At 62.6% G+C, this 115343-nt stretch carries 104 protein-coding genes, 1 other RNA gene and 2 pseudogenes (1 of these 107 running past the window's edge); 69 read left to right on the plus strand and 38 right to left on the minus strand.

What is annotated here, in order from left to right; genetic code table 11:
- Positions 1-9 precede the first annotated feature (9 nt).
- Positions 10-177, plus strand: a complete 168-nt coding sequence (locus NKH36_RS34875; RefSeq protein WP_502912088.1) for a hypothetical protein — start codon at positions 10-12, stop codon at positions 175-177.
- A gap of 131 nt (positions 178-308) precedes the next feature.
- Here NKH36_RS34875 and NKH36_RS21535 read toward each other — a convergent pair whose 3' ends face one another.
- Positions 309-1319, minus strand: a complete 1011-nt coding sequence (locus NKH36_RS21535) for a ligase-associated DNA damage response exonuclease (RefSeq protein ID WP_352962479.1) — start codon at positions 1317-1319, stop codon at positions 309-311.
- Positions 1320-1533: 214 nt separating this feature from the next.
- Between NKH36_RS21535 and NKH36_RS21540 the strand changes: the two genes are divergently transcribed.
- Positions 1534-1893 (plus strand): hypothetical protein, encoded by a 360-nt coding sequence (locus NKH36_RS21540; RefSeq protein ID WP_352962476.1) that lies wholly within the window; start codon positions 1534-1536, stop codon positions 1891-1893.
- Positions 1894-1994: 101 nt separating this feature from the next.
- Here NKH36_RS21540 and NKH36_RS21545 read toward each other — a convergent pair whose 3' ends face one another.
- From NKH36_RS21545 to NKH36_RS21575, 7 genes are all read right to left on the minus strand, one after another.
- Positions 1995-2936, minus strand: coding sequence for a 2-hydroxyacid dehydrogenase (locus tag NKH36_RS21545; RefSeq protein ID WP_352962473.1), 942 nt, complete (start codon positions 2934-2936; stop codon positions 1995-1997).
- Positions 2937-2967: 31 nt separating this feature from the next.
- Positions 2968-4599, minus strand: coding sequence for an ABC transporter ATP-binding protein (locus NKH36_RS21550; protein ID WP_352962470.1), 1632 nt, complete (start codon positions 4597-4599; stop codon positions 2968-2970).
- On the minus strand, positions 4596-5735 hold the full coding sequence (locus NKH36_RS21555) for an ABC transporter permease (RefSeq protein ID WP_352962467.1): 1140 nt from the start codon (positions 5733-5735) through the stop codon (positions 4596-4598). The genes NKH36_RS21550 and NKH36_RS21555 overlap by 4 nt, the downstream gene beginning before the upstream one ends.
- Positions 5735-6829 carry a microcin C ABC transporter permease YejB gene (locus tag NKH36_RS21560; protein ID WP_352962464.1) on the minus strand — a complete coding sequence of 365 codons (1095 nt, stop codon included), beginning with the start codon at positions 6827-6829 and terminating at the stop codon, positions 5735-5737. Before NKH36_RS21560 ends, NKH36_RS21555 begins: the two co-directional genes overlap by 1 nt.
- A 30-nt stretch (positions 6830-6859) precedes the next feature.
- Positions 6860-8746, minus strand: a complete 1887-nt coding sequence (locus NKH36_RS21565; RefSeq protein WP_352962461.1) for an extracellular solute-binding protein — start codon at positions 8744-8746, stop codon at positions 6860-6862.
- On the minus strand, positions 8746-10623 hold the full coding sequence (locus NKH36_RS21570) for an extracellular solute-binding protein (protein ID WP_352962458.1): 1878 nt from the start codon (positions 10621-10623) through the stop codon (positions 8746-8748). The genes NKH36_RS21565 and NKH36_RS21570 overlap by 1 nt, the downstream gene beginning before the upstream one ends.
- 157 nt (positions 10624-10780) lie before the next feature.
- Positions 10781-11467: a c-type cytochrome gene (locus tag NKH36_RS21575; RefSeq protein WP_352962455.1), complete on the minus strand. Its 687-nt coding sequence runs from the start codon at positions 11465-11467 to the stop codon at positions 10781-10783.
- 193 nt (positions 11468-11660) lie between these two features.
- Here NKH36_RS21575 and NKH36_RS21580 point away from each other — a divergent pair, with 193 nt between their 5' ends.
- The 4 genes from NKH36_RS21580 to NKH36_RS21595 all read left to right on the plus strand — a co-directional run bounded on the left by NKH36_RS21580 (position 11661) and on the right by NKH36_RS21595 (position 14887).
- On the plus strand, positions 11661-12389 hold the full coding sequence (locus NKH36_RS21580; protein WP_352964384.1) for a 3-deoxy-manno-octulosonate cytidylyltransferase: 729 nt from the start codon (positions 11661-11663) through the stop codon (positions 12387-12389).
- Between the two features lie 28 nt (positions 12390-12417).
- Positions 12418-13281 (plus strand): prephenate dehydratase, encoded by an 864-nt coding sequence (locus NKH36_RS21585; protein ID WP_352962450.1) that lies wholly within the window; start codon positions 12418-12420, stop codon positions 13279-13281.
- Between the two features lie 62 nt (positions 13282-13343).
- A complete protein-coding gene (locus NKH36_RS21590; RefSeq protein ID WP_352962447.1) occupies positions 13344-14147 on the plus strand; it encodes an alpha/beta hydrolase in 804 nt (267 codons plus the stop codon).
- A 77-nt stretch (positions 14148-14224) separates the two neighbouring features.
- Positions 14225-14887 (plus strand): glutathione S-transferase family protein, encoded by a 663-nt coding sequence (locus NKH36_RS21595; RefSeq protein ID WP_502912084.1) that lies wholly within the window; start codon positions 14225-14227, stop codon positions 14885-14887.
- Between the two features lie 33 nt (positions 14888-14920).
- Here the strand turns inward: NKH36_RS21595 and NKH36_RS21600 are convergent, their stop codons facing one another.
- Genes NKH36_RS21600 through NKH36_RS21610 form a run of 3 tightly spaced genes read right to left on the minus strand, consistent with a single transcriptional unit; the run spans position 14921 to position 16629 of the window.
- Positions 14921-15214 carry a Dabb family protein gene (locus tag NKH36_RS21600; protein WP_352962444.1) on the minus strand — a complete coding sequence of 98 codons (294 nt, stop codon included), beginning with the start codon at positions 15212-15214 and terminating at the stop codon, positions 14921-14923.
- Between the two features lie 19 nt (positions 15215-15233).
- Entirely contained in the window at positions 15234-16175 is a 942-nt protein-coding gene (nudC, locus tag NKH36_RS21605; protein ID WP_352962441.1) for an NAD(+) diphosphatase, read from the minus strand.
- A 34-nt stretch (positions 16176-16209) separates the two neighbouring features.
- Positions 16210-16629, minus strand: a complete 420-nt coding sequence (locus tag NKH36_RS21610) for an HIT domain-containing protein (protein ID WP_023802081.1) — start codon at positions 16627-16629, stop codon at positions 16210-16212.
- Positions 16630-16879: 250 nt separating this feature from the next.
- Between NKH36_RS21610 and ffs the strand changes: the two genes are divergently transcribed.
- The 12 genes from ffs (at position 16880) to NKH36_RS21670 (ending at position 29659) form a co-directional block, all read left to right on the plus strand.
- Positions 16880-16976: signal recognition particle sRNA small type (ffs, locus tag NKH36_RS21615), an RNA gene on the plus strand.
- Between the two features lie 105 nt (positions 16977-17081).
- Positions 17082-18926 (plus strand): DNA polymerase III subunit gamma/tau, encoded by a 1845-nt coding sequence (locus NKH36_RS21620; protein ID WP_352962438.1) that lies wholly within the window; start codon positions 17082-17084, stop codon positions 18924-18926.
- Positions 18927-19029: 103 nt separating this feature from the next.
- Complete coding sequence (locus tag NKH36_RS21625; protein ID WP_352962435.1) at positions 19030-19353, plus strand: YbaB/EbfC family nucleoid-associated protein; 324 nt, start codon at positions 19030-19032, stop codon at positions 19351-19353.
- A 246-nt stretch (positions 19354-19599) separates the two neighbouring features.
- Positions 19600-20502 (plus strand): cell wall hydrolase, encoded by a 903-nt coding sequence (locus tag NKH36_RS21630; RefSeq protein ID WP_352964389.1) that lies wholly within the window; start codon positions 19600-19602, stop codon positions 20500-20502.
- Between the two features lie 83 nt (positions 20503-20585).
- Positions 20586-21191 carry a recombination mediator RecR gene (recR, locus tag NKH36_RS21635; protein ID WP_023802085.1) on the plus strand — a complete coding sequence of 202 codons (606 nt, stop codon included), beginning with the start codon at positions 20586-20588 and terminating at the stop codon, positions 21189-21191.
- Between the two features lie 27 nt (positions 21192-21218).
- The gene (locus tag NKH36_RS21640; protein WP_352962429.1) at positions 21219-22472 is read left to right on the plus strand and encodes a lytic murein transglycosylase; all 1254 of its coding nucleotides are present in this window, start codon (positions 21219-21221) and stop codon (positions 22470-22472) included.
- A gap of 321 nt (positions 22473-22793) precedes the next feature.
- Positions 22794-24437 carry an ABC transporter substrate-binding protein gene (locus NKH36_RS21645; RefSeq protein ID WP_352962427.1) on the plus strand — a complete coding sequence of 548 codons (1644 nt, stop codon included), beginning with the start codon at positions 22794-22796 and terminating at the stop codon, positions 24435-24437.
- An 18-nt stretch (positions 24438-24455) separates the two neighbouring features.
- Complete coding sequence (locus NKH36_RS21650; protein ID WP_352962425.1) at positions 24456-25523, plus strand: ABC transporter permease; 1068 nt, start codon at positions 24456-24458, stop codon at positions 25521-25523.
- A complete protein-coding gene (nikC, locus tag NKH36_RS21655) occupies positions 25520-26440 on the plus strand; it encodes a nickel transporter permease (RefSeq protein WP_352962422.1) in 921 nt (306 codons plus the stop codon). Before NKH36_RS21650 ends, nikC begins: the two co-directional genes overlap by 4 nt.
- Positions 26441-26464: 24 nt before the next feature.
- Positions 26465-27298 carry an ABC transporter ATP-binding protein gene (locus tag NKH36_RS21660; protein WP_352962419.1) on the plus strand — a complete coding sequence of 278 codons (834 nt, stop codon included), beginning with the start codon at positions 26465-26467 and terminating at the stop codon, positions 27296-27298.
- Positions 27295-28041, plus strand: coding sequence for an ABC transporter ATP-binding protein (locus NKH36_RS21665; protein ID WP_352964395.1), 747 nt, complete (start codon positions 27295-27297; stop codon positions 28039-28041). The genes NKH36_RS21660 and NKH36_RS21665 overlap by 4 nt, the downstream gene beginning before the upstream one ends.
- 340 nt (positions 28042-28381) lie before the next feature.
- Positions 28382-29659 (plus strand): 4-aminobutyrate--2-oxoglutarate transaminase, encoded by a 1278-nt coding sequence (locus NKH36_RS21670; RefSeq protein WP_352962413.1) that lies wholly within the window; start codon positions 28382-28384, stop codon positions 29657-29659.
- Between the two features lie 158 nt (positions 29660-29817).
- Here the strand turns inward: NKH36_RS21670 and NKH36_RS21675 are convergent, their stop codons facing one another.
- Entirely contained in the window at positions 29818-31071 is a 1254-nt protein-coding gene (locus tag NKH36_RS21675) for an NAD(P)/FAD-dependent oxidoreductase (protein WP_352962410.1), read from the minus strand.
- A gap of 453 nt (positions 31072-31524) precedes the next feature.
- On the opposite strand from NKH36_RS21675, the gene NKH36_RS21680 reads away from it, so the two are divergent.
- The 19 genes and pseudogenes from NKH36_RS21680 (at position 31525) to trmB (ending at position 50363) form a co-directional block, all read left to right on the plus strand.
- Positions 31525-32814, plus strand: a complete 1290-nt coding sequence (locus NKH36_RS21680; protein ID WP_352962485.1) for an imelysin family protein — start codon at positions 31525-31527, stop codon at positions 32812-32814.
- Between the two features lie 149 nt (positions 32815-32963).
- Positions 32964-33275: a (2Fe-2S)-binding protein gene (locus NKH36_RS21685; protein ID WP_065005901.1), complete on the plus strand. Its 312-nt coding sequence runs from the start codon at positions 32964-32966 to the stop codon at positions 33273-33275.
- Positions 33241-33726 (plus strand): bacterioferritin, encoded by a 486-nt coding sequence (gene bfr / locus NKH36_RS21690; RefSeq protein WP_023802097.1) that lies wholly within the window; start codon positions 33241-33243, stop codon positions 33724-33726. The genes NKH36_RS21685 and bfr overlap by 35 nt, the downstream gene beginning before the upstream one ends.
- Before the next feature lie 11 nt (positions 33727-33737).
- Positions 33738-35345 carry a di-heme oxidoreductase family protein gene (locus tag NKH36_RS21695; RefSeq protein ID WP_352962407.1) on the plus strand — a complete coding sequence of 536 codons (1608 nt, stop codon included), beginning with the start codon at positions 33738-33740 and terminating at the stop codon, positions 35343-35345.
- Positions 35345-36424, plus strand: a complete 1080-nt coding sequence (locus NKH36_RS21700) for an imelysin family protein (protein ID WP_352962404.1) — start codon at positions 35345-35347, stop codon at positions 36422-36424. The genes NKH36_RS21695 and NKH36_RS21700 overlap by 1 nt, the downstream gene beginning before the upstream one ends.
- A 433-nt stretch (positions 36425-36857) precedes the next feature.
- Complete coding sequence (locus NKH36_RS21705; protein ID WP_352962401.1) at positions 36858-37961, plus strand: DUF1513 domain-containing protein; 1104 nt, start codon at positions 36858-36860, stop codon at positions 37959-37961.
- 183 nt (positions 37962-38144) lie between these two features.
- Complete coding sequence (gene tsaB, locus NKH36_RS21710; protein WP_352962398.1) at positions 38145-38849, plus strand: tRNA (adenosine(37)-N6)-threonylcarbamoyltransferase complex dimerization subunit type 1 TsaB; 705 nt, start codon at positions 38145-38147, stop codon at positions 38847-38849.
- Positions 38849-39343, plus strand: coding sequence for a ribosomal protein S18-alanine N-acetyltransferase (gene rimI / locus NKH36_RS21715; RefSeq protein ID WP_352962396.1), 495 nt, complete (start codon positions 38849-38851; stop codon positions 39341-39343). The genes tsaB and rimI overlap by 1 nt, the downstream gene beginning before the upstream one ends.
- A gap of 130 nt (positions 39344-39473) precedes the next feature.
- The gene (olsA, locus tag NKH36_RS21720) at positions 39474-40274 is read left to right on the plus strand and encodes a lyso-ornithine lipid O-acyltransferase (protein ID WP_352962393.1); all 801 of its coding nucleotides are present in this window, start codon (positions 39474-39476) and stop codon (positions 40272-40274) included.
- Between the two features lie 63 nt (positions 40275-40337).
- On the plus strand, positions 40338-41747 hold the full coding sequence (gene miaB / locus NKH36_RS21725) for a tRNA (N6-isopentenyl adenosine(37)-C2)-methylthiotransferase MiaB (protein WP_352962390.1): 1410 nt from the start codon (positions 40338-40340) through the stop codon (positions 41745-41747).
- An 83-nt stretch (positions 41748-41830) separates the two neighbouring features.
- Positions 41831-42823 (plus strand): PhoH family protein, encoded by a 993-nt coding sequence (locus tag NKH36_RS21730; protein ID WP_029356966.1) that lies wholly within the window; start codon positions 41831-41833, stop codon positions 42821-42823.
- Between the two features lie 12 nt (positions 42824-42835).
- Positions 42836-43342: an rRNA maturation RNase YbeY gene (gene ybeY, locus NKH36_RS21735; protein WP_352962387.1), complete on the plus strand. Its 507-nt coding sequence runs from the start codon at positions 42836-42838 to the stop codon at positions 43340-43342.
- A 27-nt stretch (positions 43343-43369) separates the two neighbouring features.
- On the plus strand, positions 43370-44443 hold the full coding sequence (locus NKH36_RS21740) for a hemolysin family protein (protein WP_352962384.1): 1074 nt from the start codon (positions 43370-43372) through the stop codon (positions 44441-44443).
- Positions 44444-44746: 303 nt separating this feature from the next.
- A pseudogene (locus tag NKH36_RS21745) lies at positions 44747-45570 on the plus strand (alpha/beta fold hydrolase).
- Between the two features lie 269 nt (positions 45571-45839).
- Positions 45840-47432, plus strand: coding sequence for an apolipoprotein N-acyltransferase (gene lnt, locus NKH36_RS21750; RefSeq protein WP_352962382.1), 1593 nt, complete (start codon positions 45840-45842; stop codon positions 47430-47432).
- Between the two features lie 138 nt (positions 47433-47570).
- A complete protein-coding gene (locus tag NKH36_RS21755; protein ID WP_352962482.1) occupies positions 47571-47990 on the plus strand; it encodes a helix-turn-helix domain-containing protein in 420 nt (139 codons plus the stop codon).
- Between the two features lie 101 nt (positions 47991-48091).
- Positions 48092-48292 (plus strand): hypothetical protein, encoded by a 201-nt coding sequence (locus NKH36_RS21760; protein ID WP_352962379.1) that lies wholly within the window; start codon positions 48092-48094, stop codon positions 48290-48292.
- Between the two features lie 53 nt (positions 48293-48345).
- Positions 48346-49635, plus strand: a complete 1290-nt coding sequence (gene metK / locus NKH36_RS21765) for a methionine adenosyltransferase (protein ID WP_352962377.1) — start codon at positions 48346-48348, stop codon at positions 49633-49635.
- Positions 49636-49661: 26 nt separating this feature from the next.
- The gene (gene trmB, locus NKH36_RS21770; RefSeq protein WP_352962375.1) at positions 49662-50363 is read left to right on the plus strand and encodes a tRNA (guanine(46)-N(7))-methyltransferase TrmB; all 702 of its coding nucleotides are present in this window, start codon (positions 49662-49664) and stop codon (positions 50361-50363) included.
- An 85-nt stretch (positions 50364-50448) separates the two neighbouring features.
- Here trmB and NKH36_RS21775 read toward each other — a convergent pair whose 3' ends face one another.
- The gene (locus NKH36_RS21775; RefSeq protein ID WP_352962373.1) at positions 50449-50613 is read right to left on the minus strand and encodes a hypothetical protein; all 165 of its coding nucleotides are present in this window, start codon (positions 50611-50613) and stop codon (positions 50449-50451) included.
- 286 nt (positions 50614-50899) lie between these two features.
- On the opposite strand from NKH36_RS21775, the gene rimP reads away from it, so the two are divergent.
- The 10 genes from rimP to NKH36_RS21825 all read left to right on the plus strand — a co-directional run bounded on the left by rimP (position 50900) and on the right by NKH36_RS21825 (position 63223).
- Positions 50900-51544: a ribosome maturation factor RimP gene (gene rimP, locus NKH36_RS21780; RefSeq protein ID WP_352962371.1), complete on the plus strand. Its 645-nt coding sequence runs from the start codon at positions 50900-50902 to the stop codon at positions 51542-51544.
- A gap of 48 nt (positions 51545-51592) precedes the next feature.
- Complete coding sequence (gene nusA, locus NKH36_RS21785; protein WP_123147393.1) at positions 51593-53188, plus strand: transcription termination factor NusA; 1596 nt, start codon at positions 51593-51595, stop codon at positions 53186-53188.
- Positions 53189-53226: 38 nt separating this feature from the next.
- On the plus strand, positions 53227-53877 hold the full coding sequence (locus NKH36_RS21790) for an RNA-binding protein (RefSeq protein WP_352962368.1): 651 nt from the start codon (positions 53227-53229) through the stop codon (positions 53875-53877).
- Complete coding sequence (infB, locus tag NKH36_RS21795) at positions 53874-56441, plus strand: translation initiation factor IF-2 (protein WP_352964406.1); 2568 nt, start codon at positions 53874-53876, stop codon at positions 56439-56441. Before NKH36_RS21790 ends, infB begins: the two co-directional genes overlap by 4 nt.
- A 123-nt stretch (positions 56442-56564) precedes the next feature.
- Positions 56565-57002: a 30S ribosome-binding factor RbfA gene (gene rbfA / locus NKH36_RS21800; protein ID WP_352962362.1), complete on the plus strand. Its 438-nt coding sequence runs from the start codon at positions 56565-56567 to the stop codon at positions 57000-57002.
- The gene (truB, locus tag NKH36_RS21805; RefSeq protein WP_352962359.1) at positions 57002-57964 is read left to right on the plus strand and encodes a tRNA pseudouridine(55) synthase TruB; all 963 of its coding nucleotides are present in this window, start codon (positions 57002-57004) and stop codon (positions 57962-57964) included. The genes rbfA and truB overlap by 1 nt, the downstream gene beginning before the upstream one ends.
- Before the next feature lie 44 nt (positions 57965-58008).
- Positions 58009-59103, plus strand: coding sequence for a magnesium/cobalt transporter CorA (gene corA, locus NKH36_RS21810; RefSeq protein WP_352964409.1), 1095 nt, complete (start codon positions 58009-58011; stop codon positions 59101-59103).
- A 168-nt stretch (positions 59104-59271) separates the two neighbouring features.
- Positions 59272-59556 (plus strand): 30S ribosomal protein S15, encoded by a 285-nt coding sequence (gene rpsO, locus NKH36_RS21815; protein WP_407660271.1) that lies wholly within the window; start codon positions 59272-59274, stop codon positions 59554-59556.
- A gap of 414 nt (positions 59557-59970) precedes the next feature.
- Complete coding sequence (gene pnp, locus NKH36_RS21820; protein ID WP_352964412.1) at positions 59971-62118, plus strand: polyribonucleotide nucleotidyltransferase; 2148 nt, start codon at positions 59971-59973, stop codon at positions 62116-62118.
- Between the two features lie 91 nt (positions 62119-62209).
- Complete coding sequence (locus tag NKH36_RS21825) at positions 62210-63223, plus strand: class I SAM-dependent methyltransferase (RefSeq protein ID WP_352964415.1); 1014 nt, start codon at positions 62210-62212, stop codon at positions 63221-63223.
- Positions 63224-63263: 40 nt separating this feature from the next.
- Here the strand turns inward: NKH36_RS21825 and fabI are convergent, their stop codons facing one another.
- The 3 genes from fabI to fabA form a co-directional block, all read right to left on the minus strand.
- Entirely contained in the window at positions 63264-64076 is an 813-nt protein-coding gene (fabI, locus tag NKH36_RS21830; RefSeq protein ID WP_352964418.1) for an enoyl-ACP reductase FabI, read from the minus strand.
- A 12-nt stretch (positions 64077-64088) separates the two neighbouring features.
- Positions 64089-65309, minus strand: coding sequence for a beta-ketoacyl-ACP synthase I (gene fabB / locus NKH36_RS21835; RefSeq protein WP_352964421.1), 1221 nt, complete (start codon positions 65307-65309; stop codon positions 64089-64091).
- A gap of 116 nt (positions 65310-65425) precedes the next feature.
- Complete coding sequence (gene fabA / locus NKH36_RS21840) at positions 65426-65944, minus strand: 3-hydroxyacyl-[acyl-carrier-protein] dehydratase FabA (protein WP_292189593.1); 519 nt, start codon at positions 65942-65944, stop codon at positions 65426-65428.
- A 242-nt stretch (positions 65945-66186) separates the two neighbouring features.
- On the opposite strand from fabA, the gene irrA reads away from it, so the two are divergent.
- On the plus strand, positions 66187-66618 hold the full coding sequence (gene irrA, locus NKH36_RS21845; RefSeq protein ID WP_006337949.1) for an iron response transcriptional regulator IrrA: 432 nt from the start codon (positions 66187-66189) through the stop codon (positions 66616-66618).
- Between the two features lie 61 nt (positions 66619-66679).
- On the opposite strand, the gene NKH36_RS21850 is transcribed toward irrA, so the two are convergent.
- The gene (locus NKH36_RS21850; protein WP_352964426.1) at positions 66680-67237 is read right to left on the minus strand and encodes an SH3 domain-containing protein; all 558 of its coding nucleotides are present in this window, start codon (positions 67235-67237) and stop codon (positions 66680-66682) included.
- A 157-nt stretch (positions 67238-67394) separates the two neighbouring features.
- Between NKH36_RS21850 and NKH36_RS21855 the strand changes: the two genes are divergently transcribed.
- Positions 67395-68396 carry a 2-hydroxyacid dehydrogenase gene (locus NKH36_RS21855; protein ID WP_352964429.1) on the plus strand — a complete coding sequence of 334 codons (1002 nt, stop codon included), beginning with the start codon at positions 67395-67397 and terminating at the stop codon, positions 68394-68396.
- Between the two features lie 23 nt (positions 68397-68419).
- On the opposite strand, the gene NKH36_RS21860 is transcribed toward NKH36_RS21855, so the two are convergent.
- The 10 genes from NKH36_RS21860 to NKH36_RS21905 all read right to left on the minus strand — a co-directional run bounded on the left by NKH36_RS21860 (position 68420) and on the right by NKH36_RS21905 (position 78400).
- Complete coding sequence (locus NKH36_RS21860; protein WP_352964432.1) at positions 68420-68902, minus strand: GNAT family N-acetyltransferase; 483 nt, start codon at positions 68900-68902, stop codon at positions 68420-68422.
- A gap of 3 nt (positions 68903-68905) precedes the next feature.
- Complete coding sequence (locus tag NKH36_RS21865) at positions 68906-69661, minus strand: molybdopterin-synthase adenylyltransferase MoeB (RefSeq protein ID WP_352964537.1); 756 nt, start codon at positions 69659-69661, stop codon at positions 68906-68908.
- A 177-nt stretch (positions 69662-69838) separates the two neighbouring features.
- A complete protein-coding gene (recF, locus tag NKH36_RS21870) occupies positions 69839-71005 on the minus strand; it encodes a DNA replication/repair protein RecF (RefSeq protein ID WP_352964435.1) in 1167 nt (388 codons plus the stop codon).
- A 122-nt stretch (positions 71006-71127) separates the two neighbouring features.
- Positions 71128-72246, minus strand: a complete 1119-nt coding sequence (gene dnaN, locus NKH36_RS21875) for a DNA polymerase III subunit beta (RefSeq protein WP_352964438.1) — start codon at positions 72244-72246, stop codon at positions 71128-71130.
- 297 nt (positions 72247-72543) lie between these two features.
- Positions 72544-74088, minus strand: coding sequence for a chromosomal replication initiator protein DnaA (dnaA, locus tag NKH36_RS21880; protein ID WP_502912087.1), 1545 nt, complete (start codon positions 74086-74088; stop codon positions 72544-72546).
- Between the two features lie 485 nt (positions 74089-74573).
- The gene (locus NKH36_RS21885; RefSeq protein WP_352964443.1) at positions 74574-74798 is read right to left on the minus strand and encodes a hypothetical protein; all 225 of its coding nucleotides are present in this window, start codon (positions 74796-74798) and stop codon (positions 74574-74576) included.
- 127 nt (positions 74799-74925) lie between these two features.
- Positions 74926-75192, minus strand: a complete 267-nt coding sequence (gene rpsT / locus NKH36_RS21890) for a 30S ribosomal protein S20 (RefSeq protein ID WP_352964446.1) — start codon at positions 75190-75192, stop codon at positions 74926-74928.
- A 177-nt stretch (positions 75193-75369) separates the two neighbouring features.
- A complete protein-coding gene (locus tag NKH36_RS21895; RefSeq protein WP_352964449.1) occupies positions 75370-76143 on the minus strand; it encodes an enoyl-CoA hydratase in 774 nt (257 codons plus the stop codon).
- Positions 76144-76260: 117 nt separating this feature from the next.
- Positions 76261-77169, minus strand: coding sequence for a bifunctional DNA-formamidopyrimidine glycosylase/DNA-(apurinic or apyrimidinic site) lyase (gene mutM / locus NKH36_RS21900; protein WP_352964452.1), 909 nt, complete (start codon positions 77167-77169; stop codon positions 76261-76263).
- Positions 77162-78400 carry a phosphopentomutase gene (locus NKH36_RS21905; protein ID WP_352964455.1) on the minus strand — a complete coding sequence of 413 codons (1239 nt, stop codon included), beginning with the start codon at positions 78398-78400 and terminating at the stop codon, positions 77162-77164. The genes mutM and NKH36_RS21905 overlap by 8 nt, the downstream gene beginning before the upstream one ends.
- A gap of 211 nt (positions 78401-78611) precedes the next feature.
- On the opposite strand from NKH36_RS21905, the pseudogene NKH36_RS34880 reads away from it, so the two are divergent.
- Positions 78612-78753: pseudogene (locus tag NKH36_RS34880) on the plus strand (phosphate/phosphite/phosphonate ABC transporter substrate-binding protein); the annotation flags it as partial.
- 30 nt (positions 78754-78783) lie between these two features.
- On the opposite strand, the gene NKH36_RS21910 reads toward NKH36_RS34880, so the two are convergent.
- The 3 genes from NKH36_RS21910 to NKH36_RS21920 all read right to left on the minus strand — a co-directional run bounded on the left by NKH36_RS21910 (position 78784) and on the right by NKH36_RS21920 (position 80574).
- The gene (locus NKH36_RS21910; protein WP_352964458.1) at positions 78784-79404 is read right to left on the minus strand and encodes a TadE/TadG family type IV pilus assembly protein; all 621 of its coding nucleotides are present in this window, start codon (positions 79402-79404) and stop codon (positions 78784-78786) included.
- A 37-nt stretch (positions 79405-79441) separates the two neighbouring features.
- Complete coding sequence (locus tag NKH36_RS21915; protein WP_352964459.1) at positions 79442-79999, minus strand: TadE/TadG family type IV pilus assembly protein; 558 nt, start codon at positions 79997-79999, stop codon at positions 79442-79444.
- A 152-nt stretch (positions 80000-80151) separates the two neighbouring features.
- Positions 80152-80574 carry a pilus assembly protein N-terminal domain-containing protein gene (locus NKH36_RS21920; RefSeq protein WP_352964462.1) on the minus strand — a complete coding sequence of 141 codons (423 nt, stop codon included), beginning with the start codon at positions 80572-80574 and terminating at the stop codon, positions 80152-80154.
- Between the two features lie 354 nt (positions 80575-80928).
- On the opposite strand from NKH36_RS21920, the gene NKH36_RS21925 reads away from it, so the two are divergent.
- From NKH36_RS21925 to NKH36_RS21965, 9 genes are all read left to right on the plus strand, one after another.
- The gene (locus NKH36_RS21925; protein WP_292189552.1) at positions 80929-81102 is read left to right on the plus strand and encodes a Flp family type IVb pilin; all 174 of its coding nucleotides are present in this window, start codon (positions 80929-80931) and stop codon (positions 81100-81102) included.
- A 157-nt stretch (positions 81103-81259) separates the two neighbouring features.
- Positions 81260-81778, plus strand: a complete 519-nt coding sequence (locus NKH36_RS21930; protein ID WP_352964464.1) for an A24 family peptidase — start codon at positions 81260-81262, stop codon at positions 81776-81778.
- Positions 81779-82003: 225 nt separating this feature from the next.
- Positions 82004-82816 (plus strand): Flp pilus assembly protein CpaB, encoded by an 813-nt coding sequence (gene cpaB / locus NKH36_RS21935; RefSeq protein ID WP_352964466.1) that lies wholly within the window; start codon positions 82004-82006, stop codon positions 82814-82816.
- Positions 82813-84342 carry a type II and III secretion system protein family protein gene (locus NKH36_RS21940; protein ID WP_352964469.1) on the plus strand — a complete coding sequence of 510 codons (1530 nt, stop codon included), beginning with the start codon at positions 82813-82815 and terminating at the stop codon, positions 84340-84342. Before cpaB ends, NKH36_RS21940 begins: the two co-directional genes overlap by 4 nt.
- A gap of 14 nt (positions 84343-84356) precedes the next feature.
- Positions 84357-85100, plus strand: a complete 744-nt coding sequence (locus NKH36_RS21945; protein ID WP_352964472.1) for a CpaD family pilus assembly protein — start codon at positions 84357-84359, stop codon at positions 85098-85100.
- A 34-nt stretch (positions 85101-85134) separates the two neighbouring features.
- Positions 85135-86418, plus strand: coding sequence for a CpaE/TadZ family protein (locus NKH36_RS21950; protein WP_352964474.1), 1284 nt, complete (start codon positions 85135-85137; stop codon positions 86416-86418).
- Between the two features lie 29 nt (positions 86419-86447).
- Entirely contained in the window at positions 86448-87950 is a 1503-nt protein-coding gene (locus tag NKH36_RS21955; protein WP_352964476.1) for a TadA family conjugal transfer-associated ATPase, read from the plus strand.
- Positions 87951-87979: 29 nt separating this feature from the next.
- Positions 87980-88993 (plus strand): type II secretion system F family protein, encoded by a 1014-nt coding sequence (locus NKH36_RS21960; protein WP_352964479.1) that lies wholly within the window; start codon positions 87980-87982, stop codon positions 88991-88993.
- Positions 88994-89005: 12 nt separating this feature from the next.
- Positions 89006-90022 (plus strand): type II secretion system F family protein, encoded by a 1017-nt coding sequence (locus NKH36_RS21965; protein ID WP_352964482.1) that lies wholly within the window; start codon positions 89006-89008, stop codon positions 90020-90022.
- A gap of 112 nt (positions 90023-90134) precedes the next feature.
- On the opposite strand, the gene NKH36_RS21970 is transcribed toward NKH36_RS21965, so the two are convergent.
- Positions 90135-90956 carry a tetratricopeptide repeat protein gene (locus tag NKH36_RS21970; protein ID WP_352964540.1) on the minus strand — a complete coding sequence of 274 codons (822 nt, stop codon included), beginning with the start codon at positions 90954-90956 and terminating at the stop codon, positions 90135-90137.
- A gap of 122 nt (positions 90957-91078) precedes the next feature.
- On the opposite strand from NKH36_RS21970, the gene NKH36_RS21975 reads away from it, so the two are divergent.
- The 5 genes from NKH36_RS21975 to pdeM all read left to right on the plus strand — a co-directional run bounded on the left by NKH36_RS21975 (position 91079) and on the right by pdeM (position 97154).
- Positions 91079-92443: a leucyl aminopeptidase family protein gene (locus NKH36_RS21975; RefSeq protein WP_352964484.1), complete on the plus strand. Its 1365-nt coding sequence runs from the start codon at positions 91079-91081 to the stop codon at positions 92441-92443.
- A 70-nt stretch (positions 92444-92513) separates the two neighbouring features.
- Positions 92514-92864: a MarR family transcriptional regulator gene (locus tag NKH36_RS21980; RefSeq protein WP_352964487.1), complete on the plus strand. Its 351-nt coding sequence runs from the start codon at positions 92514-92516 to the stop codon at positions 92862-92864.
- Positions 92865-92962: 98 nt separating this feature from the next.
- Positions 92963-93823 carry a C40 family peptidase gene (locus NKH36_RS21985; protein WP_352964490.1) on the plus strand — a complete coding sequence of 287 codons (861 nt, stop codon included), beginning with the start codon at positions 92963-92965 and terminating at the stop codon, positions 93821-93823.
- A 98-nt stretch (positions 93824-93921) separates the two neighbouring features.
- On the plus strand, positions 93922-96441 hold the full coding sequence (locus NKH36_RS21990; RefSeq protein WP_352964493.1) for a ligase-associated DNA damage response DEXH box helicase: 2520 nt from the start codon (positions 93922-93924) through the stop codon (positions 96439-96441).
- Positions 96438-97154, plus strand: a complete 717-nt coding sequence (gene pdeM, locus NKH36_RS21995) for a ligase-associated DNA damage response endonuclease PdeM (protein ID WP_352951365.1) — start codon at positions 96438-96440, stop codon at positions 97152-97154. The genes NKH36_RS21990 and pdeM overlap by 4 nt, the downstream gene beginning before the upstream one ends.
- Before the next feature lie 6 nt (positions 97155-97160).
- Here the strand turns inward: pdeM and NKH36_RS22000 are convergent, their stop codons facing one another.
- The 3 genes from NKH36_RS22000 to NKH36_RS22010 are packed head-to-tail and all read right to left on the minus strand — an operon-like array spanning position 97161 to position 101776.
- Positions 97161-98096: a dimethyl sulfoxide reductase anchor subunit family protein gene (locus tag NKH36_RS22000; protein WP_352964496.1), complete on the minus strand. Its 936-nt coding sequence runs from the start codon at positions 98094-98096 to the stop codon at positions 97161-97163.
- Between the two features lie 15 nt (positions 98097-98111).
- The gene (locus NKH36_RS22005) at positions 98112-98846 is read right to left on the minus strand and encodes a 4Fe-4S dicluster domain-containing protein (RefSeq protein ID WP_352964499.1); all 735 of its coding nucleotides are present in this window, start codon (positions 98844-98846) and stop codon (positions 98112-98114) included.
- A complete protein-coding gene (locus NKH36_RS22010; protein ID WP_352964502.1) occupies positions 98843-101776 on the minus strand; it encodes a molybdopterin oxidoreductase family protein in 2934 nt (977 codons plus the stop codon). The genes NKH36_RS22005 and NKH36_RS22010 overlap by 4 nt, the downstream gene beginning before the upstream one ends.
- Positions 101777-102053: 277 nt before the next feature.
- Here NKH36_RS22010 and NKH36_RS22015 point away from each other — a divergent pair, with 277 nt between their 5' ends.
- A complete protein-coding gene (locus tag NKH36_RS22015; RefSeq protein ID WP_352964505.1) occupies positions 102054-102956 on the plus strand; it encodes a LysR substrate-binding domain-containing protein in 903 nt (300 codons plus the stop codon).
- A 6-nt stretch (positions 102957-102962) separates the two neighbouring features.
- On the opposite strand, the gene NKH36_RS22020 is transcribed toward NKH36_RS22015, so the two are convergent.
- From NKH36_RS22020 to NKH36_RS22035, 4 genes are all read right to left on the minus strand, one after another.
- Positions 102963-104219 carry an Hsp70 family protein gene (locus NKH36_RS22020; RefSeq protein ID WP_352964508.1) on the minus strand — a complete coding sequence of 419 codons (1257 nt, stop codon included), beginning with the start codon at positions 104217-104219 and terminating at the stop codon, positions 102963-102965.
- 212 nt (positions 104220-104431) lie between these two features.
- On the minus strand, positions 104432-105223 hold the full coding sequence (locus tag NKH36_RS22025) for a TIGR02186 family protein (protein ID WP_352964509.1): 792 nt from the start codon (positions 105221-105223) through the stop codon (positions 104432-104434).
- Complete coding sequence (locus NKH36_RS22030) at positions 105223-106146, minus strand: sulfite exporter TauE/SafE family protein (protein WP_352964512.1); 924 nt, start codon at positions 106144-106146, stop codon at positions 105223-105225. The genes NKH36_RS22025 and NKH36_RS22030 overlap by 1 nt, the downstream gene beginning before the upstream one ends.
- A gap of 192 nt (positions 106147-106338) precedes the next feature.
- Positions 106339-110268 (minus strand): peptidoglycan-binding protein, encoded by a 3930-nt coding sequence (locus NKH36_RS22035; protein WP_352964513.1) that lies wholly within the window; start codon positions 110266-110268, stop codon positions 106339-106341.
- A gap of 479 nt (positions 110269-110747) precedes the next feature.
- Here NKH36_RS22035 and NKH36_RS22040 point away from each other — a divergent pair, with 479 nt between their 5' ends.
- From NKH36_RS22040 to NKH36_RS22055, 4 genes are all read left to right on the plus strand, one after another.
- The gene (locus NKH36_RS22040) at positions 110748-111209 is read left to right on the plus strand and encodes a MerR family transcriptional regulator (RefSeq protein ID WP_352964542.1); all 462 of its coding nucleotides are present in this window, start codon (positions 110748-110750) and stop codon (positions 111207-111209) included.
- Between the two features lie 299 nt (positions 111210-111508).
- Positions 111509-113305 (plus strand): acyl-CoA dehydrogenase, encoded by a 1797-nt coding sequence (locus NKH36_RS22045; RefSeq protein WP_352964514.1) that lies wholly within the window; start codon positions 111509-111511, stop codon positions 113303-113305.
- Between the two features lie 109 nt (positions 113306-113414).
- Entirely contained in the window at positions 113415-114584 is a 1170-nt protein-coding gene (locus NKH36_RS22050) for an acyl-CoA dehydrogenase family protein (RefSeq protein ID WP_352964516.1), read from the plus strand.
- A gap of 30 nt (positions 114585-114614) precedes the next feature.
- Positions 114615-115343, plus strand: the 5' portion of a protein-coding gene (locus tag NKH36_RS22055) for an acetyl-CoA C-acetyltransferase (protein ID WP_352964517.1). 480 nt of this gene lie beyond the right edge of the window; 729 of the gene's 1209 nt are visible here — the first part of the coding sequence; the start codon lies at positions 114615-114617; the stop codon falls past the right edge of the window.

Below are 115343 nucleotides of genomic sequence, written 5' to 3' on the forward strand. Positions count from 1 at the left end.
GTTCGAAAAATCCAGCAGAAAGGCACGACCTCGCTGTTCGGGCATGCCGTCAAGATCTGCAGGGCTTTTGCCGGCAAGGCGGTCGTCTTCCGCCCTACCGAAACCGACGGCGTCTTCGATGCCTACTTCCGTCATCAGAAAATCCAAACCATCGACCTCAACGTAAGCCAACGATAAGATGGGAAACTGTTCGCGATGTCCTCGCACACCTGTTCGCGATGTCCCCGGTCCAAACACCCCCAAGTGGGGGAGATGGCCGGCAGGCCAGAGAGGGGCGCCGTAGAGCGCTACATCGGCAGTGAGCACCATCAATCGCCCTCGTCCTCGTAGCCGACGAGATGCAGCGGCCTGGCGGCGATGCCTTCAAGTTCGCACCAGCGCACCAGAGCCTCCTCGCGGCCATGCGTCACCCAGATTTCCTCGGCGCCCGTCTCCCTGATCGTGGCGGTCAGTTCGTCCCAGTCGGCATGGTCGGATATGATCAGCGGCAGCTCGACGCCGCCCTGCTTGGCGCGCTGGCGGATGCGCATCCACCCGGACGCAAAGCACGAGATCGGATCGGGAAAGCGCCGCGCCCAGCGGTCGGCGAAGGCCGAAGGTGGGCCGACGACGATGGCGCCGGCGAAGTCGTCCTTGCCACCGCTTTCGACGGTCGCCGGCTCTAGCGTGCCGAGGTCGATGCCCTGGCTCCGATAGTAATCGCTGAGCTTGGCCAGCGCGCCGTGGATGTAGATCGGCTTGTCGTAGCCGGCGTCGCGCAGCAAACGCATGACGCGCTGCGCCTTGCCAAGCGCATAGGCGCCGACCAGATGCGCGCGTTCGGGAAACTGCGCCGTCGATTTCAGCAGTCGGGCGATCTCTTCGGTATCGGGCGGATGACGGAACACCGGCAGGCCGAAGGTCGCCTCGGTGATGAACACGTCGCATTTGACGGGTTCGAACGGCTCGCAAGTCGCGTCCCGCTGGCGCTTGTAGTCGCCCGAAGCGACGATGCATGAGCCCTGATGCACGACCTCGATCTGCGCCGAGCCCAGCACATGGCCGGCCGGATGGAAGGTTACGGTGACGCCGTTCAGCGCAATCGCCTCGCCAAGTGCTGCCGCTTGCGTCGTCCCGGCAAAGCCCTCGCCGTAGCGCAGCCCCATGATGTCAAGCGTCTGTTGTGTGGCCAGCACCGAGCGGTGGCCGGAACGGGCATGGTCGGAATGGCCGTGCGTGATCAGCGCCCGGTCGACCGGGCGCACCGGGTCGATGAAGAAATCGCCGGGTGGGCAATAGAGGCCCTCGGGCCGGGGATGAAACAGGTCGCTGGCGCGCATGGCTCCAAGATAGTTGCTAATTCCGGCGCGGGAAGCCTGTTGCAACTGACTGCTGACTCGGCATACAGGCAACTGCCGGCGGGACCTCCATCATGAAACCGCATCAGGCCTCGTCCGGCGACCCTTTTCGTTCACTGCGCCACACGTGGCGGCGGCTGCGAAAAAAGTCCGATTCGCATGCCCGAAGGGCAGGACACCGACACGGAGACGTTACATGCGCTGGAACTTGGTGGTCTTGGCATCTTGCCTGGCAATGGCCGGTTGCGCCGGCACCTCGATTGCCGAGCGACAGGACGCGAATGTCCAGTCCTCGCTGCAATATGATAGCGTGCCTTGCAATCAATTGCTGGCGCAACGAAACCGGCTGGCGCAGCAATACCGCCTTCCGCAGGATGCCAAGCCGTCCTTCTCCGATCCCGGGGTGGGCCTTGGCCCGTTCACGCCGGACGTCCGTCCCAAGGCCCAGCGCGATCTCGAACAGGCAAGCGGCCGGATCGACGCCATGAACCGGTCGATCGCCCGCCGCGAATGTGGCAAGCCGGCCAAGCAGACCAAGCTTGGCCTGCCAGGTTAGCGGATGACCCTGGAAATCGGAATCGATTTCCGGAAAGGATCATGCGCCGATTCAAAAAGTGTTAGAGCGTCCTTTGCGCGTCCAATTGGACGCGCGGCGCTCTAATACCCCGCGTCGCGATCCACGACGTTCTCGAGCTTCTCGCCGCGCTCGAAGGCGGCCATCTGGCGCAGCATGATCGGCACCAGATGCACTGGGTCGGAGGTCGCCGCCGCGTGCGGCGTGACGAACACTTTCGGGTGGTTCCATAGCCGGCTGGTCTTCGGCAGCGGCTCGACCTCGAACACGTCGAGGCTCGCTTCCTTGAGTGTGCCGTCCTCCAGCGCACGCAGAATGTCGGCGTCCTTCTGCAACTTGCCGCGCCCGGCATTGATCAGCACCGAGCCGCCGAGGCCGTTGCGTTTCCTCAATTCCTTCAGCACGCCGTAATTGATCACGCCTTGCGTCTGCGGCGTAAGCGGCAAAAGCACCACCAGAATGTCGGTGGCGTTGAGGAACGGGATCAGTCCGGCCTCGCCCGCATAGGTCGAAACACCGTTCATCGGCCGCTCGCTGCGCGACCAGCCATTGACGGCAAAGCCGAGCGACAAAAGCACCGACGCCGCCGCGCGGCCAAGCGTGCCGAGCCCCATGATGCCGACGGAGATGTCGCCGGCCGGCCGCTGCGGCGGCTCGTGCCAGATCTTCTTTTGCTGCTGCGACCGGTAGAGCATGCCCTGGCGATGGTGATCGAGCACCCGCCAGACGACATATTCGGTCATGTATTGGGTCAGGTTGTCGGCCACGACCTTGACGATCGGCACGTCGGGCAAAGTGGGATCGGCGAAGATGTGGTCGACGCCGGCGCCGATCGAAAAGACAGCGCGCAGATTGGGCAGCGACGACAGAAGGTTCGGCCGCTGCTTCCACACCACAGCATAGGCGATCGAAGGATCGTTGGCACCGTCCGGCTCGAGCACCACTTCGCGTTCGGCCGACAAGAGTTCGCGCCAACGGCCTGGATGGATACCGGTGAGGGCAAGCAGGATACGGCCTTTTTCCATTGCGGATTCTATTTCCTTTATGCGGTACAGCCTACTCGCTGACGATGCCGACCGGCGCCGTTTCGATCCTGAATGCGGCCGAGATCAGCGCCTTGGTATAGTCGGTCTGCGGCCGTTCGAAAATCTGTTCGGATGGGCCGGCCTCGACGATCCTGCCGTTGCGCATGACGATGACGTCGTTGGCAAGCGCGCGGATGACCTTCAGATCGTGGCTGATGAACAGGTAGGCGAGGTCGTGCTTCGCCTGCAGGCTGCGCAGAAGATCAACCACCTGGGCCTGCACGCTCATGTCGAGCGCCGAGGTCGGCTCGTCCAGCATGACGAAGCGCGGGTTGAGCACCATGGCGCGGGCGATGGCGATACGCTGGCGCTGGCCGCCGGAAAATTCGTGCGGATAACGGTTGCGCGTGGCGGGATCGAGCCCGACTTCCCCGAGCACATCGACGATGCGCTTGTCGCGCTCATCGGGCGACAGCTTCGGCTCGTGGATCTTCAGCCCTTCCTCGATGATCTCGGAGACCGACATGCGCGGGCTCAATGACCCGAACGGATCCTGGAAGACGATCTGCAGCTCGCGCCGCAGCGGCCGCATGGCGTTGAATGACAGCTCGTTGATGTCACGCCCGTTGAACTGAATGGTCCCGGTCGACGAGATCATCCTGGCCAGCGCCAGGCCAAGCGTCGTCTTGCCCGAGCCGGATTCGCCGACGACGCCGAGCGTCTGGCCGGCGCGCACGGTGACGTTGATGCCGTCGACCGCCTTCACATTGTCGACGGTGCGCCGGAAAAAGCCTTTCTTGATCGGAAACCAGACCTTGATGTCCCGGCCCGTCATCACAGGTTTGGCGGCAGCGTTGGCGGCGGGCGGCTTGCCCTTCGGCTCGGCGGCCAAAAGATGCCGCGTGTAGGTGTGCTGCGGCTTGGCGAAGATTTCTTTCGTCGGCCCGGTCTCGACGATCTTGCCCTTGGTCATCACGCAGACCCGGTCTGCGATCTTTCTGACGATGCCGAGATCGTGGGTGATGAACAGCATCGACATGCCCTTGCGGCTCTTCAGCTCCGCAAGCAGTTCCAGGATCTGCGCCTGCACGGTGACGTCGAGCGCGGTCGTCGGCTCGTCGGCGATCAGCAGTTCCGGTTCGTTGGCCAGTGCCATGGCGATCATGACGCGCTGGCGCTGGCCGCCGGAAAGCTGGTGCGGATAGGCGTCGAGCCGCTTCTCCGGCTCGCGGATGCCGACCTCGTTGAGCAGCTCCAGGGTGCGCACCTTGGCTTGGCGTTCGCCCAGCCCCTGGTGCAGCGTCAGCACCTCGACGATCTGCTGCTCGATCGTGTGCAGCGGGTTGAGCGAGGTCATCGGCTCCTGGAAGATCATGGTGATCTTGTTGCCGCGCACGCGGCGCAAGGCCTTCTCGTCGGTGGCGAGCAGGTCGGCGCCCTGGAACAGGATCTTTCCCGACGGATGGCTGGCGGCCGGATAGGGCAGCAGCTTCAGCACCGACAGCGCCGTGACCGACTTGCCGGAACCGGATTCGCCGACCAGCGCCACCGTTTCGCCCTTGGCGATGTCGAAGGAGATGTGGTCGACCGCCATCGACTGGCGGCCTTCCTGCGCGAAGGCGACGCTGAGATCGCGCACGGAGAGGAGTGGGGCTTCGCTCATCTGAACGTCTTGCGCGGATCGAAGGCGTCGCGGGTCGCCTCCCCGACGAAGACCAGCAGCGACAGCATCAGCGAGATGACGACGAAGCCGGAAATGCCCAGCCATGGCGCGTTGAGGTTGCGCTGCGCCTGCTTCAGGAGCTCGCCCAGCGACGCCGAGCCGGGCGGCAGGCCGAAGCCAAGGTAGTCGAGCGAGGTCAGCGTCGAGATCGAGCCGCTGAGCAGGAAGGGCAGGAAGGTCAGCGTCGCCACCATGGCGTTGGGCAACAGATGCCGGAACATGATGGTGCCGTTGGGCACGCCGAGCGCGCGGGCGGCGTTGACATATTCGAAGTTGCGGGCGCGCAGGAACTCGGCCCGCACCACACCGACCAGCGCCACCCAGGAGAACAGCAGCATCAGCCCAAGCAGGATGAAGAAGCCGGGCGGCAGAATGGCGGCGACGATCAGCAAGAGATAGAGCACCGGGATCGCCGACCAGATTTCTATGAAGCGCTGGAACAGAAGGTCGGTCCAGCCGCCGAAATAGCCCTGCAATGCGCCGGCCGTCACGCCGATCAGCGCCGAACCGGCGGTGAGGATCAGGCCGAACAGCACCGAGACCCTGAAACCGTAGATGACGCGGGCCAGCACGTCGCGTGCCTGGTCGTCGGTGCCCAGCCAGTTCCAGTTGCCGACGACGCAATTGGGGTCGGCGGCGCCTTGCGGATACTGGTTGCAACGTGTCTTGGCATCATAGAGCCAGGACGGCTTGGTGGGCGCCGCCTCGGGGATGGCGTTGTTGACGGTCCGGTAGGAGTAGCGGACCGGCGGCCAGATCATCCAGCCATGGGCATTGATCTCGTCCTGGATGACCGGGTCGCGATAGTCGGTGACCGCATAAAAGCCGCCGAACTTCTCCTCGGGATAAGCGACCAGGACCGGAAACAGGATCTCGCCCTTGTAGGAAACGAGGACCGGTTTGTCGTTGGCGATCCATTCGGAAAACAGCGACAGCACGAAAAGCACGAGGAAGATCCACAACGACCAGTAGCCGCGCCGGTTGGCCCTGAAATTCTGCAGGCGCCGCTGGTTGAGCGGCGACAGCCAGGGACGGGCAACCCGGTCCGGCGCCGTTTCGGCTGCGGCCCCGGCCATCAGACGTCTCTCCGCTCGAAGTCGATGCGCGGGTCGACCCAGGTATAGATCAGGTCGGACAGGAGCCCGACAATCAGGCCAAGCAGCGAGAAGATGTAGAGGTTGGCGAACACCACCGGGTAGTCGCGCTCGACCACCGACCTGAAACCGAGCAGGCCGAGGCCGTCGAGTGAAAAGATGTTCTCGATCAGCAGCGAGCCGGTAAAGAAGGCCGAGATGAAGGCGCCCGGAAAGCCTGCGACGACGATCAGCATGGCGTTGCGGAAGACGTGCCCGTAGAGAACCTGCCGTTCCGACAGGCCCTTGGCGCGCGCGGTCACCACATATTGTTTGCGGATTTCCTCGAGGAACGAATTCTTGGTCAGCAGCGTCGTGGTGGCGAAGGCCGACAGCACCAGCGCCGTCAGCGGCAAGGTCATGTGCCAGAGATAGTCGACGATCCGCGCCGGCCAGGACAGCTGGTCCCAATTGTCGGAGGTGATGCCGCGCAGCGGGAACCAGTCGTAGAACGATCCGCCGGCAAACAGCACCATCAGCAGGATGCCGAACAGGAAGCCCGGAATGGCGTAGCCGACAATGACGACGCCGCTGGTCCATACGTCGAACGCCGAGCCGTCCTTGACCGCCTTGCGGATGCCGAGCGGGATCGAGATCAGGTAGGACAGCAGCGTGATCCACAGCCCGATCGAGATCGATACCGGCATCTTCTCCAGGATCAGATCGATCACCGAAATGTCACGGAAATAGCTGTCGCCGAAATCGAACCGGATATAATTCCACAGCATCATGCCGAAGCGCTCGAGCGGTGGCTTGTCGAAGCCGAACTGCTTTTCCAGCTTGGCGATGAATTCGGGGTCGAGGCCTTGCGCACCGCGATATTTCGAACCGACGTCGCCGGCCACGTCGACATTGCTGCCGCCGGCGTCACCACCGCCGCCGCCAAGGCGATCGCTGCCGCCCTGGTTGGTCAGCCTGGCGATAACCTGCTCGACCGGCCCGCCCGGCGCGAACTGGATGACGGCGAAGGACACCGCCATAATGCCGAACAGGGTCGGGATCATCAGCAGGATGCGGCGCAGGATATAAGCGCCCATCAGGCTCTCTGCCTTGCCTGCGCGAAAATTTCAGGCTTTGCCAATTTTTGCCGCCTTGTCCTTGTCGAACCACCACAGCGCCTCGACCGGAAAGCCGAAATCGGGCTTCTGCTCGGGAAAGCCGAACATATCCCAATACGCGACTCGGTGATTCGCGAGATAATATGTTGGAATCCAGTCTAGCCGCGCGCGCAAGACCCGATCGAGTGCTTTGAGCGCCGTCACCAGTTCGATCCGGCTCTGCGCTTTGCCGGCTGCCTCGATCAGCGCGTCGATGGCTTTGCTTTCCGTACCGGGATAATTGCGCATTCCCGGCGTTTTCGCCATCCGCGAGTCATAGAGGATTTCCAGGCCGTCGGCAGTCGGCGTCGCCCCGATCGACCATGCGAGCAGGTTGAAATCGAAGTCGAAATTGCTCTGCCGCTGTTCATATTGCGTCGAGTCGACCTGCCGGATCGAAGCGTCGATGCCGATCGTTTTCATGTTCTCGGCCCACGGGGAGAAAAGGCGAACGATGCCATCGTCCTCGGCCAGCATTTCCACCCGCAGTCGCTCGCCCTTTTCATTGACGACGAAATTGCCCGCCCGTTTCCAGCCGGCTTCGGCAAGCAGTCTCGAAGCCGCGCGCAGCAGCTTACGGTCGTGGCCCGAACCGTCGGAGACAGGCTGCATCACCGCTTCGCCGAAAGTTTCCAGCGGCAACTCGGCTCGGAACGGCTCCAGCAGGGCCAATTCCTCGGGCGAGGGCAGGCCTTCGGCCTTGTAATCCGACCGCTCGAAGTTAGATTGCGAGCGCTCGTAGGCGCCGTAAAACAGAACCCGCTTGGTCCATTCGAAATCGAAGCAATTGGCGATCGCGCGTCTGACGCGCACATCGCGGAATTGCGCACGACGCTGGTTAAGCGCGACAGCCTGCATCGATGGCGTTTTCTCGCCGGGAAATTCGCGGTTGACGACCCTGCCGTCCTTCAGTGCGGGAAAGTCGTAGCCGGTCGCCCATACCCGCGAGGTAAATTCCTCGCGAAAATGCGTGTCCCCCTTCTTCAGGGCTTCAAACGCTGCCTGGCGATTGATGTAAAAGTCGATGCGGATACGGTCGAAATTGTAGAGGCCGCGGTTCACCGCCAGATCGCGGCCCCAATAGTCGGCGACGCGCTCATATTCGACGGTCTGTCCCGCGGCCACGCGCCCTATTTTGTAAGGTCCGGAGCCGAGCGGCGGTGTCATTGTCGAGGCATCGAATTCGTTGACCGTATAGAAGGCCTTGGACACGATCGGCATGGCGACGATCGCGAGGATATTCTGCGCAGACTGTTTGCCGTTGAAGGTGAGGTTGACGGTTGCCGGATCGACCGCGACCGCTTCCGTCATGTGCCGCAACACCTGGGAAAGGTTCGGATGGCCCTTGTCCTTGTAAAGCTTCAATGCGAAGGCGACGTCCTCAGCAGTCAGTGGCGAGCCGTCATGGAAGCGCGCTTGCGGCCGCAGGCTGAAGCGGAAGCCATTGCGGTCCGGCGACAAGGTAACGGACTCGGCAAGCCGGCCATAGACCGCATCCGGCTCATCGAGAGCGCTTGCCATCAGCGAATCGAAACAGAGTTCGGTGCGCGGCGGCGACTCCCCCCTCAACACCAGCGAATTCAGCGTGTTGAACGTCAGGAAGCTCTGATTGAAGGTGGAGTTCGGCGGTGCGAAATTCATCTGGCCGCCCTTGGGAGCGTCCGGATTGACATAGTCGAAATGCGTGAAACCTGGGGAATATTTGAGGTCGCCGAAGGCCGACAGGCCGTGCAGCTTGACGCCGGTCGGGATGGCGGCGAAGGCCCGGCCGGGCAGCAAAGCTGCCGCCGTGGCCGCGGCGCCCAGGGCCAGAAAGTCGCGGCGGGCCAGAGGGAAGCGGCGGGGCAGCGCCGCCATCAATTGCCACTCTTGTATTTTGCCGCCAGCGCCTTTTCCTTGTCCGGATCGATCCACCAGGAATTCTGGTCGACGCCGGAATAGGTCGGTTGCTTTTCCGGGATGCCGAACTTGTTCCAGTAGGCCATCCAGACCACCGACCGATGGTGTTGCGGCACGACATAGTAATTCCACAGCAGCACACGGTCGAGCGCATGGGTGGCAGCAACCAGGTCGTCGCGATCGGTGGCGAAGATGACGCGGTCGACCAGCGCATCGACGACCGGGTTCTTGATGCCGGCATAGTTGCGCGATCCAGGCGTGTCGGCGGCCTTCGAGCTCCAGAAGTCACGCTGCTCGTTGCCCGGCGAATCCGACTGTCCCAGCTGGGATATGGTGACATCGAAATCGAAGTTGTTGACGCGGTTGATGTACTGGGTCTGGTCGATCAGCCGCAGCGTGGCGTCGACACCGATCTTGCGCAGATTGGCGATGTAGGGACTGGAAAGGACCTGGTCGGTGTCGTTCCAGCCGAGGATTTCGAATTTGAACGGCTCGCCTGTCTTGGCATTGACCATCTTGCCGCCCTTGATCACCCAGCCCGCCTTGGCGAAGAGATCGACCGCAGTCTTGAGATACTTACGCTCCGCCTGTGGCGAATCGTAGACCGGCAGCTTGAATTCCTGGGTAAAGACTTCGGGCGGCAGCTTGTCGCGATACTGCTCAAGGATTTCCAGTTCCTTGCCCTGCGGCAGCCCGCTCGATGCCAGTTCCGTGCCTTGGAAATAGCTGCTGGTACGGGTATTGGAACCGAAGAACAAGGTACGATTCATGGTCTCGAAGTCGAGCGGGTAAGTCAGCGCGGCGCGCGCCAGACGATCCCCAAACAGCGGACGCCTCGTGTTGAGCATGAAGGCCTGCATCGGTTCGGGCGACGCGGTCTTGAATTCCTGCTTGATGACGTCGCCGGCCTGGACCGCCGGGAAATTATAGGCGGTGTTCCAGCGCCTCGAACTGTTTTCTGGTCTAATGTCATGCAGTCCGCCTTTGGTGAAGGCTTGCCAGGCGGCATTATCGTCGAGAAAGTAGCTGAAACGCTGGGTATCGAAATTCTCGCGGCCGATCTTCACCGGCAGCTTTGCCGCCCAGTAATCGGGCACGCGTTGCCAGATGATTTCCGAACCCGGCTTGAAGCTGGCGATCTTGTAGGCGGCGGAGCCGAGCGGCGGCTCCAACGTCGGCCTGGTGATGTCGCGCTTCTTGCCATTGGCATCGTTGCCTTCCCACCAATGCTTCGGCAGCACGACGAGATCGCCGAGAATCTTGGGCAGTTCGCGGTTGCCTTTCTGGTCGAAATGGAACTCGACCTCGCGATCGGAGATCGCAACCGCATCGGTGACGTTCTCGAAATAGCGGCTGTACATCGGGCTGTTGTCTTTCAGCACCTTAAACGACCAGATCACGTCGTCCGTGGTGATCGGCTGGCCGTCGTGCCACTTGGCCCGCGGGTCGAGACGGTAAGTCGCCGACGAATAGTCGTCCGGATGTTTGTAGGCGTCGGCGACCAGCGGGTGGCTGACGCTGCCTTCGTCGGTCGCCTGCTCCATCAGCGTGTCATAGAGCAGCCCACCGCCGAATTGTGTGAGGCCGGCGGCGGCGGAACCCTGCACGATATAAGGGTTGAAGCTGTCGAACGTGCCGAGCACCACCGAATTCAGCGTGCCGCCCTTCGGCGCGTTCGGATTGACGTAGTCGTAGTGCTGGAAGTTGTCGCCATATTTGGATTCGCCGATCAGCGACGAGGTGGTGCGCCATTCGTCCGCGAAGGCTGCCTGCAAGCCGCCGGCGAAAGCCGCCACAACCAGCATCGATCTGAGAAACGTTCGGCCAACCGTCATGCCTTCTCCTCTTTGCGATAGCTGTTGGCGGACAATCTAGATCATTTGACGCTCATGAAAACCGCGACAGCCCGGCTTTGTCGCCGCACATGCTCTTTTCCCATTAAAAAAGCCGGCTGAACCCGGCTTTTCTAAGAATTTGTCCATGACAATTGCGTTATTGCGCCGGAGCTGGTGGGGGAGCAGCAGGGGCCGGAGCAGCAGGGGCTGGAGCAGCAGGGGCGGCCGGTGCTTCACCCTCTGCCGGCTTGGCTGGCGCCGCGCCTTCGGCGGGTGCGGCTGCTGAAGCGCCAGCCGTCGGCAGCGGCTTCGGACTGTCCGACAGCGTGCGCAGATAGGCGATGACATTGGCGCGGTCCTCGTCCTTGGGCAGGCCGGCGAAGCCCATCGCCGTGCCCTTCACGAGCTTCTTCGGCGAGAGGAGAAAGTGATTGAGGTTGTCGTAGGTCCACTTTTCGGCGCCGCCCTTGGAAAACTCCTTCATCCCGGCCGAATAGGCGAAGCCCGCATGCTCGGCGATGGGACGGTCGACGATATCCCAGAGATCAGGGCCGACCTTGTTCGGTCCGCCTTTTTCGCCGGTGTGGCAGGCCTGGCACTTCTTGAACACGGCGGCACCTGCCTCGACATTGGCGTTGGCCAGGAGGTCGGCGATCGGCTTGGCTTCTGCGGCGGGGGCTTCCGGGCCGCCCTCGGCAGGCTCCTCGGTCGCCTCGATGGCGTAGCCGGGTTTTTCCGGTGCGGGGGAGGCGAACAGCGCGTCGGATATGATGCCGACCGAGAAGACGACGAACACGGTTCCGAGCAGGCCGCCGATCAGCTTGTTGATTTCGAAAGAGTCCATACGCCCCAGGCTCCCTTTTCCGGCGGACCGATCCGTCCACTCCGTCCGTCGGTAATCGTGAACCACCCCACGAGGCGGTCAAATCGGGCGGAAACTAGGTCTTTTGCTCTGGCGTTGCAACACCTATAAGGGCGCTGCCAGTGAGACCTTTTGCCACTTTTCCCTTCCTCTTTTTCGGACGCTTCATCACCCGATGTCCACGCTCATTCTCATCCCGGCCCGCATGGCCTCGACCCGCCTGCCGGGCAAGCCGCTGGCCGATATCGCCGGCGTCCCGATGATCGTCCATGTCGCCCGCCGCGCCGCCGAGGCGGGGCTCGGCCGGGTGGTGGTCGCCACCGATACCCAGAGCGTGGCCGAGGCGGTGCGCACGCACGGTTTCGAGGCGGTGATGACGCGCGTTGGCCACGAATCGGGTTCCGACCGCATCTTCGAGGCGCTGGCCACGCTGGATCCCGGGCGCAAGGTCGAAACGATCGTCAATGTGCAAGGCGACCTGCCGACCATTGACCCCGGCATAATCAATGCCGCGCTGAAGCCTTTCGAAGATGCGACGGTCGACATCGCCACGCTCGGCATCGAGATCGTCCGCGACGAGGAAAAGACCAATCCGAATGTCGTCAAGATCGTCGGCTCGCCGCTGGCGGAGACACGGCTGCGGGCGCTCTACTTCACCCGCGCCACGGCACCCTGGGGCGAGGGGCCGCTCTATCATCACATCGGGCTCTATGCCTATCGTCGCTCAGCGCTTGAACGCTTCGTCGCGCTGAAGCCGTCGCCGCTGGAACGGCGCGAGAAGCTCGAGCAGTTACGGGCGCTGGAGGCCGGCATGCGCATCGACGCCGAGATCGTGCAGTCGGCGCCGTTCGGCGTCGACACGCCGGACGATCTCGAACGCGCCAGAACCCTCCTTTCAACCTGAAACATCTGGTCAACCCGAGACATTTGGCATGCCTGAAAAAACCAACAGAATAGCCTTCCAGGGCGAGCCGGGCGCCAATTCCGACACCGCCTGCCGCAACATGTTCCCTGATATGGAGCCGTTGCCGTGCCCGACTTTCGAGGATGCTTTCAATGCGGTCGAGACCGGCAAGGCCGACCTCGCCATGATCCCGATCGAGAACACGATTGCCGGGCGCGTCGCCGACATCCATCACCTCCTGCCGGAATCGAAGCTGCACATCGTCGGCGAATATTTCCTGCCGATCCATTTCCAGCTGATGGTCTTGCCGGGCGTCAGGCGCGACGAGATCAGGACCGTGCACAGCCATATCCATGCGCTCGGCCAATGCCGCAAATACATCCGCAAGAACGGCTGGAAGCCGGTGGTCGCCGGCGACACGGCGGGCGCCGCCAAGCTCGTCGCCGCGCTGAAGGACCGCACCATGGCGGCGTTGGCGCCGGCGCTGGCCTCGACGCTCTACGGGCTCGACATCATCGAGGAGAATGTCGAGGACACCGACAGCAACGTCACCCGCTTCGTCGTGCTGACCAAGACCAAGCAGTGGGCAGAGCGTCCCTCGGCCGAAGCCAGGATGATGACGACGTTCATCTTCCGCGTCCGCAACGTGCCGGCCGCGCTCTACAAGGCGATGGGCGGTTTTGCCACCAACGGCATCAACATGACCAAGCTGGAGAGCTACCAGCTCGGCGCGTTCACCGCGACCCTGTTCTACGCCGACATCGAGGGCCATCCCGACGATCCGCTGGTAAAACTGGCACTTGACGAGCTTGCCTTCTTCTCGCGCGAAATGCGGATTCTGGGCGTCTATCCGGCCAGCCAGTCGCGCGAGCAATGGAAGGTGGCGGACTAAGTCCCCTATGGCGTGCTGACCTAGCGCTTGCCAGGTGACGGGCGCCGGGCGACATTCCTGCGATGTGGCTCCTGAAACTGACGCTCGCAGTCGCTGGATTGTATGCGGTCGTTGTCGCCGTCGTGTACGCGCTTCAGTCCTGGCTGATCTTTCCGGCCGGCCTTGCGGCGTTCGGACCCGATCTGCCGGCCGGGGCCCGCCATGTCGAACTGGCGACGGAGGATGGCGAGCGCATCGTTCTGGTGCGCCTGCCGGCAGGGCAGGCGGTGGCCGAGCCACGCCCGCTGCTGCTGGGATTCGCCGGCAATGCCTGGAATGCCGATGCACTTGCCCTCATGCTGCACCAGCTATTTCCCGAACATGAGGTCGCTGCGCTGCACTACCGCGGATACGCGCCGAGCAGCGGAAGCCCGTCGGCCGCCGCCCTGTTCGAAGACGCCGGACGCGCCTATGACCACCTAGCCAGCGATGCCAAAGCCGGCATCGTCGCCATCGGCCTTAGCGTCGGCGCTGCGGTTGCGGTCGATCTGGCGACGGCCCGGCCCTTGCGTGGCATCGTCATGGTGACCCCGTTCGACTCGCTGAGAGAACTCGCCGCTCACCACTATGCCTGGTTGCCGGTGCGCCTCTTGCTGCGGCACCGCATGGAGACGGCAGAATCGCTGCGCGACCTCGATCTGCCCACGGCCGTCATCGTCGCCGAAAACGACACCATCGTTCCTGCGGCACGTTCGGCACCTCTGCGCGAGGCTGCCCGTGATCTGCGCAGCCACATCGCCATAGCGGCTGGCCACAACGACCTCTATGGCCATCCCGACTTCGCCGGAGCGCTACGCGCCTCCGTTGCGGCGGTCACGCGCGATTAACGAGCGGTTCCCAGATGTCGGAATTCCGGATCGACCTTCGTCCTTTGCTTGCCACAATCGAAGAAGGAGACGACGAGATGAGGCCTGCCGATGACCCCCACCATCACCGCCTACGGTCACCCGATCGCGGCAGGGGACTGGCGCGTGACATGCGCGTTCGCTGGGCCCTTGAAGAAGTGGGGCAGCCTTATGAGGTTCGTCTTGTTTCGTTCAGGGAGATGAAGGAACCTGCGCATCGAGCACTTCATCCTTTCGGGCAGATTCCGACCTATGAAGAAGGCGGTCTGGCCCTGTTCGAGTCGGGAGCGATCATGTTCCATATCGCGGAGCGCCATGGTGGCCTGCTGCCGGATGATGGGAATGCGCGGGCGCGCGCGATCTCATGGATGTTTGCCGCGCTCAACACGGTGGAGCCGCCGATCCTTGAGCGCCAAACCGCCGTGCTCCTGGAGCGCGACGAGACCTGGCACGAACAGCGCCTGCCTATTGTAGAGGATCGCGTCCGTGACCGGCTGGGCGAACTTTCCGGTCGTCTCGGCGATGCCGACTGGCTCGATGGTGCGTTCAGCGCGGGCGACCTGATGATGGTGGCGGTGCTGCTCAGGTTGAAAACATCGGGTATGCTGGACGAATATCCGAACGTCTCCGCCTATGTCACCCGCGGCGAAGCCCGGCCAGCCTACAAGCGTGCTTTCGCCGCTCAACTGGCGGTTTTCACGGGCAAGTCACCGACCGGCTGATAAAGGTCAGCAATGGGGACTTGAACTCTGATCTTAGGCCAGCGGCGCGTAGTCGATCTCGAGAAACGCCTCGACCTCCGGGATCCAGCGGTCGCGGACGAAGGCGACGTGGTCGGGATGGTCGTTGTAACCTGCATAGGCGGCCTGGTCGGCGAACTCCATCGAGAAGCCGAAACGATAATCGTTCTTCGGGCTGACCTGCCGCAACTGCTCGAACTTTTCCACGCCCGGTATCGCCGCCAGCATTTTGGCGTCGGCGAGGAATTTTGCCTCCTCGGCCGAGCTCTCCTCGTGCTTCAGTCTGAACACCACTGTGTGACGGATCATTTTGCTCCCCCTATAAGTTTTACGCGCTGTCTGCCCAGTCGCGGATGAGGTTGTAGGCGATCGCTCCCATCGGCGGCGTGACCAGGCCGCCTGGATGCTCGCGGGCCAGCATCAAGAGCACTTCGTCGCGAAAGAACCAGCGGCAGTCTTCCAACTCATTGAGGTCGGCCTGGATGTCGTCGTTGAGCGGTTCGCCGAAGCAGCCGATCATCAGCGAATAGGGAAACGGCCAGGGCTGGCTGGCATGGTAGACAACGCGGCCAAGCCGGATGCCGGCTTCCTCCAGCGTTTCGCGGCGCACCGCCGCCTCGATCGTCTCGCCCGGTTCGATGAAGCCGGCAAGTGCCGAATACATGCCCGGCGCGAAATGCCGGCCGCGGCCAAGCAGGCATTTTTCGCGCGTCGCGGTTAACATGATCGCCACCGGGTCGGTGCGCGGAAAATGCTCGGCGGCGCAGGCCGGACAAAGCCGCTTGTAGCCGCCGGCCCGCATTTCGGCTTCAGCACCGCATCTGCTGCAGAAGCGGTGGCTGGCATGCCAGGCGAGCAGCGCTGCTCCTTGCGCTATCGCGCCGGCCGCCGCCTCGTCGATCAGCCCCTGCATATAGACCGAGCGATAGTCGATAGCCTTGATCGTCTCCGGCAGTTGTTCGGGATCGAGCCCGGCCGGCACGGCGAGCACCGGGCCGCTGTCGGAAAAACCGAGCAGGACGCCATTGTCGAGCGACACCCGGAGCGGCCGGCTTTCTTCGGCGCCGAACCAAGGGTCGAAGCCACCATCCCTGAGCTTCAGGTAGAGCCGCCCGCCATGCATCAGCAAAAGCCTGACCGACGGATCGGCGAGCGCCTTTTCGACGGAATCGTCGGCGCGGTTTTCCGATTGCCGGTCGATCATGTTGCCGGCGAAGCCGACGAACTGGCTCGGCTCGCGCAAGGGCGCGTCAAACAGGCGGAAGCTCATCGAGACTCAACTTCAGGATGGACACGGGACAGGCTTATAGCGCCGCCTTTATCTTCTGCGCAAACCGGCGGAGGTCCGAGCGCTCGTAGGGCTCGCGCATACCGTGCCCCCACACCGGGCCTGGCCAGCCGGGATCCCCCTCCGAGCGAGCGATGACATGGACATGCAACTGGCGGACGATGTTGCCAAGTGCGCCGCTGTTGATCTTGGTGCAGCCGGTCACGCTTTTCAGCGCCTGCGCCACCATGTTGGTCTCGAAGGTCAGCATCGCCTGGTCGAGCGGCGTCAAATCATGGATTTCCTCCGCGCCCGGCCGCTGCGGCACCAGGAGCAGCCACGGCCAGCGGCGGTCGTTCATCACCCGCAACTCGCACAAGCCGAGCCACATCAACTGCTCGCTGTCCGCCTCCAGACGAGCATCCAGCGTGAATCCGGCCTCGAGGCCCGGCGACATCGGCGTTTCCTTCACTTTTGTCGTGTTTTTTAGACTTTTGAACGCTAGTGCGGCTGCCGGTGGCCCGCAAGAGGCGGCAAGCGAATCGTTGCTTTGTGACGGCAGTTATGCTAATGGTTTGGGCATGGTGCTGATTTGCGCCAATGACCCGCCCCGAGGCGGGTTATTTTGTTTCAGCTTTCGACGCCACTCCCGGCTGATTGATCCTACGCCCTTGCATTTCATCGCCGAATTGCCGATATGGAAAGCGGGAGGTTGGTGGTGGACGGTCCACTCGCCAACCGGGTCAGGTCCGGAAGGAAGCAGCCCTAACGAGCCCGGAACGGGTCATTGTTCCAGCCTCCCACCTCTTCGCCTTTCTCCCGCGACATTGACGGCGACAAGCCCTGCGGGCGAAACTATGCGCAGGAATCGGCCGCCTGCAGGCGCGGCCCTTGGAGCTTTACGGGCGAATGAGCGAAGCCGGAAATTCGGGAACGGAAAAGGCCGCCGCCTATCGCGTTCTGGCGCGCAAATACCGTCCTGCGAATTTCTCCGAACTGATCGGCCAGGAGCCGATGGTGCGCACCCTCACCAATGCCTTCGCCACCGGTCGGATAGCCCAGGCCTGGATGCTGACCGGCGTGCGCGGTGTCGGCAAGACGACGACCGCGCGCATTCTGGCGCGGGCGCTCAACTACAAGACCGCCACCGTCGACCAGCCTTCGGTCGATCTTGCCGTGCTGGGCGAGCACTGCCAGGCGATCATGGAAGGCCGCCATGTCGACGTCATCGAGATGGACGCCGCCTCGCATACCGGCATCGACGACATCAGAGACATCATCGAGCGCGTGCGCTACGCGCCGGTCTCGGCGCGCTATAAAGTCTACATCATCGACGAAGTGCACATGCTTTCGACCCAGGCCTTCAACGGCCTGCTGAAGACGCTGGAAGAGCCGCCGCCGCACGTCAAATTCATCTTCGCCACCACCGAAATCAGAAAAGTTCCGATCACCGTTTTGTCGCGCTGCCAGCGCTTCGACCTCAGGCGTATCGATGCCGGCACGCTGGTCGCGCATCTCTCCTCGATCGCCGGCAAGGAAGGCATTGCGGTCGATGACGACGCGCTGGCGATGATCGCCCGCGCGGCCGAAGGCTCGGCGCGCGATTCGCTGTCCATTCTCGACCAGGCGATCGCCCATGGCAGCGGCGCGGTCAGCGCCGAAGCGGTGCGCACCATGCTCGGGCTGGCCGACCGCGCCCGCATCGTCGACCTGTTCGAACATGTGATGAAGGGTGACGTGGCGGCGGCCTTGGCCGAATTCCGCAACCAGTATGACACCGGCGCTGATCCGGCCGCGGTGCTGACCGACCTTGCCGAGTTCAACCATCTCGTCACCCGGCTGCGCTTCGTGCCGACGGCCCTCGATGACGCGTCGCTGTCGGAGGACGAGCGCCGGCGCGGCGCCGATTTCGCCAAGGCGCTGTCGGTCAGAGTGCTGTCGCGGACCTGGCAGATGCTGTTGAAAGGCATTCCCGAGGTGCAGTCCTCCAACCGGCCGGTCAGTGCCGCCGAAATGGTGCTGATCCGGCTGGCGCATGCCGCCGACCTGCCGACACTGGATGAGGCGCTGAAATCGCTGGAGGCCGGAGCATCGGTGCCGAATGGCTCGCCGCGCTCGAATGGTGCGCCCGCAAGCTCTGTCGTCGCAAATCCCGGCCCAGCCAGTCCCGGTCCAGTAAGTCCCGGAAATGGCGGCGCCAGCGCTGTGGCGCAGACGCGGATGCCGACGGCCAATGGCGGCGCGCAGACCATGCGGCTGGTCGAACCCGAGCCGATGCCTGCAGCCTTCGTTCCGGCGCCGGAGCCGGTCGCGGATGCGCCGCCGGTGCCGGTGAAGTCGCTGGCCGACATCGTCGCATTCGCCGACGCCCAGCGCGACATGGCCTTCAAGGTGCTGGTGAAGCGCTGCGTGCGCCTGGTGCGCATCGAGCCAGGCCGCATCGACGTCAGCCTGACCGATGACGCGCCGAAGATGCTGCTCAACGATCTGACCGCCAAATTGCGCGCCTGGACCGGCCGCAGCTGGCTGGTGTCGCTGTCGAAGGAAGAGGGCGGCCAGACGCTGGCCGAGATGGAATCGACCAAACGCGAAAACGCCCTGCTCGACGCCAAGAGCGACCCGACTGTCGCCGCCATCCTGGCGCGTTTTCCCGGCGCCAAGATCATCGACGTGCGCATTCCCGACGCACCGGAAGCCGATGCGGTGGAGGCCGAGGTTCCGATTGAGCCGGCCACAGACGAAGACGAAACCTAAGCATGATCCCGAACCGAAGGTCAGCGAAGCAAAAAGTGGGAGCCGGTTTTCGGAGAAGATCATGCTTAAACAAGAAACATATCAATCGTAGAGGAACTACGCGATGAAAGATCTTCTCGGCCTGATGGGCAAAGCGAAGGAAATGCAGGCCAAGTTCCAGGCCATGCAGGACGAGATCGCCACGCTGGAAGCCACCGGGCAGGCCGGCGGCGGCCTGATTAGCGTGACGCTGACCGGCAAATTCGAGATGAAGTCGCTCAAGATCGACCCGTCTCTGTTCAAGGAGGACCAGGTCGAGATTCTGGAGGATCTGCTCCTCGCCGCCCACAATGACGCCAGAGCCAAGGTCGAGCAGATGATGCAGGAAAAGACCCAGGCATTGACCGCAGGTCTGCCGATACCGCCGGGAATGAAGCTGCCTTTCTAAGGTGTGCTGATAGTTATGCCGGTCGATCGAGCCATGGCTTAGCCCGGCAAGCCCACTCTGCGAAGGCTGCGGCGCTGGAAGGTCATGCCGTTACAGGGGCCGAAGAGCGCAGCGATCCAACGCCCGCCAGTTGTGTCTATTAAGCAACTCCGCACACTTAATAACGCTTTAGCCATCTTTTTGCCTGAAAGTGTCTCATTCTTGCCGCAACCAGGGGCGGGCTGGCGACAGAATGAGGGGATATCTTTGATCGGGACCCGATGGAAGACGCCGTTGTTGCTCGGCGTCATCACCTCTCCGCTGTTTTTGGCCGCCTGCAGTCAGACCACCTCGCACGGCCTGTCCGTGGCCAGCCTGACCGATGCCGTCAGGTCCCGGCCCTATAGTTACACAGCGAAGGACAAGGAGTGCCTCCAGCGCGCGATGTTCTTCGAATCCAACCGGTCGAGCCGTGACGGCATGATTGCCGTCGGCACGGTGGTCATGAACCGGCTGCGTTCCGGCAAGCACGGCAACACCATCTGCCAGGTGGTCGGCGAGCGCGGCCAATTCGCGCCGGGCGTGATGACACGGCGGATGAATTCGAAGGCGATGCCCGATGTCGAGGAAGCCGCCGAGGCGGTGCTCAGGGGCGAGCGCAAGGCCAAGCTGAAGAACACGATGTTCTTTCACACCGCCGGCCTGCGTTTCCCCTACAAGAACATGCACTACACCATGATTGCCGGCGGCAACGCCTTCTATGAAAAGCGCGGCCGGAACTGGAAACCATTGCCGGACGAGCCAACGGTCGCGGTGGCACAGTCCACACCGCGGACGTCGGCGCGCGCACCAGTGATGCTCATGGCCTCCGCGGCGCCGGTCGCCACGGCAAAATTCGCCCAGGCAACCTATTTGACCGCGGTCGCATCGCAACCGGCAAAGGCGACTCTGGAGAAGGCGACGCCGGAGAAGGCGACGCTTGTGGCGATGCAAGAGCCGATGCAGGAGCCGGGCGCGGCCCGTTTCGGCGGCACCGCCGGTGCGCAACCTGTCACGTCATTCCCGGCGGCGCCGGCCGAGCCGACGATGTCGTTTGAATCGACACCCGAGAACACCGACGCCATCGGTGCGATGATCGCCGGCCAGACCCGGCCGCTGGAAGCATACTGACGACAGCAGCGTCCTTACCGTTGAACAGGGCCGCTCGCCGCAGCAGTGTTCCAAAGCGCGCGGAAAAATCCTAAACCGATGCGATGTCCAAGCGAATCGCCGGTCCCGAGATCGAACGCCTGATCCAGCTCCTGGCCAAGGTGCCGGGGCTCGGGCCCCGTTCGGCCAGGCGAGCAGCACTTCACCTCATCAAGAAGAAGGAGCAGTTGCTGTCGCCGCTCGCCGCCGCCATGAGCGAGGCGGTCGACAAGGTGCGCATCTGCTCGACCTGCGGCAATGTCGATACGTCCGACCCCTGCATGATCTGCACTGATCCGCGCCGCGACGCCGGCACGCTGATCGTCGTCGAGGACGTGGCCGACCTGTGGGCGCTGGAGCGGGCGGCTGCCATGAATGTCCGCTACCACGTGCTCGGCGGCTCGCTGTCGCCGCTCGACGGCATCGGCCCAGAGCAGCTCAACATCCGATCGCTGGTCGACCGTGTCGCCGGCGGCGAGGTCAAGGAGGTGATCCTTGCCGTCAACGCCACGGTCGAGGGCCAGACCACCGCGCATTATCTCACCGATCAATTGTCCGGCTTCGACATCAAAGTAACGCGGCTGGCGCATGGGGTGCCGGTCGGCGGCGAACTCGACTATCTCGACGAAGGCACGCTCGCCGCGGCGCTGCGCTCGCGGACGGCGTTTTGAGGACGTTGGGGGAAGGGTGCTTCTGAAATGACGGAACGCGGATATCACCGATTTGCAATCGCCTTCTTTCTCGTCGCACTGCTTGCCCTCATCCTCGCCGCCCCCGCCTCCGCCGCAAAACTCGACGACCAGTTCCACGCCTGGCTGCAAGGCGACCTCTGGCCCGAGGCCAGCGCCAAAGGCATCTCCAGAAAAACCTTCGACGCCGCCTTCGACGGCGTCAAACCGAACCTCAAACTGCCCGACCTGGTGATGCCGGGCAAAAAGGCGAAGACGCCGCAAAAGCAGCATCAGGCGGAGTTCGGTTCACCTGGCGCCTATTTCGCCGAAAAAACGGTCCGCGCTGTCACCGCTGGTGGCCGCACGCGCAAGGCGGTCAATGCCAGGACCATCGCCGCGATCGAGAAGCGCTACGGCGTGCCGGGCGAGGTGCTGCTGGCGATCTGGGGTCGCGAGAGCGGCTTTGGCGCGGCAAAAATGCCTTACAATGCTTTCGAAGTTCTGGGCACCAAGGCGTTCATGGCGACCAGGAAGGATTTCTTCCGCACCGAGCTTATGGCGGCACTCGAGATCGTCGAGCGTGGGCTGGCCCCGGTCGGTGCGATGAAGTCCTCCTGGGCAGGCGCGCTCGGCCAGCCGCAGTTCATGCCGACTTCGTTCCTGAACCATGCCGTCGATTTCGATGGCGACGGTCGGGTCGACATCTGGAACTCGGTGCCGGACACGCTGGCCTCGATCGCCAACTATCTCGTCCACTATGGCTGGATTAAAGGCCGCGGCTGGGGCTTCGAGGTGACGGTGCCGGAAGCGGTCTCCTGCTCGCTCGAAGGTCCGGACCAGGGCAAGAGGATTTCCGAGTGGGCTGATATGGGCGTCAAACGCGTCGCGGCAAGACCGTTTCCGGCGCGCGAGTTGAAGGCCGAAGGCTTTCTTTTGATGCCGGCCGGCCGCAGCGGTCCAGCCTTCATCGTCACGCCCAATTTCTACGTGCTGAAGCAATACAACACCAGCGATCTCTACGCCCTGTTCATCGGCCACGGCGCTGACCGCATCGCGAATGGCGACAGTAATTTTTCAGGGCGTTGGGGTGCGGTCGGCGGGCTCCACAGGTCTGATATCGCCGCCTTGCAGCGGGCGCTGGAGGCCGAGGGCTACGATGTCGGCAGCGCCGACGGTCTGCCCGGTTTCAAGACGCGCCGCTCGATCGGCAAGTGGCAGGCCGGGAACGGTCGCGCCGCCACCTGTTTTCCCGACGCCGACCTGGTCACCGCATTGAAATAGCTGCACTCCGAGCGTCGCTCCCGGCCATGGTGGCTGCCTGATCTGGCCCAACCAACAGTCTTGTAAATGCTCGTTGCCGTGCTTGAAAGCGCCGGATATGGTGAGGCGGAACTGGGCAAAAATTGCCGCGACAACCGGTCCAGGGGCCATCGTTCGGTTAGAGCGCCGCGCGTCCGTTGGACGCGCAAAGGACGCTCTAAGACTTTGACCTACACATCGTGCTTTCCGAAAATCGATTCCGATTTTCGGGCCGATGTGGCAAAAGAACGCTGCAACCCTGAGCCGGGAACTCAGGTCAACAAAAACAGGGAACAGTTAAAAATGATGATGGAAAAGTTTGCTCTACGCTCCCGCTTCTTGCTCGCGGGCGCAGCCATGTCCGCGCTGCTTCTGGCCGGCGCACCTGCCTTTGCGGTCACGCCCGCCGACACGCTGGTCGAGGGTTTCGCTATCGACGACATCATCTCCATGGATCCGGGCGAAGCGTTCGAGCTGTCGACCGCCGAGGTCACCGGCAACACCTACGATCTTCTTGTCCGCCTTGATCTCAGCGATACCTCCAAGGTCAAGGGCGATCTCGCCGAAAGCTGGAGCGTTTCCGACGACGGACTGACTTACACCTTCAAGCTCAAGCCCGGCCTGAAGTTCGCTTCGGGCAATCCGATCACCGCGGCGGACGTCGCCTATTCGTTCGAACGCGCCATCAAGCTCGACAAGAGTCCGGCGTTCATCATCGGACAGTTCGGCATCAACGGCGACAACGTCACTGAGAAGGCCAAGGCCATCGATGACACGACGTTCCAGTTCACCGTCGACAAGGCCTATGCGCCGAGCTTCGTCCTGAACTGCCTGTCGGCAACCGTCGCCTCGGTCGTCGACGCCAAGCTGGTCAAGGAACATGTCGCCGCGGTCACGCCGAGTGCCGACTACAAATACGACAATGACTTCGGCAACGCCTGGCTGAAGACCGGCTATGCCGGCTCCGGCGCCTTCAAGCTGCGAGAATGGCGGGCCAATGAGGTCGTCGTTATGGAGCGTAACGACAATTATCATGGCGAAAAGGCCAAGCTTGCCCGCGTCATCTACCGCAACATGAAGGAAAGCTCGGGCCAGCGCCTGGCGCTGGAGGCTGGCGACATCGACGTTGCCCGCAACCTCGAGCCGAACGACCTCGACGCCATCGCCAAGAACGCTGATCTCACCACCACCAGCGCGCCGAAGGGCACGGTCTTTTACATCAGCCTTAATCAGAAGAACCCGAACCTCGCCAAGCCAGAGGTTCGCCAGGCCTTCAAATATCTTGTCGACTATGATGCCTTGAGCTCGACGATCCTCAAGGGCATTGGCGAGATCCACCAAACCTTCCTGCCAAAAGGCGTGCTCGGCGAGCTGGACGAAAATCCGTTCAAATTCGATCTCGCCAAGGCCAAGGAACTGCTCGCCAAGGCCGGCTTGGCCGACGGCTTCAGCGTCACCATGGACGTACGCAACACCCAGCCGGTGACCGGGATGGCGGAATCGTTCCAGCAGACGCTCGGCCAGGCCGGCGTCAAGCTGGAGATCATTCCCGGCGACGGCAAGCAGACGCTGACCAAATACCGCGCCCGCAACCACGACATCTATATCGGCCAGTGGGGCCAGGATTATTTCGATCCGAACTCCAACGCGCAGACCTTCGCCAGCAACCCCGACAATTCGGATGAAGGCAAGACCAAGACCCTGGCCTGGCGCAACGCCTGGGACATTCCGGAATTGACCAAGCAGACGGAAGCGGCCCTGCTCGAGAAGGATCCGGCCAAGCGCGCCGCTATGTACCAGGATCTGCAGAGGAAGATTCTCGAAACCAGCCCTTTCATCATCGTCCACCAGCAGCTGGAAGTGGCCGGCCTGCGCAAGAACCTCAAGGGCTTTGCGCTCGGCCCGAGCTTCGACACCAATTTCGTCGGCCAGATCTCCAAGGAGTGATGCCGGCGGACGCGCCGCATGAGCACTGTTGAAAGCGAAGCGACAGCGGGGCGCGGCAGCGCCCGTGCTGTCGCTGTCGCGTCGTCGATCGCCCGTTTCCTGGTCATTGCGATAACCACCTATCTCGGCCTTCTCGCGGTGACCTTCTTCATCGGCCGGGTGATCCCGATCGACCCGGTGCTGGCGGTGCTCGGCGATCGGGCGCCGGCCAATGTCGTCGAGCGCACCCGCCGCGAGATGGGGCTCGACCTGCCATTGATCGAGCAGTTCTACATCTATGTGAAAAATGCCCTGAACGGCAATTTCGGCACCTCGGTGCTGACCACCAATCCTGTCATGACCGACATTCGCCGCGCCTTTCCGGCGACGATCGAGCTGGCGACGCTGGGAACTCTGATCGGTGCATTCCTTGGTGTGCCGCTTGGCGTGCTGGCCGCGGTCCGGCGCGGCAGCATCATCGACCAGATCGTGCGCATCATCGGCCTGGTCGGCTACTCCGTGCCGATCTTCTGGCTGGGATTGCTGGCGCTCGTGCTGTTCTATGCCAAGCTGCAATGGGTGGCTTTTCCCGGCCGCCTCGATATCGTCTACGAATACACCTTCACGCCGATCACCGGCTTTTATCTGTTGGATGCGCTGTGGCAGCGACAGTGGGATGTGTTTCGCGATGCCTTTCGCCACATCATCCTGCCGGCCTCGCTGCTTGGCTGTTTCTCGCTCGCCTACATCAGCCGGATGACGCGATCGTTCATGCTGAACGAGCTTGCCCAGGAATATATCGTTGCGGCGCGCGCCAAGGGCCTGTCGGAAACACGCATCATCTGGGGCCACGCGCTGCGCAACGCGGCGGTGCCGATGGTCACCGTGATCGCGCTTTCCTATGCCGGCCTGCTCGAAGGCTCGGTGCTGACCGAGACCGTGTTTTCATGGCCGGGTATCGGCCTCTACATCACCAATTCCCTGCAGAACGCCGACATGAACGCCGTTCTCGGCGGCACCATCATCATCGGCTCGGTCTTCATCGGCATCAATCTGCTGTCGGACCTGCTCTACCGGGTGCTTGATCCGAGGACCAAAGTGAGATGAGCGCAGAAGCGATACAAAGCCGTCGCGACTGGCTGCTCAGCGAGCGGCCGGCGTCGCGCATGCAGGCAAGGCTTGGCCGCGCCTACGTGGCGTGGCGACGCTTTTCCGCCAACCGGCTGGCGTTTCTCGGTCTGCTCATCATCATCGCTTTGCTGGTGGTCGCCGCCCTTGCCGATGTGCTGGCGCCCTATTCGCCGACATTCGGCGACCTCAAGGGTTCGCGCCTGCTGGCGCCAAGTGCCGAGCACTGGTTCGGCACCGACGACCTCGGCCGCGACATCCTTTCGCGCGTCATCTTCGGCTCGCGATGGACGCTTTACGTCGTCATCCTCGTCGCCGTCATCGCCGCCCCGATCGGCCTGCTGGTCGGCACGGTCGCCGGCTATGCCGGCGGCTGGATCGATGCGATCCTGATGCGCATCACCGACATCTTTCTGGCCTTTCCGAAGCTGATCCTGGCGCTGGCCTTTGTCGCCGCACTTGGCCCCGGCATCGAGAATGCGGTGCTCGCCATCGCCATCACCTCGTGGCCGCCTTACGCGCGAATTGCCCGTGCCGAAACGCTCACCGTGCGCAATTCGGATTACATCAAGGCGGTGCAATTGATGGGCGCCTCGCCGTTCCGCATCGTGCTGCGCCACATCATGCCGCTCTGCATATCCTCGCTGATCGTCAGGGTAACGCTCGACATGGCCGGCATCATCCTGACCGCCGCCGGTCTCGGCTTCCTCGGCCTCGGCGCGCAACCGCCGCTGCCGGAATGGGGCGCGATGATCGCGTCGGGCCGCCGCTTCGTGCTCGACCAATGGTGGGTGGCCGGTGCACCGGGCTTTGCCATCCTCTTCGTCAGCCTCGGCTTCAACCTGCTCGGCGACGGCCTGCGCGACGCGCTCGACCCCCGGAGTGGTGATCAATGAGCGGCGACCAATGAGTGGTGACCAATGAGCACGCTTCTCGATGTCGACGATCTGCGCGTCACCTTCCCGACGCGCACCGGCCGGATCGAGGCGGTGCGCGGCGTTTCCTTCTCGCTCGGCCGCGAACGGCTTGGCATCGTCGGCGAGAGCGGTTCCGGCAAGTCGCAGACCGGCCGCGCCATTATGGGCCTGACCCCGCCGCAGGCCGAGGTCACTGCCAACAAACTTGCCTTCGACGGCATCGACCTGCTCACGGCCTCGCCCCGCGACCGCCGTGCCCTGCGCGGCAAGCGTATCGCCATGATCCTCCAGGATCCGAAATACTCGCTCGACCCGGTGATGAGCATCGGTCGCCAGATCGTCGAGACGCTGCGCACGCATGAGAAGGTCGGCCAGGCGGAAGCCCGCGACCGCGCGCTTGCCATGCTGGAGGCGGTGCAGATCCGCGATCCGGCCCGTGTCTTCGACCTGCATCCGCACGAGGTGTCGGGCGGCATGGGCCAGCGCGCCATGATCGCCATGATGCTGATCGCTGGGCCGGAGATGATGATCGCCGACGAGCCGACTTCGGCGCTCGATGTCACCGTGCAGCTCGACGTGCTCGGCATCCTCGATCGGCTGGTCAGCGAGCGTGGCATGGGGCTGATCTTCATCTCGCACGATCTGCGCCTGGTTTCCTCCTTCTGCGACCGGGTGATCGTCATGTACGCCGGCAAGGTCGTCGAGCAGCTGGCGGCGTCGGAGCTCGGCCGCGCCCAGCATCCCTATACGCGCGGCCTGCTCAACTGCATGCCCAAGATCGGTGCCGACCGCCACCCGCTGCCAGTGCTCGACCGCAGGCCGGAGTGGGCAGCGTGACGGCGGCACTTTCCGTCGACAGGCTGGAGGTGGTCTTCGACCGTTTTCGCGCGTTGAAGGGCGTCAGCCTCGAAGTTCAATCGGGCGAATCCTTCGGCCTGGTCGGCGAATCCGGCTCCGGCAAATCGACGCTACTGAGGGCAATCGCCGGGCTCGCGCCGGCCGCGTCGGGCAGCATCACCGTCAACGGCAAAGCGCTCGGCGCGCGCCGCGACAAGGCCTTTTATCGCGAGGTGCAGATGGTCTTCCAGGACCCTTACGGCTCGCTGCATCCGCGCCAGACCGTCGACCGCCTGCTGCAGGAGCCGCTCGCCATCCACGGCTTTGCCGATGGCGAGAAGCGCATCCAGCGGGCGCTGGATGAGGTTGGCCTGGGAACAGGCTTCCGCTTCCGCTATTCGCATCAATTGTCGGGCGGCCAGCGCCAGCGCGTGGCGATTGCGCGTGCCCTGATCCTCGAACCGTCGATCCTGCTGCTCGACGAGCCGACCTCGGCGCTCGACGCTTCGGTGCAGGCCGAAGTGCTCAACCTGCTGGAGGAGATCCGGCGGCGGCGCAAGCTGACCTTCCTGATGGTCAGCCACGACCTCGCCATCATCACCCATATGTGCGAGCGGCTGATGGTGATGCAGAACGGCGAAGCGGTGGAGCACCTCACCGCGGGTGATCTCGTCGAGCGCCGCGTGACCAGGGATTATACGCGCAATTTGCTCAGGGCGAGCGACGGGTTTGTGCGGACGTAACGTCTATCGTCTATCGCTTACGTCGCGTTCCCTCCCACCCCCCTCTGTCCTGCCGGACATCTCCCCCGCAAGGGGGGGAGATTAAGCGCTCAGCCGCTTTCGCCAACTGTCATCGTCGCAGGAGTCAGCGAAGCGCCGAAGCTGCTGATCTCCCCGGTCCAAACACCCCCTTGCGGGGGAGATGGCCGGCAGGCCAGAGGGGGATGAGAAGGATCGCGACACTAGCGACAGGCCCAACGACCCCGCGGCAGTGCCAACTTGAGGAAAACGTGAAATAAGATCAGAACAATTCCCGGCAATCATCCAAACGAGAACGGGCGCCGGCCCGGCGAGGGACATCATGAAGAATTCAGCCATTTCCGAACGCAAGAACCAGTCGATTTCACGCGGCGTCGGCATGACCACGCAAATCTATGCCGACCGCGCCGAAAACTCGGAAATCTGGGATGTCGAAGGCCGCCGCTATATCGATTTCTCCTCGGGCATCGCCGTCGTCAACACCGGCCACCGCCATCCCAAGGTGATCGAGGCGGTCAAGGCGCAACTCGACCGCTTCACCCACACCTGTCACCAGGTGGTGCCGTATGAGAGCTATGTCAGGCTGGCCGAACGGTTGAACGGCATGCTGCCCGGCAAATTCGACAAGAAGACGATTTTCGTCACCACCGGCGCCGAGGCCGTGGAGAACGCCGTCAAGATCGCCCGCAACGCCACCGGCCGCCCGGCGGTCATCGCCTTTGCCGGCGGCTTCCACGGCCGCACCTTCATGGGCATGGCGCTGACCGGCAAGGTCGTGCCCTACAAGCTCGGCTTCGGCGCCATGCCGGCCGATGTCTTCCACGCGCCGTTCCCGGTGGCGCTGCACGGGATCTCAGTCGCCGATTCGCTGGCCGCGCTCGACCGGCTGTTCAAGGCCGATGTCGATCCGGCCCGCGTCGCTGCCATCATGGTCGAGCCGGTACAGGGCGAGGGCGGCTTCTACGAGGCGCCGCGCGAGTTCATGACGGCGCTGCGCAAGATCTGCGACCAGCACGGCATGCTGTTGATCGCCGACGAGGTGCAGACCGGCTTTGCCCGCACCGGAAAGATGTTCGCCATGGACCACCACGAAGTGGCGCCCGACATCACCACCATGGCCAAGAGCCTGGCCGGCGGCTTTCCGCTGTCGGCGGTCACCGGGCGTGCCGAGATCATGGATGCACCCAATCCCGGCGGGCTGGGCGGCACCTATGGCGGCAGCCCGATCGGCGTTGCCGCGGCGCACGCCGTGCTCGACGTGATCGACGAGGAAAAGCTCTGCGACCGCGCCAACACGCTGGGCAACCGGCTGAAGCAGCGGCTGCAATCGTTCCGCGACGACACGCCGGAGATCGTCGATATCAGAGGCCCCGGCTTCATGAACGCGGTCGAGTTCAACGATGTGAAGAAGGGCTTGCCGTCGGCCGAGATCGCCAATGCGGTCCGGCTGAAGGCGCTCGACAAGGGGCTGATCCTGCTCACCTGCGGCGTCTACGGCAATGTCATCCGCTTTCTCGCGCCGATCACAATCCAGGACGGCGTCATGAACGAAGCGCTCGACATCTTGGAAAGCTCGATCCGCGAGGTCCGCGCCGCCTGACCCTCGTCTGCTCCGGCATGTGATGAGATTCAGGTCAGGCCGCGCCGAGAATGGTGGGTTCCGAGAACCGGAACGGAGCGTACTTTCGGGTACGTGAGTACCGGAAGCACAGGAAACCGCCGTTCGCAGGCCGGCATCACCTGAATATCACCATATCCTTATTCAGCGGCGCGGACGGGCTCTACCTGCTGGAAGGCGGCGAGCGCCGCCTTCAATCCGTCTGGTCCTGTCGCAACCGTCTGCGACGTCGGCGAGAAGCCGGCGCCGAGCATCTTGCGGCCAAGCATGTGGTCGCCGGGCCGGTTGACCGATTCGATGCCGAGCAGACGATTTCCAGCATAGTGGTAGATAGAGAACCTATTCTCGTTGACGTCGCCGAGCACGACATGGCTGTCGCCGCCCGAAATCAGGCCGACCATCTGCAGCTTCATGTCGCCGATATCGGACCAGAACCATGGCACGGCGGCAAAGGCGTCCGCATGGCCAAGGATGGTGCGGGCGGCAAGGCGAGCCTGGTCGGTTGCATTCTGCACCGATTCCAGTCGCACATCGCCGCCGGTAAGCCAGTGCCGATAGGAGGCGGCATCGCCGATGGCGAGGATTTCGGGCACAGATGTGCGCATCTGCTGGTCGACGCGGATGCCGTTGGCGACAGTGATACCTGCAGCTTGCGCCAGCTCGACATTCGGCACCACGCCGATGCCGATGATGACCATCTGGGCCGCTAGCCGCTCGCCGGATGCGGTGATTGCCGCCGAGACACGGCCGTTCTCGCCTTCGAGCCGCGCAATCGTGCTGCCGGTGAGGATGCGCACACCGGTCGCTTCCAGCCGCTGCCGTACATGGCGCGCGATGACCGGCGCCACTGCCCGGCCGAGGAGTCGGTCGACCGCCTCGACCACGGTGACCTCGCGGCCGGTCGCTTTGAGCGTCGCGGCGATCTCCAGTCCGATGAAGCCGCCACCAACGATGACGACATCTTCGCTCTGCGCGCTCAACGCGCGGATCAGCCGCGCGTCGGCGAGTGAGCGCAGCGACACCACGCCTGAAAGCTCCGAACCGGACAGCGACAGGATGCGTGGCCGCGAACCGGTCGCCAGGATCAGTCGGTCGAAAGGCAGCACGCCGCCACCTGATATCTCCAGCCTGCGGCCTCCGGCATCGATGCGGTCCACCCTGATGCCCGGCCGGTAGTCGATCGCACTGCCGGTATAAAAGGCCTCGCCGCGCAGCGGCTGCGGTTTGACATCTTGATCCTTGATGAAGGTCTTCGACAGCGGCGGCTTGTGGTAGGGCAGTTCGTCCTCGTCGCTGACGAGAATCACGGGTCCGTCGTAACCATCCTCGCGCAGGCTGGCGGCCGCTTGCACGCCCGCATGACCCGCACCGACAATGACCACACCGTTTTTCATCGCAGCCCCAATTCCTTAATCTGAGTCTAGGGCGTCTGGCCAAGTGGCGATTGTCTGACGCCGCCGCAAGACCGCCCTTGCGGGTCGCACCCGGAATGGCGGTCCGTCAATAGGGCTGTTTGATGACGACACTACAAAATGCGGCTAAAGTTGACACGTGCAGTTTAGAATAATTCTAAACTGTTGTTTCGATTGGCTTTTCTCTCTGAAATTGATTGACTTCGGGTGCCTTCATCGCTTTATGGAAGCTTGCGCGTCAAGCGCTCCCTTTGATGTCTGGGCCTTGAACCCTTTCGATTGGAGGCATTTCGATGTCTTTTTTCCGCAACCGCGCTATGCCGCGGCCTGTTTCTCGCTCAATGGCATGGGCTTGCCTTGGCGCCGATTGCCTGCCGACGCGCCTTTGGCGCCGACATTTCACTGAATTCCGAGGAGATGACAATCATGAGAGCGATGATCACGGCACGATATGGCAGGCTCGCCGCGATCGGCGCCACCGCGGCATTGACGGCGGCGATATTCGTGCTGCCGGCCAAGGCGGAAACCGATGCCAAGGCGGTCATCAAGACCTATTCCGACATTGCACTCGCCAAATATGAGGATTCGCTGACCACGGCGCAGGTGCTCGACAAGGCCGTCGACGCGCTGCTCGCCAAGCCTTCGGTGGAAACGCTGACTGCCGCCCGCGCGGCTTGGAAGACGTCGCGTGTTCCCTATCAGCAGACCGAAGTCTACCGCTTCGGCAATGCCATCGTCGACGACTGGGAAGGCAAGGTGAATGCCTGGCCGCTGGACGAAGGCCTGATCGACTATGTCGCCGGCGGCTACGGCACTGAGTCGGACTCGAATGCGCTCTACACCGCCAATGTGATCGCCAACAAGTCGATCGAGATCAACGGCAAGAAGATCGACGCCACCAACATTACTCGGGAGTTCCTCTCCGGCACGCTGCAGGAAGCCGGCGACATCGAGGCCAATGTGGCGACCGGCTATCACGCCATCGAATTCCTGCTATGGGGCCAGGACCTGCATGGCACTGGTCCGGGCTCCGGCGAACGGCCATACACGGACTATGACCTTGCCAACTGCACCGCCGGCAATTGCGATCGTCGGGCGCAGTACCTGAAGTCTGCGAGTGGACTTCTGGTTTCCGATCTGCAGAACATGGTCAATGATTGGAAGGAGGGCGGTGCGGCCCGCAAGAACCTTCTCGATGGCGAGCCGAAGACAGGCATCTCGACCATCCTCACCGGCATGGGCTCGCTGTCCTATGGCGAACTCGCCGGCGAGCGCATGAAGCTCGGCCTGCTGCTGCACGATCCGGAAGAGGAGCATGACTGCTTCTCCGACAACACCTACGATTCCCATCTCTACGATGCCGTCGGCATTCGCGCCGCCTATCAGGGCAGCTACACGCGTCTCGACGGCACCGTCGTCGAAGGCCCCTCGGTATCCCACATGGTCAAGGAGGCCGATCCGGCGATCGACAAGGAACTGTCGGACAAACTCGATGTCACCGTTGCCAAGATGGAAGCCATCAAGGCGCGGGCGCTTGGCGGCGAGGCCTATGACCAGCAGATCGGCGAAGGCAACACCGAAGGCAACGCCACCGTGCAGGCGGCGATCGATGCTCTGGTCGACCAGACCAAGTCGATCGAACGCGCTGTCGGCACCCTGAAACTCAATGCCATCGCCTTCGAGGGGTCGGACAGCCTCGATGCGCCAGACAAAGTGTTCCAGTAAGGCGTCAAGAACCCAAAGGCGTCAAGAACGTTGAGCACGATCCCGAACCGAAGGTCCGCGTAAAAGAAAGTGGAAACCGGTTTTCGGCTCGATTGAGAAAATAAGCCACACGGCGCCGAGCAAGCGCCGTCAGCCATACAGAGCAAATAATGCTGATCTGCCATTGCAACATCATCACCGAGAAGGAGATTGAGCAGACGATCGTCGGGCTGCTGGATCAGGATCCCTGGCAGCTTATCGTGCCGGCGAAGATCTATCATGCCATGCAGAAGCGTGGTCGCTGTTGCGGCTGCTTCCCAAATGTGGTCGAAACGATCATTCGGGTAACCGAAAATTACCACGCCCGCTCGGAGGCGAGCGGCGTGGATGTCGTTTCACACCTGGATCGCGTCAGAGGCCTGCGCGTCCAATACGGGAGCAGAACCCATGAAAGGCGAACAGCAGATCATAGAGCGGCTTAACGAGGCTCTATTTCTGGAACTTGGAGCAGTGAATCAGTACTGGGTGCATTTCCGGCTGCTGGAAGACTGGGGTTACGCCAAGCTGGCGAAGAAGGAACGCGCGGAATCGATCGAGGAGATGCACCATGCCGACCGGCTCGTGGCCCGCATCATCTTCCTTGAAGGCCATCCAAACCTGCAGTCGGTAGCGCCGCTGCGCATCGGACAGAATGTCAAGGAAGTGCTCGAATCCGATCTTGCCGGCGAATATGACGCACGCACTGCCTACAAACGGTCGCGTGAGATTTGTGACGAAGCAGGCGACTACGTGACGATGAAGCTGTTCGAGGATCTGCTGTCCGACGAGGAAGGTCACATCGACTTCCTGGAGACGCAACTCGACCTGCTCGCCTCGATCGGCGAGGAAAAATACGGCCAGCTCAACGCGGCATCGGCCGACGAGGCGGATTAGGGACATGCAGGATGCGGCGCGCCTTAGATTTCTTGCGCCGCTTGCGGCGGGCCGAGGATTACGGCCTGTCGTCCCAGCAAAACCCGCGGTTCGGATGGCTTCGCGGGCTTTCGTTTGCCGTAGTGGTCGCGCTGACGGCCTCGGCGCTGGCCGGCGCGCCCGAACCGGCGGGCCTTGCCACCAGCCGTACCGATCTGACGCCGAAGGATCTGGCGCGCGTCATCGCCATCACCAGACCGACATCAGATTTTTCCAAGCCCGAGCAGTTCGAGCCGATGCAGGGCGGCGTCGGCACATCGCGGAAGGATGTCAACAAGGACGCCTTCTCGCAATCCTCAACCAATATCACCTTCGAGGAAGAAGGCACCTTCAAGCTCGGCAATTCCCTTTTCCGCAAGAACTGGGTGTCGTCGCCCTCGTCGACACAGGCATCGGACGGGCTTGGGCCGCTGTTCAACGAGCGGGCGTGCCAGAATTGCCATCTGAAGGACGGCCGCGGTCATCCGCCGGAAGGCGACACCGGCACCACCTCCATGTTCCTGCGGCTGGCGCGGCAGGCGAGCACCGAGGAGGAGAAGGCAGCGCTGGACGCCCGCAAGGTGCTCAACTTCCCCGATCCGGTCTACGGCTCGCAATTGCAGGACCTGGCCGTTCCTGGCCTTCGGGGCGAAGGCAGGATGCGTGTCAACTATCAGGAGCAGAAAGTCACGCTGCCGGACGGCACCGTGGTCTCGCTGCGCAAGCCGAGCTATTCGGTCGATGATCTCGCCAACGGGCCGCTCGATCCGCACACCACGCTTTCGCCGCGCTTGACGCCGCCGATGATCGGCCTTGGCCTGGTCGAGCAGATCGCGCCGGCGGACATTCTCGCCCATGCCGATCCCGACGATCGGAACAGTGACGGCATCTCCGGCAAGCCCAACGTCGTGCGCGACGGCAAGAGCGGCGAACTGACACTCGGCCGCTTCGGCTGGAAGGGGCAGACGCCGTCGATCCGACAGCAAGCAGCGGACGCATTCGCCGGCGACATCGGCATTTCGACACCGGAAGTGCCCAACCACTGGGGCGATTGCAGCGCGGCCGAAAAGGCATGTCTTGCCATGCCGAACGGCGTGCAGGAGCGCCTCGGCCCGGTCGAGGCGCCGCCACCGATCATGGATCTCGTCACCTTCTATTCGCAAAACCTCGCCGTGCCGGCGCGGCGCGACCTCGACAAGCCCGATGTGCTGGCCGGCAAGAAGCTGTTCTACGACATGGGCTGCATTTCCTGCCATACGCCGAAATTCGTCACCCGTCGCGGCACGCCCAACAAGGCGCAGGCCTTCCAGCTGATCTGGCCCTATTCCGACTTTCTGCTGCATGACATGGGACCGGGCCTCGCCGACGGGCAAGCGGTGGGCGAGGCTTCCGGCAGCGAATGGCGCACGCCGCCGCTGTGGGGCATCGGTCTTACCCAGATCGTCAATGGCAACAGCTTCTTCCTGCATGACGGGCGCGCGCGCACCCTGACCGAGGCGATCTTGTGGCATGGCGGCGAGGGACAGAAGGCGCGCGACCGCTTTGCCGCCGCCGATGCGGCCGATCGCGACGCACTGGTCAAATTCCTGGAGTCGTTGTGATGTCGAAGCGTCTTGCGCTTGCTCTGGTTCTCCCGCTGGTGCTCGCCGGCGCATTGCCGGCGTCCGCCGTGGTCAAGGCCTCCGACGTGATCCAGCGGGCGGTCGACAGCTTTGTCCGCCCGGCCTATGCACGCCTGCATGACCATGCGGACAGCCTGACCAAAGCAATGCGCACGCTTTGCGACGCGCCCTCGCAGGACCATCTCGATGCGGTGCGCGCCGAATTCTCCGGTACCGTGGATGCCTGGTCGGTGGTGGAGATCATCCGTATCGGACCGATCACGCAGGACAACCGGCTGGAGCGCATGTTGTTCTGGCCGGACCGCAAGAGCATCGGCCTGAGACAGGTGCAGGCGGCGCTGGCCAACAAAGATCGGACCGCTGCAGATCCAGCCCAGCTGGCGTCAAAGAGCGTCGCCATGCAAGGGCTCGGCGCGCTGGAATTCGTGCTTTACGGCGATGGCGCCGAGCGGCTCGCCGGCAAGGACGATCCCTATCGCTGCGCTTACGGCGCCGCCGTCGCAGGCAACATCGAAACGATTACCGCCGAGGTCAGCGACGCCTGGAATAAGCCCGACGGTTTTGCAGCACTTTGGGCCAATCCGGGGCCGCAAAACGCGCTCTACCGCGACGGCACGGAAGCGGTGACCGAACTGGTCGGCGTCTTCATCAACGAGTTGGAAATGGTCCGCGACGTGCGCCTGAAAGGCTTTTTGGGCAGCAATCCGCAAGCTGACAAGCCGAAACAGGCGATCTACTGGCGCTCGCAAAACACGGCGCGTTCGCTGACCGGCAATCTTTCGGGCATGGACGCGCTGTTCCAGGCCTCGCAGCTTGGCGACGCGCTGTCACCCGACGCACGCTGGATGGCGGAATCGATCCACATCCAGCTCGTCAACGGGGCCGCCGACGCCACGGCCATCAGAGGTTCGATCGACAAGGCGCTCGCCGACCCGGTGCTTCGCCAGAAGCTCGATCACTTCTCGCTGGTGACATCCAGCCTGACGACCCTGATCGGTACCAAGCTGACGGCCGAATTCGGCCTGACCGCTGGTTTCTCTTCGCTCGACGGGGATTGAGCATGGTCTCGAAACGGCATCGACTTTTGGGGCGAGTTGCTCGGCGAGGAAGTTTTGACAGGCCGGGTGCGGAGCGCACACTTTGGAGATTGGCCGAAACGCCCATCGCTTCGTCATCCTGGGGCGGAGCAAGGAGCGCAGCGACGCGGCGCAGACCCCAGGATCCATGCCGTGACCTCAGAGCGTTGCTTCGGTGCGGGATTCTGCTTCGCCGTACTCTTCGGCTGAGATTACGGCATGGATCCTTGGGTCTCCGCGACGGAGCTTCGCTCCTGCTCCGCCCAAGGATGACGAAGTTGGGGAGGCTTTGGCCAATCTCCAACGTGTGCGATGATCCATTCAAACGATCGATGGGTGCTGGGCGCCACGAAGCCCTCCGATCTGTCAGAATCACCGTGTCGAGGAATGGGACCGTGCCCGAGAGGACGGTCTCTTGAAGACGCTGATCGACCGCCGCGACTTCCTCAGGGCGGCAGGCGTTGGCTTTGTTGCCGCGATGGCGCCGTCGGCATGGGCGAAGACGCTTGCCGCCGACGCCGTCTTCGCCACGGCTTTCGTCAAGCGCGACGGCAGCTATGGCGCGGCGATCCTGTCCGAGGCCGGCAAGGTGCTGCATGCCATCGACCTGCCCGCTCGCGGTCACGACGTCACCTTCGATCCGGTGTCGAAGCGCTCCGTGGTCTTTGCCAGGCAGCCCGGTACCTTCGCGATGGTCTTCGACCACACAGGCCGCGACGAGCCGCTGACCATTGCCAGCGTCAGTGGACGGCATTTCTTCGGCCACGGCGTGTATTCGACCGACGGTGCGCTGCTCTACGCCACCGAGAACGATTTCGACAATGCCGCCGGCGTGGTCGGCGTCTACGACGCGCGTGCGAAATTCAAGCGCGTTGGCGAGTTCCCGACCTACGGCATGGGTTCGCACGAGCTTTTGCTGCTGGGCGACGGCAGGACGATTGCGGTCGCCAATGGCGGCATCGAGACGCATCCCGACTATGGCCGCGCCGAGCTCAACATCGCGACGATGAAGCCGTCCTATGTTCTGGTCGACCGCCTTACCGGCGACCTCGTCGAAAAGCACGAATTGCCGCCGGCGCTGCACCAGCTTTCGATCCGGCACATGGATTCCGATAAATCCGGCACGGTCTGGTTCGGCTGCCAGTACAGGGGGCCGGGCAGCGATCGTCCGCTGCTGGTCGGCCGCGCAGCGCGCGGCAAGGATCTGCAACTGCTCGACATGCCGCAAGACGTGCTCTTCGGCTTCAGGAACTACATCGGCTCGGTCGCCGCCAACCCCGCTGCCGGCAGCGTCGCCGTGTCCTCGCCGGAAGGCAACTCGCTTGCCGTCATCGATGCCGCTAGCGGCCGGATCGTCGCCACCAGCGCGCTGGCCGAGGTCTGCGGCGTGGCGCCCGACGGGGCGAGCTTCCTGGCGACGACAGGCACCGGCGAAATCGTCGAAGCAGGGGGCGCGACGCGGTCGGAGCCGGACTATGTCTGGGACAATCACATGCTTCGCATCGAGCAGGTCGCATAAGGGCGTCCGGCGCCGGTACCTAAACGGCTACGCTCGCTAGAAGATACCGCTTCAGGCGAGGGGGCGAAGCGAAGCCGCCAAACGATTTATGCATTATTTCCTTGCGGCGATGAGCCATGGCGGGCACAGGGAAATTGTTTTTCGAACCCCTGTGCCCAATCGGGTGCTCCAGCCGGCCGCCTCATGAAGTTGCTTGCCATCGACTGTGCCGCCAATCTCTGCGCCGCCTGTGTCTACGACACGGCGGCCGGGAAGGAACTCGGCCGTTCGGTGTTCGATCTCGGCAAGGGCCATGCCGAGCATTTGATGGCCGTGATCGAGGAGGCATTGAAGGCGGCCGGGACCGATTATGCCGGCCTCGGCGCCATCGCTGTCTCCACCGGCCCGGGCTCGTTCACCGGCCTGCGCGTCGGCGTCTCGGCGGCGCGGGGCCTGGCGCTGGCGCTGAAAATCCCGGCAATCGGGGTGACGACGCTGGAGGCGCTGGCTGCGCAGGCGAAAGAGACATTTCCCGGCCGCGCCGTGCTTGCCGCGCTCGACGCCGGCCGCGAGGAGATCCATGCGGCACTTTACGACGAAGCATCCGTTTCGATTTACGGTCCCGCGGTGACCACGCTTTCGCAAGCCGCCGCCATGGCGGTTGATAGGTCTCCGGTTCTGGCCGGCACGGCGACATCGCAAATTGCTGCCTCGATCGGGCGCGCCTTCGACGTCGGCCCGACAAGTGCCACGGCCGACATCGCCGTCTATGCCCGGCTGGCCGCCGCCCAAAATGCCGGCAAAAAGGTTGAAGGCGAAAAGCCGAAACCGCTCTATCTGCGCGGCGCGGACGCCAAGCCGCAGGCCGGCTTTATCCTGTCCAGGAAGAAAGCCGGGAAGAAAAACTGATGCGCATTCCTTTCTTCCAGCCGCGCCGCAGGGACTTTGCGCTCGAGCCGCTGACGATCGCCGACAGCGCGGCCATGTCGGTGCTGCATCGGGAGGATTTCGTGCGGCCGTGGACCGACGACGAATTCGCCGCATTGCTCGAGCAGGACACGGTGTTCGGCTATGCCGCGCGTGAGACCGGACAGGGTGCCAAGCCGCCGGTCGGCTTCGTGCTGGCGCGCCTGGCTGCCGGCGAAGGCGAGATCCTGACCGTCGCGGTGGCGCGCGCCCATCGGCGCCAGGGCCTTGGCTGGCAATTGATGGACGCGGTGCTGCGCGAACTGCATGCGCAACGCGCCGAGGCGCTTTTCCTCGAGGTCGACGAGACCAACGTCGCCGCGATCGCGCTCTACCGGCGGCTAGGATTCCGCGAGGTCGGCAAACGTGCCAATTATTACAGATCGCCCGAACACGGCCCGACCGGAGCGCTTGTCATGCGCCGCGATCTTCGCTAGCGCTTCGGCCCCGAAAATCGGAACCGATTTTCGGAAAGCACGATGCGCAGATTCAAGATACTAGAGCGCACTTTGTGCGTCCAATTGGACGCGTCGCTCGAGCCATAAGTAGGACAGGGCCAAAGAGCGGATGATCGGAAAAATCAGGATTTTCTTGGCACTGGGCCTGGTTGTCGTAGGCTCGTTGATCCTCGTGCCGTTGCAGATCCTGTCGATGAAGACCGGGCTCTGGCGCGAGACTTTCATCCTGAAGATCTGGCACCGGCTCATCATCCGGGCGCTGGGCATGCGCATCCATGTCAAGGGGTCCCTGTCCAGCCAGCGTCCTCTATTGATCGCATCGAACCACATCTCCTGGACCGACATCATGGTGCTGGGGTCGATGGCCGACGTGACGTTCATCGCCAGGGCTGACATGGCCGGCTGGCCATTGATCGGCATGTTGTCGAAGCTGCAGCGCACCGTCTTCATCGAGCGCGAGCGCAAGCGTTCGTCGGGCGACCAGGCGAGCGAGATCGCCAACCGCATGGCCAAGGGCGACGCCATGGTGCTGTTTGCCGAAGGTTCGACTAGCGACGGCAACATGATCTTGCCGTTCAAGAGCACGCTGTTCGGCGCCGCCTCGATGGCGATTTCGGAAGGGGCGGCCGAAAAGGTCTTCATTCAGCCGGTGGCGATCGTCTACACGCGCCTGCACGGCGTGCCGCTCGGCCGCAGGCACCGGCCGATTGCCGCCTGGATCGGTGACGAGGATTTGATGCCGCATCTCAAGGTTCTGATGGCAGAGGGCGGACTCGATGTCGAAGTGCATTTCGGCGAGCCGGTCGCCTTTTCCAAGGGCTCCAACCGCAAGGAAACGGCAAGGCTGATGGAAAGTCAGGTGCGTGATATGGCGCAGGCGGCGCTCGCCGATCCGCGCCCGAGCCGGTAAGCCGGAAAAGCTCCGGCCAGAATCGTCTGTTTTTTGTCACCAAAAGGCGTTAGAAGCCGCCAGATGGAATTGAATACGATAGAACGGGACGACATCGATACTGCTGCCGAAACTGCGGCCGCGCCGCCTGCCGCGAGCAGGAAGGTCTTCGTCAAGACCTATGGCTGCCAGATGAACGTCTACGATTCGCAGCGCATGACCGACGCGCTGGGCGCTGACGGCTATGTGGCAACGGAGACCATCGGCGAGGCCGATCTGGTGCTGCTCAACACCTGCCATATCCGCGAGAAGGCCGCCGAGAAGGTCTATTCTGAACTCGGCCGCATTCGTGAGATAAAGGCGGAACGGGTTCGGGCCGGCCGCGAGATGCTGGTCGGTGTCGCCGGCTGCGTGGCGCAGGCCGAGGGCTCCGAGATCATCCGCCGCTCGCCGGCCGTCGATCTCGTCATCGGCCCGCAGACCTATCACCGGCTTCCGCATGTGCTGGCACGGGTGCGCGGCGGCGAAAAGATCGTCGAGACCGACTACGCCATCGAGGACAAGTTCGAGCATCTGCCGCAGCCGAAACGCGCCGAGATCATCAGGCGCGGCGTCACCGCGTTCCTGACCGTGCAGGAGGGCTGCGACAAGTTCTGCACGTTCTGCGTCGTGCCCTATACCCGAGGCTCGGAAGTGTCGCGGTCGGTGGCGCAGATCGTCGCCGAGGCCGAGCGGCTGGCGCAAGCCGGCGTGCGCGAGGTGACGCTGCTTGGCCAGAACGTCAATGCCTGGCATGGCGAAGGTGAAAACGGCCAGGAATGGGGTCTTGGCCGCCTGCTGTTCCGGCTGGCCGAGATTCCCGGGCTGGCGCGGTTGCGCTACACCACCAGCCATCCGCGCGACATGGACGACGAATTGATCGCCGCTCATCGTGACTTGCCGGCGCTGATGCCCTATCTGCATTTGCCTGTGCAATCCGGCTCCGACCGCATACTCAAGGCAATGAACCGCAGGCATACGGCAAGGGACTATCTGACGCTGCTCGACCGTATCCGCGCCGCACGGAGCGATATCGCGCTTTCGGGCGACTTCATTGTCGGCTTTCCCGGCGAGACGGATGCGGATTTCGAGGCGACGATGGACCTTGTCCGCCAGGTGAACTATGCCTCGGCGTTCTCGTTCAAATATTCGCCGCGCCCCGGCACGCCAGGCGCAGAAATGGCCGATCATGTGCCGGAAGCCGTCAAGGACGAGCGCCTGCAGCGGCTGCAGGTGCTGCTGCTGAAGCAGCAGCAGGATTTCGGCGCGAGCCTGGTCGGCAGCACCATCGATACGCTGATCGAGAAGCCGGGCCGCCAGGCCGGCCAGAAGGTCGGCCGCTCGCCGTGGCTGCAGCCGGTTATTGTTGATGAAATGTCCGGCGAAATCGGTGAGATTATCCAGGTACGAATCACGAAGACGGGTTACAACAGCCTGTTCGCCGAATTGGCCTGAAGGTCTCGGCAGATGAGGAGAGACGGTTGAGCGCTGCGGAAGTGAAGAACCTGCCCCAGAACCTACCATCGGGGGCTTCGGATATGGCGCACATCGTTCTGACTTTCGACAACAACAAGCTTGCCAGCGCCCTTTATGGCCAGTTCGACGAAAATCTGGCCAGGCTTGAGCAGAAGCTTGGCGTCGATATCCGCTCGCGAGGCAACCAGCTGACCATCAAGGGCTCCGCCTCGGCCGCCGAGCAGGCGCGCCGCGCCCTGGATAATCTCTACGGCATTCTCCAGAAAGGCGCTGACATCGGCCAATCGGACGTCGACGGCGCCGTGCGCATGGCGATCGCCGCCGACGACCAGCTGACGCTGCCAACGCTGGAGCGCAAGGGCAAGGTGTCCGCCGCCCAGATATCGACGCGCAAGAAGACGATCTATGCCCGCTCGCTCAACCAGGACGCCTATATGCGCGCGCTGGAGCGGTCCGAACTCGTCTTCGGCATCGGCCCGGCTGGCACGGGAAAAACCTTCCTGGCGGTGGCGCATGCGGCGATGCTGCTCGAACGCGGCATGGTCGAGCGCATCGTGCTGTCGCGGCCGGCCGTCGAGGCCGGCGAGCGGCTCGGCTTCTTGCCCGGCGACATGAAGGAGAAGGTCGATCCCTATCTGCGGCCGCTCTATGACGCGCTTTACGAGATGATGCCGGCCGACAAGGTCGAGCGGGCAATAGCCGCCGAGGTGATCGAGATCGCGCCGCTGGCCTTCATGCGCGGCCGCACGCTGGCGCACTCCGCCGTTATCCTCGATGAGGCGCAGAACACCACGCCGATGCAGATGAAGATGTTCCTGACCCGTCTCGGCGAGAACTCGCGCATGATCGTCACCGGCGATCCGACGCAGATCGATCTGCCGCAAAACACCAAATCCGGTCTGGTCGAGGCGCTCAGAATCCTCGACGGCGTCACCGGCATGGTGACGGTGCGCTTCAACGAAGGCGACGTCGTCAGGCATCCGCTGGTCGCCGAGATCGTCAAGGCCTACGACCGCGACGGCAAGCTGGCCCGGGGCCTGGGCGCCGAAAGCTGATGATGCGGCCTTATGGCTGAGGACAGAAAGTCTGTAGGCGGGGATCTTTCGGTTCCCGTCGACATCGATATAGCGGTCGAAGCGGGCGACTGGCCGGAAGAGGCTGGGCTGACGCGGCTAGTCGATCGCGCCGTTGCCGCTGCGTTTGCCGAAATCGGCGTAGCCGGCCGTTCCGAACTCAGCATCGTTTTTTCTGACGATGCCCATATCCGCAGTCTCAATGCGGGTTGGCGCGGCAAGGACAAACCGACCAACGTCCTGTCTTTCCCGGCTTTTCCGCTTGCCAAGGGCGATCCGCTGCCGCCCATGATGGGCGACATCGTGCTGGCCGCCCAGACGGTCGCGCGGGAAGCCGCACTGGAAGACAAGCCTGTCGAGAACCATATCATCCATCTCGTCATCCACGGCCTGCTGCATTTGCTGGGCTACGATCACGAGACCGACGCCGAGGCCGAGGAAATGGAAGCCGTTGAACGCGCAGCGCTTGCGAGGCTTGCCATTCCCGATCCCTACGCGTAACTAAAAAGATCAAATGACCGGACGACGATGAACGACAAACCTGAGACTGCCGCCCGCCCAGACGCCGGCAGTGCAACCAAGCCATCCGAACAGACGGAAGAGGGCTCTAGTCCGAGTACCACGACCGGCAGCTTCGCCAGCGAGCCATCGCCTGCCGGTCCTTCCCTGTTCGATCGCGTGCTCGGCCTGTTCAGGCAACGCAACGGCACCAGCCTGCGCGAGGAGATCGCCGACGCGCTTGCCGAAACGGCGAGCGGTGCCGGCGCCTTTTCGCCCGGCGAACGGGCCATGCTCAACAACATCCTGCGCTTGCGCGAGGTGCGCGTCGAGGACGTCATGGTGCCGCGCGCCGACATCGAGGCGGTCGAGATCACGACGAATCTGGGCGATCTTCTGGGGCTGTTCGAGCAGTCCGGCCATTCCCGCATGCCGGTCTATTCGGAGACGCTCGACGACCCGCGCGGCATGGTTCACATCCGCGACGTGCTCGCGCACATCACCAAGATCGCCCGCGTCAGAAAGGGCAGGACGACCAGGAAAACCGCCGCCGCCACGCTTCTCGATCTCGCCAAGGTCGATCTCACGCGCACCATAGGCGACCTGACCCTGATCCGCCCGGTGCTTTTCGTGCCGCCGTCGATGCTCGCCTCCGATCTCATGGGACGAATGCAGGCGATGCGTACCCAGATGGCGCTGGTCATCGACGAATATGGCGGCACCGACGGTCTGGTCTCGCTCGAGGATATCGTCGAGATGGTGGTCGGCGACATCGAGGACGAGCATGACGAGGACGAGCCGATGATCACCCAGACCGGCGAGGGCGTGTTCGTCGTCGACGGCAAGGCCGAGATCGACGATGTCGCCAAGATGATCGGCGAGGATTTCGCCGCCGGCGAGCATGGCGAATATGTTGACACGATCGGCGGCATGATCTTCAACACGCTTGGCCGGGTTCCGGCCCGCGGCGAAGTGGTGCAGGCCATTCCTGGCTTCGAATTCCATGTGCTCGACGCCGATCCGCGCCGCGTCAAGCGCGTGCGCATCATGGAGACCCAGAAGGGCGAGCGCCGCCGGCGCGCCGTCCGCGCCGAGCAGGCTTGATAGACGCCGCTCGCCCGATGAGGGTCGAAGGATCCGTTCAGGCACTCAACCTTGGGCTCAGGTATATTCTAAAAGGATCCGCGCGCCGCACTGAGGGCTTGAAAAGGCTTTCGGCTTCGAGCCGAGCATGGTGGTCAGCGACGCTTACGGCAGGCTGGTCCATTCCGAGATGCGGTTCGGTGACGCTCCGTTCCATGCGACGAGGCTGAGCGGCTGGGCGATCTGCAGATCGAAGGCTGGCACCGACAACGTCTCGTCTGAGTTTCAGTAATGGGTGGGACCGGTGCTCTGGGAGAATATCTGATGTCGTGGAAACTCGATGAGACCGTGGAAACGTCTGCGGGTGCTGTGGCAGCGGGGCGATTTGGCAGGGGGCCTGCGCTCGTGCTGGCTCACGGCTGGCCGTGGTCTTCATTCTCATGGCATCGGATTATTCCAGACCTTGCAAGGCGGTATCGTGTTCATTGGTACGATATGCCGGGATACGGGCGATCCGCCAAAGCCGCGGAGCAGCGCACCTCACTCGATGTGCAAGGAGAAGTATTCGCCGAGATGCTTGCGCATTGGGACCTTGCGCAGCCTATGGTCGTTGCCCATGATTTTGGCGGAGCGACGACGCTGCGGGCGCATTTGCTGCATGGCTGCGACTTCGAGCGGTATGTCCTGATGAATGTCGTCGCCATGCGCCTTGGGGATCGGAGTTCTTCGATCATGTCGGTCGCCATGTGGATGCCTTTCTGGGCCTGCCGCCGCATATCCACAGAGCGGTCGTGGAGGCATATATCAAAGGGGCGATCGCAAATGACATCGAGTCCGGAGATGTCGAAAAACTTGTCGAGCCGTGGCTTGCCGAGGAAGGACGAGGAAGCTTCTATCGGCAATTCGCGCAAGCCGACGAAAAATATACCGCCGAAGTCGAGCCGGCGTTCGGGGATATCAGGTGTCCGGTAAAGATAATCTGGGGCAAGGACGATCCATGGATCCCGCTGGAGCGAGGCGAAGCGCTTCATGCGCTGATCCCGCAGGCATCGTTCGAAACGCTGCCTGGCGTCGGTCACCTACCGCAGCTCGAAGCCCCGGATCTCGTCCTGGAGCGGCTGAACGCATTTCTATCACGCGCATCCTAGTGATATACCGGCCGCGATGCCTGCGCGACACATGCGACGCTTGTCTTGCCGGCGTCAGTCGCCCCACCTATCCAGCAGACCTTAGAGAGTTGAAGCTTGAGTCGTCGTTCATCTATCCAGACTGTGAGCCAAAAACGACCATTGTCGGACGTCCGCAAGGAATCGATCGCCGAAATTCAATCCGCAGGCTGGCTGAAGCGGCGGCGTTTGGAGCGCGGACTGCGGCCTGATAAATCTTCTGCCGTGATTCGCACGACTCGGAAGCATTGATGAAGCGCCTCGCCGGTCGGATAATTCTGCTTTGGGGTTGGCGTCGCGCGCTTGTGGCGTTTCTTGCCGGCGCGCTGGCGGTTCTTGCCCAAGCGCCTTACGATTTCTTCGCCGTCTGTTTTATTTCGTTTCCGCTGCTGGTCTGGCTCCTTGACGGCGCGACCGGCGAAGCTTCCGATGGCTGGTTCCGGCGTTTGCGGCCGGCCTTCGCCATCGGCTGGTGGTTCGGCTTCGGCTATTTTCTCGCCGGCCTGTGGTGGATCGGCTCGGCACTTCTGGTCGAGGCCGACAGTTTCGCCTGGGCGCTTCCCTTCGCAGTGGTCGGAATTCCGCTGGTGCTCGCCTTTTTCTACGGCTTCGCGACAGCGGTTGCCCGGCTGCTGTGGAGCAACGACATCGGCCGCATCGCTGCCCTTGCCTTCGGCTTTGGCCTGGCGGAATGGCTGCGCGACTTTCTGTTCACCGGCTTTCCCTGGAATGCCGTCGGCTACGCGGCGATGCCGGTGCCCTTGCTTATGCAGAGCGCGTCGGTGACCGGCATGGTCGGCATGAACGCGCTGGCGGTCTTTGTCTTTGCATTGCCGGCCCTGCTTGCGGCGCGCCGGCATGTCCGGCTGGGGGCTGCACTGCTTGCCGTTCTCGTCGTGGCCCATGCCGGCTTCGGCCATATCAGGCTTGCTGCCAAGGTCGAGCCCGCAACCCGCGCAATCGACGTCCGCATCGTGCAGCCGTCCGTCGACCTCAGCGAAAAGTGGGACGCTTCGGTGCCCGACCGGATCTTCGCTACGCTGATGGGGCTTTCGGCCAAGGCGCCGGAGGCCGGCCATGACAAGCCGCAACTGATCCTGTGGCCAGAAACCTCCGTGCCGTTTTTTTTCGCCGAACGTCCCGATGCGCTGACCGCGCTGGGAGAGATGCTTGGCGAGGGCCAGATGCTGATCGCCGGCGTCGTCCGGGAGGAGGGCGGCTCGGCGGCAGATGCCGACAGGCGGTACTACAATTCGGTGGTGGCGATCGATGACAAGGGTGAAATCGCAGATGCCGTCGACAAGGTTCATCTGGTACCCTTTGGCGAATATCTGCCTTTTGCCGACCTGCTTGGCCGCTTCGGGCTCAAACAGCTCGTCGCCGGGCCGACAACCTACGTGGCGGGCAATGAGCGGCATCCGATCGCGCTGCCCGACGGTATCCGCGTGCTTCCGTTCATTTGCTATGAAGTCATCTTTCCCGATCTGGTGGCGGTTGACGCAACGTCAGCCGAGCTTATTGTGAATGTCACGAACGACGCGTGGTTCGGTGATACGCCGGGTCCATACCAGCATTTCAGGCAAGCGCAGATTCGTGCCGTGGAGAACGGGGTGCCCTTGTTGCGCGCAGCCAATAACGGCATCTCCGCTGTCGTCGATCCGCGCGGGCGCATCCTCGACGCGCTGGCGATCGACGCACGCGGAGCTATTGATGTCCATGTGCCGATTTCCAATCAAGCCATCGTTTCTTCCAGCCAAAGACGCATTAACGGACTGCTGATCTTGTTGCTGTTTGCCCTGGCCGCTTTCACATTCAATGTAAGGCAAAGGCTACGCGCGAATTGACAGTCGACACATTAGAAACTCATACTGTAACGGCCTGAAATTTCTCGAAGTCGGTACGTCGTTGTGTTGGGGCACTGGCCGCCGGCTTCGTTTTGGGCAGAAAAACACAAAAAGCCGGAAAAATTCGGCGAGGAAAAAATGGCAGAAGAAAACAAGAAGAAGCCGAATCCTATCGACATCTATGTAGGAAGTCGCATCAGGCTTCGTCGCAATATGTTGGGAATGAGTCAGGAGAAACTGGGCGAGAACCTCGGCATAACGTTTCAGCAGATACAGAAATACGAAAAGGGGACTAATCGCGTTGGTGCCAGCCGTTTGCAGGCAATCGCCTCGATACTCGGTGTTCCTGTCGCTTTCTTTTTCGAGGATGCGCCGGGCCAGGAGACCGTGGGCAACCGCGGATTTGCCGAGGATGCATCAATGGCTTTTGCCGTCGAATTCTGCGGCAGTCCTGAAGGTCTTCAACTCAACCGGGCCTTCGTCAAGATCGCCGACGTGAAGATACGCCGCAAGATCATCGAGCTTGTGAAGGCCCTTTCCACCGACGACGTCGATTGATTGGCCCGATTGATTTGGCCGTTGTAAAGCCGGAAATGGCGGGCCGAGATAGTGGGGCAGGCAAATTCTCGCGATCTCGCGCATTGTGGAATTTACATCCCATGGGCATGCCGGACAGCGGATCGATTTTGCTCGACACCCATGCTCAAAGTCTTTTTCATCAACGTGCTGAAGCTAAGCAAAGTGTTGGAGCTGAGCTCGCTTGCGGCATCCTGCCGCCGGTCACAGTGGTACAAGATAATAGCGCGATTTTCATGCCAGAATGGCCGCACCGCTTGACGAGCGCCGCCCGGCACAGCTAACACGTGGCGCGCCAATCGGCAGCGTGCCGATATTTTTTCAAGAGGGGACACCCGTGACGCGGCAAAACTATCTATTCACCTCGGAATCCGTTGCCGAGGGTCATCCCGACAAGGTCTGCGACCGTATCTCCGACGAGATCGTCGATCTGGTCTATCGCGAGGCCAGAAAGACCGGGATGGACCCCTGGAAGGTCCGCGTCGCCTGTGAAACGCTGGCCACCACGAATCGCGTCGTCATCGCCGGCGAGGTCCGCGTCCCCGAGACCCTGCTCAAGAAGGACAAGGCCGGCAACATCCTGATGGATGCAGCCGGTCATCCGCTCGTCAATCCGGCGAAGTTCAAGTCGGCCGCCCGCAAGGCGATCCGCGAAATCGGCTATGAACAGGCCGGTTTCCACTGGAAGACGGCAAAGATTGAGGTTCTGCTGCACGGCCAGTCGCCTGATATCGGCCAGGGCGTCGACAATGCCTCCGACCGGCAAGGCGAGGAAGGGGCCGGCGACCAGGGCATCATGTTCGGCTATGCCTGCCGCGAGACGCCGGATCTAATGCCGGCGCCGATCTACTACAGCCACAAGATCCTCGAATTGCTGGCCGCCGCGCGCCATGAGGGCAACGGCGATGCCGGCCGGCTCGGGCCGGACGCCAAGAGCCAGGTCACCGTCCGCTATATCGACGGCAAGGCGGCGGAAGTGACGCAAATCGTGCTGTCCACCCAGCATCTCGACGCCAGCTGGGATTCGAAGAAGGTCCGCAACGTCGTCGAACCCTTTATCCGCGAGGCGCTGGGCGAGTTGAAGATCGCCGACAGCTGCAACTGGTATATCAACCCGACAGGCAAGTTCGTCATCGGCGGGCCCGACGGCGACGCCGGCCTGACCGGGCGCAAGATCATCGTCGACACTTACGGCGGTGCAGCGCCCCATGGCGGCGGTGCTTTTTCCGGCAAGGACACCACTAAGGTCGACCGTTCCGCAGCCTATGCGGCACGCTACCTCGCCAAGAACGTGGTGGCGGCGAAGCTCGCCGATCGCTGCACCATCCAGCTTTCCTATGCCATTGGCGTCGCCCAGCCGCTGTCGGTCTATGTCGACCTGCACGGCACCGGCAAGGTAGATGAGGCAAAGCTTGAGCAGGCGCTGCGCACCGTGATGGACCTGTCGCCGTCCGGCATCCGCCGCCATCTCGATCTCAACAAGCCGATTTACGCCAAGACGTCGTCCTACGGCCATTTCGGCCGCAAGGCCGGCCGCGACGGGTCCTTCTCCTGGGAAAAGACCGACCTAGCCAAGGCGCTCAAGGACGCACTCTCTGAAGCGCCCGCCGAAGCAGTCGCGGCCTAGCCGCGGCGTCCATTGATCCGAAAGACATGGGTCCGAAAGTCCGGCCAAGCCGCGCGACCGAAGCATTTTTCGGTCGCCGGCGCGGCAAGACCATCCGTCCGCAGCAGGCGGCGGCACTGGAAAGCGGCTTCAGCACCTACCGGCTCGATCTGACGGCCGGACCGCCGGCCGAATTGCGAAGCCTGTTCGAAGCCGATGTCCGCGCCATTCATCTCGAAATTGGTTTCGGCGGCGGCGAGCACCTGCTGCATCGGGCGACAGCGGCTCCTGAGACCGGTTTTGTCGGAGTCGAGCCTTTCGTCAACGGCATGGCCAAGATGATGATGGCGGTCAGGGAACGGCCGCTTGCCAATCTTCGGGTCTATGACGACGACGCCACGCGCCTGCTCGACTGGCTCCCGCAAGCCTCGCTCGACGGCATCGACTTGCTCTATCCCGATCCCTGGCCGAAGAAGAAACACTGGAAGCGACGCTTCGTCAGTCCGGTCAATCTCGACCGTTTCGCGCGCGTCCTGAAGTCAGGCGGAAAATTCCGCTTTGCGTCCGATATAGATAGCTATGTGAACTGGACGCTGCTGCACTGCCGGGCACATGATGCGTTCGCGTGGCAGGCTGAAGAGGCAGCCGACTGGCAGCGGCCCTATGAGGGTTGGCCGGGTACGCGCTACGAGGCGAAGGCCATTCGCGAAGGCCGTCGACCGGCCTACCTCACCTTCGTCCGAAGATAGACATGTTGCGTTAAGCTGCGCACATCGCACGCTTTGCCGTCGACGAGGACCAAAGATGTCCTCGCCCTGCGTCGCCGGTCTTAGACTAGAAGCGACCGATCTTGTTGAAAGCGGCCGGATCCATGCCGAGATTGCGCAGATCATGCGCGCGCGGCTTGCGGCCGGCTTCGACGGCGTGCGAAGCGGCGACGGCGCTGCCGAACACGGTGAAGAAATCGCCGATGGCCGAGAAAACCTTGCGGTTGTTCATGATTGTGTCCTTTTGCCTGCTGCGATCCGTGATTGAATTGGTGCAGCGCAACATAGATAGGCGCGTATTGCCTGATATCACAGGGACGTTGCCGCATGGCCGCCATGCGCCCTGTGCAACGCTGCCGCTTCCGGCACTTTTCCCCGGCCCTGCATGCGGACTTGAAACAACGGCCGCGATCGTCTATATCAGCCTCAAATTCTTGGTCGGTATGGCGAAGAGTGGGTCCACCCGGTCCCGCTCTTTTTTATTACCTTCCGACCGCCAATGAAGCGACAGGAATCGAATGACTGCAACGGTACCCGACAGCGACGACCGCATCATCCGCGAAAGCGGCATCGATGCGCGCATCGCGCTGATCGTGCAGCCGGTGCTGCGTGCCATCGGCTTCCGCCTTGTCAGGGTGCATCTGACGGGCCAGAACGGGCTGACGCTGCAGATCATGGCCGAACGCGAGGATGGCACCATGACCGTCGAGGATTGCGAAGAGGTCAGCCGGGCAGTGTCGCCGGCGCTCGATGTCGATGATCCGATCGAAAAGGCGTATCATCTCGAAGTGTCGTCGCCGGGAATCGACCGGCCGCTGGTCCGCAAGTCGGATTTCGCGACCTGGACCGGTCATCTGGTGAAGATGGAAACCTCGGTCCTTGTCGCCGACCGCAAGCGCTTCAAGGGCAAGATCGCCGAGAGCGACGAGGACGGCGTGCTGATCGAGCGCGACAAGGCGGCCTATGGCGAAGAGCCGACGGTGCGTGTGCCCTACGATGCGATTGCCGAAGCACGGCTGATCCTGACCGACGACCTTATCCGCGACGCACTGTCGAAGGACAACAGGGCGCGCAAGGAAGCCAAAAAGCGCCGCGGCGAACCCGAAGACGCGCCAGAGGGCGCAGAAGCGGGCGCGGAAGATGAAGCCGAACAGGAAATGTGATTGGGCTGCCGGGCGCAAAGGCTCGGCAACAAGCTCGGGAGAAAAACGATGGTTGTAAGCGCAAACAGGCTTGAACTGCTGCAGATCGCCGATGCGGTCGCACGTGAAAAGTCGATCGACAAGTCGATCGTTATCGCCGCCATGGCCGATGCGATCCAGAAGGCGGCGCGCTCGCGCTATGGCCAGGAAACCAACATCCGTGCCGACATCAATCCGAATACCGGCGAGATGAAGCTGCAGCGGCTGATGGAAGTGGTCGAGAAGGTCGACGACTATGCGACGCAGATCGCCATTTCCTCGGCGCGCGAGCGCAATCCCGACGCCCAGCTCGGTGACTTCATTGCTGAACAGCTGCCGCCAATGGATTTCGGCCGGATCGCGGCCCAGTCGGCTAAGCAGGTCATCGTGCAGAAGGTGCGCGAGGCCGAGCGTGACCGCCAGTATGACGAGTACAAGGACCGCATCGGCGAGATCGTCAACGGCACCGTCAAACGCGTCGAATACGGCAACGTCATTGTCGATCTCGGCCGCGGCGAGGCGATCATCCGACGCGACGAGCTGATCCCCCGCGAAAACTACAAATATGGCGATCGCGTCCGCGCCTATGTCTATGACGTGCGCCGCGAGCAGCGCGGCCCGCAGATCTTCCTGTCGCGCACCCATCCGCAGTTCATGGCGAAGTTGTTCACCATGGAAGTGCCGGAAATCTATGACGGCATCATCGAGATCAAGTCGGTCGCCCGCGATCCGGGCTCGCGCGCCAAGATCGCCGTCATCTCGCGTGACAGTTCCATCGATCCGGTCGGCGCCTGCGTCGGCATGCGCGGCAGCCGCGTTCAGGCGGTGGTCGGCGAATTGCAGGGCGAGAAGATCGACATCATTCCGTGGTCGCCTTCGGCCGCTTCCTTCATCGTCAACGCGCTGCAGCCGGCGGAAGTCGCCAAGGTCGTGCTCGACGAGGACGCCGAACGCATCGAGGTCGTGGTGCCGGACGACCAGCTGTCGCTGGCCATCGGCCGCCGCGGCCAGAACGTCCGCCTCGCCTCGCAGCTCACCGGCTGGGATATCGACATCCTGACCGAGCAGGAAGAGAGCGAGCGCCGCCAGAAGGAGTTCGTCGAACGTTCGGCCCTGTTCATGGATGCCCTCAACGTCGACGAGATGGTCGGCCAGGTGCTCGCCTCCGAAGGCTTCACCAGCGTCGAGGAAGTCGCCTATGTCGATGCCGACGAGATCGCGTCTATCGACGGCTTCGACGAGGACACCGCCTCGGAAATCCAGGCCCGCGCCCGCGAGTATCTGGAGAAGATCGAAGCCGAGCACGACGAGAAGCGCAAGGCGCTGGGCGTCAAGGACGAGCTGCGTGAGATTCCTGGCGTAACCACCGCCATGATGGTGACGCTCGGCGAGGACGGCGTGAAGACGATCGAGGATTTCGCCGGCTATGCGGCCGATGACCTGACTGGCTGGAAGGAACGCAAGGACGGCGAGACGAAGGTGTTCCCGGGCGTGCTCGCCAGTCACGGCGTGTCGCGCGCCGATGCCGAGCAGATGGTTCTGGCTGCCCGCCTCAAGGCCGGCTGGATCACCGAAGACGAGCTTGCAGCCAAAGACGTGACGGCTGACGAAGCCGTTGGTGCGTGAGGTGAAACCGCATCGCACACAACCCGCCCTTGGACGAGATGAACGATCGCACTTGCATCGTCACGCGCAGACAGGCCGAACCGGATGAATTGATCCGTTTCGTCGTCGGTCCGGATTCGGCCGTCGTTCCGGATATCAAGAAAAACCTGCCCGGCCGCGGTTGCTGGGTGACGGCCGACCGCCTACATATCGAAAAGGCCGCAGCGAAGAACCTGTTCGCTCGCGCCTTCAAGGCGCAGGTGACCGTGCCGACCGATCTCGGCGGCATGGTCGACGGGCTGCTTTCCAGATACGCTCTGGGCATGCTCGGTCTTGCCCGCAAGGCAGGCGCGATCGCGCTCGGCGCCACCAAGGTCGAGAGCGCGGTGCGTGGTGGGCTGGCGCGTTTCGTGTTGCACGCGACCGAAGCGTCAGATGACGGCGTCCGTAAGATCAGCCAGGCGCGACGGGCAACCGTCCACCTCGGCGGCCCCGCTATCCACGCCTACAAACTTTTCTCCGAGGCCGAGTTGAGCTTGGCATTGGGGGGTACAAATGTGATACATGCTGCCGTCCTCGCGGGAGACGCGGGCAGGGCGGTCCAGAAGCGCATGGTTGCGCTCGACCGGTATCGGGGCGGTTCCCCGGACGATCTGGCAATGCTTGCGGCCGTTGCTGACGAAGATGATGCCGCAGAGGATATGGAATGAGCGATACGAAATCGGGCGACGACAAGACGTTGAGTGTTACGCCGAAGAAGACCTTGACGCTGAAGCGCCCCGGTATGGAACAGGGCACCGTGCGCCAGAGCTTCTCGCATGGCCGCACCAAGGCGGTCGTGGTCGAGACCAAGAAGCGCAAGTTCTCGCTGCCCGGCGACAAGCCGGAGCCGGCTGCTGCCCCTGTGTCCGTCTTCACGCCGAAGCCGCCGGTCGCGGCAGCGCCCGTTGTGCAGGAAGCGCCCAAGGCGCCTCCGCCTCCGCCGCCTGTCGAACGCGGCGGCATGGTGCTGAACGAATTGTCGCGCAATGAGATGGAGGCGCGCCGCCGGGCCCTTGAGGGTTCGAAGGTGCGCGACGTCGAGGATCGCCAGCGCGCCATCGACGAGGCCAAGCGCCGCGCCGAGGATGAAGAGCGCCGCCGTCGCGAGCGCGAGGAGTCCGCGCGCCGCCAGGCCGAGGAAGAAGCCCGGCTGCAGGCCGAGGCCGAGTCCCGCCGGCGTGCCGAGGAAGAGGCGCGCCGCCGCGCGCCGCTGGCCGCCGAACTGGCGACAGTCGACGACGAGGACATCAAGCCGAAGCGGACCGGCGCCGGTGCCCCGGTGCGCCGTCCGGTCACGCCCGAAGTGGCGCGTCCGGCCAAGCCGACCAAGGGTGAGGAAGATCGCCGCCGCGGCAAGCTGACGCTGAATGCCGCACTTTCCGATGAGGATGCGCGAGCGCGTTCGCTGTCGTCGATGCGTCGGCGTCAGGAAAAATTCAAGCGCGCGCTGCATAATGAACCGCGCGAGAAAGTCATGCGCGAAGTGATACTGCCCGAAACCATCACCATCCAGGAACTGGCGCAGCGCATGTCCGAGCGCGCCGTCGATGTGGTCAAATTCTTCATGAAGCAGGGTCAGATCCTGAAGCCGGGCGACGTCATCGACGCCGACACGGCCGAACTGGTCGCCACCGAATTCGGCCACACGGTTCGCCGTGTCGCCGAGTCCGACATCGAGGAAGGCCTCTTCAACATCGCCGATCGTCCCGAAGATCTCGAGCCGCGTCCGCCGGTGGTGACCATCATGGGCCATGTCGACCACGGCAAGACGTCGCTGCTCGATGCCATCCGCAATGCCAATGTCGTATCCGGTGAGGCCGGCGGCATCACCCAGCATATCGGCGCCTATCAGGTCGAGAAGAACGGTCACAAGATCACCTTCATCGACACGCCCGGCCACGCCGCCTTCACGGCGATGCGCGCCCGCGGCGCCCAGGCGACAGACATCGCCATCCTCGTGGTGGCGGCCGACGACAGCGTAATGCCGCAGACCATCGAATCGATCAGCCATGCCAAGGCGGCCGGCGTTCCGATCATCGTGGCGATCAACAAGATCGACAAGCATGACGCCGACCCGCAGAAGGTGCGCTCGGAACTGCTTCGCCACGAAGTCTTCGTCGAATCGATGGGCGGCGAGGTGCTGGACGTCGAAGTGTCGGCGACCAAGGGCACCAATCTCGACAAGCTGCTCGAAGCGATCCTGCTGCAGGCCGAAATCCTCGACCTGAAGGCCAATCCGGACCGCACTGCCGAGGGCGTCGTCATCGAAGCCCAACTCGACAAGGGCCGCGGTCCCGTCGCTACCGTGCTGGTCCAGACCGGCACGCTGATGCCCGGCGATATCCTCGTTGCCGGCAACGAATGGGGCCGGGTGCGCGCGCTGGTCAACGACCGCGGCGGACAAATCAAGGAAGCGCCGCCGGCGATGCCGGTGGAGGTGCTCGGTCTGCAGGGAACCCCGCAGGCCGGCGACCGCTTCGCCGTCGTCAACAACGAGGCCCGCGCCCGCGAGATCACCGAATACCGCCAGCGTCTGGCGCGCGAGAAGGCGGTGGCCAAGCATGCCGGCCAGCGTGGTTCGCTCGAACAGATGATGTCGCAACTGCAGACGAGCGGGCTGAAGGAATTCCCGCTGGTCATCAAGGGTGACGTGCAGGGCTCGATCGAGGCAATCAACGCGGCGCTGGACAAGCTCGGCACCGACGAGGTGCGTGCGCGCATCGTCCATGCGGGCGCCGGCGGCATCACCGAAAGCGATGTGTCGCTGGCGGAAACCTCAGGTGCCGCGATCATCGGCTTCAACGTCCGCGCCAATGTGCAGGCGCGCGCGGCTGCCGCGGCGGCAGGCATCGAGATCCGCTACTACTCGATCATCTACAACCTCGTGGATGACGTGAAGGCGGCGCTCTCCGGCCTGCTGTCGCCGGAGCGTCGCGAGACCTTCATCGGCAATGCGGAGATCCTCGAAATCTTCGACATCACCAAGGTCGGCAAGATTGCCGGCTGCCGTGTCACCGAAGGCAAGGTCGAGCGCGGTGCGGGCGTTCGCCTGATCCGCGACAATGTCGTCATCCACGAAGGCACGCTGAAGACCCTGAAGCGCTTCAAGGACGAAGTTGCGGAAGTCCCGGGTGGCCAGGAATGCGGCATGGCCTTCCAGAACTACGAAGACATGCGCGTCGGCGACGTCATCGAGTGCTTCCGCGTCGAGATGGTAACCAGGACGCTCTGAGTTCGAGCATCTTGAGTTCGAGCATCTACTGAGACCGGGCGGTGGTCGAAAGACCGCCGCCCAAACATATGAAACATGCGGCGCGGTCCCATCCCGCGCTTCACGATTTCAGGATAGAGAAAAATGCCCCGTTCAACCACGTCAGGTCCATCCCAGCGCATGCTGCGCGTCGGCGAACAGGTGCGCCACGCGCTGTCGGAAACCTTGCAGCGCGGCGAGATCCTCGATCCGCTGATCGAGAATTCGGTGGTTTCGGTCTCGGAAGTGCGCATGTCGCCCGATCTGAAGATCGCCACCGCCTTCGTCTCGCCGCTTGGCGCCAGTGATCCCGATGCCGTGGTCGGGACGCTCAACAAGCATGCGAAATTTGTGCGCGGCCGCGTTTCCGGCGCGCTCCGGCAGATGAAGTACATGCCGGAATTCCGCTTCCGGCTCGACACCAGCTACGACAATTTCCAGAAGATCAACGAATTGCTGCACTCGCCCGAAGTGGCGCGCGATCTCGGCACAGATGCCCAGATTGACGACCAGAATAAAGACAACGACAAGGACGAAAAATAGTGGCGCGTCGCGGCAAGAAGAAGGGCCGGCCGATCTCCGGCTGGCTGGTGCTGGACAAGCCCGTCGGCATGGGTTCGACCGAAGCCGTCTCCAAGATCAAATGGCTGTTCCAGGCGGAAAAAGCCGGCCATGCCGGCACGCTCGACCCGCTCGCTTCCGGCATGCTGCCGATTGCGCTCGGCGAAGCGACCAAGACCGTGCCCTATGTCCAGGATGGCGCCAAGGTCTACCGCTTCACAGTAGCCTGGGGTGAGGAGCGTTCGACCGATGACCTCGAAGGGCCGGTGACAAAAAGCTCCGACCAGCATCCGGCTGAAGCCGATGTGCTTTTGCTGATGCCGAAATACACCGGCGTCATCATGCAGACGCCGCCGCAGTTTTCGGCCATCAAGATCGCAGGCGAGCGCGCCTATGACCTTGCCCGCGACGGCGCGACGATCGACATCCCTGCGCGGGAAGTCGAGATCGGCCGTCTCGACCTGATCGAGCACAATGCTGATCGCACCATTTTCGAGGTCGAATGCGGCAAGGGCACCTATGTGCGCTCGCTGGCCCGCGACATGGGCCGCGACCTCGGCTGTTTCGGCCACATCGCCGAACTGCGCCGCATCGAGGTCGAGCCGTTCACGCAGGAAGATTTTGTCACCCTCGCCGAGCTGGAAGCCGCCCGCTTCGGCGAACAGGGCGATGAAGATTCGGATTCAGCGGACATGGTGCCAGTCGACTTCGACGCCATCGATGCGCTTCTGGTCGACACATCAGCCGCGCTCGACTGCCTGCCGCAGATCGCGATCAGCGACGACGCTGCAACAAAAATCCGCCTCGGCAATCCGGTCATTATCCGTGGCCGCGACGCGCCGGTGGAAGCCGAGGAAGCCTGCGCTACGGCGCGCGGCAAGCTGGTCGCCATCGGCGCCATCGAGCAAGGCATGTTCAAGCCGAAGCGGGTCTTTGCCGGGTGAGTCCCGTCGTCTAATCTCGATCAGACGCAGCATCCGAGGGGCACATGGCAAAGGCCGAGACGATCCAGAAGCGGGCGCCGGTGACAGCACGGCGGCCGCCGGTCGGCGCATCACCGGGCACGCTGATCGCCGACCCGGCGGCGCGGCGCAGCGAACTGCGACTGACGCTGATGTCGCCCGACACATTCGAGACAATCGAAAATGCCAGCGTCGACGACGTCAGCGCTCATTGCGACGCGTGGCCGGTCATCTGGCTCGATTGCACCGGTCTCGCCAACATCCCGCTGATCGAGGAAATCGGCCGGATTTTCAGCCTGCATCCGCTGGCGCTGGAAGACGTCGTCAACACCGGCCAGCGGCCGAAGGTGGATTTCTTTGAGGACCATGCCTTCGTCGTCGTCAGGATGATCGACGACGTCACAGCGCATCGTTACGAGCAGATCGCCGTCTTCTTTGGCAGGAACTTCGTCGTCACCTTCCAGGAGCGCGAAGGCGATCCGTTCGATCCCGTGCGCAAGCGCATCGAAAGCTCGATGCCCAACCGGTTGCGCACACGCGGCGCAGACTATCTCGCCTATGCGCTGATCGACGCCATCGTCGACAGCTATTTCCCACCGATCGAGGCTGCCGGCGAATTGGTCGACAGCATCGAGGACCAGATGCTGCGCGCGGCGGACAAGCACCAGATGCGGCGGCTTCACGAGTTGCGGCGCGACGCCAATGTGCTGAAGGGGGTACTTTGGCCGATGCGCGATGCGCTGGCGACGCTGATCCGCAACGACGTGTCCTACGTGAAGCCCGAGACCAAGATCTTCCTGAACGACACGCTCGATCACTCGCTTCGGCTCATCGAACTGGTCGAGACCCAGCGCGACATGCTGACCGGTCTGATCGAGATGCATCTGTCGCTGAGCCAGGCGCGCACCAGCGATGTCATCAGCTATCTGACGATCGTCTCGGTGATCTTCATCCCGCTCACCTTTCTCGCTGGCGTGTGGGGTATGAACTTCGACCCCGAAACCTCGCCATGGAACATGCCGGAGCTGAAGGCCCAATACGGCTATCCGGCGGCGCTCGTGTTCATGGCCGTTGTCGCGATTGGGCTTATCGCCTTCTTCAGATGGAAGAAATGGCTTTAGCGGAAGGGGAAATCTTCGTTTGTGCAGCAAAAAGCCGGCTTGTGAATTGGGCTGGTGTTTTCTGGGGAATTGCACTATATGCGCCGCAGCATCGTGCAATGACATGTTGCTTGTACCGGCCCCTGCTGGACGACATCCCGGCCGAGGGCGTCCCGTTTCCTCAAACAGATAAGGAAAAACACGATGTCGATTACTGCCGAGCGCAAAAAAGAATTGATGGGTGAATTCGCAACCGCCAAGGGCGATACCGGGTCTCCGGAAGTCCAGGTGGCCATCCTTTCCGAGCGCATCAAGAACCTGACCGACCATTTCAAGGACCACAAGAAGGATAACCATTCCCGCCGTGGTCTGCTTGCTCTCGTCTCCCAGCGCCGCAGCCTGCTTGATTATCTCAAGCGTAAGGATGACGCGCGTTATCAGACGCTGATCGAGAAGCTCGGTCTGCGCCGTTGACGAATTGACCGGCGGGTTCTTTCGAGAGCCCGCCGGTCGCGCATTGGAGCATCGGATCAGTCCAATGCTCCAATGAAGAAGTAGAGCGTCGCGCGTCGATTTGGACGCACAAAGGGACGCTCTGAAAGTTTGAATTTGCGCATGGTGCTTTCCGAACGCCGTGGTTTTCGGGATCATGCGTGAGGCCAGTCGGATCGATTGGCCAGACCCGGTTTCGAAATACCACAGGGCCATTCGAAACCGCCCATGGACGGCCATGGGGCAGGATTGCAGGACGCTCGCGCGGCAATCGCGCCGGATTTAACCCGAGCTTCCCGTTGTCTTGCCCGTGGCTGCCCGAGAAACGAAGCCAAGGGAAGGGGCATTCGCGCACAGTGAAACGGCGCGGCTCTTTCCGCATATGAAGGACAAGACATGTTCAATCACCATAAAGTGGAAATCGAATGGGGCGGTCGCCCGCTCATCCTCGAAACCGGCAAGATCGCACGCCAGGCTGACGGCGCGGTGCTCGCCACCTACGGCGAAACCAAGGTTCTCGCCACCGTTGTTTCGATGAAGGAACCGAAGCCCGGCCTCGATTTCTTCCCGCTGACCGTCAACTACCAGGAAAAGACCTATGCCGCCGGCAAGATCCCGGGCGGCTATTTCAAGCGCGAAGGCCGTCCGAGCGAAAAGGAAACACTGGTCTCCCGTCTCATCGACCGTCCGATCCGCCCGCTCTTCGCCGACGGTTACAAGAATGACACGCAGATCGTTGTCACCGTCGTCCAGCATGATCTCGAAAACGACCCGGACATCCTGTCGATCGTCGCCACCTCGGCGGCCTTGACGCTGTCCGGCGTCCCTTTCATGGGTCCGATCGGCGGCGCCCGCGTCGGTTACATCAACGGCGAATATGTGCTCAATCCGCATGTCGACGAGATGCAGGAATCCAAGCTTGACCTGATTGTTGCGGGTACCTCCGACGCCGTGTTGATGGTCGAGTCCGAAGCCAAGGAACTCGGCGAGGATCTGATGCTCGGCGCCGTCATGTTCGGTCATCGCGGCTTCCAGCCGGTTATCGACGCGATCATCAAGCTGGCCGAGGTCGCTGCCAAGGAACCGCGTGACTTCACCGCGCCGGACTATTCGGCGCTTGAAGCCGAGATGCTGAAGATCGTCGAAGGCGAGCTTCGCGATGCCTACAAGATCACCGACAAGCAGAAGCGCTATGCCGCCGTCGACGCCGTCAAGGCGAAGGTCAAGGCTGCGTTCGCACCTGCCGAAGGCGAGGAGGCAAAATACACCTCCGAGCAGATCGGCACCGTCTTCAAGGAGCTCCAGGCCAAGGTCGTGCGCTGGAACATTCTCGACACTGGTTCGCGCATCGATGGCCGTGACCTGAAGACGGTCCGCAAAATCGTCTCCGAAGTCGGCGTCCTGCCGCGCACCCACGGCTCGGCGCTGTTCACCCGCGGCGAGACCCAGGCGCTGGTCGTCGCCACGCTCGGCACTGGCGAGGACGAGCAGTATGTCGATTCGCTGACCGGCATGTACAAGGAGAAATTCCTCCTTCATTACAACTTCCCTCCCTATTCGGTCGGTGAAACCGGCCGCATGGGTTCGCCCGGCCGCCGCGAAATCGGCCACGGCAAGCTCGCCTGGCGCGCGATCCGACCGATGCTGCCGAGCGCCGACCAGTTCCCCTATACGCTGCGCGTCGTCTCGGAGATCACCGAATCCAACGGTTCGTCGTCGATGGCCACTGTCTGCGGCACCTCGCTGGCGCTGATGGATGCCGGCGTGCCGCTGGCCAAGCCGGTCGCCGGCATTGCCATGGGTCTGATCAAGGAAGGCGAGCGCTTCGCGGTGCTCTCTGATATCCTTGGCGACGAGGACCATCTTGGCGACATGGACTTCAAGGTTGCCGGCACCGCGAACGGCATCACCTCGCTGCAGATGGACATCAAAATCGAGGGCATCACCGAGGAGATCATGAAGATCGCGCTGGACCAGGCCAAGGACGGCCGCCAGCATATCCTCGGCGAAATGGGCCATGCGCTCTCCGGCGCGCGTTCCGAACTCGGCGAATTCGCGCCGCGCATCGAGGTCATGCACATCCCGACCGACAAGATCCGCGACGTGATCGGCTCGGGCGGCAAGGTTATCCGCGAGATCGTCGAAAAGACCGGCGCCAAGATCAACATCGAGGACGACGGCACGGTCAAGATCGCTTCGTCCAACGCCAAGGAGATCGAGGCAGCGAAAAAGTGGATCCACACCATCGTCGCCGAGCCAGAAGTCGGCGAGATCTACGAGGGCACGGTCGTCAAGACCGCCGACTTCGGCGCTTTCGTCAACTTCTTCGGTCCGCGTGACGGCCTCGTCCACATCTCGCAACTCGCTAATGATCGCGTCGCCAAGACCTCTGACGTCGTCAAGGAAGGCGACAAGGTCTGGGTCAAGCTGATGGGCTTCGACGAGCGCGGCAAGGTCCGCCTGTCGATGAAGGTCGTTGACCAGGCCACGGGCAAGGAAATCGCCCGTGACAAGAAAGCCGAAGGCGAAGAAGACGCCGCCTGAGCGATCTGACGATACAATCGAAGCGGGCGCGCCGGAAGGTCGCGCCCGTTTTCATTTTCAAAGCAATCAAGCTGCACTTCGAGATCGAAAAATGTCCGCCGAGCCGCTGAAGACACTGTTCCACCCGTTCGAGGCCGAAGCTGTCTCTTTGCCGCATAAGGGCGAGCGTGTCCTATTTCTCGGCGCTGAACCGGGCTTCCGCCTGCCCGAAGGCTTCGATGCAGCACTGCATCTGGTGCAAGGCTTCCGCCCGCATTTTCGCGCGCTGCAGGGGTCGGGCTTCACGGTCACGCCGCGCCTGGAGGGCGAAGGTTTCGATGCGGCACTGGTGCTTGCCGGCCGTCATCGCGGGCGAAACGAATTGCGCATCGCTGAGGCGATTGAGCGTGTGAGGCCGGGCGGATCGATTATCGTTGCCGGCGCCAAGGACGATGGCATTGCCAGCCTGCGCAAGCGCATCGGCGAGCTTGTGCCGCTCGACGGCCAATTGCCGAAACATCACGGCATCGCCTTCTGGTTCCGTCGACCGGCCGACGCTGCGGTCGCGGCAGCGCTTCGCGCCGCCAATCCAACCCTTCTGCTCGAGGCCCGGTTTCGCACCGCGCCAGGCATGTTCTCTTTCGACAAGATCGATACAGGTTCGAAATTGCTGGTGGACAACCTGCCCCGAGACCTGCGTGGCAGCGTTGCCGATTTCTGCGCCGGCTGGGGTTATATGGCGGCCGAGGTCGCCACCCGCTCACCTGGCATATCGGCGCTCGATCTCTACGAGGCCGAGTTCGATGCGCTGGAGGCGGCGAAAGGCAATATCGGCAATACAGCGTCGGAGCCCAATTTCTTCTGGATCGATCTTTTGAGCGAGCCGGTCGAGCGGCGCTATGATGCCATCGTCATGAACCCGCCCTTCCATCGCAGCCGCGCGACCGAGCCGGAGATCGGCGCCGGCATGATCCGCGCCGCGGCAAAGGCGCTGAAGCCGGGTGGGCGGCTGTTCATGGTGGCGAACCGCCAGCTTCCCTACGAGCCGGTGCTGGCGGCCGCCTTCTCCAGCCATGCCGAGATCGCCCGCGACGGCATGTTCAAGGTTCTCGCGGCGCGCCGCTAAGGCGGAGTTCACCGGACCAAGGCATCTTCTACGGGCCGAATTATTCCCGGCCGGTGTCGGTCCGCTTCAACTCGTCGAGCGCCGGCATCGAGACGATGTGGTAGCCGGAATCGACATAGTGGATTTCGCCGGTGACGCCCGACGACAGGTCGGACAGGAGGTAGAGCGCGGAACCACCGATTTCGTCGATGGTCACTGTACGGCGCAGCGGCGAGTTGCGCTGCTGGTAGGAAAACATGTGGCGTGCGTCGGAAATCCCCGCGCCCGCCAATGTCCGCACCGGTCCGGCCGATATGCCGTTCACCCTGATGCCGCGCGGGCCGTAGTCGTTGGCGAGATAGCGGACGCTGGCTTCCAGCCCGGCCTTGGCGACGCCCATGACGTTGTAATTCGGCATGACGCGGACGGAACCGGCATAGGTCAGCGTGATCATCGAGCCGCTGCCCTTCATCAGCGCGGCGGCATGACGGGCGACCTCGGTGAAGGAGTAGCAGGAGATGACCATGGTGCGGACGAAATTGTCGCGGCTGGTGTCGGCGTAAAGGCCCTTCAATTCGTTCTTGTCGGAAAAGCCGATGGCATGGACGACGAAGTCCAGCCCGCCCCAGGCCTCGCCTAAGGTCTCGAAGGTAGCGGCAACCGATGCGCTGTCCTCGACGTCGCAAGGCACGACCAGCGAGGAGCCGAGCTTGTCGGCGAGCGGCTTGACCCGGCGCCCGAAGGCTTCGCCCTGATAGGTGAAGGCGAGTTCTGCCCCATGCTCGGACAGTTTCCGGGCGATGCCCCAGGCGATCGAATGGTCGTTGGCGACACCCATGACAAGCCCGCGCTTGCCCTTCATCAATCCGTTCATGGTGGGCAATCCTTATGCGGAATAGCGCTGGAAAATCAGCGTTGCGTTGGTGCCGCCGAAACCGAACGAATTGGACAAAACGGTGTCGATCCTGGCGTTGTCGATGCGCTCTCGCACGATCGGCATGCCCTCGAATTCCGGATCGAGCTGCTCGATGTGGGCGCTTTCGCCGATGAAGCCGCCTTGCATCATCAGGATCGAGTAGATCGATTCCTGCACACCGGCCGCACCCAGCGAATGGCCGGTCAGCGATTTCGTCGAGGTGATGAAAGGCATCTTTTCGCCGAACACCTCGCGGATCGCGCCCATTTCCCTTGAGTCGCCGACCGGCGTCGAGGTGCCATGCGTGTTGATGTAATCGACCGGCGAAGAGACCGTCGCCAGCGCCTGCCGCATGCAGCGCACCGCGCCTTCGCCAGAGGGGGCCACCATGTCGTAGCCGTCGGAGGTCGCGCCATAGCCGACGACCTCGGCGTAGATCTTTGCGCCGCGCGCCTTGGCGTGCTCGAGCTCTTCCAGGACCAGCACGCCGGCGCCGCCGGCAATCACGAAGCCGTCGCGATCTACATCATAGGCGCGCGAGGCGGCCGATGCCCGGTCGTTGAACTTGGAGGACATGGCGCCCATCGCGTCGAACAGGTCCGACATCGTCCAGTCGAGATCCTCATGACCGCCGGCGAAGACCATGTCCTGCTTGCCCCACTGGATCAGTTCGTAGCCATTGCCGATGCAATGCGCCGAGGTCGAGCAGGCCGAAGAGATTGAATAGTTGACGCCGTGGATCTTGAACCAAGTGGCGAGTGTGGCCGAAGCGGTCGACGACATCGCCTTCGGCACGGCGAACGGGCCGATGCGCTTGGGGCTGCCGTTCTTGAGCGTGGTTTCGGCGGCTTCGACGATGGTTCGGGTCGATGGTCCGCCCGATCCCATGACGATGCCGGTGCGCTCACTGGTGATGTCGTTTTCGCCAAGTCCGGCGTCCACGATAGCCTGGTCCATGGCGACATGGTTCCAGGCCGCACCTTGCGACAGGAAGCGCATGGCGCGACGATCGATCAACGCGGAGGGGTCGAGCGTCGGTGCCCCCCAGACCTGGCAGCGGAAACCGTGTTCGGCGAAGGAATCGGAGAAGCTGATGCCGGATCTGGCATCGTGGAGCGAGGCCTGCACCTCATTGGCATTGTTGCCGATCGACGACACGATGCCGAGGCCTGTCACTACGACCCGTCTCATTCGCAACTCCTTCCGGCGCATGAGCCCGAAACTTGTCGGACAAGGATCATGCGCAAATTAAGTTCTACAGCTTCCTCTGCGCGTGCCGTGGACTCGCGGCGCTGTGGAGGCGCCGGTTAGGCGGCTGCCGATTGCTTGGACAGACCCACCTTGAGATCTGTTGCTGCGTATATGGGTTCGCCATCCGCCTTCAGCCAGCCATCGGCGATACCAAGCACCAGCCGCCCGCGCATCACGCGCTTGAAGTCCACGCCATATTCCACCTTCTTGACCGATGGCGTCACCATGCCTTTGAATCTCACTTCGCCGGTCGAGAGCGCCATGCCCTTGCCCGGCTCGCCGAGCCAGCCGAGGTAGAATCCCGTCAATTGCCACATGGCGTCGAGACCCAGGCACCCCGGCATGATCGGATTGCCGATGAAATGGCAGGCGAAGAACCACAGGTCCGGCTTGATGTCGAATTCCGCCCGGATGAAACCCTTGTCGAAGGCGCCACCCGTCTCGCTGATTTCGGTGATGCGGTCAAACATCAGCATCGGCGGATAGGGGAGCTGGGCGTTTCCAGGTCCGAACAGCTCGCCGCGGGCGCAGGCAAGCAGTTCTTCGTAATCGTAGCTGGATTTCGAAACCGCCATCAATCTCGTCCCCGTAATCGTCCGGGCGGTAGCGCGCCCTTGTCGTTGGTTTCCTAACACAATCTATTTCCGGCCGGAAACCGGCGTTTGCGCTTAACCCGCCCGTCTGCCTGGGTCAATGCGCGCTATTGATCGTATTCGGCCGACAGAATATATGTCGGGGGGTGTCCAGTTTCGGTCAATGTTCGGTTTTTGGCATTCTGGGCATGTCTTGAGGCAACACTTTGAGCTTGGACGGATAGATGGATCTGGGCTGCCGGAAGGAAAATGTCGCTGTGGACAAGCGGGTTCGGGAAGCTGGCCTGAGGCCGACGCGTCAGCGCATTGCGCTGGCCGATCTGCTTTTCGCCAAAGGCGACCGCCATCTGTCGGCCGAGGAGCTGCACGAGGAGGCGATCGCCGCCGGCGTGCCGGTTTCGCTTGCCACCGTCTACAACGCCCTTCATCAATTTACTCAGGCGGGCCTTCTGCGCATCCTGGCCGTCGAGGGGTCGAAGACCTACTTCGACACCAACACCTCCGATCACCATCATTTCTACATTGAAGGCGAAAACAGGATCTTCGATATCGCCAGCGGTCCTGTCACGGTTTCCAACCTGCCGGAGCCGCCGGAAGGCATGGAGATCGCCAATGTCGATATCGTGGTGAGGCTGCGCCCCAAACGCTGCGATTGATCCGCGCTTTATGAGTCCGCGAGATATCGTCTCGGCGTGATCCCCAACCGACAAAAAGAGGTCAGTTCTTGACCCGTTCGCCCGGATAGGCGCCCCAGACAAGCGACTGGGCGAGCCAGCCGGCGTGGCCGTTGAAGGTCATCTCGCACCACTGGCCGTCACAGGACTTGATCGTGCCCATGGCGCCCGGCTCGATGATCGCGACGATGCTGGCATCCTTTTCCGGGTCATCGAGAAGGTTGATTCGGGCATCTTTGCCCCGCTGCCAAGGTGCTACGATCGCCGTGCGGCGGCCTGAAAGCAGCGACTGGTTGATCCAGCCTTCCGAGCCGTCGGCATCGCGCACACGACGCCAGGTGTCGAATTCCTGGATGATCTCCATCGGCAGGCCGGGCTTCATATACATCCAGTCGACGGAGTAGTTGACGCCTGGTCCGACGCGGGAGTTGACGCGGCCCGCTTTCAGGCTGACGAAACGCGGCAGCGGCAGGCCGCTCGGGCCGAGCATTGTGCTCTGGGCGGGTGCTACCGCATTCTGTGCCGCCACATGCGGGGAATGAAGGAGAGCGCCGAGAAATGCTGCGCTGAGGGCCAGGCGGAGCGACGCGAAACCAGACACTTTCATTCCTTTCGGCGCCGGCTCATCGGCCTTGGCGCCCCTTTTTCTTTGTCTTCGGCGGAACCTCTTGTTACATGGAGAACTGGCACCGCGACCGGCCTGCAGTTTCGCCTGTCTTGGTTAAAGAGGTCTCAACGAGGTCGGGTTCGAGGAAACAATGGTAGGCAGAAAAAGGCCCCTCGTCGTCATCACGCGCAAGCTGCCCGACCCGGTCGAGACCCGCATGCGTGAGCTGTTCGACGCCCGGCTGAATGTCGAAGACAGGCCGATGACACAGCCGGAACTGGTCGCGGCGGTCAAGGAAGCCGACGTGCTGGTGCCGACCATAACCGATCATATCGACGCGGCGCTGATCGCTCAGGCTGGCGACAACCTCAAGCTGATCGCCAATTTCGGTAACGGCGTCGACAAGATCGACGTGGCCGCAGCTGCGAAGAAGGGCATTACCGTCACCAACACGCCGAATGTGCTGACCGAAGATACGGCCGACATGACCATGGCGCTGATGCTGGCGGTGCCGCGGCGGCTGGCGGAAGGCGCCAATGTGCTGACCGGCGACAAGAAATGGGCTGGCTGGTCGCCGACCTGGATGCTCGGCCGGCGTATCTGGGGCAAACGCCTCGGCATTGTCGGCATGGGCCGCATCGGCACCGCTGTCGCCCGACGGGCCAAGGCCTTTGGCCTGTCGATCCACTATCACAACCGCCATCGCGTGCTGCCGGCGGTCGAGGACGAGCTGGAGGCGACCTACTGGGAAAGCCTCGACCAGATGCTTGCCCGCATGGACATCATATCGGTCAATTGTCCGTCGACGCCGGCGACTTTCCACCTGCTTTCGGCGCGGCGGCTGGCGCTTCTGCAGCCGTCCGCTTACATCGTCAACACAGCGCGCGGCGACATCATCGACGAGGACTCTCTGGTCAAGCTGATCCAGGACGGCAAGATCGCCGGCGCCGGCCTCGACGTCTACGAGCATGAGCCGGCGCTGAACAGCAAATTGCTGAAGCTCGCCGCCAAGGGCAAGGTCGTGCTGTTGCCGCATTTGGGGTCGGCGACGCTCGAAGGCCGGATCGACATGGGCGAGAAAGTGATCATCAATATCCGCGCCTTCTTCGATGGCCACCGTCCACCGGATCGCGTACTGCCACTGCGGACGTGAGCTCATCGTAAGTTAGCGGAGGCTTACGAAAGCACTTTGCGCATGGTGATCGAGGTCGGACGGTCATAGCCCTTGTGCGCCGGCCTTTCCGTTTCGCGAAAGCCGAGCCGGGCAAAGGCCGCGTGATTTCCGGTCAGTTCGATCCGCGTCTGAAGCTCGATCGCAGGCTTGCCGCGGTTGCGGGCAAGGTCCTCGACAGCTCGCATCAGTCGCCTGCCGATACCCTGTCCCTGAAAGTCCGGTTCGACCGCGAGCTTTCCGACATAGAAATCGTTGGCCCTCTCCAGAACAAAAATGCAGCCGACGATCCTGCCGTTCTTCAGCGCCGCAAAGCCAGTCTCTTGCCGGGCCTTGTCCCGGAGATTTTCGACCGTGAGCCGATGCGCCGAGGATGGCGGATCGATGACGCCGTCCATGGCGGCGAAGGCGCGCATGATCAGCGCCAGCACCTCGTCCCAACGGTCGAAATCGACCGGAAGCTGCTCGACGGAAACCAGACTGCCCAAGATCTAGTTTCTCTTGTAGCGGATCGTATCGAAGCGCGCGGCCAACGCATCGTAAAGCAGCAGCCGGCCGACCAGCGGCTCGCCGATGCCGGCGATCAGTTTGATCACCTCCATCGCCTGCAGCGTGCCGACGACGCCGGTCAGCACGCCGAGCACGCCGGCCACAGCGCAGGATGGCACCAGGCCGGGCGGCGGCGGTTCCGGAAAAAGATCGCGATAGCTTGGATTCAGCCTGCCGTCCGTGCCGGTCTCGAACGGTTTCAGCACGGTCACCGAGCCGTCGAAGCGGCCGACGGCGGCATGTACCAGCGGCCGCTTTCCCGCGGCGCAGGCGTCGGCCACCGCATAACGTGTTTCGAAATTGTCGGAGCCGTCGACGACGATGTCATAACAGGCGACGAGGCCAGGGGCGTTGTCTGCCGTCAGCCTGAGATTGTGCAGTTCCACGGCGACGTTGGGATTGATGCGGGCGATGGCCGCTTTGGCACTGTCGGTTTTCGCCATGCCGACAGCATCGGTGCCGTGGATCACCTGTCTTTGCAGGTTCGACAGGGAGACGCTGTCGTCGTCGACGATGCCGAGTGTGCCGACGCCGGCGGCGGCGAGATATTCAAGCACCGGCGCTCCCAGCCCGCCGGCGCCGATGACCAGGACCCGCGCCCGCTTCAGTCGCTGTTGGCCGGCGCCGCCGATCTCGGGCAGCACGATGTGGCGGGCGTAGCGTTCGAGTTCTTCGTCGGTTAGCGCGGTGGTGATCATCGCCGGACCATATAGCGGAAGAAAAACCTTGTCAGGCGTCAATGCACGTCGCCCAAAAGTGCGCAGCGGTTTTGGGATAACGACATGCATAAAGTTCAAATGCACGTCGCCCAAAAAGCCCGCCCTCGGGCTTGGCCAGAGGTGTGCAGCAGTTTTGGGATAACGATATCCAAGAAGTCAAACTGTTGGGCTAACCGTGCCGTGATCGACGGTCAGGAACTGCGCGCGTCCCTTGAGACTGGAAAACAGCGCCGCATCGGTTCCGGTCATGAAAGCCTGGCAGTTCAGCTCTTCGAGGATCGAGAACAGCGCGGCACGGCGGCCGCCATCGAGATGGGCGGCGATCTCGTCGAGCAGCAGTATCGGCGTCATGCCCGACATCTCGCCGGTCAGCCGAGCATGCGACAGGACCATGCCGACCAGCAGCGCCTTCTGCTCGCCGGTCGAACACAGTTCGGCTGGCATCGCCTTGGGCCGGTGCCGCACCACGAGATCCGAACGATGCGGACCGTCGAGCGTGCGCCCGGCGGCGCGGTCGCGGTCGCGGCCCCTGGCAAGCGCTTGGCGGAACCGCTCCTCGACATCGACAGCCGCTGTGGTGCCGACTTCGCTTTCCAAGGTGCCGGACAGGCCGATGTCGGCTTGCGGAAACGGACCCGCGCCTGGCAGCCTGTCGATCATGGCGGCGAGCAGGCGCACCAGTTCGGCACGCGCCGCGGCAATCGCCACACCGGTTTCAGCCATTTGCGTCTCGATCGCATCGAACCAAGCGTCGTCGCGCGAGCCTTCGGCGAGCAGTCGATTGCGGCCCCGCATCGCTTTTTCGTAATCCAGCGCGCGCTGGCCGTGGCCCGGATCGATCGCCAGCACCTGCCGGTCGAGGAAGCGCCGGCGGTCTGCGGCCGGCCCGGTGAACAATGCATCCATCGCTGGCGTCAGCCAGACGACGCGCAGCCATTCCAGCATGTCCTCCGCCGAGCGCGCTGCCGCGCCATTGATCCGGACCCGCCGGCCGCTCTCGCCGGCGGCGTCGCCGCCTGCAATGCCGGTGCCGATCTCGACCGGTCCGTCCGGCCCATCGAGCCGGACATGGATGGCAAAGCCGCCGTCCCCTCCTTCACGCGCCACGTCGGCATAAGGTGCACGGCGCAGGCCGCGCCCCGGGGTCAGCAGGGAAATCGCTTCCAGCAGGTTGGTTTTGCCGGCGCCATTGTCACCGGAAAAAACCACGGCGCCGGGGTCGAGGTCGATCGACAGTGTTGCGTAATTGCGGAAGTTAGTAAGTGACAGCTTACTTATATGAGTCTGCTGGTCGCGCTCAGGCTGCTTCGCAACTCCGGTCATGACAGCAAGATGGCCTCGTTCGGGCTAAAGCGCGCCGCGTTTGACCGGCCTAATGCGACGCCCTTTAGGTTGTTGTTTTATGTCGGTGTCGCAAAACCGCTGCACACTTTGCGCGACATGCATTAGACCCGCATAGGCATCAGCACGTAGAGCGTGGTTTCGTCGGCCATGTCGTGGATCAGCGTCGGCGAACCGGCGTCCGCCAGCATGAATTTTGCCTCAGTGCCGGTCAACTGGGCGGCGACGTCGAGCAGATATTTGGCGTTGAAGCCGATTTCGATCGCGTCGGACGAATAGTCCGCGGCCAGTTCCTCGGTGGCGCTGCCGGAATCCGGATTGTTGACCGCAAGCGTGACCTGGCCTTCTCCAATCGAAAGCTTCACCGCCCGGCCGCGTTCCGACGAAATGGTCGAGACACGGTCCACGGCGGCAGCGAAGCTCTGGCGGTCGATGATCAGCTTCTTGTCGTTGCCGGTCGGGATGACCCGCTGATAGTCGGGGAAGGTGCCGTCGATCAGCTTCGAGGTCAAAACGACACTGCCGATGGTGAAACGGATCTTGGTGTCGGACAACTCGGTGGTCACGGCGATATCAGGGTCGTCGACAAGCTTTTGCAGCTCGCTGACCGTCTTGCGCGGAATGATGATGCCCGGCATGCCTTCGGACCCTGCCGGCGCGTCGATCTCGGCGCGCGCCAGCCGATGGCCGTCGGTCGCTACCGAGCGCAGCTTCAGCTTGCCGTCGGCGTCATGCGTGTGCAGGTAGATGCCGTTCAGATAGTAGCGCGTCTCCTCGGTGGAGATGGCGAATTGGGTCTTCTCGATCAGGCCCTTGAGCGCGACCGAATCGAGCCGGAAGATATGCGAGAATGATCCGGCCGAAAGCTCCGGGAAATCGGATTGCGGCAGGCATTGGAGACGGAAGCTCGAGCGGCCCGACGTCACCGTCATGGCGTTGCCGTCCTCGTCGCTCTTCAGCATGACCTCCGCGCCGTCGGCGAGCTTGCGCACGATGTCGTAGAGCAGATGCGCCGGAACCGTCGTCGCTCCGCCGCGCTCGACCTTGGCGGGCGTGGCTTCGGTCACCTCCAGATCGAGGTCGGTAGCCTTCATTTCGAGGGTGGCGCCTTCGGCGCTCAGCAGCACATTCGACAGGATCGGTATGGTGTTGCGCCGCTCGACCACGCGATGAACGTGGTTGAGCGACTTCAGGAGATTTGACCGTTCCAGGATAACACGCATGACGAAACAGGCTCACTTGAATGAATGAGCGGGTCTCCGGCAAGCGGCAACCCGCGAAAGGTCTGAACAGGCTCAGAATCTGCACAAACTGACAGGAAAAAACCCGTAAACGCAAGTCCGCGCTACCGGTTCGGGCCGGTTACGCGGGCTTTCTGGGGATAAAACTGGCGAAGTCCGCAAGCCAATGCTTGTCGCCCAAAAGTGCGCAGCGGTTTTGGGGCAACGACATGCATAAAAACAAAGATTTCAAGCGCGTCGCAGCCATCCAAATGCGACACGCTTTGTTTTTCGGGCCGGTCAGGCCTGATCGTTGATCAGTCTTCTCAGCAATTCGAGCTCCTGCGCCAGCGTGTTGTCGACGCCTGAAAGATCCTCGATCTTGCGCACGGCATGCAGCACCGTCGTGTGGTCGCGGCCACCGAAACGCCGTCCGATCTCCGGCAAGGAGCGCGGTGTCATCACCTTCGACAGGTACATGGCCACCTGCCGCGGCTTGACGATGGTGCGCGTGCGCCGGTTGGACAGAAGTTCTGTCTTCGACACATTGTAGTGGCGCGCGACGATGCGCTGGATGTCCTCGATGCGCACCCGCTTCGGCTCGCCCGAACGATAGATGTGGCCGAGGATCTCGTCGATACGGTCGATGGTGATCTGCGGTTCGAACGACTGGCGGAACAGAAGCTGGTTGAAGGCACCTTCGAGTTCGCGCCCACTGCCGGTCACTGTGCGAGCGACATGGTTGAGGATCTCCTCCGAGATGTCGAGCGACGCATCATCGGCCTTGGCGGTAGCAAGGCGCAGCTTGAGCATGCCGATGCGCATGGCGAAATCCGGAGCCGACATTTCGAGCGCGACGCCGCCGTTGAGGCGCGAGCGGACGCGGGGCTCCAGCGATTCCAGTTCCGACGGGGGCCGGTCGGCGGCGACCACCACCTGCTTGGCGCTGTCGAGCAGCATGTTGATCAGGTGGCAGAATTCATGCTGGATCGACTTGCCCTGCAGGAACTGCATGTCGTCGATGATGAGAAGGTCGATGTCGCGCAGCTGTTCCTTCAGCGTCAGCGCGTTGTTGTCGCGGATCGCGGTGGCAAACCGCCACATGAAATATTCGGCCGTGAGATAGACGACACGCGACTTCGGATTTTGCTTCAGCGATTCCGCCGCGATCGCCTGCAGCAGGTGCGTCTTGCCCAGCCCAACCGTCGCGTGAAGAAAGAGCGGATTGAAGCGCACCGCGCTCGACTGCGATTCCGCCACCGCTTTGGCGGCGGCGAAGGCCACCCGGTTCGACGGTCCCTCGATGAAGGAGCCGAACGTGTAGCGCGGGTCAAGCGGCGAACCGAGCACGTTGTGCCGGAATTCGGTCTCTGCAGGCATTCCCGGGCGAGGTGCCGGTACCCGCTCCACCCTGCCGGGGCCTGCTGTTCCCGCGGCCAGCGCCGTTTGCGCTTGCCTGGTCATCTTGCGCGCCGGGGCCACTTCGGGCTCGACGCCGTTTCGCCCCGGGCGGGTAGCGGTGCGCACGACGATCTCGATCTTGAGGATTTCAGGATCCTCGTGTTTCCACAGCTCGGCGATGAGGTCGAGATAGTGGCCGTTGATCCACGAGCGCAGGAAGGCGGTGGGCACCGAGATGCGGACAATGCCCCGGGACGCCTCGGCGACCTTCATGCGTCCGAACCAGCTCGAATAGACTTCGGTTCCCAGACGCGCCTTCAACTGGGCCTTGACCCGGTCGAACTTTTGTTCCGCGGCGATGGAAGCCGACATATCGTCCCCTTCGGTTAAGGTTCCAGGGAATGGGAGGTCGCCCGTAAGCTCCCTTTCGATGCCGCTCTGCATGATCGAGTTCCTTGTCCTTTTGTACCTTTTTCCGCCGGGAATGCGCCTCCTGCATCCATGTTTCCGGCGACCGTGTCTTCGCTGCGACACCATCGCCGCCGCCGGCAGATGATGTCGCCTGGGATCCGGCGCCGGCTCCTCAGAGCCAGCCCGCTTTGGTCATGTCAGGGCAATACAATTCCGCCCGGCGAAACGCCGGCGCGTCATTCATCTGCCATGTACAATTACGCCAATCCCCTACCGTATCGAAAAGACAAACCAAGCCCGTACGCGGAAATGATCCACGTCACGAATTCTGCCATTTTTTGCTGGCCGATTCAGGCTGGGTTAAGGGCCAACGGCCCGTCCCTCTCGATAGACCGACATTAACGAAATCGCTGTGGATAGGGCAAGGCCACGACTAACGGATTTTTAAGGAATGTGGTTAGCGCAGAGCGGTTCGGAGCCTGCGTTGCACTGGCATGTTTTGACAAAGCCATTGTGATTCAAACCCTTTTCCGGCGAATATGAAAAAGGCCGCATCGCGCGAAATTTTCTGAAATAATTTTCTTGACAGGCAAATGTTCCCCATCCCCCACGCCCGATGTGAACAAGCTGTGGATGACCGTCAATAACTTATTGAAAAATAAAGCTGATTTTTGACAGCTGATATTCTCGCCGTGAACGCTTTCAGCGGCTGCGCCCATCAGCAGGCATGTATATGCCGGCAAAGCATTTCCAACATTGAAATCGTGCGGAGTGTCCGTTTGCGAGATTTCTTTTTAAGTACTTGCCGGCAAACGAAAAAACCCGGCACGAGCGGCCGGGCTTGAAGAGGACAAGATCAGTAAAGGTATATTAGGCCGACAGCACCTTGAGTCGGTGGGCCAAGCGCGACACCTTGCGGGATGCCGTATTTTTGTGCACCACGCCCTTGGTCGCGGCGCGCATCAGTTCCGGTTCCGCCACCTTGAAGGCAGCCTGCGCGGCAGCCTTATCGCCCGAGGCGAGCGCCTCTTCGACCTGGCGGATGTAGGTCCGCACGCGCGAGCGACGGTTCTTGTTGATCGCCGTGCGACGGGCGATCTTGCGCGTTGCCTTTTTGGCCGAGGAGGTATTGGCCATGATGCCTCTCTTCTGATCTGGTGGGCGCATGCGGGATGTCGCAGGGCGCAAAAACAAACGGGCAGCCACAGGGCCGCCTCGGTTGGTGCGGCTTATAGTTCAGCTTTTCCGGCGCGTCAACGCTGCTTCGCCTTCTTTTTGGCCGCTGCTACTCGCTTCTGCCGCTGTCGTCACGATCTATCGGTTCGTGAAATTTGGCTTCCGCTTCTCGGCAAAGGCCGCCATGCCTTCCTTCTGATCATCGAGCGCAAACAGCGAGTGAAACAGCCGGCGCTCGAACCGCAGCCCTTCGGCCAGTGTCGTTTCATAGGCGCGGTTGACGGCCTCCTTCGCCATCATCACTGACGGCAGCGAAAAATCGGCTATCTTGGCTGCCGCCTTCAACGCCTCCTCGATCAGCTCGACGGCGGGCACCACACGCGACACCAGGCCGCAACGCTCGGCTTCCGCCGCATCCATCATCCGTCCAGTCAAGCACATATCCATCGCTTTCGACTTGCCGACGAAGCGGGTCAGGCGCTGTGATCCGCCCATGCCCGGCATGACGCCGAGCGTGATCTCGGGCTGGCCGAACTTGGCGTTGTCGGCGGCGATGATGAAATCGCACATCATCGCCAGTTCGCAGCCGCCGCCGAGCGCATAGCCGGCCACCGCCGCGATAACAGGCTTGCGCGCCCGGGTGAACTCTTCCCAGCCGACAAAGAAATCCTGCACATAGGCGTCGACAAAGGAGATCGCCTGCATTTCCTTGATGTCCGCACCTGCCGCGAAGGCTCTTTCGGAGCCGGTGATGACCATCGCGCCGATGTCGGCATTCGCGCAGAAGCCGTTCACGGCCGCGACCATTTCCGCCAGGACCTGGGAGTTCAGCGCATTGAGCGCCTTCGGCCGGTTCAGCGTGATCAGCCCGACCTTGCCGCGGGTTTCGACGATGATCGTTTCATAGGCCATGACTGTATCTCCTCGCTCGGTCATCTAGCTTACATCTGGTGTCCAGCTCACACTCGGCATCTAGGTCACACCCGGCACCCAACTCACACCCGGCACTAGCTCACACCCGGCACTAGCTCACAATTGACAGGTCCGGCAATAGAAGGTGGAACGCCCGCTTTGCACGATGCGCTCTATGTGGCCGCCGCAGCTGTGCTTGGAGCAGGGTTCGCCCTCGCGATCGTAGACCGCGAACGAATGCTGGAAATAGCCCAGAGACCCGTCGGTCTGCACATAGTCGCGCAGCGACGATCCGCCGGCGGCGATCGCATCGGCGATCACCGCGCGGATGGCTTCGGCCAGGGCGTCGCGCTGCTGTTTGGCCTTCTTTTCAGGCTTTGCGATGGAGCCCGCCTCGCGCAACGGCGACAGACCGGCGCGCCACAGGGCCTCCGACACATAGATATTGCCGAGCCCGGCGATCAGCCGCTGATCGAGAAGTGCTGCCTTCAGCGCCGACTTCCGGCCTTTCAGCAGCGAGGCGAGCAGCTCGCCGTCCAACGCATTGCCTGTCGGCTCGACGCCCAGCCCCGCCAGCATCGGATGCGTGTCGGGCGCCCCTTCGGAAAACAGCATGAAGCCGAAACGGCGCGGATCGTTGAAGGTCACGCGGGACCGGGCGCCTTCGGGAGAGACGATATGGAAGACGACATGGTCGTGTACCGCGCTTTTGGAACGCTCGTGATAAAACACGCCCAACATTGCGCTGCTATCGGGCATTTCGCTGTCATCGGACGTTTCGATGCGGAACGAACCCGACATGCCGAGATGGCAGATCAGCACCGGACCGCCTTCCAGATGCATCGTCAAATATTTGGCCCGGCGGCCGAGCGCTGTAATCGTCTTGCCGGTCAGCCTCTCCAAGAATTTTTCGGGAAACGGAAAGCGCAGGTCGGGCCGGCGTGCCTCGACGCGGGCGATGCGGGCCCCTTCCAGAACCGGCTGCAGACCCCGCCGCACCGTTTCGACCTCAGGCAACTCAGGCATGACCGGCTATCGTTGCATAGAAAGAGGTGCCGTGACGGCCGCGCGCCAAACCAAGATGCTCGGCGACGGTTTCTCCGATGTCGGCGAACGTCGTTCTGAGCCCAATGTCGCCGCCAAAACTTGGTCCGGTGCCGATCACCGGAATGCGTTCGCGTGTATGATCGGTGCCGTGCCAGGTCGGATCGTTGCCATGGTCGGCCGTGAGGATGAGAAGGTCGCCGTGCCTCAGCCGTGCAAGCGCCTCCGGTAGCCGCCGGTCGAAGGCCTCGAGCGCGGCGGCATAGCCGGCAACGTCGCGCCGATGACCGAACTCGGTGTCGAAATCGACGAAATTGGCGAAGACGAGATCGCCGTCGCCCGCGTCAGCCATCGCGCCGAGCGCCTTGTCGAACATCGCCATGTTGCCAGCGGCCTTGCGCACTTCCGAAATGCCGCGATGGGCGAAGATGTCGCCGATCTTGCCGACCGCGATGACCCGGCTGCCGCGCACCGTCAACCGGTCGAGCAGGGTCGGTTCAGGCGGCGGCACCGAATAGTCCCGGCGGTTGTGCGTCCGTTCAAAGCTGGCGGCGGTTTCCCCAATGAAGGGCCGCGCGATCACCCGTCCGATGTTCAGCGGATCGACCAGCCTGCGCACCACCTTGCAGAATTCGTAGAGCCGTTCCAGGCCGAAGTGAACTTCATGCGCGGCGATCTGTAGGACGGAGTCGACCGAAGTGTAGCAGATCGGCTTGCCGGTGCGGATATGCTCCTCGCCGAAACGCTCGATGATCTCGGTGCCCGGAGCATGGCAATTGCCGAGAATCCCCGGCACCTCTCCTTCGCGAATGATCGCTTCCGTCAGATCGGCTGGAAAGGCGGGAACCGTGTCCGGGAAATAGCCCCAGTCGAAGCGGACCGGCAAGGCGGCGATTTCCCAATGGCCTGATGGCGTGTCCTTGCCGCTCGAAATCTCCTGCGCCGCGCCATAGAAGGCGGAGGCGAGCTGGGCCTCGCCGCCACTGTCGATGCTGAATCCTGTCGCGGTGTTCGCCGCGTGGCCCAGGCCGAGCGAGAGCAGGTTGGGTACCAAAAGCGGGCCTTCGCGCAGCCCCTCGCGATCCGCCCGGCCTTCCGCGCAGGCTCTGGCGATGTGTCCGAACGTGTTGGAACCGGTGTCGCCATAGCGCTCGGCGTCAGCTGCGCCGCCGATGCCGAAGGAATCGAGAACAAAAAGGAAGGCGCGCGCCATTGCAGGGGTTCATTGTTATCGTTTGTCTGTCCGCCCCAGACATAGGGGGCTGCGCCGCCATTGGCAATTCGGAAGCAGACGGCTTGGCGCGATAGTTGAGATGTGGACACGAACCGTGCCGATGTCATCCCCACCATTCGGCGGGCATTGGGTTCGACCAGGCCGCACCCAGCAGAGCCACGATGGCTGCGAGGCCTTCGAGGCGTCGCCGACCGTGTTCCTCATCAATCTCAGATCGACGTCGAATGTCTCTTCTGGAATCGAAACATTCCGCCGGCTTCGCCGTCGCTGGCTCGAAGGATTACGCGATGGCTGCAGCCATCGTGCGCCTGGTGTTAGACAACGACCGATAGCAATGGCGGTCGGAGTCGGGCGCGGTCGTTTCAGCAGGTGCTGCAGGGAATCGTCGGGCTCCTGCGGGGCCTGAGATAATAGGTTTCGCCCATCGATATCGAGTCGAAAGCCGAACTCAATCCAAGCCGCTTCTCACTGTCGGCCGACCAGGTGATGATCGGCTGGTATGCGAGATTGCTTTCGACTCGAATGAGAAAGGTGCCCTTGATCTCGAGTGTCGGTGGAACCTTGGTGATGGAGTTCTTGGCGGCGGCGGCGCTGAAGGCGCCACCAACCATCTTGCGTGACCACACGACCAGCACCTTCGGCGTCGTTTCGTCCGTGACCTGTATTGCGGTGATGATGATTTCCGGGGTCGATCGGTTGTACGGCTGAAGGGTGGAATTGCCGATCTGCATGATCGCATCGAGATCGGCTGCCGTGATGGTCTGCTGCTGGGTAACGAGATCCGCCACCATGCTGCCGATGCGACTGACCTTTTTGCTGGTCTCGATGGCTTGCGAGGCTTCCATGGTCATGAAGTACATGATCAGCAGGACGGGCACGATGAAGGCAAACTCAACGGCCGCGACGCCGCGGCGATCAGAGCAGAACCGGATGGCTTTCGTGCATATCCCAGCGATCCTCATATATGCTCCCGCACGCCCCATGCCCTCGTCCTTTTCCCACCCACGCAACGGTGCGTTTTCAATTGTCGAACGGCTCGTTCTGCCAGGTTACCGATGCGAAATGCAGCGTGTTGCCGTCTTTCAGACCGGCCATCGACTTGGCCATGAAATCGGTCATGACGGGCCATTTGTAAAAAACCCGCAGCATGTTTATTGATTCGGCCAAGCCCGGGGATACCGTAAAAGCCGCGGGGTCCGTGCCGGTCAGCACGATTTCGCGGTCCTGGATCTTGAAGCCCGCCTGGGCCGCGGCGGCGAAGGTCGGATACTCGCGCAGGTCCACCTCCAATCCCGGGCAGTCCTTGGCGACCATGATCTCCAGCCGGCTGCAGATCATGGTCTTCAGCGTGGCCTCGGCCACATCGGCCTGCCTTACCTGGCCCGTCCGTAGCTGGCGCGCGACATCGTCGGTGATGTTGGCCATCACCTCTTGCCCGGCAAATGAAATGCAGCTCTCCAGTATGGCAAAGATTAGGAGCGCAAATGGCACGGCAAGCATCGCAAACTCCAAAGCCGTGCTGCCGCGCCGGTCGCCAAGGAAGCGTACGGAAAAGCCCGCTGGTCCTGCTTTGATCATATCCCGTACCTGCCGATCCTGAAGGGGTGTCGGAGGGAACATTAGCGCAAACCCATTGAAGTGCGGTTTGGATGATCGTTAAATTCGAGGGAGAGGTTTTAACAGGCTGATAACCGAAGCGGCATCTCAGCGGGGTGAGAAAAATTCGCTCGTTACCGGCCGGCGCTCATCTCGGCTTCTGAGGCTTTCTCCGCATCGCTTTTATACGAGCTTTCGCAATACGGCGTGCAGGACATGGTCTGTATTTCGGCACGCCGATAGATGCGCACCGACGACGCGTCCTGCCGCACGACGGTGATCTGCTCGTCGACGATCGGACGGCCCTCTTGATCGAGGACGACGAGGTTGGTGACGCCGAAGCCCTTGCCCGTCAGCACGATCGTCGAAGCATCCTGCACGGAGGCGTCGGCGATCGCCGGGTTGCCGACGACGATCGTATCGGCGGCCCGCGACAGTTTGACGATCTTCGCCTGGTTCATCGTGACCTCGATGCCGGCGCCAGCCTTGGCCGGCACGACAAAGGCAATGGCGGCAAGGAGCGCGGCAATCGGAAAGGACGATCTCGGCCCGGTCATTGAAGCGCTCCACGGCGGCAAACTGCTCAACGGAACATGAACGAGATTGGTGAACCAACGGTTAAGCGGAGGAGTGCCGTGATGATGTCGGGATCGGCATAGTGATCGCCTGGCTCGGGCCGCCCCCTTTCCCAAATCGCTAGATTGCGCCTTTCGCGGTCCTTGACGTGCCTATCGGGCCATAGGCGTCACTTAGTTTACGGTTAACCACGCAATGTCATCGAAGCCAGAAAGGAATCGGTAAGGCTGTTTATTAAGCCGATCGAAAGAGCTTCTCCGTAGATTGGCAGTATCCGATCAACCGCCAAGAGAAGTTGACGGAGTTGCTGTAACACCTGGAGTAGGAGCTCTCGAATGTCTAATCTCATTGCACGTTTTGTGAAGGACGAATCCGGCGCGACCGCTATCGAATACGGTCTGATCGCCGCTCTCATCGCGCTCGCCATCATGGTCGGCGCCGGCTCGCTGGGCAACGCGCTGAACGCGAAGTTCAACGGGATCGCCACTACGCTCAACGGCGCCGGCTAATAGCCTCTGGTCGTTTTTCGGATCAAGGGCCGCCTCTTTGGCGGCCCTTGATCATTGTGCCAGGCGCTCCTGGGTGATTTTGAAATTTCGGCCTCACCAATCGTTAATCGGATGTATCTAGGCTGCGGCCAGGTACAGTGATCATAGGCGCGCGCCGATGCTTGAAGCCCTGATCTTCGTCGTCTTTCCGTTCTGCATGCTCTTTGCTGCGATCTCCGACATGCTGTCGATGACGATCGCCAATCGCGTGCCGGTGCTGCTTGTGGCCGTCTTCGCCCTGGTCGCGCCGCTGACGAGCATGGACTGGGCAACCTATGGCTGGCATTTCGCCGCCGGCGGCCTGGTTCTCGCCGTGACGTTCGGTCTGTTCGCGCTCGGCGGCATGGGAGGTGGTGACGCCAAGCTGCTGGCCGCCACCGCCGTCTGGATGGGGCTCAATGTACATCTCGTCGAATATCTCGTGGTTTCGACATTCATCGGTGGCCTGCTGACGCTCGCAATCCTCGTCTATCGGAAATCGCCGCTTGCGGCCGTTACAAGCCACAATCCGTTCTTACGCCACTTCGCTGACGAGACGACGGGCGTTCCCTATGGCATCGCGCTTGGCATAGGCGGCCTGGTCACCTTTCCGAACTCGCCGTTGATGGCGTGGGCACTTGCAAGGCTGGCGGCCTAATTCTCGCCGCCATTCTTCCCTCGTCAGGCCAGCCTTCCCTTCTTCGATTTGGCGTTTGAAGCACAGGCGGCTTGGCCGCCTTTTTTCGGGCCGGACCAGACGCCTCAAATTTATGTAAACCTTAAATTAATCACGATCGTAAGTATTAAATTAACCTTGTTTTGACGATTGCCGCTGCAAGGTCCGGCTTGGCTACGTGGTTTTGCCAAGGCGAGGTTCGGACAGATGCCAGCATCCCGACTGATCATTCTAGGCGTGGCGGTGGCCGCGGCGGGTGGTGCAGGCTATGTGGCGAAAAACATGGTGGCGGCTCCGCCGCCTCAAATGGTCGATTCCAGCCCCCAGGCGCCCGCAATCGCGCTGCAGGACGTGCTTGTCCTGTCAGGCGACGTTCCGATGGGCAGTCCGCTCGAGAACAACATCGCCTGGCAGTCCTGGCCGGCCGACGGCATCAACGCGAATTTCATAACTCGCGCCGCGGAGCCCGATGCGCTTGAGAAGCTGAAAGGCGGTGTCGCCCGTGTGGCGATGTATGCCGGTGAACCGTTGCGGCGCTCCAAGCTGATCGGCGAGGGACAGAGCTTCATGTCGTCGATCCTGCCCTCCGGCATGCGGGCCGTCGCTACAGCCGTATCGGCCGACACGTCGGCCGGCGGCTTCATACTTCCCAATGATTTCGTCGATGTCATCATGACCCGCAGAGCCGATGCCGCGGGCGGCGGCAGCGGTTTTACGACCGAAACCATCCTCAAGAACATTCGCGTCCTGGCAATCGACCAGACCATCCAGGAGGACGAGGAAGGCAAGAGGACCAGGGTCGGCCAGACCGCCACGCTGGCGCTGACGCCTCAGCAGGCGGAAATCATCACCGTCGCCCAGCAGATGGCGGATCGCCTGACATTGGCGCTGCGGTCGATCAGCGACACGCAGGAAAAGAATCTGGACGAGGCCGACTATCTCGTTTCCGGCAATGGGCGGCGCGGAACGGTGCGATTGATCAAGTCGGGTGAAGTTTCCGAAGTGGGGGCAAGGCAATGAAGCTGAAAACCAGACTGCCGGTCACCCTGGCTGCGGCAATCGGCCTGTTCCTCCTTGGAACGAATGCGCATGGCGTCGTCGAAGCAAATGCGGCAGGCAAGAACGCCGAGGTGTCGGCTTCGACCGCCACTCAGCGCGTCAAGCTCGGTCTCAACAAATCGGTGGTCATCGACCTGCCGAGCGATGCTTACGATATTCTCGTCGCCAACCCGGCCGTCGCCGATGCGGTTACCCGAACCGCCAGGCGCATCTATCTGTTCGGAAAGGCGGTGGGCGACACCAACATCTTCGTCTTTGGGCCCAATGGCGAACAGATCGTCAGCCTGGATCTGGCAGTCGAACGCGACGTTGCCGGGCTGGAAGACTATATCAGACGCTTCATACCGTCATCGACCATCACGGTCGAGTTGCTGAATGACAACGTCGTCCTGACCGGAACTGTGGACACTCCTCTGGATGCCAAGCGTGCGGTCGATCTGGCCACCATCTTCGTGTCCGGCGGTGAAGCGACCACGGGGCAATATTCGCAAACCGCCTCAGGTGGGTCGGCCGAAGCCGGCGTCGACATCGACAATCCGGATTCCGAGCGGCGCGTCAGCAAGATCGTCAACCTGCTGCAGATCATCGGCGACGACCAGGTCACGCTGAAGGTGACGGTCGCGGAAGTCAGCCGCTCGGTGATGAAGCAGCTCGGCGTCAACTTGATCGGCAGCGGCAGCAGCAACGGCATCAGTTGGAGCGCGATAAGCGACAACTTCGCCGGCTTGGGCAAGTCGCTGTCGAACTCTGGCCTGGCTATCGGCACCTCGACGCTGGACGCCTACATAAACGCCATGGAACAGTCAGGCGTCATGAAAACCCTGGCCGAGCCGACGTTGACGGCCGTATCCGGCGAGAAGGCGACTTTCAAAGTGGGCGGCGAATTTAATTTGGTGACCAGCGCTTCCCGAGCAGTGTCCGACGATAACCAGACCGGTGTGAAGACGTATGAAATCGAGAAGATCGAATACGGCATTGGCCTGGAATTCCAGCCGGTGGTGCTGTCTCCCGGCCGCATCAGCCTGAAGGTCAGGACGTCGGTTTCCGAGCCGACGACGGAGGGGTCGGTATCTTTGTCCGATGGCGTAACAAGCCCCGGCATGAATGCGCTGTCGCTCCGCAAGCGCTTGGCCGATACGACGGTGGAGCTGCCTTCCGGCGGCTCGATGATGATCGCCGGCCTGGTACGGGATGACATCAGGCAAGCCGTCAATGGCCTGCCTGGGCTGACCAAAATCCCGGTGCTCGGTACGCTGTTCCGCAGCCGGGACTTTGTCCGCAACGAGACCGAACTAGTCATCATCATCACGCCCTACTTGGTGAGGCCGGTGGCGCGCAATGCCCTTGCCAAACCGGACGACAATTTCAACGCCGCCAGCGATGGCGCCGGCATGTTCCTTGGCCGTGTCAATCGCGTCTACGGCACCATGCAGACCGACAGGCCCAACGGCCGTTATCACGGCGTTGTCGGCTTCATCTACAAATAAGCGGGGAAGCGGACATGTCTCAATCAGCGTTGAAGGCAAGGACGATCACCGCAGCGATGCGGTCCGGCCGTTCGCGGATTTGCCGGCCGGCCATTCCGGTCCTGGCGGTTGCGGTCGCGGCATTGCTGGCGGGCTGCGCCAACCTCAAGCGGGACAGCATCACGGTCGGCGCTGTTCCGGACGACTATCGCACCACTCATCCGATCGTGATTGCGGAGAAAAACGAGAAGATCGATCTTCCGGTCGGCGCCGGCGATCGCGGCATGACCGGTTCTCAGCGCGACACGCTTTTGGGCTTTCTCGACGGCTACGACAAGAGTGCCGCTCCGACCCTGACGATCTCGATCCCGAGCGGTTCGGCCAACGAGATCGCCGCGACCGCGGCCGGTCGCGATTTCGCCAGACTTGCGATTGCCAGCGGCATCAGCCGGAACCGGATCGTTATCACAACCTACCAGTCGGTTTCGGCCGAAGCGTCGGCGCCGATCCGCGTCGCCTATGTCTCGGTGAAGGCGCAGACCGACAAATGCGGACGCTGGCCCGAAGACCTGCTGCAGACATCGGAAAACAAGCACTACGCCGATTTCGGCTGCTCGTATCAGAACAATCTTGCTGCCCAGATGGCCAATCCGACGGATCTACTCGGACCGCGCAAGCAATCCGATATCGACGCGGAAAATCGCGGCGCGGTGATCGACGTCTACCGCCAGAGAGGCATTTCGGAAGAGTTCTTCGGCAATTCGGAAGTTGAGTATTGAGCTTGAGCTGCGCAGGTCACGGAAAGAAATGACAATGAGCAATCTTGCCTACGACACAGCGGCAGATGGCAGCGAAACCTCGCAGCAGGACATCGCCGCCATGCAGGCGTTGCGGCCGATCCCGCGCATTTCAATCCAGGCATTTTGCGAGACCGAAGGCGTTGCCAATCCGGTCGAGCGCGCCGGCGAGGATCGTCGCATGGCGAAGGCCCACCTGAAGGTCCATATGGGCGGCATCGCCACCGCCATTGAATTCTACCAATCGGCGCCGACGCCGAACCTGATCCTGCTGGAATCGCGCAGCGAGCCGACGCAATTGCTGGAGCAACTCACGCAGCTCTCCGAATATTGCGATCCGACTTCGAAGGTCGTGGTCATCGGTCACTACAATGACGTCGGGCTTTACCGCGAGCTCATCCGCTCAGGGATTTCCGAATATGTCATCGCGCCGGTGTCGATGGCCGACATCGTCAGCGTGATATCGACGATTTTCGTTGATCCGGAAGCCGAGCCGATCGGCCGGTCGATCGCCTTCATCGGCGCCAAGGGTGGCGTCGGCTCCTCGACCATTGCCCACAACGTGGCCTGGGCGATGTCGTCGCTGTTCAAGTCCGAAGTGGTTGTCGCCGATCTCGACCTGGCTTTCGGAACGGCCAACATCAATTTCGATCAGGATCCGGCACAAGGTATTGCCGAGGCCGTTTTCTCACCGGAGCGTGTCGACGAGGTCTATCTCGATCGGCTGCTTGCCCAGTGCGCCGAGCACCTGTCGCTGCTCGCAGCGCCTTCAACGCTCGAAAGGGTCTACGATTTCGATCCCGACGCTTTCACGCAGCTTATCGACACGGCCCAGCGCAGTGTGCCGCTTCTGGTGCTCGATGTCCCGCACGTCTGGACTGGCTGGACCAAGAACATACTGCTCAAGGCCGACGAGATTGTGATCACGGCGACGCCGGAGCTAGCCAATCTGCGCAACACCAAGAACCTGGTCGACATGTTCAAGCGGCTTCGCCCGAACGATCCACCGCCGAAGCTGATCATCAATCAGGCCGGCGTGCCAAAGCGTCCGGAGATTGCGTCATCCGACTTCGCCGACTCGCTCGGCCTGTCGCCGATGTCGGTTATTCCTTTCGAGCCGCTGCTGTTCGGGAACGCCGCCAACAACGGGCGCATGCTCGGCGAAATGGATGCCAAGAACCCGGTTGTCGGCACGATCAACGAGATTGCGCATGTGCTGACCGGGCGCAGCGAAATCAAGGCAAGAAAGAAAGCGGGCCTCGGCAATCTCCTTGGCAAGCTCTCGCGCAGCAAGAAGTGATGCTTTCGGAGCGGAATTGGTAGCCGATCATGTTTGGTAAAAGAGGCAGCGACGACGGCAGCCGGTTCACCCCGGAATTCCGTCAGCCGGCACCTGCGCCTGCCGCGCCGGCGGCGGCAGCAGAAACGTCGGTACTTGCCAAGCCCGCACCGCCGCCGTCGCTTGGCGCGTTTGCTGCGCCGCCTGCGCGCCGTGCGGTCGAGGCACCGCCATTGGCGCCGGAGCCGAAAAAGGTCCAGCGCCAAAAGAGCGAAACCTACTACGATACCAAGAGCCAGGTCTTTTCCGCGCTCATTGACACGATCGACCTGTCGCAGCTCGCCAAGCTCGATCCCGAAAGCGCACGCGAGGAAATCCGCGACATCGTCAACGACATCATCGCGATCAAGAATTTCGCGATGTCGATCGCCGAGCAGGAAGAACTGCTTGAAGACATCTGCAATGACGTACTGGGTTACGGGCCGCTGGAACCATTGCTCGCCCGCGACGACATTGCCGACATCATGGTCAATGGTTCCAAGGACGTCTACATCGAGGTCAACGGGAAGGTCGAGCAGACCGGCATTCGTTTCCGCGACAACCAGCAGCTCCTCAACATCTGTCAGCGCATCGTCAGCCAGGTTGGCCGCCGCGTCGATGAATCGAGCCCGATCTGCGATGCACGCCTTCCCGATGGCTCCCGCGTCAACGTCATCGCGCCGCCGCTCGCCATCGACGGCACCGCGCTCACCATCCGCAAGTTCAAGAAGGACAAGCTGACGCTCGACCAGCTGGTCAAGTTCGGCGCCATTTCGCCGCACGGCGCCGAGATTCTCAAAATCATTGGCCGCGTCCGCTGCAACATCGTCATTTCAGGCGGCACCGGCTCGGGCAAGACGACGCTGCTCAATTGCCTGACCAACTATATCGACCGCGAGGAGCGCGTCATCACCTGTGAGGACTCGGCCGAGCTGCAACTGCAGCAGCCGCACGTCGTGCGTCTGGAAACCCGCCCGCCCAATCTCGAGGGCGAGGGCGAGGTGACCATGCGCGACCTGGTCAAGAACTGCCTGCGCATGCGGCCCGAGCGCATCATCGTCGGCGAAGTGCGCGGACCTGAAGTGTTCGACCTTCTGCAGGCGATGAACACCGGCCATGACGGCTCGATGGGCACGATCCACTCGAACAGCCCGCGCGAATGCCTGAACCGTATCGAATCGATGATCGCGATGGGCGGCTATACGCTGCCGCAGAAAACCGTGCGTGAAATCGTCGTCGGTTCCGTGGACGTGATCATCCAGGCCGCACGCCTGCGCGACGGATCGCGGCGCATCACCCACATCACCGAGGTGATCGGCATGGAAGGCGACGTCATTATCACGCAGGACATCGTCCTCTACAACATAAAGGGCGAGGACGCGAGCGGCAGGCTGCTGGGTGAGCACGTGTCGACAGGTATTGGTCGTCCGCATTTTTGGGAGCGCGCCCGCTACTATGGCGAGGAACAGCGCCTCGCCAATGCGCTCGAGGCGATGGAGAAACGCGCTGACTGATGCGTTTGGAGGCGTAGGGGCCAAGGTCGATGTTCGGAATTGACGGCACCGTATTGGCGTTCATCGTGCTCGCCGGCTTCAGCGCCGGCGCGGTCGCCTATGCTTTTCTGTTCAATCGGATCAGCACCGAGAAGCAAGTCGGCAGGCGGCTTGAAACGATCAAGACCGCCGAGACGGATGGTTCCATCGTCAAGGCCTCGCGCGATCGCGTGGCGGAAGCGGCCAAGCGGCGCAAATCGGTCCAGGATTCGCTGAAGGACCTCGAACAGAAGCAAAAAACCAACCAGAGCATCGTCAAAAAGCCGCCACTGAAGGCCCAGATCCGTCAGGCGGGCATGAAGGTCTCGCTCGAGCGCTTCTATCTCTATTCGGCGGTTTGCGGCGTCATGCTGACTTTTCTTGCCTATTTCATCGGCGCGCCGTTGTATGTCTTGCCGGGTGCGCTGCTGGTCGGTGCTCTCGGCCTGCCACGCTGGTTCGTCTCGTTTTGCCGTGCCCGCCGGGTCAAGGCATTCCTCAACGAATTTCCGAACGCGCTCGACATCATCGTGCGTGCGGTCAAATCCGGCCTGCCGCTGAACGACGCCGTCCGCCTGATCGCCAATGAATCCCCTGAACCGGTCAAGACCGAGTTCCGCCGCATCGTCGATTCGCAGCAGATGGGCCTGTCGATCCCCGACGCCAGCATGCGCATGGCTGAGACAATGCCGTGCACGGAAGCGAGCTTCTTCGGTATCGTCATCCAGATCCAGTCCCAGGCCGGCGGCAATCTTTCCGAGGCGCTGGGCAATCTTTCGCGCGTGCTTCGCGACCGCAAGAAAATGAAGGCCAAGGTCCAGGCGCTGTCCATGGAAGCGAAGGCCTCCGCCGTGATCATCGGCGCGTTGCCTTTCGTCGTCGCCTTTCTCGTCTACCTGACAAGCCCGAATTACATCATGCCTCTGTTTACCACCAGCGCCGGCAATCTGATCATCGGCTGCTCGGCGGTCTGGATGGGGATCGGCATCCTGGTGATGCGCAAGATGATGAACTTCGAAGTTTAGGATTTCGAGCGCATGACTGAGCACGTCGTCAAAACCCTTACCGATCCGGCATTTCTGATTGCCTTGCTGGTTGGCATCGCGGTGTTTGCGACCGTCTTCACGCTGCTGCCTGCCTTTGGCGGAAACCAGCTCAAGGCGCGCATGAAATCCGTGGCGCTGGAGCGCGACGAATTGCGCGCCAAGCAGCGTGCGCGGCTTGCAGTCGAGGCCGATCGCCGCCGCAAAGGCCTGCGCGAAGAACAGTCGATCGGCATGCGCAATATTGTCGACCGGCTGGATCTGAGGCGCGCCCTGGCCGATGAAGGCACCTTGCAGAAACTCAAGGTGGCTGGCTTTCGCGGGCAGAATCCGCTGACGCGGTTCCTTTTCTTCCGTCTGGTCCTGCCCTTTGTCGGCTTCGCCCTGGCGGCGATGTATCTGTTCGTGCTCGGGGGGTTGCCGGAGCAACCGCCTCTTATCAAATTGTTCGTCTGTATCGTCGTCGCTTATGGGGGTTTTTACGCGCCGGTGCTCTATGTCAACAACCGCGCCACCAAGCGCAAGCAGTCGATCCAGATGGCGTGGCCGGACGCACTCGATCTGATGCTGATCTGCGTCGAATCCGGCATGTCGGTGGAGGCGGCGTTTCGTAAGGTCGCGGACGAGATCGGCGCGCAATCGGTGGCACTTGCCGAAGAGTTCATCCTGACCAATGCCGAGCTTTCCTACTTGCAGGAGCGCAAGCAGGCTTACGAAAACCTTGCAAGCCGCACCGGCCTGGAGTCGGTTAAGTCGGTGTCACAGGCGCTGGTCCAGGCCGAGCGCTACGGCACGCCGGTGGCGCACGCGCTGCGCGTGCTTGCCGGCGAAAGCCGCGACATGCGTATGAACGCCGCTGAGAAGAAAGCCGCGGCCCTGCCGCCGAAGCTCACCGTGCCGATGATCCTGTTCTTCCTGCCGGTGCTGTTCGCCATCATTCTGGGTCCCGCCGGCATCCAGGTGAGCCAGCGTGGCATCTTCGGCGACCAGCCGACGTCGAGCAGCCAATAGCCTCGCCAGGCGACAATACATCCGAAAGCCGCGGTGCTGATGCAACGCGGCTTGCATTTTCGGCATGTCGATGAATTGAGGAACTGGTCGGTTCGAAGCAAAGCCGGCGCAGTCAGTTGGTGGCAGGCTTTGCCTTGTCCTGGTCCTTGAGCTGGCTCCAGGCGTTCTGCTGGGCGAGCATCTGGCGAAGGTAAGTCACGTTCGCCTGCGCCTGTTCGGCCGAAAGCTCCTGAGAGGCGATCTTCTCGGCCTCGTCGAAGCGGCCTTGCAGGCCGACGACCAATGCCAGGTTCTGGCGGACGCGGCTGTCGGCGTTCGGCTGCTGGGCGGCCGAGCGCATATAGGTTTCGGCCGTGCGCAGATCACCTTCCAGCACATAGGACATGCCGAGATTTGAAAGGATCGAAGGTTCGTTCGGCTTGAGGTCAAGCGCCTTGCGGTAATTCTGGCGCGCTTCGTCTTTCTGGCCAAGCTGGTCGAGAATCGCGGCTTCCGCCGACACCAGCTTCCAGTCGGGATATTCCGGTGTCTGCGCGCGGCGCACCGCGTCGAGCGCCGGCTCGAACTGCCCGTTGGCGGCAAGTGCCTTGCCATAGGCGGCGAGCACGTCGCGGTCCTTCGGCAGGGCGATCGCCAGCTTGCGCATCACCGCGAGCGATTGGTCGGCGTCGCCATCCATTTGCAACGCCGCGGCATAATTCGTGGCGATCCGCTTGTCGTTGGGGTTCTTGGCGTAGGACTGACCGAGCGCGATCGTCGCCTTGTGCAACTCGCCGGCCGACATGGTTTCCAGGGGTTTGCCGCTGGTGCGTCCGATCGAGCCGGTTGTCAACTTGCTGGTCCCGCAGCCTGCTACGCTTGCAGCGAGCGCTATTATGAACGCCGTGGTTATCAGCCGCTTCCCCGTGGCGTTCGTCATGCGGTTGGTCGGCATCTGCACCAGGGCCTCCATTCGTAGACGTGGCCATTACGTGGCCACCTTCCCTCCCGCAGAAATATTCTGTTAACCCTAACGGACAGTTAAAAAGCGCCGACTCGGAAGCCGGAGACCATCGAATGCCAGTCGAACTCATCGAGAGAAAACTGAAGACCACGCTGCCGGTTCATCTGGTGGCGAAGGATAGACTGGATGCAGCGGGGCTTGCCTCGTCCTCGCTCGCCTGGGCCAAGGCCAACGGCTTTTCCGGTGAGGCCGGCAGGACGCTGATTCTACCGGATGAAAACGGTGCGCTTGCCGGAGCGCTGTTCGGCACGGGCGATGGCGAAGGCGCGCTTGCCATCGGCGCGCTGGCGAGAGCCTTGCCCGAAGGCGATTGGCATTTCGCCTCGGCACCCGCCGAACCGGAACTTGTGGCCGTCGCACTGGCGCTCGGTGGCTATGTCTTCACCCGCTACGGCAAGAAGTCCGGCAAGGCGCTCCGTTTTTCGTTGCCGCCGGGCGCCGACGCTGCGCGTGTTCGCCGAACTGCCGATGGCGTCTTTCTGACGCGCGATCTGGTCAACACGCCGACCAGCGACATGGGACCGGACGAGCTGGAGAAGGCAGTTCGGAGCCTCGCCAGGACCTACAAGGCCGAAGTGTCGGTGACCAAGGGCGACGACCTGCGTAAGAAGAATTTCCCGATGATCCATGCCGTCGGCCGCGCATCGGCCGGGGCGCCGCGCCTGATCGACATGATTTGGGGGCCGAAGAACGCCCCGAAGGTGACGCTGGTCGGCAAGGGCGTCTGCTTCGACACCGGCGGCCTCGACATCAAGCCGTCCTCAGGCATGCTCTTGATGAAGAAGGACATGGGCGGCGCCGCCAACGTCCTGGGCCTCGCTTCCATGGTGATGGCCGCCGGGTTGAATATCCGGCTGCGTGTGCTGATCCCGGCTGTCGAGAATTCGATTGCTGGCAACGCCTTCCGGCCAGGCGACGTGCTGGTGAGCCGCAAGGGCATCACCGTCGAGATCGGCAATACCGACGCCGAGGGACGGCTGGTGCTGGCGGACGCCTTGGCACTGGCAGACGACGACGAGCCGCAGCTGCTGATCGACATGGCGACCTTGACGGGGGCTGCTCGCGTCGCGCTCGGTCCCGATCTGCCGCCTTTCTACACCGGCGACGAAACGTTGGCGTCCGACCTCGCTGCGGCCTCCGTCGCAGTCGAGGATCCTCTATGGCGCATGCCGCTGTGGAAACCCTATGACGCAAAGCTATCGTCGAAAATCGCCGACATCAACAACGTCACGTCAGACGGGTTCGCCGGCTCGATCACCGCAGCGCTGTTCCTCAAGCGCTTCGTCGAGAAGACCGCCGCATGGGCGCATTTCGACATCTTCGCCTGGAATCCGTCCGATCGTCCATACGGTCTCGCCGGCGGTGAGGCGCAAGGCATCCGCGCGCTGGAAAGGGTCATCTCGAAACGCTACGCCTGACGGTTGCAGTCCGACAGGAAATTATCGAGACTGAAACGGAACCGAAACAATTTGCCCTCATTCTGGCCGGATGTCGATTTCGATGCGCCCGAGCCAGGCCTTGCGACTGTGGCAGCAGGTGATGCTGTCCCAGGTGCGCGCCGACGCGCCGGACCTCACCATGCGCCAGACGGCGATCCTGTTCACCATCTATCTCGACCCGCCACCGCACACGGTGCGCGGGCTCGCCTCCCGGCTCAACGTTACCAAGCCGGTGATCACCCGTGCGCTCGACACGATGGGAGCGTTGAAGCTGGTATCGCGCCATCGCGACGAGCTCGACAAGCGCAACGTGCTGGTCAAGCGAACTGTGGAAGGTGCTCTCTTTGTCGAGCGCTTCGGCGATGATATCATAGCCAGGGCCCAGGAACTGCCCATTTAGAGCATGATCCCGAACCGTAGGTCAGCGAAGCAAAAAGTTGGGAACCGATTTTCGGAAGAGATCATGCTCAAACACCAGGATAGAGCCGAGTTGCCGATTTGACCGCCAGGGATGCCCGCCTTCACGCGTTCCGTTCCGATCTCGCCGACGCCAGGCTGAAAGGCGAGGTTGCCGCCGACCGCTTTGTCGCCGGCCGTCCAGCGCGTATTGCCGCTTCCGTTGTCGATGTCCGCAAGGCGCCGCGCTCGGATGCCAGCGTAAACACGCAGCTTCTGTTCGGCGACGACGTTCTCGTTTTCGAGGACGTTGAAGACTGGGCCTGGATCCAGGCGGAACGCGACGGCTATGTCGGTTATGTCACCGACACCGTGCTAGGCGGACGGGACCATGCGCCCACGCATGTCGTCTCGGTGCCGCGTACCTTCCTCTATCCGGAGCCGGATTTGCGGTTTCCGCCAAGCGGGCAGCTGTCGATGGGATCGGCGGTGACGGTGACGGACGTGGCCGAAACGCGCGGCACGCATTATGCGCTGCTACCGTCCGGCGAGGCGGTCATATCGGGCCATTTGAGGCCCTTGAACAAACCAGCTGTCGATTACGTCGCGGTCGCGGAAGCCTTTCTCGGCACGCCCTATCTGTGGGGCGGCGCCTCCGGTTTCGGCATCGATTGTTCCGGTCTCGTGCAATTGGCGATGCACATGGCCGGCAGGCAAGTGCTGCGCGATTCCGACATGCAGGCCGCAACCATCGGTGAGTCGCTCGAGCCCGGACCAAATTTTGCCGGGCTACGGCGCGGCGATCTGGTGTTCTGGAAAGGCCATGTCGCTGTTATGACCGATCCGGAGACCATGATTCACGCCAACGGCCACACCATGCTGGTCTCGCGTGAAGGGTTCAAGGAAGCCGTCGCCCGCATAGGCTATCTCTATGGCGGGCCGACAGGGTTTCGGCGGCCGTAGCGCCAGAGCGGCCCTTCTCAAGGGAGAAGGAAGACGCTCGATCACCTTTTGTTCCGATTCTTCTTGGCGATTGCGCGCCGCCGCGCTACCTCTGGCGGGTGACAGAGCAGCCGCGTCTCGCCGAACAGAATGCCGCCGTGCACTTGCCCGAGCCATTCCTCAAATGGTTCGCGCAAAAAGGCTGGTCGCCGCGCGCCCATCAGATCGAATTGCTGGCGACTGCCCAAGCCGGGCAGTCGGTACTGCTGATAGCGCCGACCGGTGCAGGCAAGACGCTGGCCGGGTTTCTGCCTTCACTGACCGAGCTGGCCGGTCGGCCAAGAAGAAAACCGGGGCAGGCGCATCGCGGCATCCACACGCTCTACATCTCGCCGTTGAAGGCGCTGGCCGTCGACATCGAGCGCAACCTCGGCAAGCCGGTCGAAGAGATCGGCCTGCCTGTCACCATCGAGACGCGCACCGGCGACACGCCCGCGCATAAGCGCCAGCGCCAAAAGCTGGCGCCGCCCGACATCCTCCTGACCACGCCCGAGCAACTGGCGCTGCTGATTGCCGCGCCCGACGCCAGGCGCTTCTTCGAGGATCTGCGCTACGTCGTGCTCGACGAACTGCATTCGCTGGTGACGTCGAAGCGCGGGCATCTCCTGTCGCTCGGGCTGGCCCGGCTGCGATCCTTTGTTCCCAACTTGCAGACGATCGGTCTGTCGGCGACGGTCGCCGAACCGGACGAATTGCGGCGCTGGCTGGTTAGCCAGAACCCGCCGGGCGGCATGGCCGAATTGATCGTCGTGACGGGCGGCGCCAAGCCCGAGATCTCCATCCTCGATTCGGAAGAACGCGTGCCGTGGGCCGGACATTCGGCCCGCTACGCGACACCGGAGATCTACAGCGAGATCAAGCGACACAAGACGACCCTGCTGTTCGTCAACACACGCAGCCAGGCCGAGCTGTTGTTCCAGGAATTGTGGCGGGTCAATGAGGACACTTTGCCGATCGCGCTGCATCACGGCTCTCTCGATGTCGCCCAGCGCCGGCGCGTCGAAAAAGCTATGGGCGAGAATGCCTTGCGCGCCATCGTCGCCACTTCGACGCTCGATCTCGGCATCGACTGGGGCGACGTCGACCTGGTCGTGCATGTCGGCGCGCCGAAGGGTGCGAGCCGGCTGGCACAGCGTATCGGCCGCGCCAACCACCGCATGGATGAGCCGTCGAAGGCGATCCTGATTCCGGCCAACCGCTTCGAGGTGCTGGAATGCCGGGCGGCGCTCGACGCCAATTATCTCGGCGCCCAGGATACGCCGCCGCTGGTCAATGGCGGGCTCGACGTGCTGGCGCAGCATGTTCTGGGTTGCGCTTGCGGCGCGCCCTTCCATGCCGATACGCTGTTCGAGGAAGTGCGAACGGCCGCGCCCTATGCCGGTCTCGATCGGCCCACATTCGACCGCGTCATCGATTTCGTCGCCACCGGCGGCTATGCGCTGAAGAACTATGAGCGCTACGCCCGCATCCGCCTGAACAAGGACGGGCTGTGGCGCGTGTCCAATCCTCGCATTGCCCAGCAATACCGGCTGAATGTCGGCACCATCATCGAGGTGCCCGCGCTCAACGTGCGCTACGTCCAGGCCGGCAGAGGCTCTGCCTCGCGCGGCGGCCGGGTTCTCGGCAAGATCGAGGAGGCCTTCCTCGAAACACTGACGCATGGCGATACGTTCATGTTCGCCGGCAAGGTGCTGCGCTTCGAAGGTATCCGCGACAATGAGTGCTTCGTGTCGAATGCGCCCGGCAGCGACGCCAAGGTGCCTTATTATGGCGGCGGCAAATTTCCGCTTTCGACTTACCTCGCCGAACAAGTGCGCATCATGCTGGACGACCCGCAGCGATGGAAGAAGCTGCCGGAGCAGGTCGCCGACTGGCTGCGCTTCCAGGCCGACAAATCGGTGCTGCCGAAACGCGACGACCTGCTGATCGAGACCTTTCCTCGCGGCAACCGGCACTATCTGGTGGCCTATCCGTTCGAGGGCAGACTGGCGCACCAGACGCTCGGCATGCTGCTCACCCGCCGGCTCGACAGGGCGGGAGCCAGGCCGCTCGGCTTCGTCGCCACCGACTATGCACTTGCCATATGGTCGCTGGTCGATATCGGCAGGATATTCAGGGCGAAGAAACCGTCGCTGGCCGCGCTTTTCGACCAGGATATGCTGGGCGACGATCTCGAAGCCTGGCTGGCCGACAGCTGGCTCTTGAAGCGCACCTTTCGCAATTGCGCGCTCATCTCGGGACTGATCGAAAAACGTCATCCGGGCCAGGAGAAGAGCGGCCGTCAGGTCACCGTGTCGACCGACCTCATCTACGACGTTCTGCGCAGCCACGAGCCCGATCACATCCTGCTGCAGGCGACGCGTGCCGACGCGGCCACGGGGCTGCTGGATGTCAGCAGACTTGCCGAGATGCTCTCGCGTATCCAGGGACGAATCGTGCATAAGAACCTCGAACAGATCTCGCCGCTCGCCGTGCCGATCATGCTTGAGATCGGCAAGATGCCGGTGCATGGCGAGGCCGATGATACGCTGCTGATGGATGCGGCAACACTGGTCGAGGAGGCCATGGGGACGAAATGACATTTGCGATCGCCATGACTGCGCCCCTGGCGGATGCCGATTCTATCGGCATTGCCGGCGAGCGCGTGATCTGCGATCGGCGCGGCGTGCTTTATTTTCCCGAGCTTCGGCTGCTGACTGTCTCCGACCTGCATCTGGAAAAGGGCTCGTCGCTGGCACGGCGCGGCGCGCTGATCCCGCCTTACGATACCGGCGCGACATTGCTCCGATTGCAGGCGGTGATCGCCGACTACCAGCCTGCGATCGTCATCAGCCTGGGCGACAGCTTTCATGATGGCGGCGGCGCGGCCCGCATGCACTCAAGCTTTCGCGAACGGCTGGAGGCACTGATGGCCGGTCGCGACTGGTTCTGGGTTGCCGGCAACCATGATCCGGACGCGCCGGCCGACCTGCCCGGCGAGACGGTGCGCGAGCTGGCCATAGGCTCTCTCGTATTCCGGCACGAGCCTTCGGCGGTGAGAGTGGAAGGCGAGATATCAGGCCATTTGCACCCTTGCGCTCGCATCGTGCAGCAAGGCCGCTCGGTGCGGCGGCGCTGCTTTGCCGGCGACGGCGGTCGCATGATCATGCCGGCCTTCGGCGCCTATACCGGCTCTCTCAATGTGCTCGACCGCGCCTATGCCGGGCTGTTCCGTCGCGAAACGCTGATGGCCTATATGCTCGGCACGGAACGGATCTTCGCGATTTCTCACGCGATGCTGCGACCAGGCTGAGCTGCTCTACCTGCCATAGTAGAGGGTAACAGTGTGCTTCGCCTCGGCGAAGAACAGCCAGCGCTCGACCAGCATGCCGGCGAATTGGACGGTTGCTGCGAGTGCCGACAGCACCGCCGCATAGGGCCATCGCAAGGCGAGCGCCGCAATCAGCAGCAATACGGGCAGAGCGAAGGCCAGCACTTGCGTGATCTGGCGCAGCCGCGCCTTGTGCTTGCGCGCGATGCGAAAGCCCATCTCTTTGAGCAGGTAGTTCTCCTCGGTGTGCGGCCATTCCAGCGATCGAACGGTGCCGCCTGCAAGTCCGGTCGCGGTGTTGGCGTTGGTCGGGATTTCCAGCCTGTCATTGTATCGGTAGGTTGCCAGCTTCCAGCCCCAGCCGAGCAAGGTCAGCAGCGTGCAACCTGCCAGAACTATAGTCGAGCCGAGGGCGAAGCCCTGCAGCAGCGCGTTGAGAAGCACGCTGCCGCTCATCGCCGAAAAGATCAGATAGCCGGGCAGAGTGAAGCGGCTGTGCCACTGGGCGATCGGCTTCAGCGATGCATAGATCATGCCGGTGGTGCAGACGGTGGCGACCGCGCCGGCCGCAGCCAGGAGCCCGGCGATGGCCACCCAGCCGTTTGTGCGGCCGAGGAACACCCAGCCGATGGCGAACAGTCCCGCCGGCACGAAGGTCGCGACCGAGGCGACGCCTTCGCGTGACAGCCACGAACTGCGCCATTGCGAAAAGGCCCGCCAGGCGCGTTCGGGCCGGCCGAGATGGCCGGCCGATGACAACAGGCCGGCCGAGATCAGGCCGAGCGCCAGCCCCATGCCGACGATGCCGAGCCAGAAGTCAGGCGGGACAAATCCTTGTCCGGCCAGCACGCCGAGCAACGCGAGCAGGCCGTAACCGGCGCCGGTGGCGGTGGTGAAAAAGACGACGGAGAAGGCTGGGTGCATGAGGCTGGTTGCTGATCAGTGCGAAAGCATTCGGTCGACCCAGCCTAGGAAACCGCCTTCGGCTCGCACCGGTTCGAGCGCCGGCGCCAGCACCGATGCGGCGCGTGTGGTATGGGCGCGGGGCGGCAAATATTTGTTGGTCGGGTGATAGCCGAGTTCTGGCATCAGGTCGACGCCGCCGCGCTCGGCCACTAGTTGCGAGATCGCCGAGGCCGGGTCGCCGAGATCGCCAAAATGCCGCGCGCTGGTCGGGCAGGCGGCGACGCAGGCTGGCACCCGATCTTCTTCCGCCAGATTGTCGTTATAGATGCGGTCGACGCATAGCGTGCATTTCTTCATCACGCCGACATCAGTGTCGAATTCACGCGCGCCATAGGGGCAGGCCCAGCTGCATAATTTGCAGCCGATGCACTTGTCCTCGTCGACCAGCACGATGCCGTCCGAGGCCCGTTTGTAGGAGGCGCCGGTCGGGCAGACGGTGACACAGGCCGGTGTGTCGCAATGCAGACAGGAGCGTGGGAAATTGACCGTGCGCCCGCCCATCTCCGTCACGTGCTCATAGCTGTGCACGCGGTTGAACCAGACCCCGTCGACATCGCCGCCATAGGGATCGATGTCGGTCAGCGGCGCCATGTGACCGCCGGTGTTCCATTCCTTGCAGGCGGTGACGCAGGCCTGGCAACCGACGCAGGTGTCGAGATCGATGACGAGGCCGAGCTTCTTGTCGGTATGGGCGGGAAGGCAGGTCATGGTCTGGCAGCCTCTCTTTCCCGGCGGAACTCGGCCCCGAAACTGAGCTTGTCGGGCGAGGGTTCGAAATGCGGCGGCTGCCGGAAGCGCTCAAACTGCGGCTCGGTGAAGCCGGCTTCTTCAGCCGCGCATTTGACGATGCGGACGCGCAGGTCGAACCATGCCGCCTGGCCGGTCACCGGATCGGAATTCGAATAGCGCTTGCCGTTCGCATCGGCGGAGGTCTGGTCGCCGATGATATGGTTGAGCAGGAAGCCGCGACTCGATTCGGCGGCGTCGTCCTTCAGCCCCCAGCTGCCGCGCCGTTTGCCGATGGCGTTCCAGGTCCACACCGTGTCGGCGTTGACCCCGTCGACCAGCTTGATCTGCCCCTTGACCCTGCCGTTGATGCTCTCGATCCACACCCAGTCGTCATCGACAAGGCCGAGGCCGGCCGCGGTCCGGTTGTGCACGAACAGGCGGTTTTGGCTGGTGATCTGCCGCAGCCACGCGTTCTGCGAACCCCAGGAATGGTACATATGCATCGGCCGCTGTGTCAGCGCGTGCAGCTTGTATGTCTCGAGGTCGACAGCGGCCTCCTCGAAGGGCGCATACCAGAATGGCAGCGGATCCATATAGGTCTCGATGCGGCTGCGCTCCGCCTCCGGCGGCCGCACCCTACCATGGCCGCGCGCGGCGAGGCGAAAGCGCTGCATCGGCTCGGAATAGAGCTGGAAGACGATCGGCTCGGCCTTCGGGATAAAGCCCATATTCTCGGCGAAGTCGAGATAGGAGCGGTTGGCCATCTTGTAGTAGCGCTGGTCGTCCGCAAAGTCGTGATGCCAGAAGCCGCCATTGTCGATGTAGCGCTGAAGCTGATCAGGATTGGCCTCGCCCTTGCCGATCGAAGTTCCGTCCTTGCCGCGCCAGCCGGCGAGCGGGCCGACGCCCGGCGTGCGCTCATGATTGACGATGTAATCGGCATAGTCGCGGTATTTGGCCGAGCCGTCGTCGTCGACGAAGCCGGGCAGGCCGAGCCGCGCGCCGAGCTCGATCAGCACTGTCTGGAACGGCCGCACGTCGCGGTCCAGCTCGACGACGGGATGGCGGATGGCGTCGCCCGGGCCGTCGGCATGGCTGATCGGCCGGTCGAGCAGGCTGATGCAGTCATGACGCTCGAGATAGGTCGTGTCCGGCAGCACGAGGTCAGCGAACGGCACGGTCTCGGAATAATAGGCGTCGGAATAGATGATGAACGGGATCTTGTAGTTTCCGGCCTCGTCGCTGTCGGTGAGCATCGCCATCGTCTCGACGGTGTTCATCGACGAGTTCCAGGCCATGTTGGACATGTACATCATCAGCGTATCGATCTTGTAGGGATCTCCAGCCCAGGCATTGCGGATGACCGTGTGCATGAGGCCGTGCGCGGCGAGCGGCGCGTCCCACGAGAAGGCCTTGTCGATGCGAACAGGCGTGCCGGCGTCATCGACCAGCAGATCGTCCGGGCCGCAGACGAAGCCAAGCGGCATGCCTTCGAGCGGCGTCATCGGCCTGACGTCCTTGCCCGCCGGCTTCGGCCCCGGCGGCGCCGGCCGGGGATAGGGCGGCTTGAAGCGGAACCCGCCCGGCACGTCCACCGTGCCGAGAAGCACCTGGAGGAGGTGGATGGCGCGGCAGGTGTGAAATCCGTTCGAATGGGCCGAGATGCCGCGCATCGCATGCATCGACACCGGCCGGCCCTTGATCGTCTCGTGCCGGCGGCCGGCCCAGTCAGTCCATGCAACCGGCAGTTCGATCGCCTGTTCGAAGGCGACATGCGCTAGTTCGGCGGCGATCCGGCGGATGGTGTCGGCGGAAACGCCGCAGCGTTCGGCGACCGCATCGGGAGAATAGCTCTCGTGCAGATAGCGGTCGGCGACGAGTTGGAAGACCGGCACGCAGCGGCGGCCATCGACCTGGACGTTGCCGGTCAGCGCCGGCTTTGCGTCGGTATCGGTGGCGCTGACGGGCACTTTCGCCACTCTGTCCCAGGCCAGTGGATTGCCGTCACTGTCGCGTGCGAACAGCCCGTCATCGGCAGCATTCGGCTCCTGGATTACGAGCACATGGGCGTTGGTGTAACGCAGCAAATAATCGAGATCGACACGGCCCGCCTTCAGCAGTTCGTGGATGAGGGCAAACACGAACAGGCCGTCGGTGCCGGGCCGGATGCCGATCCAATCATCGGCGATGGCATTGTAGCCGGTGCGGCACGGATTGATAGAAACCACCTTGGCGCCGCGCGCCTTGAGCTTGCCGAGACCGATCTTGATCGGATTGGAATCATGGTCCTCGGCAACGCCGAACAGCATGAAGTATTTGGTGTTGTCCCAGTCGGGTTCGCCGAACTCCCAGAACGAGCCGCCGATCGTGTAGAGGCCGCCGGCCGCCATATTGACCGAGCAGAAGCCGCCATGGGCGGCGAAATTCGGCGTGCCGAACTGGCTCGCCCACCAGCCGGTCAGCGATTGCGACTGATCGCGCCCGGTGAAGAAGGCGAGTTTCTTCGGATCGGTGCGGCGGATTTTCGAAAGCCGTTCCGTCGCGATCGAGAAAGCCTCCTCCCACTCGATCTCACGGAATTCTCCCGAGCCGCGCGGACCGGTGCGCAGCAATGGCTTCTTCAACCGGGCCGGACTGTAGTGCTGCATGATGCCGGCGCTGCCCTTGCCACACAGCACGCCGCGATTGACCGGATGGTCCTTGTTGCCGTTGATGTAGCGGACCTTGCCGTCCTTGATGTGGACGTCGATCCCGCAGCGGCAGGCGCACATGTAGCAGGTGGTCTTGGCGATGCTGTCGGAGACAACAGGCGACGTATCGACGCCATCGCCCTCGTCGGGCGCGCGTGTGTCGGCAAGCGACCGTTGGGACGGTGCGGAATTGGCGCCGCGCAGCGGTCCGTGCGTCATGATCCGGTGCTTTGGTGAGCCGTGAATTTGGCTCTCGTCTTCGGCCCGGGGCCGCGCATATAGTGCTCTTCCGGGTGATAGCGGTCGCCGGCAAGCCGGCGCCGTAGGCCGCGGGTCCAATGGGCAAACAGGGATTTTAACCGCCCGATCACATTCTACCCTTTGCGGCTTGGCCGCGATATTTTTCCATTTTCTCTCAGAAACTTAGAACAAATCAATCGATCCGTCTAACAAGTTGCTCTTGTAATTTCAATCGAATTTGCTTCTTAATTCTCCGATGACCCTCGAGCAATTGCGGATATTTGTTGCTGTCGCCGAGCGAGGGCATATGACCAAGGCGGCCGAGCTGCTGGGCATTTCCCAGTCAGCGGCGTCGGCCGCTATCCGCTCGCTCGAACAGCAGCACGGCGTCCAGCTGTTCAACCGGGTCGGCCGCAACATCGAGCTGGCGCAGACCGGGCGCAGGTTCCTGCCCGAGGCAAAGGCCGTGCTCGAACGGGCGGCTGCCGCTCACAACGTGCTGGAGCACGTCTCGCAGACGATTACCGGCAGCCTTTCGATCGCCGCCAGCCAAACTATCGCCAGCTACTGGCTGCCGCGCCGCCTGGCCTCCTTCCACGAGGCCTATCCCGCCGTCAGGCTGAGCGTGACCATCGGCAACACCAGACAGGTCGAGACCAATGTCCTGGACGGCACGGCGGATTTTGGCCTGGTCGAAGGGCGCACTGATTCCGACATATTGCGGCGCGCCAAGGTCGATGTGGATCGCCTGATGCTGGTCGTGGCGCATTCGCATCCCGAGATCGCTGAAGTCTCGCGCGGGTATCCCGATATCAGGGAGCTCCGCTGGATCATCAGGGAAGGCGGATCGGGCACTCGCGAGGTGCTGGAAGATCTTGCTCGCCGCGAAGGGATCTCGTTCGCGGACCTGCGGATATTCCTGGTGCTGCCGAGCAACGAGGCGGTCCGTCAGGCGGTCGAGGCCGGCGCCGGCGCCACCATCATTTCGGAGCTCGTTGTCGCGCACGCGGTCGCCGAAGGCAGCCTGCGGTCCGTGCCGATCGATCTGCCGAAGCGCGATTTCGCGATGATCACGCATCGTGACCGGCAGGCAAGTCTGGCCCAGATGGCGCTCAAGGCGCATCTGGGCGCGAAGGTTGGCGAGACCGTCCGCGGGTAAGCCGGGTCAGCCGAATTTCCGCTGCGCGTCGAGCGCCAGCCCAAGCCCGACCGAGCCGAACCTGTCACCTTGGATGATGGACGCCTGCGGCACCAAGGCTGATATCTGCTGCCTTGCCAGCGGGATGGCGGTCGATCCGCCGGTCAGGAACACCGCGGTGATGTCGGATGGTTTCACCTGCGAGTCGCGGATGGTCTCACCAACCGTCGCGGCCACCCGTTCGATATCCCTGGCGATCGTGGCTTCGAGCCCGGCGCGCGAAATCTCTGCCGCGAACTTCGCACCGGGCAGCGCGACTACGAAATCGCCGGAAAGTTGCTCCGTCAGCTCGATTTTCGCCTTTTCGACCAAAGCGGCTAGCCCGTGCCCGTAACGATGCTCGACGATGTGGATGAAACGGTCGACCAGGTCGGCGCGTTCCGCCTCGTAGCGGATCTGGCGCAGATGCGTCATCGCCCGGGCGGTGTAGACCAGATTAATGCGCTGCCATGTCGCCAAGTCGATGAAGTAGCTGGCCGGCAAGTTGCGCTTGCCGTCCTTAGTCGGCGAGAGGTAGCCGAGTTGCGGCATCACATGGGCGATGCTCAACAGCCGGTCGAAATCGGTGCCGCCGATGTGGATGCCTCGGCTCGCCAGGATGTCGTCCTTGCGATCGAGAGAGCGGGCGCGCTCCGGCGACACCCGGACGATCGAGAAGTCGGACGTGCCGCCGCCCATGTCGACGATCAGCGCCAGTTGTTCCCGCGTAACCTTCTGCTCGTAGTCGAGCGCCGCCGCGATCGGCTCGAACTGGAAGGCGATATGCTTGAACCCCTGGGCCCGTGCCGCGTTTTCGAGCTCACCTTCGGCCCTGGCATCGGCCTCGGCATCGTTGTCGACGAACTGCACGGGACGACCGAGCACCACGCTCTCGACCACGTTGCCGGCATCCTCTTCCAACCTTTTCCTGAGATGGCCGACGAACAGACCGATGATCTCGGTAAAGGCGATCGACCGTGCCTTGATCCGCGTCTTTTCATGGACAAGCGAGCTGCCGAGCACGCTCTTCAGCGAGCGCATCAGGCGACCTTCGATGCTGTCGGTATAGTTGGCGACGGCGCGGCGCCCGAAATAGGTGCGGTTATCCTCGAAGTTGAAGAACACCGCGCTCGGCAGCGTCACTTCGCCGTCTTCCAGCGCCACCAGCTGCGGCTGCCCGTCCCTGACCACGCCCACGGTCGAATTCGAAGTGCCGAAGTCGATACCGCCGAATGCTGGTCGCATCGCAAAGTCCTGTACTTTTGATGTGGGGAGCGACAGCTCGTGTCCGGTCAGGCCGGGGTCGCGGTCTAACCCACGAACCCCAAAAGGGGAACCACCTTTCGGAAGGGGCCTAATGCAGGTCGCGCAAAAGTGTGCAGTGGTTTTGCGATGACGACATGCATAAAACAACAACCTAAAGCGGGTCGCGTGAGGTCGGTCGAACGCGATGCGCTTTAGTCCTTTCGGAAGACCAGTCTTCCTAGCCAGCCGGTCAGCATGGCCAGCGATACAGCGAAGACGCCGTAAAGGAAGGAATAATCGTGGGCAATGCGGAAGATCGACTGTTCGAAACCGGACTTGCGGATTTCGAGCTGGGCGGAGCTCTCCTTGATGAACAGGCCGCTCTTGAACAGGAACGCACGGGCCTTGTGGGTGCCGACCGGAACGTTGGGGGCGAGCCTGACGGTGGCACGGAACAGGTTCTGCGACAGGAACTGCACGCCGCCGACATTCTCGCTGTAGAGGCCGGTCGCCGTTTTGCGCTCGCGCAGCGCGGCGGTGAATTCCTGGATCGTCGCGGGACTGTCGCCATCGTCGGCCGGCTGCATGTAGATGTTGGCGGCGCCGAGCGACAATTGCTTGTAGCTGTTGGGGTCGGTGACGTCCTGCAGCGGGCGCGTCGTTGCCACCGAATAGGACACCGGCACATTCTCGAAGGTTTCGGACTCCAGATTGATCCAGATGCCGAGCACCCGGTCCTTGCGGCGCACGACGACCGGCCGGGCCGGACCCTCAAGCACGACGATGATGTCGTAGCGCCCTTGGCGCGCGACAAGCGGGTCGGCATTTTCCAATGAGCCGAAGATGGTGAGATCGGCGCCGGAAAAGCCGGCGGTGATCGAGACATGGTCGGTGGACAGGCCGATCTGGATATTTTCGGTAGCTGGCGTCTGCGCTTTTCCCGGTGACGCGGCTGCGAACAGCGACAGCGAGGCAACGGCCAAGAACGCCCTCAAGCCTGCCATCAGGTCAGACCCACGCCGGACAGGGAATAGAGGTTGGGCGGCGTCACGAACAGATCGATGGCGAGCCGGATTGCGACCGCCAGCACCAGCAGCGCCAGCAGCGCCCTGAGCTGCTCGCCACGCAGCCTTTGGCCGGCCTTGGCGCCGTATTGCGCGCCGGCGACGCCGCCCGCCATCAACAGGAAGGCGAGCATGACGTCGACCGTCTGGTTGGTAGTGGCATGGACCAGCGTGGTATAGGCCGAGGTGAAGATGATCTGGAATAGCGAGGTGCCGATGACGACATTGGTCGGCACTTTCAAGAGGTAGATCAGCGCCGGTACCATGATGAAGCCGCCGCCGACGCCCATGATCGACGACAGGAAGCCGATGCCGGCGCCGAGGCCGAGCACCGGGATGACGCTGACGAAAAGTTTCGAGGCCCTGAACCGCATCTTCAGCGGCAAGCGGTGGATCCAGTTGTGCTGGCCGGATTTCTTCAGCACCGGTGCCGCGCCGCTACGCGTGGCGCGCAGCGCATTGACGCTCTCGATCAGCATCAGCCCGCCGACGGTGCCAAGCAGCACGACATAGAGCAGCGAGATGAACAAGTCGAGTTGGCCGAGCCGCCGTAAGAAGCCAAAGACAAAGATGCCGCCGGTTGAGCCGACGATGCCGCCTGCCAAAAGCACACCGCCAAGCTTGAAGTCGAGCGTGCCGCGCTTCACGTGCGACAATGCGCCGGAGAAGGAGGAGGCGATGACCTGGTTGGCGCCGGTGGCGACCGCGATGGCAGGCGGTATATTGTAGAAGATCAGCAGCGGCGTGATAAGAAAGCCGCCGCCCACTCCGAACATGCCCGAAAGGAAACCCACCGCCGCGCCCATGGCCAGCAGCACGAAGATGTTGACGGAAATTTCCGCGATCGGGAGATAGATGCCCACCCGTCAGTCTCGATCAGTTTGCCTCTCGACGAATGCAACCGTTGCGGGCATTTCGCGCCCAGAAGCCTATCTCGTTCTTGCGCCGGCCGGGCGGCGAAGTCAAACCTCGCCACGCCGCCGAAACAAAAAACAACTCAATCAGTTAACAGGCAAATGTGTGGCAAAGGCGTCGCGGAAACGACGCATCTGACGTTATTTGCGCGCAAGGAGAGCCTTGACCAGTTTCTCGTCGACCGCTCCTGTCGCCTTCAGGTCGTTGTCGGTCTGGAAAGCCATGATGGCATCCTTGGTTTTCTGGCCCATCACGCCGTCGGCATTGCCGGCCTCATAGCCATTCTTGTTGAGAATGCGCTGGATGTTCTGAACGACCTTTTTCATGTCGACGCTGGCGGTCGTCTGCGGTGTGCCGTCCTGCCATGATTCGGGAATGTCGGCCGAATTGGCCGCAGGATCGAGCGGCTTTGCCTTCCACAGTTCGGCGGTGGCGCGTGCGCGTTCGAGCTGCTCGGGTCTGAGCGCCTTGGCGATCTCGTCGCGCTTTGCCGCCGCATCCTTGTCGCCGGTCTTGGCGACGAGTGCGAACCATTTGTAGGATTCTTCGAGATTCTGCTTCATGCCGACGCCCTTCGCCGCCAGGATGCCGAGATTGAACTGGCTGTCCTTGATACCGAGATCGGCGGCGGCCTGGAACCAGTGCGCGGCCGATTCATTGTCGGTCACGCCGTCCGCAGCCATGGCAAAGAGCACGGCGAGATTGTGCATGGCGCTGGCGTTGCCCTGTGACGCGGCGAGCTGGTACCAGGTCTTCGCCTTTTTCACGTCGCGCGCGATGCCGGTGCCCTTCTCATAGAAGTTGCCGATGCGGTACTCCGCTGGTGCGAAGCCGAGTTCTGCTGATTTCTCGTACCATTTGGCGGCCGCTGCCATGTCTTGCTTGACGCCGCGCGATTCGGCATAGCGCGAGCCGATCTCGAACAACGCCTTGGCGTCGCCGCCGGCCGCTGCGTCACGCAAGGCAGCTGGACCGGCATCGGCCGGGATGTCGATCTTGGCAATGGCCGCCGTCGAAGCATCCGCAAGCGTGACCGCGCCAGTCATGTCCTGGGTCGCGGGTGTGCCGGCCGGCGCTGTGGCCATTGGCTCGGCGTCCGCAGCCGTCAAGCCCGCAGGTGCCGAGGCTGTCACGTTCGCTGCCGCCGGATCGGACGGCGCCGTTGGCGTTATGGGCGCAGGAACGGCTTCGGCCTCGGGTGCGGTGCCCATCGGAGTTCCGGCGTCCGACCGCGCGGCGCGGGCGGTCTGTGCCGGCATGTCGTCTTCGGCTACCGGTTCGGACGGCTCTGCCTGCCGGATGGCGCGGGCCGGCGCGCTGTCCTGTGCTGCAGTTTGCGCGTCCGTCTTCGACTCGCTGGCGGTATCGGCCGACGCGGTGTCCGCTGGCTGCGCGGCCACGATCGGCGCCGCATCATTGCTGGCTCTTTCGACGGGATCGGAGAAAAAGGCCTTGCCCAATTGTAAGCCGGCGAGCGCCAGCATGACTGCTGCGGCCGCCATCAGGATCGGCTTGCGCCGCGCCTTGAGCAGATCGCCGATCCTGAGCGCCTTCACCGGGCCGCTCATCGTCGATTGCCGCTTGAGAGCGTCGGCCTCGGCAGCGGCCGCTTGCGCCGCGCGTCTGGCTGCGGCGATGAAGTCGGATTTCGATGCATCGGCATTGCCGGCCCTGACCGGCGGTCCGCGTTCGTCGCGCACGCGTTTCATGATGGCGTTGAGGTCGGGGGGGCCGGAGCCGGGCTCCAGCGGGCGGTTGGCAACCTTCGGATCCAGCGGCTCGTCGAGATCGGCGCTCGGTATCTCGACATCAGGCGCCGAGCCGGCAAGCGGTGGAACGTCTGCCTCCTTCTTACCCTTGAAGGCGCGCGCCAGTCCGCCGAGCATCGACTTCCGGCCGCCGGGCTGTTCACTTTTCTCCGTCACCGTATCCGAACCAAGCGCCGCCATGGCCGCGGCCGCGGCGGCTTCGGCCGGCGTGCGCGGGTCTGGCTCATTGCGCATGATGGCAGTGGCACGGCTGTCGAGGTCGGCCATGTCCCCAGTCAGCGGTAATGGCTGGTCGATGTCCATGGACGGCGCGTCCCGAACGGCCATCTTTGACGATCGCGCGCCGCGCCAGCTGTCCGGCTCGGCCGGTTGCGTGTTCAGAAGTTCCCTCACCGCGTCGGTCGGCTCGCCGGTTTCCAGTGAGCCCAGTCGGTCGACGATCTTGAGCAGCGTGTCATGGATGGCCTCGAAGGTCCTCGAATTGCGCTCGTCGGAACGGCGCGTCAGTGCTTCGAGCGTCTTCAGATCCTGGGCGAGGCCAGAGACGGCCGCCGTATTGGCACTGGAGCCGGCCAACGAACGGACGGCGCTCTCGGCCGCCTCGCGCGCCGCGCTGAGGATGGAATCGCGGGTGCCAGCCAGCGACTTCTCGATTTCGTTGAGACGAGGGCTGATGTCCTCGAATTCCGGCAGTGGCGTGCCGGGCTTCGAAAGATGCGCCGATAGACCCGCGACTTGCGTTTCAAGGCTGCGTATCAGGGCCGGGTCGATGCCGGCGACTTGTGCCGCGGATGAATCCAGCCGGCTTGAAATATCTTCGAGGCGGCCTTCCAGGCCACGGATCGCCGCTTCGCTTGCGGAATCGGGAACGCGCGTTTCCATGCGCTGGGCAAGCGCGCTGAAGCGGGCGTCGATGGCGTCCATCATGCCGGCTCCGTCGATCTGCGGCATGCGCTGGTCCAGCCTGTCGACGACTTCGTCCAGCCGGCGCTCGAGATCACGAAACAGCATATTGCCTTGTTCGATCGCGTCGCCTTGGCGGCGCTCCATCATGCCGGACAGCACGTCGAAACGTTGCTCCAGCCCCTGGAAGATGTAGTCGGCATCCGGCATGGCAGGTGCCCGGTCGATCTTGTCGGCAATGAGCGCGATCTGCTTGTCGAGACGCTCCATCGCCTGCTCCGGCAAATTGGCCCGGCCGGCAAGATCGTCGACCCGGCTCGACAACATGTTGAGGCGGTCGATGACCTCGCCGCTGGGGTGAACTTGCGTGACTTCCTCGATCTGCTGGGCAAGCGAGGCGATCCGCTTCTCGATGCGTTCGAAGGGTTCTGGGTCGAATGACTTGGCCTGCGCGGCGACGGTGGATGCGACGATAGCGCGGGAAATCTCGTCCAGCCGCTCGTCGATCATACCGAATGTTCCGCTGCCGCGATTGTCCTGCTGCCTGGCGAAATGATCAACGGCGCCTGCAAGCGTGCGGACCTTTTCTTCAAGCGACCGCAGCGACAGTGATTCCGGCAAATTGTTGACGGCATTGCTGATCTGTTCGAGCCGGTCGGTCAGCATCGAAAGACCGGGTGCGTCCGACCGCTTGCGCTGATCGGCATCGACACGATCCTCGAATGCGGTCCAGCGGCGGTCGAAATCGTCCCAGCGGCGGCCAACCGCCTGCACGCTCTCCTCGCGCGCCAGCGTGTCGAGCGCGGCCTTGACCTGCTCCAGTTCGAGCCGGAGCATGTTGACGCTCCTGTCGTCGCTCCTTTCCGCCAGAGTCTGGATAGCGCCAGAAAGCCGCTCGAACTCGACGCCGAGTTCGGCGCTGCCTTTGCCGCCTCCCGCTGACTGGCCACCCGGCTGAGCGCTTGCCTGGAAAGCCCGCTCGATGTCCTTGCGCAGCGCTTCGAATTCGCGCTGCAGGCCGGCGGTCATCTGGTGGCGCAGTTCCTCGCGCAAGCCGCGCAATTCGCCGGCGATCTTGCCGACCACGGCTACGCCGTCTTCTTGGCCGCGCACGCGGTCGATATCGCGGGCGATCGCCTGGTAACTCTGGTCGAAAGTAGTCGGCGCCGGGCTTTTCGGCGGCTGCGCGACGCGCGGCTCCTCATAGGGTCGGGCGCTGGCATAGCGCGGCTCCGCGCTCGGCCGGCGCGGCTCGGGACGCTCGCTCAGGTCCTCGCGCGTCCGCTCCAGCCGCTGCTCCAGCGTTTCCAGGGAACGGTTGAGCTGTTCAAGCGTGGTGTGCGGCCTGCGCTGCCTGCCGGCGTTGAGTATATCGAGATAGGACCGCTTGCTGTTCATCGATGCGCCCGTTCAGAATTACTGCTGGCTTATGACCAGTTTCCCAAAGTCCTGCCGGAAACGAAGGCGTCCGCGTGGCTTTGCTGCGGTGGAAGACCAACTTCCCGGGGTTCACCCGCGCTCCGAAAAACCGTGAAAAATTCGCTACAGGATAAACACGGGTAACCGACATGCGCACATTTCGCCCAACGTGGTAAACAACGCGTTAACTAAGCTTAAGAAGTTACAACGTTGTTGGCGGGCCGCCTAAGGCGCCGCCGGACCATGCGCTGGCGGATGCGGCAAAAAGTTCCTCCCGCACAACGCCCTTGCTTCGTGAGGCGGCTATCGGTATAGAATTGACGTAAACGTAAAGGTGCACAGACTGTGCCGTTTGCGATTTGTTTGTCGAAACCACGAGTGGAAGCACGCCCCCGCTTCCACTCAGGCGACGCATGGTCCGGGACCGCGGCGCCACCAGATGGGGAAAGCCAGTGACCATGAAACTTGTTTCGCCCGGCGAAGCCGCGGCCAATACCAATGACATGTCTGATAAAGCCGGCGAGGATCTTGTCCGCATCGGCGAGATGGCCAAGAAATACGGAGTAACGCTGCGCACGCTGCGTTTCTACGAGGACAAGGGCCTTCTCAATCCGCAGCGCGACGGCTCGACCCGTCTCTACACGCGCCGCGACAAGGCGCGGCTGAAGCTGATCCTGCTCGGCCGCAAGGTCGGATTCTCGCTGCGCGACGTCAAGCAGATGATGGATCTCTACGACCCGACCGGCTCCAACACCAAGCAGTTGCGACTGGCGCTCGACAAGTCGGAGAAGCAGCTTGCCCGTCTGCAGAAGCAGCGGGCGCTGATCGACGATGCCATCAACGAGTTGAGCAACTCGATGGCGGCGGTGCGTCAGATGTTGATCGAACGTTCGGCGCCGCAGGCCAGCGCCGCCGGATAATTCGACCTCGCCGGCTTCCGGTGAACGGCCTTTGACGATGAGAGCCGCGTGGCGTTGGCCGCGCGGCTCTTCTACCTTCCGGCTGCGCCGGGAATACATTTCAATCGTTCCGCACTGGCTTCAATGGTGTAGCGCCGCTACGCTAGCGGGTGAGGTTTCGGAAAAATTTGCCACATCAAAAAATTGACGTTTACGGAAACGTCAACTTTTGCTATCCCGACCTGAACATTGGTCCGCATGCTGTCCCTAATTCTTGGGGCGTTGATTTCGGAGCCAAGGCCGCATGGTGGAGGAAACGCATGCCGATCTACAGGGCGCCGGTCCAGGACACGCTGTTTGTGCTGAACGAGGTACTGGGCTACCAACGCCATTCCAATCTTCCCGGATTTTCCGACGCGACGCCGGATTTGGTCGAGGCCATCCTCGCCGAGGGCGCCAAGCTCGCCGAAAACGTCATGCAGCCGCTCAACCGCGTCGGCGACTTGGAAGGTTGCGTGCGCCATGAGAATGGTTCGGTGACGACGCCGAAAGGCTTCAAGGAGGCCTTCGATCAGTATCGCGAGGGGGGCTGGATGGGGCTGGCCGCGCCTGTCGAATTTGGCGGCCAGGGTCTGCCTTACGCGGTGCATACCGCTGTTTCCGAATATATGATTTCGGCCAACATGTCGCTGATGATGTATCCCGGCCTGACGCAGGGCGCGATAGCGGCGATCATTACCCATGGCACCGAGGAGCAGAAGGCGACATGGCTGCCGAAGCTGGTCGAAGGCGTCTGGACCGGCACCATGAACCTCACCGAGCCGCATTGCGGCACCGATCTCGGCCTGCTGCGCACCAAGGCGGTTCCCAACGGCGACGGCACCTATAGGATTTCAGGCCAGAAGATCTTCATCTCGGCCGGCGAGCACGACATGGCGGACAACATCGTCCACCTCGTGCTGGCCCGCATCGAGGGTGCGCCGGAAGGCGTGAAGGGCATTTCGCTGTTCATCGTGCCGAAGCTCAAGCTCGATGCATCAGGCAATCCTGGCGATAAGAACACCGTCTCCTGCGGCTCAATCGAGGAGAAGATGGGCATCCATGGCAATTCGACCTGCGTTATGAACTATGACGAGGCACAAGGCACGCTGCTTGGCGAGGCCAATGGCGGGCTGAAGGCCATGTTCACGATGATGAATGAGGCGAGGCTCGGCGTCGGCCTGCAGGGGCTTTCTCTGTCGGAGGTCGCCTACCAAAACGCTGTGTCCTATGCCAAGGATCGCCTGCAGGGCCGCTCGCTGTCCGGCCCGAAGGCGCCGGACAAGAAAGCCGACCCGATCATCGTCCACCCCGATATCCGCCGCAGCCTGATGACCATGAAGGCCTTCAACGAGGCCGGTCGCGCACTGGCGCTGTGGACGGCGATCAAGTCCGATATCGCCCACCGTGCCAGTGATGACAAGGATCGCCAGGCTGCCGACGACTACACCGGGCTGATGACGCCGGTGGTCAAGGGCGTGCTCACCGACAAGGGTTTCGACCACGCCGTGATGGCGCAGCAAGTGTTCGGCGGGCACGGCTATATCGAAGAGCACGGCATGAGCCAGTTCGTGCGCGATGCCCGTATCGCCATGATCTACGAGGGCGCCAACGGCATCCAGGCGCTCGACCTCGTCGGCCGCAAGCTAGCCTTGAATGGCGGCCGCGCGGTGCAGGCCTTCTTCAAGGAGGTCGGCGAATTCTGCGAGGAGAACCGCACCGACGAGAAGATGGCGCCTTTCACCAAGGCGCTGAAGAAGGGCCTCAACGATCTGCAGGCGGCCACGATGTGGCTGATGCAGAACGGCATGGCCAAGCCCGACAACGCCGGCGCCGCCTCGACCGACTACATGCATCTCTTCGGATTGGTGGCGCTGGGCTACATGTGGGCGCAGATGGCCAAGGCAGCCGGAGCGAAATTGGCGAATGGCGCCAATGGGCCTTCGACCTTCTACGACAGCAAGCTGGTGACGGCGCGCTTCTTCATGGAGCGGATCTTGCCGGAGACGTCGGCGCACCTCGCCCGCATCTCCAGCGGCGCTGATACATTGATGGCACTGCCGGCGGAAGCGTTCTAAGCTCGACGTTTCCCTCCCCCTTGAGGGGAGGGTGGCCCGAAGGGCCGGGAGGGGTCATGCGTGCAGTGCGCCAACCTCAATTCCCGTTCGAGGAGGATCAGACAATAGCATGACAAATCCCGCCGAAGTGCTTGCTTTGCCCAAACCCGGCTGGGCTGCGGAAGAGGTTGGCATGCTTTACGACATGGCGCACCGCTTCATGTCGGAAGAGATCGCGCCGCGCTATGACGAGTTCGAGAAGAACGAGGTGGTCGACCGCGAAAGCTGGCTGAAGGCAGGTGCGGCCGGTCTGCTCTGTGCCTCAATGCCGGAGGAATATGGCGGTTCGGGCGGGACATTCGCGCATGAGAGCGCCATCATCGAGGCGATCGGCCATGTCGGTGTCGACGGCTTCGGCATCGGTCTGCACAATTCGATCGTCGCCCCTTACATCCTCCACTACGGCTCGGAGGAGCAGAAGAAGAAGTGGTTGCCGAAACTGGCGACCGGCGAGCTGATCGGCGCCATCGCCATGACCGAGCCCGGTGCCGGCTCCGACCTGCAGGGCGTCAAGACGCGAGCCGAGAGGGATGGCAACCAGTACAAGATCAACGGCTCGAAGACCTTCATCACCAACGGTCAGCTCGCCAACTTTATCATCGTCGTCACCAAGACCGATCCGGAGAAGGGCGCCAAGGGCACTTCGCTGATCGTCGTCGAGACCGACGAGGTGGAAGGGTTCGAGCGCGGTCGCAACCTCGACAAGATCGGGCTCAAGGCCAACGACACGTCGGAACTGTTCTTCAACGATATGCGCGTGCCGACCTCCAATCTGCTCGGCCACGAGGAAGGCCAGGGCTTCGTCCAGCTGATGCAGCAATTGCCGCAGGAGCGGCTGCAGATCGGCACCGGCGCCATCGCCATGGTCGAGCGGGCGCTGGCGCTGACCATCGATTACGTCAAGGAGCGCAAGGCATTCGGCAAGGCGATCATCGAATTCCAGAATACCCAGTTCAAGCTGGCCGAACTGAAGACCGAGGCGACCATCGGCCGGGTCTTCTACAATGACTGCGTCGCCCGCCATATCAATGGTGGCCTCGACCCGGTGACGGCCTCGATGGCCAAATACTGGCTGTCCGACCTGCAGGGAAAAGTCGTCGACGAGTGCCTTCAATTGCATGGCGGCTATGGCTACATGAATGAGTATCCGATCGCCCGCATGTTCCGCGACGCCCGCGTCCAGCGTATCTACGGCGGCACCAACGAGATCATGAAATTGCTGATTGGGCGCTCTCTCTGAGCGACTTTTAGCAAACCAAGGAGCAGGAAAATGGCCGAAGCTTATGTCTATGACGCCGTGCGCACGCCGCGCGGTCGGGGCAAGAAGGATGGCTCGCTGCACGAGGTGCCGGCGGTGCGGCTCGGCGCCAAGGTGCTCGAGGCGATCCGCGACCGCAATGGGCTGGATACCGGCACCGTCGACGACATCATCTTCGGTTGCGTCGACCCGGTCGGCGAGGCTGGGTCTGTCATTCCGCGCGCCGCCGCCTTCGAGGCGGGCTACGACACAAAAGCGCCCGGCATGCAGATCTCGCGCTTCTGCGCCTCTGGCCTGGACGCCATCAATTTCGGTGCAGCCAAGATCGCGCAAGGCGCAGATGAGATTGTTATCGCCGGCGGTGTCGAATCGATGTCGCGCGTCGGCATGGGCGCATCCGGCGGCGCCTGGTTCATGGACCCCTCCGTTGGCCTGCCCGGCTGGTTCGTGCCGCAAGGCATCTCGGCCGATCTGATCGCCACGAAATACGGCTTTTCGCGCGACGACGTCGACGCCTATGCGGTCGAGAGCCAAAAGCGTGCTGCCAAAGCCTGGGGCGAGGGCCGCTTCAAGAATTCGGTGATCTCGATCAAGGACCAGAACGGGCTGACCATCCTCGACCATGACGAGCACATGCGGCCTTCGACCGACATGCAGTCGCTGGCGGCACTCAACCCGTCTTTCGTCATGCCCGGCGAAATGGGCGGCTTCGATGCTGTCGCGGTGCAGAAGCATCCCGAG

The sequence above is a fragment of the Mesorhizobium sp. M1312 genome (assembly GCF_040318115.1).
Classification (GTDB): Bacteria; Pseudomonadota; Alphaproteobacteria; order Rhizobiales; family Rhizobiaceae; genus Mesorhizobium.

Excerpts from the sequence above, each read along its gene's own strand:
- NKH36_RS21535 (WP_352962479.1), bottom strand. The coding sequence starts at position 1,319 with ATGCGCGCCAGCGACCTGTTTCATCCCCGGCCCGAGGGCCTCTATTGC.
- NKH36_RS21540 (WP_352962476.1), top strand. The coding sequence starts at position 1,534 with ATGCGCTGGAACTTGGTGGTCTTGGCATCTTGCCTGGCAATGGCCGGT.
- NKH36_RS21545 (WP_352962473.1), bottom strand. The coding sequence starts at position 2,936 with ATGGAAAAAGGCCGTATCCTGCTTGCCCTCACCGGTATCCATCCAGGC.
- NKH36_RS21550 (WP_352962470.1), bottom strand. The coding sequence starts at position 4,599 with ATGAGCGAAGCCCCACTCCTCTCCGTGCGCGATCTCAGCGTCGCCTTC.
- NKH36_RS21555 (WP_352962467.1), bottom strand. The coding sequence starts at position 5,735 with ATGGCCGGGGCCGCAGCCGAAACGGCGCCGGACCGGGTTGCCCGTCCC.
- NKH36_RS21560 (WP_352962464.1), bottom strand. The coding sequence starts at position 6,829 with ATGGGCGCTTATATCCTGCGCCGCATCCTGCTGATGATCCCGACCCTG.
- NKH36_RS21565 (WP_352962461.1), bottom strand. The coding sequence starts at position 8,746 with ATGGCGGCGCTGCCCCGCCGCTTCCCTCTGGCCCGCCGCGACTTTCTG.
- NKH36_RS21570 (WP_352962458.1), bottom strand. The coding sequence starts at position 10,623 with ATGACGGTTGGCCGAACGTTTCTCAGATCGATGCTGGTTGTGGCGGCT.
- NKH36_RS21575 (WP_352962455.1), bottom strand. The coding sequence starts at position 11,467 with ATGGACTCTTTCGAAATCAACAAGCTGATCGGCGGCCTGCTCGGAACC.
- NKH36_RS21580 (WP_352964384.1), top strand. The coding sequence starts at position 11,661 with ATGTCCACGCTCATTCTCATCCCGGCCCGCATGGCCTCGACCCGCCTG.
- NKH36_RS21585 (WP_352962450.1), top strand. The coding sequence starts at position 12,418 with ATGCCTGAAAAAACCAACAGAATAGCCTTCCAGGGCGAGCCGGGCGCC.
- NKH36_RS21590 (WP_352962447.1), top strand. The coding sequence starts at position 13,344 with ATGTGGCTCCTGAAACTGACGCTCGCAGTCGCTGGATTGTATGCGGTC.
- NKH36_RS21595 (WP_502912084.1), top strand. The coding sequence starts at position 14,225 with ATGAGGCCTGCCGATGACCCCCACCATCACCGCCTACGGTCACCCGAT.
- NKH36_RS21600 (WP_352962444.1), bottom strand. The coding sequence starts at position 15,214 with ATGATCCGTCACACAGTGGTGTTCAGACTGAAGCACGAGGAGAGCTCG.
- nudC (WP_352962441.1), bottom strand. The coding sequence starts at position 16,175 with ATGAGCTTCCGCCTGTTTGACGCGCCCTTGCGCGAGCCGAGCCAGTTC.
- NKH36_RS21610 (WP_023802081.1), bottom strand. The coding sequence starts at position 16,629 with ATGTCGCCGGGCCTCGAGGCCGGATTCACGCTGGATGCTCGTCTGGAG.
- NKH36_RS21620 (WP_352962438.1), top strand. The coding sequence starts at position 17,082 with ATGAGCGAAGCCGGAAATTCGGGAACGGAAAAGGCCGCCGCCTATCGC.
- NKH36_RS21625 (WP_352962435.1), top strand. The coding sequence starts at position 19,030 with ATGAAAGATCTTCTCGGCCTGATGGGCAAAGCGAAGGAAATGCAGGCC.
- recR (WP_023802085.1), top strand. The coding sequence starts at position 20,586 with ATGTCCAAGCGAATCGCCGGTCCCGAGATCGAACGCCTGATCCAGCTC.
- NKH36_RS21640 (WP_352962429.1), top strand. The coding sequence starts at position 21,219 with ATGACGGAACGCGGATATCACCGATTTGCAATCGCCTTCTTTCTCGTC.
- NKH36_RS21645 (WP_352962427.1), top strand. The coding sequence starts at position 22,794 with ATGATGATGGAAAAGTTTGCTCTACGCTCCCGCTTCTTGCTCGCGGGC.
- NKH36_RS21650 (WP_352962425.1), top strand. The coding sequence starts at position 24,456 with ATGAGCACTGTTGAAAGCGAAGCGACAGCGGGGCGCGGCAGCGCCCGT.
- nikC (WP_352962422.1), top strand. The coding sequence starts at position 25,520 with ATGAGCGCAGAAGCGATACAAAGCCGTCGCGACTGGCTGCTCAGCGAG.
- NKH36_RS21660 (WP_352962419.1), top strand. The coding sequence starts at position 26,465 with ATGAGCACGCTTCTCGATGTCGACGATCTGCGCGTCACCTTCCCGACG.
- NKH36_RS21670 (WP_352962413.1), top strand. The coding sequence starts at position 28,382 with ATGAAGAATTCAGCCATTTCCGAACGCAAGAACCAGTCGATTTCACGC.
- NKH36_RS21675 (WP_352962410.1), bottom strand. The coding sequence starts at position 31,071 with ATGAAAAACGGTGTGGTCATTGTCGGTGCGGGTCATGCGGGCGTGCAA.
- NKH36_RS21680 (WP_352962485.1), top strand. The coding sequence starts at position 31,525 with ATGATCACGGCACGATATGGCAGGCTCGCCGCGATCGGCGCCACCGCG.
- NKH36_RS21685 (WP_065005901.1), top strand. The coding sequence starts at position 32,964 with ATGCTGATCTGCCATTGCAACATCATCACCGAGAAGGAGATTGAGCAG.
- bfr (WP_023802097.1), top strand. The coding sequence starts at position 33,241 with ATGAAAGGCGAACAGCAGATCATAGAGCGGCTTAACGAGGCTCTATTT.
- NKH36_RS21695 (WP_352962407.1), top strand. The coding sequence starts at position 33,738 with ATGCGGCGCGCCTTAGATTTCTTGCGCCGCTTGCGGCGGGCCGAGGAT.
- NKH36_RS21700 (WP_352962404.1), top strand. The coding sequence starts at position 35,345 with ATGTCGAAGCGTCTTGCGCTTGCTCTGGTTCTCCCGCTGGTGCTCGCC.
- tsaB (WP_352962398.1), top strand. The coding sequence starts at position 38,145 with ATGAAGTTGCTTGCCATCGACTGTGCCGCCAATCTCTGCGCCGCCTGT.
- rimI (WP_352962396.1), top strand. The coding sequence starts at position 38,849 with ATGCGCATTCCTTTCTTCCAGCCGCGCCGCAGGGACTTTGCGCTCGAG.
- olsA (WP_352962393.1), top strand. The coding sequence starts at position 39,474 with ATGATCGGAAAAATCAGGATTTTCTTGGCACTGGGCCTGGTTGTCGTA.
- miaB (WP_352962390.1), top strand. The coding sequence starts at position 40,338 with ATGGAATTGAATACGATAGAACGGGACGACATCGATACTGCTGCCGAA.
- NKH36_RS21730 (WP_029356966.1), top strand. The coding sequence starts at position 41,831 with ATGGCGCACATCGTTCTGACTTTCGACAACAACAAGCTTGCCAGCGCC.
- ybeY (WP_352962387.1), top strand. The coding sequence starts at position 42,836 with ATGGCTGAGGACAGAAAGTCTGTAGGCGGGGATCTTTCGGTTCCCGTC.
- NKH36_RS21740 (WP_352962384.1), top strand. The coding sequence starts at position 43,370 with ATGAACGACAAACCTGAGACTGCCGCCCGCCCAGACGCCGGCAGTGCA.
- lnt (WP_352962382.1), top strand. The coding sequence starts at position 45,840 with ATGAAGCGCCTCGCCGGTCGGATAATTCTGCTTTGGGGTTGGCGTCGC.
- NKH36_RS21755 (WP_352962482.1), top strand. The coding sequence starts at position 47,571 with ATGGCAGAAGAAAACAAGAAGAAGCCGAATCCTATCGACATCTATGTA.
- NKH36_RS21760 (WP_352962379.1), top strand. The coding sequence starts at position 48,092 with ATGGGCATGCCGGACAGCGGATCGATTTTGCTCGACACCCATGCTCAA.
- trmB (WP_352962375.1), top strand. The coding sequence starts at position 49,662 with ATGGGTCCGAAAGTCCGGCCAAGCCGCGCGACCGAAGCATTTTTCGGT.
- NKH36_RS21775 (WP_352962373.1), bottom strand. The coding sequence starts at position 50,613 with ATGAACAACCGCAAGGTTTTCTCGGCCATCGGCGATTTCTTCACCGTG.
- rimP (WP_352962371.1), top strand. The coding sequence starts at position 50,900 with ATGACTGCAACGGTACCCGACAGCGACGACCGCATCATCCGCGAAAGC.
- nusA (WP_123147393.1), top strand. The coding sequence starts at position 51,593 with ATGGTTGTAAGCGCAAACAGGCTTGAACTGCTGCAGATCGCCGATGCG.
- NKH36_RS21790 (WP_352962368.1), top strand. The coding sequence starts at position 53,227 with ATGAACGATCGCACTTGCATCGTCACGCGCAGACAGGCCGAACCGGAT.
- infB (WP_352964406.1), top strand. The coding sequence starts at position 53,874 with ATGAGCGATACGAAATCGGGCGACGACAAGACGTTGAGTGTTACGCCG.
- rbfA (WP_352962362.1), top strand. The coding sequence starts at position 56,565 with ATGCCCCGTTCAACCACGTCAGGTCCATCCCAGCGCATGCTGCGCGTC.
- corA (WP_352964409.1), top strand. The coding sequence starts at position 58,009 with ATGGCAAAGGCCGAGACGATCCAGAAGCGGGCGCCGGTGACAGCACGG.
- pnp (WP_352964412.1), top strand. The coding sequence starts at position 59,971 with ATGTTCAATCACCATAAAGTGGAAATCGAATGGGGCGGTCGCCCGCTC.
- NKH36_RS21825 (WP_352964415.1), top strand. The coding sequence starts at position 62,210 with ATGTCCGCCGAGCCGCTGAAGACACTGTTCCACCCGTTCGAGGCCGAA.
- fabI (WP_352964418.1), bottom strand. The coding sequence starts at position 64,076 with ATGAACGGATTGATGAAGGGCAAGCGCGGGCTTGTCATGGGTGTCGCC.
- fabB (WP_352964421.1), bottom strand. The coding sequence starts at position 65,309 with ATGAGACGGGTCGTAGTGACAGGCCTCGGCATCGTGTCGTCGATCGGC.
- fabA (WP_292189593.1), bottom strand. The coding sequence starts at position 65,944 with ATGGCGGTTTCGAAATCCAGCTACGATTACGAAGAACTGCTTGCCTGC.
- irrA (WP_006337949.1), top strand. The coding sequence starts at position 66,187 with ATGGATCTGGGCTGCCGGAAGGAAAATGTCGCTGTGGACAAGCGGGTT.
- NKH36_RS21855 (WP_352964429.1), top strand. The coding sequence starts at position 67,395 with ATGGTAGGCAGAAAAAGGCCCCTCGTCGTCATCACGCGCAAGCTGCCC.
- NKH36_RS21865 (WP_352964537.1), bottom strand. The coding sequence starts at position 69,661 with ATGATCACCACCGCGCTAACCGACGAAGAACTCGAACGCTACGCCCGC.
- recF (WP_352964435.1), bottom strand. The coding sequence starts at position 71,005 with ATGACCGGAGTTGCGAAGCAGCCTGAGCGCGACCAGCAGACTCATATA.
- dnaN (WP_352964438.1), bottom strand. The coding sequence starts at position 72,246 with ATGCGTGTTATCCTGGAACGGTCAAATCTCCTGAAGTCGCTCAACCAC.
- dnaA (WP_502912087.1), bottom strand. The coding sequence starts at position 74,088 with ATGCAGAGCGGCATCGAAAGGGAGCTTACGGGCGACCTCCCATTCCCT.
- rpsT (WP_352964446.1), bottom strand. The coding sequence starts at position 75,192 with ATGGCCAATACCTCCTCGGCCAAAAAGGCAACGCGCAAGATCGCCCGT.
- NKH36_RS21895 (WP_352964449.1), bottom strand. The coding sequence starts at position 76,143 with ATGGCCTATGAAACGATCATCGTCGAAACCCGCGGCAAGGTCGGGCTG.
- mutM (WP_352964452.1), bottom strand. The coding sequence starts at position 77,169 with ATGCCTGAGTTGCCTGAGGTCGAAACGGTGCGGCGGGGTCTGCAGCCG.
- NKH36_RS21905 (WP_352964455.1), bottom strand. The coding sequence starts at position 78,400 with ATGGCGCGCGCCTTCCTTTTTGTTCTCGATTCCTTCGGCATCGGCGGC.
- NKH36_RS21910 (WP_352964458.1), bottom strand. The coding sequence starts at position 79,404 with ATGGGGCGTGCGGGAGCATATATGAGGATCGCTGGGATATGCACGAAA.
- NKH36_RS21915 (WP_352964459.1), bottom strand. The coding sequence starts at position 79,999 with ATGATCAAAGCAGGACCAGCGGGCTTTTCCGTACGCTTCCTTGGCGAC.
- NKH36_RS21920 (WP_352964462.1), bottom strand. The coding sequence starts at position 80,574 with ATGACCGGGCCGAGATCGTCCTTTCCGATTGCCGCGCTCCTTGCCGCC.
- NKH36_RS21925 (WP_292189552.1), top strand. The coding sequence starts at position 80,929 with ATGTCTAATCTCATTGCACGTTTTGTGAAGGACGAATCCGGCGCGACC.
- NKH36_RS21930 (WP_352964464.1), top strand. The coding sequence starts at position 81,260 with ATGCTTGAAGCCCTGATCTTCGTCGTCTTTCCGTTCTGCATGCTCTTT.
- cpaB (WP_352964466.1), top strand. The coding sequence starts at position 82,004 with ATGCCAGCATCCCGACTGATCATTCTAGGCGTGGCGGTGGCCGCGGCG.
- NKH36_RS21940 (WP_352964469.1), top strand. The coding sequence starts at position 82,813 with ATGAAGCTGAAAACCAGACTGCCGGTCACCCTGGCTGCGGCAATCGGC.
- NKH36_RS21945 (WP_352964472.1), top strand. The coding sequence starts at position 84,357 with ATGTCTCAATCAGCGTTGAAGGCAAGGACGATCACCGCAGCGATGCGG.
- NKH36_RS21950 (WP_352964474.1), top strand. The coding sequence starts at position 85,135 with ATGAGCAATCTTGCCTACGACACAGCGGCAGATGGCAGCGAAACCTCG.
- NKH36_RS21955 (WP_352964476.1), top strand. The coding sequence starts at position 86,448 with ATGTTTGGTAAAAGAGGCAGCGACGACGGCAGCCGGTTCACCCCGGAA.
- NKH36_RS21960 (WP_352964479.1), top strand. The coding sequence starts at position 87,980 with ATGTTCGGAATTGACGGCACCGTATTGGCGTTCATCGTGCTCGCCGGC.
- NKH36_RS21965 (WP_352964482.1), top strand. The coding sequence starts at position 89,006 with ATGACTGAGCACGTCGTCAAAACCCTTACCGATCCGGCATTTCTGATT.
- NKH36_RS21970 (WP_352964540.1), bottom strand. The coding sequence starts at position 90,956 with ATGCCGACCAACCGCATGACGAACGCCACGGGGAAGCGGCTGATAACC.
- NKH36_RS21975 (WP_352964484.1), top strand. The coding sequence starts at position 91,079 with ATGCCAGTCGAACTCATCGAGAGAAAACTGAAGACCACGCTGCCGGTT.
- NKH36_RS21980 (WP_352964487.1), top strand. The coding sequence starts at position 92,514 with ATGTCGATTTCGATGCGCCCGAGCCAGGCCTTGCGACTGTGGCAGCAG.
- pdeM (WP_352951365.1), top strand. The coding sequence starts at position 96,438 with ATGACATTTGCGATCGCCATGACTGCGCCCCTGGCGGATGCCGATTCT.
- NKH36_RS22000 (WP_352964496.1), bottom strand. The coding sequence starts at position 98,096 with ATGCACCCAGCCTTCTCCGTCGTCTTTTTCACCACCGCCACCGGCGCC.
- NKH36_RS22005 (WP_352964499.1), bottom strand. The coding sequence starts at position 98,846 with ATGACCTGCCTTCCCGCCCATACCGACAAGAAGCTCGGCCTCGTCATC.
- NKH36_RS22010 (WP_352964502.1), bottom strand. The coding sequence starts at position 101,776 with ATGACGCACGGACCGCTGCGCGGCGCCAATTCCGCACCGTCCCAACGG.
- NKH36_RS22015 (WP_352964505.1), top strand. The coding sequence starts at position 102,054 with ATGACCCTCGAGCAATTGCGGATATTTGTTGCTGTCGCCGAGCGAGGG.
- NKH36_RS22020 (WP_352964508.1), bottom strand. The coding sequence starts at position 104,219 with ATGCGACCAGCATTCGGCGGTATCGACTTCGGCACTTCGAATTCGACC.
- NKH36_RS22025 (WP_352964509.1), bottom strand. The coding sequence starts at position 105,223 with ATGGCAGGCTTGAGGGCGTTCTTGGCCGTTGCCTCGCTGTCGCTGTTC.
- NKH36_RS22035 (WP_352964513.1), bottom strand. The coding sequence starts at position 110,268 with ATGAACAGCAAGCGGTCCTATCTCGATATACTCAACGCCGGCAGGCAG.
- NKH36_RS22040 (WP_352964542.1), top strand. The coding sequence starts at position 110,748 with ATGAAACTTGTTTCGCCCGGCGAAGCCGCGGCCAATACCAATGACATG.
- NKH36_RS22045 (WP_352964514.1), top strand. The coding sequence starts at position 111,509 with ATGCCGATCTACAGGGCGCCGGTCCAGGACACGCTGTTTGTGCTGAAC.
- NKH36_RS22050 (WP_352964516.1), top strand. The coding sequence starts at position 113,415 with ATGACAAATCCCGCCGAAGTGCTTGCTTTGCCCAAACCCGGCTGGGCT.